Genomic DNA, 115,343 nt, shown 5'->3' with positions numbered 1-115,343 from the left:
GCAATAAAGCCGAGCGGCGTGGCATATACAAAGATCCATAGCATCCAGCGTCTATCGAGCCATTGTTTCTTTTTCCAGAGTACAAGAAAATAAAGGACGGCGATCAGTATCATGAGTGTGCCAAGCCCCACCATGATCTGGAAGGCAAAGTGAGTAACGGTTACGGGTGGATGTTCAGATCTGGGGATCTGGTCAAGGCCCTTCACTTCTGCATCCATATCGCCGCTGGCCAGGAAGCTGAGCATACCCGGCAGTTCAATGGCGTAGTTGACTTTGCGGGCCGCAGTGTCGGGAATGCCGCCGATGATGAGCGGGGCACGTTTTTGCGTATGGAAATGGGCTTCCATAGCGGCAAGTTTGGCAGGTTGCCTTTTTGCCACATCTTTTGCAGAGATATCGCCGCTGATGGGTTGCAGGCAGGCGGCTACGGCAGCGAAAATGGCGGCGATCCGGAAAGCCTTGCTATGAAATGCAATATGACTGCCACGAAGGATCATCAGCGCGTGCACACCTGCTACGGCGAAGCCTGTGGAAACAAATGCGGCCAGACACATGTGCAACGCCTGGGAAAACCAGGCAGGATTGAACATAGCGGCAATCGGATCTATATTGAGGTACTTGCCGTCCACAAAATCAAAACCGGAGGGGCTGTTCATCCAGGAATTAGCGGCAACGACCAGGATGCCCGACAGTAACCCGCTGATCCCGACAACAACACCTGTACCCCAATGGAACCAAGGTCTGAGTTTGTCCCAGCCGTAAAGGTAAAAGCCCAGGGCGATAGCCTCTATAAAAAAAGCTGTTCCTTCGAGCGAAAACGGCATTCCGAAAATCGGCCCGGCATGTTCCATGAAGCCTGGCCAGAGCAACCCGAGCTCAAAGGACAACACGGTTCCGGAAACCGCTCCGGTAGCGAAGAATATGGCCACACCCCTGCTCCAGGCTTTCGTAAGGTCACGGTAGACTGGCTTCCCGGTTTTGATCCAGTAAAAATGCGCTACAGACATGAAAAAGGGCATGACCATTCCGATACAGGCAAATACGATGTGAAAGCCAAGAGAAAAGGCCATTTGGAGACGGGCGGCTAGGAAATCATCCATAGAAGGGTTGGATTGGAGCCGTAAATTTAACAAAAATATCAGCCATTCCGTTGTAGTTAGGGCAGATTCAGTACAGTTTATCTCATTACCAAACTTTAATCTGATGAAGAACAAACTGAAGACCATTCTGCTTTGCGGCCTTTGCCTTGGCGGAGCCTGTAAAAGGGACAACACTACTGAAAACATACAGGGCAAGCCCCAGGACGACACAGTGACAGAAATAAAACCGGGTGCGTTGCTGCTACCGGTTTCGCTGGAGTCAAAAAATCTGAAGATCGAGCTGAAATACACCGAAAACACGTCTGAAATAAATACCATTAAAGGTTCAGACGGGTACCGTACAGAAGTTGGCTGGAAGGATGGCCTGCCGGTAAGTTATATGAAATACCTTTCCGATAAACAGTATGAGCTGGTCGATTACCAGAAAGCCAGTGTGGCTGGCCCCAGGATGCGACGGTTCAGCGTGACGGGTACGGTAAGTTCTTTCACAGGGATTACCTATACAATCACCTATAACGGAGCGCTGCTGGAAAGCCTGAAGTATTATTATAATAATGTGCCGGAGCGACAGCTGGACATGGAATATGAAGCGGGAAACTGCACAAGGATAATAGAGCGACCTGCGGAAGGGGCTCCAAAGGAACGCATACTGAAATATGACACGGGAAAAGGACTGTTCAGTAATGTCAAACTGGCGGAACGGATCTTACTGGAATGTAAATATGATTTCCTGAAGCCAGGACCAAATAACCCCTTAGGCATTGAGGCAGCTGGCTCTGCAAACGGTGCGGTCAGCTACAGCTACACGTACAATGCTTCCGGTTATCCGGGGGAAATGGTGGTTAAATCAGGAGCAACGGAACAACGGTTCAGAATTACCTATATGGAACTTAAGGATTAAAGTCCTGTCTGACTTAACAGATTGCAGGCCCTGAAAAGAGGGTCGGCTGCCTGTAACAGTTTTGCCCTGAGCTTAGGATTATAGTCGGGATGCTGTTTTAGGAAGTCATTCACTATGGACGCGGCTTCGGGGCTATGGTAGAAGCTGAGTGTGGTCTGCAGCCAGTTCTGAGGAAAGAAGATGTCACCTGTGGTCTGTATTTCGCTGAGCATTTGCAGGCTTTTGGACAGATAACGGATAGAGCTGACCTGTCTTAGAGGATGGTGCAGGTAGTAAAGCGCGGTCACGACGTTGGCTTCCTTTTCCCGGTTGGCCTTTTGAGCGAGACTTGCGAAAAATGCATCACGCTGCTCTACACCAGCAGAAAGGGCTGGCAAGATAAAGTCAAAGCGTTTGAGCCGGTCCGGGTTGCTGATTCTGTCGCGCTGTTTCGCGGCAATGCCGGAATCCTTATAGCTCCGCAACATCAGCGAAAAAGCGATGGAGGTATAGTCGTCTTCGGTAAGCCGCATACCTTCAGGGGCTCGCTGGGAGGACCATATTGCATAAAGTTTCTTTTGAGCTCCTGCTGAAATACAGATGTCCTGATAAGCCCGGAAGAGCAGCTTTTTATGGTTTGGCTTACTCTGATGCAGCATGGCATCCCAAAGTTTTTGTTCCAGGGTATGCATGCGCTGGTTCCGCTCCGGCTCAGTGATGAACTGCCAGTAAATATTGATAAGGTAACCGGTTAAGAGTTTCAGGTTCAGTTCTTCGGGTTCCCTGGACAGTCCTTCTGTGAACCGGTCAAGCAATTCAGCAGGCCGGATGGTCCTTCCGTTCAGCATATTTTCGTAGAGGCCGATATAGGCGGAAGCCCTGTTCAGCGGGCTTTTCAAACTATAGAGCGCTGGTAATATGCGGGCATCTGCAGGAAACAGTCCGTAACCCTGCCCTGAAGAATTGAACTGGATAAAAAGCGGTACCTCAAGGCCGCTGGCTTCAGTTACTTCGACTTGTGGCTGGTCCAGGTTAATGGTCAGCTCTTTACTGCGATCTTTGTAAAACAGCCTGAGCTCGAACAGTTGTGGCCAGATGCGTTTCTGGCCGTACTCTGGTGACTGGGTGACGAGCAGTTTACTGATCTTCCCACTGACCGTATCCAGCTGGTAGCCGATGACCGGCCGACCAGGTTCATTCACCCAAACCTTGTTCCATTGTTCAAGGTCTGCCGGGGAATGCTGGTCGAGTATCCGGATGAGGTCTGGCCAGGAGGCGTTGGAATTGGCAAAACGGCGTAAATATTCCCTGACGCCCCTTTGAAAGGCTTCCTTGCCCATGAGGCGTTCCAGTTGCCGCATCATGATGGGAGCCTTGTGATAAATGATGTTACCGTAAAGTGTACCTGCATCCTGCAGGTTGGCCAGCTCCTGCCGGATCGGGTTCGAACCACTGGTGCGATCTATGGAATACGCAGCAGGAAAATGGTCTGTGAGGAATTTCAGATCAAACATTTCCCGGCCGGTTTGTGCCTCCGTACTTTTATCCGCCATGAAATTGGCAAATACTTCCTTCATCCAGACATCTGTGAACCAGTTCATCGTGACCAGGTCACCAAACCACATATGCGCAGTCTCATGGGCGATGACATTGGTACGCGCATTCTGCTGATCCATCGTGGCTCCGGCATCGAGAAAAAGGGCGGAGGATTTGTACTGGATGGCTCCGGGATGTTCCATGCCGCCAAACTGGAAATCAGGAATCGCGACGAAGCCGAACTTCTGAAAGGGATAAGGGATACCAGTCCATTCTTCCATAAATTTCAGGGCATCTTTGTGGAGGTTGAAAATGGTCCTGACACTTTGCCTGATCTTGGCGGTATCAGTCTCGCGGAACAGGAAATCCGCATTTCCCGTAGAAAGTTGCAGGCTGTCTTTCCGGAATTTGCCTGCTGCGAAGGCAAATAAATAGGTACTTAGGGTATCTGATACGGCATATTGCAATTGTTTTCTGCCGGAGGCGGGATATGTGGTGGCTTTTAGACGGGCGTTAGCAATGGCGTCCCATGCTTCCGGTAAGGTAAGTGTGAGTGCGTAGACCGCTTTGAGATCGGGCTGGTCAAAACAGGGAAAAACAGTACGCGCCCGGTCAGGGACAAATAAGGTATACAGGTAATCCGGGTTGCGGTTGAGTGCGGACTCGCCGGCAATGAAGTTGATCTCTATTCGGTTATCACCTTTTACCAGCTGATTTTCAGGGATAAGCAGATGCTCGTCCTGGCACCGCAGCGGAACCGGTTTTCCGTTAACGGTCAGCGTCTTCAGTTTGGCCGGCACCTCTTTAAAGTCCAGTTGCAGGTCGCCCTTGGGCCGGTGACGGAGTTGAAATGACAGATAGGCGCTGGCCAGTATCTGGCTGTCCCGGTTTGCGGGTATGTCAAAATGGAGGTCGTACCTGATTTTAGTGATCATAGCCTTGCGGTAGCGGGCAAGCGGGGCAGACACTCCCGGCTCGGTCACCGCCCCCCCGGTGTGATCTATGATGTCCGGTGAACTCTTTTTAAAGGCATTACAGCCCGACAGCAGGAGAAACAGGAAGGGCAGGAAATATCGTAAGCTGGCCATGCAACGAAATTAAGCATTGGCGGGAAAATTACACCGGAATTACCTTATTTTAGCGGCAACAAAACAAGATTATTACCATAAAAACCTCTGAGATGAAATCTTCCATCAAAACCTTAGCAGTGCTGGCACTGGCACTGGTGCTGCATGCTGAAACCAATGCACAAGGCTTAAGAATGCCACAACCAAGCACTGCACAGACCCTGTCCCAAGCTTTCGGACTGGGAAAAATCACTGTAAACTATTCCAGGCCTAATGTAAAGGGCCGAAAGATCTTTGGCGGTCTTGAACCTTTTGGTTCGGTTTGGCGTACGGGCGCCAATTCGGCAACTACAATCGCGTTCACAGAACCAGTAAAAATAGAGGGAAAAGAACTTGCCGCAGGGGAATACGAACTGTTTACGATACCTGGAGAAAATGAATGGACAATTATCTTCAATAAGGGCTCAAAAGAGTGGGGCGCCTATACCTATAAAGAAAGCGATGACGTACTGCGCGTGAAAGTAAAACCAGTAAAGGCCAGGGAAAAAACGGAGACCTTTACAATCCAGTTTACAGATGTTTATCCGACTACGGCTAAGCTGCAACTGGTCTGGGACAATACAGTAGTTACTGCAAACCTGAGCACTGAGGTAGATGCGCAGGTAATGGCCAGCATTGACGAAGCGATGAAAGGTGAAAAGAAACCTTATTTTCAGGCTGCACAATATTATTTTGAGAACGGAAAGGACCTGAACAAGGCACTGGAATGGATGAACGCTGCTGAACAGGCCGATGCCAAGGCACCCTGGATAAGACTGTGGAAAGCACGGCTGCAGTTGAAAATGGGCGACAAGAAAGGCGCTGCTGCTACGGCTGAAACCGGACTGAAACTGGCAACAGAAATGAAGAACGATGAATATGTACGCCTGAATACGGCTGTTCTGAATGAAGCCAGGAAATAATGCAGGCCATGCCTGAAATTCTTATGAAACCGGTCTTGTACCGGTTTTTTTATGTAAGAACAATTCTGCAGCAAGTGAAAACAAGATCACCAGTGCGCAGCCGATGACATTAAGCCAGAGGTAGGCGACAACTTCATGCCAGCCCAGCGCGGTAACTACCAGCTGGGTGAGAATCGCACCGGTAAAAACGGCCCTTGCCCCTATCTGTTTGATATAAAAGGCAACAAGGAACACGCCGAGGATAGTACCATAAATATAGGAGCCGAGGATATTAACTGCTTCCAGCAGGTTACCGATCTTCCCGGCATAGAGCGCCATGATGATACAAACGACGCCCCAGAAGACGGTGGCGAGCCTTGAGGCTTGCAGATACCGCATGTCAGAACCATCCTTATGTACAAATCGTTTATAAATATCTATTACGGTGGTGGAGGCCAGGGAATTGAGCGCACTTGCGGTAGAACCCATGGAGGCCAGGAAAATAATAGCGATGAGCAGGCCCACCAGTCCTTTGGGCAGATATTGGGTAACAAAACTGAGGAAAATATAATTATTGTCATCAGTGTTGGCATGCTTATCGTTTTCCAGCATCAGGTCGGTTACCTGTTTTTTAACGGTCTTCTCCCGCTGGTCTGCAAGCTGCAGTGCAGATCTCCCTGCACTGATCTGTGCGGTGTCATTTGCATCCAACGCTTTGCTCATACGGTTTACGGCGCTTTCCTTTTCTTCATGGATGTGTTCATATTGCAGTTTGAGCTGATCGAGCTGAGGTTTGTACCTGCTCTTTTCGAGTTTGTTCAGTTCGAAGCTATTAAAAAAAACGGGAGGCTTATTATACTGATAAAATGCAAAGACCAGGATGCCGATGAGCAGGATAAGAAATTGCATGGGAATTTTGACAAGGCCATTCATGAGTAAACCAAGTCTGCTTTGGTCTGTCGAGGCGCCGGAAAGATAACGGCCTACCTGGCTCTGATCGGTGCCGAAATAAGACAGTTGCAGGAAAAATCCCCCTAAGAGCCCGGTCCAGAGCGTGTACTTGTTGTTCAGGTCGAAAGTCAGGTCTATGGCGTTGGTTCTGCCCATTTTTCCGGCGATACTAATGGCTTTTACGAAACCAATATCGGCAGGAAGAAGGTGTACAACCATAGCGCCCGCGGCGAAGAGCCCGCAGAAAATAATGCTCATTTGCAGCATCTGGGTATAGGAAACAGCTTTTGTCCCCCCGTAAACGGTGTAAAAAACGACCAGGCAACCGATGAACAGCGTAGTATAGGTAGTGTTGATGTTGAGGATGGTAGACAGGATGATCGAAGGTGCATAAATAGTAATGCCAGTGGACAGTCCGCGCTGTATTAAGAAAAGAAAGGCGGTAAGCGCCCTGGTTTTCACGTCGAAGCGTTGTTCGAGGTATTCGTATGCCGTATAGACCTTGAGCCGGTGAAATATGGGTACGAATGTGATACACAGAACGATCATGGCGAGGGGTACGCCAAAGTAGAACTGCACGAAGCTCATGCCGGACGAATACGCCAGCCCGGGTGCAGACAAAAAGGTGATGGCACTGGCCTGGGTAGCCATTACCGATAGGCAGACATGGTACCAGGGAAGGGACTGGCTGCCGAGCAGATATCCGTGGATATCCTTTTCGCCCCGGCTTTTGTAAACCCCGTAGACGATGATAACCACCAGGGTAAGCAGCAGTATGGCCCAGTCTAAGCTGCTCATGCGAAATAGCGGGTAAATGCGTAAAACAAAAGGATAAGCAGGATGAGCCAGCCGATCAACAGGCGATAAAAGTACTTATAGCTCATTTGGGCCGGGATAACAGGTTAACGAACAGGCGGAAAGCGCCGGGCACACCTGCAGGGAGCTGACGGAAGAAGGAGATACCGGTATATACATAGCGTCCTTTGCCGAAACCGGCTACAATGAGTGCACCGTTCTTTGCGGATTCACCGGTATCGTTCATACTCAGCACCGGGGTATATTTCTGGTCCATGTTGCCAACGAAGTAGAGGCCGCGCTCCTGCACCCAGCCGTCAAAGTCTTTGCTGCTGATCTGGTTCGGGTAATTCAGGACAGGGTCCTTTGGTACTAAAAACGTGACTTTGGCATCTTCTTCAGTTACCCTGTCGCGGGAGAGGCTGAAAGGATACGGACCGAGTTCGTCAATCCTCAGTGGACCATTTACGTTGTACTGCACAACGAGGTTTCCCCCATCTTCCACATATTTCATGAGCCTGGGCTGCATCTCAGCCAGTTGATCGCTGACATTATAGAGGCGCACGCCGGTAACGATGGCGTCGAAACCGGACAGGTCATTGCTGATGGCCTGAGCAGGACTGAGGTTCGTGACTTCGTAACCGATCTGCTTCAGTGATGCGGCAACAAGATCGCCTGCGCCATTGATATAGCCTATTCGTTTGCCTGCCAGTTTGAGGTCTATGCGGTGTACATCGGCTTTAGCGAGCGGAAAAAGGGTTTGCACAGGAATGTGTTCGTAGCTAATGACGTGGAGCCCCTGGCGAAATGCTTTACCATCGGTGGAAACACTCACCTGCAAGGTTCCTGAGGTAATGCTTCCGGATGAGGTAACCAGGAATTCTGCCATATGGAGTTCACCCTTTTCTGTCATACTAAAGCTTATTTTTTCAGGATTGGATTTCCAGCCCTGGGGCAACGCCAGCTGTACGGTGCCGGTAGCTTTCCCGGCAAAGGATTTGAGCGCCACACTGATTTTCCTGGTTTCTGTACCGTTGAACACAAAGGCCTTATCAGCAAGTGTGGCGGTAACCGGCGGGGCGATGACCAGCGGCTGGTAGACTTCTCCCCTTACCTGGTCGGTATATTTGAACACAACGGGCAATTCCTTTTCGATTACCTGGCCGCCGATGCTGACTTTAAAGTTTCCGCTGAGCCCGACAGGGGTTTCCGGCAAGCCGATCTTTTGCTGATCTTCGACGACATAGGTGCCCGCACCATGTTCCTTTTCCAGCCAGTAAGGTTGTGTCACTGATGCATTCGATGCTGCCAGTTGCTTGTCCTGGGCATAAAACTGGTTGGGCTTAAGGTTGAACGAGGCACCGGTATTCGTCTCGGTAACGTTGATGGGATAGGAAAAGCCGGGGCTGACCCTGGCTATCGCCTGGACCCTGACATTGACGGGTTGACCGAGCGCGAAAGATGGGCTGCCGGCGGCACTTTCCAGCCAGATGCCTGCGCAGGCCAGGATCAGGTCGTCAAGCAGGCTATGCTTGAAGGCTTTATCTTTGGTAAGTTCCTTGAGCTGTAGCAATTTTGCAACAGACTTTGAGGGGTCTGACACCTGATATTCGCTGTTGATCTCGGCAAGCAGGTTTTTAACCGCTGTATAGCCGGGATTGCGGCCAAGGCTGAAATCGATACCTTCGAAAATATCTGATTTTGCGGGCTCGCCGTCAACAGCAGCAAAAAATTCCAGTCCGGAACCCCGCTGCCGTGCGGAACCAAAACCCTGACTGCGGTGGTTGGAGCGGCTTTCGGCAGCAATTTCGCCATAGCTTTTTCCGAGCAGGGCATTGTAACTTCCCACGTCGAGCTTCAGCTGGTCGTCCGAGGTGGTGTTGTTTCCTCCGAAGTTAAAAGTGTTCCACAGGATGCGTTTTACTTTCCAGGGTTTTACGTATTTCAGCTGATCAGGGAACTGTTTTGGGTCTGCGGCTGCCTTAAAGGCTTCATGCGCAAGTATTGCTGAACCTGAGTGATGTCCGTGGCCGGCACGGGCATCTTCAGGGAAGCGGGTAATGATGATATCGGGTTGGAATTTCCGGATGGTCCATACTACATCGGCCAATATCTTCTGTTTATCCCAGATCCTGAAGGCCTCTTCCGGGTTCTTGGAAAAACCGAAGTCGTTGGCGCGGGTAAAGAATTGCTCGGCACCATCGGTACGTCTGGCCGCGAGCAGTTCCTGGGTACGGATGAGTCCGAGCAACTCTGCCTGTTCGTTACCGATCAGGTTCTGGCCGCCATCGCCCCGGGTAAGGGAAAGGTAGCCTGTCCGTACTTTCTTTTCTTTAGCGAGCCAGGCCAGGAGGCGGGTATTTTCATCGTCAGGATGGGCGGCGACATACAGCACACTGCCCGTTACCTCTAATGCTTCCAGGCCTTGTTTGATTTCTGCGGCGTTCATTTGCTGCATGCCCTGGCCCATCCCGATGAAAGGGAATATAACAGCCAGCAGGAAAAGGTATACATGAGGTTTCATATTCGGGTCTTACGCTCCCGAAAATACTTAAAAAAACCAGATTTCTATTTTCAGCACAGGGAAGTTCCGTAACAATTATAGGAGAATTTTACTGCTGATTTCCTTGTCGATCGTGATAAAGCCAGGGTATTTGACCAGAGTCCCTCCTACTTTGATGCTGGGCCTGATCTTCAGGGTAAGCAGTCCCTTTTTCTCGGGGCCACCCTGGCCGGCCTTCAGGAACTCACCGATATCACTCATGACCTGCTTGTTGGACACAAAGGGATAAACATTGACTTCCATATCTACCGGAACTACTGCGGTTTTGCCCGCATCGACATGGAATTCCTGGTTGACATTACCGGTAGCCAGTTGCTGCTTGTTGATAAATATCTGGTATTCGAATTCATTGATCGCGGCGGCATCGGAAGACGGGTTGACGACTTCCAGGTTTAGGCGGGCCTTCAGTGGCACGTCCTGCCTCAGCAGTCCGAGCACCAGTCCAGGGAGACTGGCGATATTGAGGTCCTGCTTCTGGATGATGCCTTTAACATCTGCTCCGCCCAGCATGACCTGTTGTGCAGATATGATCCTGTACTTGCACTTCTCGAGCGCTTTAATCTGCTGCGCCTGCTTATTGATACCACAGCCAGCGGCTCCGGCAAGGAGCAGACAGGCCAGTAAAATCCTTTTCATGAACCTATAACGGATATGATCAACCTTAATTATGTAACGGAAGACTTATCTTCTTCGGCGCGAAGCGTTTTTACCGATTGCTGTATCGATGCTGAACCTGCCAGGTCCGGATACCAGCAGAAAGAGAAATACGGCCAGGAAATGCAGGCCTAATTCCTTCTTATCGAAACCATCGGGTGCATGCACAACGAGTACGGCAACCAGCATGGTAACGATCAGGGGAATCAGCGCCAGGCGCGTTGCCAAACCAAGAATGAGCAGGATAGAACAGAAAAACTCCGCAAAAATGGTAAGATAAAGAGACACTGCAGGACCCAGGCCAATGGGGTCTCCGAACTGAACTTCTCCGCCTGCAAGTACCCACTGCAGTTTTTGGAAACCATGAATAGCCATAAAAGCTCCAATGCTCACACGCAGTACAAGCAGCATAAAATGCACACTCTCGTTATTAAAATTGGTATTGAACAGTTTTCTCATATCAGTTTGATGGTTTATGTTTGCTTAAATGCCGAAATATAAAAATTTCGACATTACTGCGCAATGAGTGCAGTAATAAATCCTGAAACTGCATCCTGCAGGACCATTTTGCTTTTCGCATCGGGCTTACCGGACTGTTCGATCATCTTTATAGAGACCAGGCCATGCAAAATGGAAAAAAAAGTATGATATTTTAAAAAGTAATCGGCATCAGGGTGCCTGCTGATGGCGATGGCATCCTGAATGGTAGAGATCATGACAGTAGTCATGGTCTTCATTTCCGAGATTTTATTTACCTGGTCACAGGCAGGTATGCCCAGACCGAACATCAGCTGGTAGTACTCCTTATTTGCGAAAGCAAACTCCCAGTAAGCATGGGCAATAGCTTCTAGCTGTGCAGCGGGCTCTTTGTGCTTTTCCTTTTCCTTCTGAAGTGTTGCTGCAAGTTTACTGAAACCCTCCCGGGTAAATTCTGTAAGGATAGCCTCTTTATTCTCGAAATGATTGTAAATGACAGGAATACTGTATTCAATGGCATCTGCAATCTTGCGTATGGACAGGGATTGCCATCCGTCTGCCAGCACCTGGAGCCAGGCAGCCTCAAGTATACTGGCCCGGAACTCTTCCTTCTGGCGTTGTTTGCGTTCCGCTATTCCCATAGATCTGTAAGTTTGGTTAACACTGTTATCAAATTTAATAGCTTTTACAGATTTATAAAAGCACATGGAAATTTCTGACGCAAATACAACAAAGTCGTATTCACTCCTGATCATCCATAATTAAACCCTGTCCTTATCGTGCTTTTCCGGTGGCGTTTCTGCTTCGATGGTTTCTTTTTCATACCTATTTTTGTCCTTCCTGTTTTTGCGGATCAGATAAATGATCAGGATGACAACAACCAGGATCACAGGGATTAATATAGCGTAGTTGATTTCCATAATATAAAGGATTTACGGCTAAATTAATAAACGTATATTAACTTAAGATCAAATCAATTAACAATCCGACGGCAAACAGCAGCTGATACATTCAGCACGGTTACATAAAATTGAGGCGTTACGCTCCGCGCCGTTAATCGGGATGAATAAGGATCATGAGCTCCTCTTTGCCAAACCTGATTACCTGCTTTTCATTAAGCCGGCCGATAATCAGGCAAAAATAGCCTTCCTGCTCCTCAATTTCCAGCACTTCACCCAAATTGGCCAGATATTGACCTACCCTGACATTGGATATTGGTTGCGAAAAAATTTTCGGATCATTTTTTATTTCAGTCATAGCGGTAATTTGATGGGTTTGAGAAGCGTTGCATCATGTTAAATATGGGATTTCAAACATACTAAATTATGTGACTATTGAACAACATTTAACGGATTTAATGAATTTAAAAACACCCCGGAAGTTGGCCGACGTATTTATGTGCTATTCTTTCGCTCAAACAGGTGATTATCTGTACAGCTGCCGAATTAATTTTGATCCATAAAAAAATGATTATGTCAAAGACAATTTTTATTACCGGCGCTTCCAAAGGATTCGGAAGGCTATGGACTGAAGCGCTGCTCGAGCGCGGCGATAATGTAGCGGCAACTTCACGCAATACAGGAAATTTAGAGGACCTCAAAGCGAAATACGGCGACCGTTTTCTGCCTCTTCAGCTTGACATCACCAATAAACAGCAGGTAACTGCGGCCGTGAATGCGGCCAGATCACATTTTGGAAGGGTGGATGTGGTGATCAACAACGCAGGATACGGGGTATTTGGTGCCGTCGAAGAAGTTAGCGAGGAAAACGCCAGGCAGATATTCGACACCAATGTATTTGGTACACTCTGGGTCACCCAGGCCGCGCTCCCTGTACTAAGGGAACAGGGCAGCGGACACATCATCCAGTTGTCCAGCGTACTCGGCGTATGGACACTTCCCAACCTCGGAATTTACAATGCGACGAAGTTTGCAGTTGAAGGTCTCAGCGAATCCCTGGCCAGCGAGGTAAGTGACCTGGGCATTAAGGTGACCATTATCGAACCTAATGGCTATACTACAGAATTCGGAGGGGAATCAGCTATATATAGTGACCCCATATCTGCTTACGATGCACTAAGAACAAAACTGTCTCAAAATCAGCAACCTGGTCTTTATGGCAGGCCGGAGGCGACTGTTCCTGCCGTGCTTAAACTGATCGACAGCGAAAACCCGCCATTAAGATTATTTCTGGGGAAAGTTGGGCTTGCCAGGACCGAACAGGTATATGCAGAGAAATTAGACACATGGAAGTCATGGAATGAAATTTCCGTAGCGGCACACGGGTAAGTAATTTATCTTTAGCACATAAAATCAATCCAATGAAAGCAATTGCACTGAAAGCAGCCGGAGCACCCGACCAGCTTGAATACATCGATATGGCAAAGCCGGAGATAAAACCGGGCGAAGTGCTCGTTCAGGTAAAGGCCATCAGCATCAACCCTGTTGATGTCAAAACCCGTATGGGAAAAGGAGTTTTCGGCCGCATTAAGGAGGAAAGCCCGCTGATCCTGGGCTGGGACATATCCGGGATCGTCACAGAAAGCGCAAGTGAAGCATTTAAAGCCGGAGATGAAGTATTCGGAATGATCAATTTCCCCGGGCATGGAAAAGCTTATGCCGAATATGTAGCTGCCCCTGCAGATCAGCTGGCATTGAAACCTCAAGGCATTTCCCACGAAGAGGCAGCGGCGGCAACCCTTGTTGCACTTACCGCCTGGCAGGCGCTGGTCACTCATGCAAAAGTCCGGCCCGGCCAGAAGGTACTGATCCATGCGGCTGCCGGTGGTGTTGGGCACATTGCAGTGCAACTCGCGAAGCACCTGGGTGCACAGGTTACCGGCACATCCTCGGCACGTAACAGGGATTTTGTCCTTGGCCTTGGGGCAGATGAACACATTGACTACCATCATATAGACTGGTCTGCACATCCGGTAGCATACGACTTTGTACTCGATACCATCGGCGGCGACAACATTGACCTTTCGCTGGAGGTGACCAGAAAGGGCGGTAAGATCATTAGCATCCCATCCGGGTTAAACGAGGAAGTGACCGCCAAGGCGAAGGCAAAAGGGGTCGACGGATACTTCATCCTGGTACAGTCCAACGGTGCGGACATGCGCGAGATCGCCGCACTTCTCGGTGAAGGAACGCTCAAAGCCCATGTGTCTGAGACTTTTTCTTTTGAACAGATGCCGGAAGCACACCGTCAACTGGAGACCGGCAGGACTGTCGGTAAGATCGCTATTAAACTATAAGAACTGAAATGAAACCCGGCTCCGTCAAACACTACAAGACCTTAAGTGAACTGCATGAAGGCAACCACTGGTCTGCCCCGGAAAACCCTATGTTCAGCCTCATCGGCTGCCAGTCCTCCTGCCAGCTTGGCGAAAGGGAATTCACAGTCGATGCCTATGTCATCGCTTTCAAGAAACTGAAATCTGGTGTCATTATGTACGGCCGCACCCCGTACGACAGCAACAATGGCTCCATGTACTTCATGAAGCCCAGGCAAGTCATTGGGATCAAAGGTGTAGAATTTGAGGAAGCCGGGTTCATGATCTTCATCCATGAAGACTATCTTTCGGGCCATGAATTGCACAGTTCCATACAGAAATACGGGTTTTTCGACTATGAGGTCAATGAAGCGCTCCACCTCTCGCCCAAAGAAGAGGAAACCATCTGGGAATTGCGCGATAAGATACTTACGGAATACAATAACAACCAGGACGAATACAGCCGTGAGATCATGCTCGGGCACATCGCATCCATCCTAAACTACTCGCAGCGGTTTTACAAGCGCCAGTTCATCAACCGTACTGTGATTTCCGGAAAAACTGTTACCAGGTTCAACAGTGTCCTGCAGCAATACATTGGAAACGGCGGTCTCCAGGAAAAGGGATTGCCATCGGTCCACTACATGGCCGAAAAAATGAATATTTCGTCCAGATACCTGAGCGATTTATTAAAGCAGGAAACAGGCAAAACGGCACTTGAGCTTATCCATCTGGCGCTGATCTCAGAGGCCAAGAACCTGCTCCGGTCGGCAGACCGGGGAGTAGCCGAGATCGCTTATTACCTGGGCTTTGAGAACACCTCCTATTTTACCCGGCTCTTTAAAAAGCAGACCGGCCTCAAACCGCTGGAATTCAGAAAACAACCCGTTAATTAATCATACCTTATGAAAGTAGATATCTGGTCTGACATACGCTGCCCGTTTTGTTATATCGGCAAAAGGAAATTTGAGGCTGCGCTTGAACAGTTTGAACATAAAGACAAGATCGAGGTCGAATGGCACAGTTTCGAACTGGACCCAAACCTTCAAAACAGTACGGAAAGCCCCGCACAATACCTTGCCGACAGATATGGCAGGCCTGTTGAATGGGCAATGGAGATGCAGGAGAATGTTTCAAAAACCGCATCAGAAGCCGGACTTCAGTTTAATCTGGACCACTCGGTCGTCGCAAATTCTTTTGACGCTCACCGGCTGATACAAATGGCGAAGGCGGATGGATTGGGAGATTCGGTGGAAGAATCGCTTTTCAAGGCACATTTCACAGATGGAAAAGACATCAGCGATCATTCCGAACTAGAGTCAATCGGAGCAAGCATAGGATTGGATGCCTTTGCCATAAAAACCATGCTGCAGGGTACCGACTTCAGCACTGAAGTCCGTGCAGACGAGCAAATGGCCGCTCAGATCGGTATCCATAGCGTACCATTTTTTATATTTAACCAGAAGCTTGCCGTTTCAGGCGCCCAGGCGCCTGAAACTTTCCTGGGCGCCATGCGGCAGGCCTGGGGTTAATTGTGTTATCTGATCAGTTCAAGAATCTTATTGGGGATGTCCGCATTTTGCAGGAAACCCCTGAAATGAGCTGATCCGGGCCCGTAGCTGAACAACGGCACGGGCAGTCCAGTGTGGTCTGTCGTCGTAAAAGAGCCCAGTACGGTACCTTCCTGATAATTTCCGTCTACTACGATCAGACCTCCCGTTTCGTGGTCTGACGTAATCAGCACAAGTGTTTCTTTGTCCTCATCAGCGAATTTTATTGCCTTTCCTACCAGTCTGTCAAAGCTCAGGTACTCGTCAATGCACTGACTGATCTTATTGGAGTGTCCGCCACCGTCGATCTTTGCACCTTCAATCATCAGGAAGAAACCCTTCTTGTGATGACCAAGTCGCTTTACAGCCTCATCAAAGGCAGGCTCGATCAGCCTGAAATTATCTTCTGTGCGGTCGTTATCAAAACAGATCACACGCTTGCCGACTGGCACATCCTTTAATCTAGCGAGGCCCTTTGTAATTTCAAAACCTTTTGCTTTTACCTGTTCGGTCAATCCTGACTGGTCAAATGCAGCGGGATAACCGCCGATAATCAATGCAGCCGGGCTGTTCACCACATCAGCTGCGATCTTATCACTCCAGTCACGCTCAGTCTGGTGTGCAAAGAAAGAAGAAGGGGTTGCTCCGGTGATCTTGTCGTTGGAAACGATACCGCAGCGAAGCCCCCTGGCAGAGAGCTTCTCGACAATATTATCCTGTTTTTGTCCTGAAGCGGACATACCGATAAAGCGGTTATTGGTCTTTTCTCCTATACTCATTGCAGTTGCACCTGCAGCTGAATCGGTGTTGTAGTCATTGGCCGGAACCGTGTTGGAATAGCCCGCCTGCTTAAGCTGGGTTACATTCAGCTGTCCTCCATTGGCCGTTGCCGCAGCCCAGAGCTGTGAAAATCCCGCCCCATCGCTGATCAGCAGGATCACATTTTTTGGTGCGACTTTCAATGCATCGGTCTTGAAAGTAGGCTTATATATTTCATGTTTACCTACTGCCCTGTAGAAATTGGCAGGATAGGTATTCAGGAACTTTGCCAATTCCGGCGGGTGGTCGGTATTCAGATAGTCTACACCGATCTTCATGAAGGCCTGCCAGCAAGTCTTTGTGTCCGGACATCCCCAGAAGCGTACCGGCTTGCCTACGGCATGTACGGAATCTACAAACTTTACCACCTTTACATAGTCTTCCGCTACCATTCTGCCCAACCCGTTCCATTTTGAAAACTGCTCAAACGAGGTGCTGTAAAAAGCCACACGCTTTTGCTGGTCCTCGGTATATTTCATACCGGGGCGGCCGTCAAAAAAGAAGATCTCGTCAAAATTTTTCCATTCTGGAGGTGGGGGAATGGCTCCGCTCAGTACGATGCGGACGGCATATGGATTGTGCTTTACGTCAAAATACCCGCGGTAAGGCTTCAGCTTGGCTTCCAGCACTTTCAACGCGGGCAATCCGGCAGTCTTAAAGTCGATCATGAACTGCAGGCTGCCACCTTCTGGATAAGGCCTGCCGCCATTGAGCTTCAGCTGATCGAAAAGCGGGTTCAGGTAAAGCCGTTCAATGGTCTTTGCGGTATCGATGTCTTTTCTGTCGTGCGAGACATATAAGTTGTTGCCGTCCTGGTAAACGTCAATCTCTATAGAGGCAAAACGATTGGCATAGGCGGTGTAAAAAGGTTGCACCTGCAGGTAATCATTATGAGAATGCGCGTTTTTGCCCACCTGATATTGCTGCGCCTGAAGCATCTGAACGCTTAAGCCAACAAGCAGGAGGCTCAAACTGAATATCCTTGGTATTTTCATGCTCATTATATAGCAAAATTATTTAGCCATCATTAACTCTGTCTTATCTATACATGAACTTACTGCTGAATTCCCATAAGATTGTTACCATAGAACATTAGGTGAATGATTATAAACCATTTATCTTAGCTTCGCTTATATAACTATACAAATAGGGCCCCTTAGATCAAAACGCAGATGTGAGGGGCTTTTTATTTCACCTTATTTTCCAAGCAGCAACCTGGCCTGCGTTCCCCACTGCCCGACAAACAGGTCAGGCTTGCCATCAGCATTAACGTCGCCTACGGCGATTCCCCAGCTCCTGCCCACCGCAGACGCCGGTATTACCTCATTTGTCACCAGTTTAAAATAACCCTTACCGTCATTCTGCATGGCCTGCATCTGCATCGGCTGAAAAGGTGGAATTTTCAGCGCGCTCAGAATGATATCCGGATCCCCGTCCCGGTCATAATCCAGTATCGTAGCGGCATAGGTCGAAAACTCATGTTTCGGGATCCGCTTAGCCGTTTCATCCCTGAACTTTCCTTTTCCGTCGTTGATCAGCAGGCGGGCTGTCGGGTCCTTTTCTGTGGCCCCGCCATTGCTGGTCAGATTTGCAAACAGGATATCCGGCTGACGATCTCCGTTCGCATCAAAAACCAGCACCTCCCTGGTATGCAGGGGAACGGGGAGGTCTAATCCCGACGGCTGTTCCTTAAAGTTTCCTTTGCCATCATTGAAAAACAATCTGTTCGGTGGTACCTCATTGCCTTCAACCAGATCCGGAACACCGTCACCGTTCAGGTCGGCAAGTTTCACCGACTGGTTTTGGGAGCCTTTACCCGGCAAACCGGTCGTGGTGTAGTCCTTAAAATACCCGGGCCTGCCGGGGTCATTGAGCCATAAGAAAGTATGGGCACCCGTTCCCGTGTTTCCGACCACGATATCCGGCAACCCATCTTTATTCACATCGCCAACATCCAGGCCATTGGCCTCACTCCGGGCAGGAAGGCGTTCAGTAGCATTTTCAAAAGTTCCGTCGCCCTTACCCAGGTAAAACTCATGGTTCTGATCATCCTCTGCTACGAAAACTACGTCCAGGTGCCCGTCCTTATCAAAATCAGCAAGACGTACATGTTCGGTATCGTGCCGCTCCTCCGCAAAAACGCCTTTTTTCCAGGTAAACTTTCCGGTACCGTCATTCAGATATAACCTGTTAGGCATCCCTTCCAGGGCCAGTATAGCGTCCAGATCACCATCCCGATCCACATCTATCAGGGCAACGTCCAATGGGTGTGCCTCAGGGTCAGATGGCAAATGGGTAGCGGTTACGTCCCTGAAATACCTGGTTTCCATGTCTTGCGAAAAGGCACTGCCGGTAAATAAAAGAACTGGGACCAGCGTAGTCAGACAGTTTTTTTTGATCGGGAAGATTGACATAACATATAGTTTGTGAATCAGCAAGTTACAAAAAAGATACCTTGATCGGAACAAACCTGTGGATTAATAAAGAACTTTGCTGACCAATCACACATCCTTACATGAACGAAAAAGACCTGCGGAACGCTAAAACAGCCACCAAATTGATTTTCCTGGTATGCGGCCTTGGGGTAGCCAGCTGGGCGCCGATGGTCCCTTATGCGAAGGACCGGCTTGGATTACATGAAGGCCAGTTAGGCGTTTTACTCCTGTTCCTGGGTTTCGGCGCACTCGTAATGATGCCTGTCAGCGGGATCTTCATCAACCTGTCAGGAAGCAGGATCGTCATTATGGTTTCCGGGCTTTTCATTGCCCTAACCCTTCCGTTGCTGCTGATCATTACCTCCGTGCCGCTAATGGCCTTCTGCCTGCTGGTTTTCGGCGCGGCAATAGGGTCAATCGATGTAGCTATGAACGCACATGGGGTTCAGGTCCAGAACGTCTATGGAAGACCGATCATGTCTTCCCTACATGGCCTTTTCAGTGTGGGGGGCCTCGCCGGCTCGCTTGGCCTGGGATTTCTGGTCAGCCTTGGTTTAGGACCAGTATATGCCGCCACGGGAATCAGCATGCTGCTTATCCTCATCTGCATCACGCAGTATCGTCATTTGTTAGATGCTGCGCATGAAAGAAAAATCATCGAACGCTATAACCATTTCAAAGATCCCGGAACAGGCACCAGACCTTTCGCCTGGTTCAGCGGAAGCGTGCTTTTCCTTGGCATACTTTGCTTTTCTGCCTTCCTTGCAGAAGGCGCGATGCTCGACTGGAGCGCCGTCTTCCTTCGCGATGTCAAAGGCATAGCTTCGGAATTCAGCGGTGCGGGATATGCTGCCTTTTCCGTCGCAATGGCAACCATGCGCCTTCTCGGAGACAGACTTGTAGAGCGTTTCAACAACAAGACCGTCGTGGCAGGGGGCAGCCTTATCGCGGCTTCCGGGTTGGTCATCTCGATCGTTAGTCCCTGGATGCCTTTGGTCCTGTTTGGATTTATACTGCTCGGTATCGGGGCGGCCAACATAGTGCCCATTTTTTTCAGTGACGCCGGCAGACTGAACAACATACCGTCGACGGTAAGCCTGCCAGCCGTCACTACACTTGGTTATGCCGGTCAGCTGGCCGGCCCAGCACTTCTCGGCTTTATTGCGCATCATTATTCACTGTCGGCAGCATTTGTCTGCGTGGCAGCAATAATGGCCTTTATCTGTGTATTTTATCTGGCAAAGTCTGCGTCCCAGCCGTTTAACCGCTGATAAAAAAAAAGGAGGCCGTTAACGGCCCCCTCGAATATTCGTAATGCTTTACGTAGGTAAGCTACTCACTAAAGTAATTGATACTCCGGAGACTACAAGGTCAGGAATGAAATGAACAATTATTGGATGAACTGAACGCATTTATTATTTTGATGTATATTCGTGTATAACCAAATCACACGATGAAAATTTTTAACACTTACCTCATTATCGCGGCGGCATGCTGCCTAACCCTGACACTTTCAAACACCATGATCGGACAAAAGAAATTACGCCACGTTGTCGCCTTTAGTTATAAACCGGATGTAACCGAAGCGCAGAAAGCCAAAATCATTACTGCGTTCCAGGCGCTCAAAAAAGAGATTCCCGAAATTATCGAGTTTGAGGGCGGGGCTGATATCCATCCTGAAGGAAAGAAATTCGCCCAATGCTTTATCGTAACGGTTAAGGATGAAAAAGACCTTGGCATCTATGGCAATCATCCCAAACACAAAGCATTTCAGGCCATCGTCGACCCGCTCCTGGCAGAGGTAACAGTGGTAGATTACTGGACCGAAAAGTAATGCCGGTTCCGGCAATCAAACGGCCTGAATATTTATGTTAAAAAAAACAGACTGATTTAAAACAAAACCATACCCGCTGCGTTTTATACATAAGAGCGTTAATTTAGATGGCGGGGAATGATCGGAATGGTCATTTTCCGCTTTTTTTTGACCTCTCTATCCAAGTTTCCCTAAATCACTCCAGATAAGTAACTTTACTGACATTTATACCTAAAAGCATGGATGAAGTAAGTTATATAAAGATCAGAAGTAATGAAGACCACAATTATCTCAATTTCCTTACAAGCGGCCTCCAACTATTCCCGGATCGTTTTAAGTTAGGCCCTGAAGACCACATTCTTCAGCAATTTCCTTCAGAAAATAAGAAAAACGGCTTTACTCTTGGGGCCACCCTTGAAGACAGGCTCATTGGCATCATTACCTTTTTCGTTGCCGCAGACCGGGCCAAACTGGCACATATCGGTGAACTGTCCCGGATGTATATATCCCCTGAAGCACAGGGAAAAGGAATAGGCTTAAACCTCATCAAAAAACTGCTGGAAACTGTCGCTTCCGAGTATCCTGAAGTGCGGCAAGTCAAGCTCAATGTAGCTACCCACAATGAAAGTGCTAAGAAGCTTTATAAAAAGCTTGGTTTTGAACATTACGCCACGGAAAAGGATTGTATCAAACTTGGCGAACGGTTTTTAGATGACGATTCAATGGTCCTTTTCCTGGAAAAAGATTAGGTTCCAGGCTATTTTATGAGCATTTTGGCCTGGCTAAAGATGTCTGCCGTATTGAAACGGAAAATGCCCTGGCCTATACTTTTTACACACTTGATCATCGCCTTCGAAAGTACCGCTGTCGGAACCGGCTTATGATTCCTGAACAGGCCGAGCTTGTTGAAAAGCCTGATGACGCCAATGCCTATCCGTTCGCCCAAGCGGTCTGAATCCGGACGTTCAAGCGGGCCAGGCTGAAAAATAAGGATACTTTGGAAGTCAAGGCTGGCCACTGCCTGCTCCAGATGCCCCTTCATCCGGAGGTAAAAGAACCTGGAAGCCGGATCGGCTCCTGCCGAAGACACGAGTACATAAACCCCGACTCTGTTTGCGCTTGCGGCTTTGGCAAAATCATATTGGTAATCATGATCTACCTTCCATTGCGCCGCTTTACTACCGGCCGCTTTTAAGGTTGTGCCCATACAGGAAAATGCGGCATCACCGCTGACAAGATGCGCCCATTTTTGAGGTTGTTCAAAATCGACGATATGCAAGACAAGTTTTTCATGCCGCAGCGAAACAGTGCGGCGCACAAATAAGTGTACCTCAGTAAAGTTTTCATCTCCAAGCAACTGCTGAACAAGGTCCCTGCCCGTAGCACCCGTTGCACCTATTACCAAAGCTTTCATTAGTCCTTTATCAAAACATGCTGATTTTCTGTATGATGACGCTCATGCCACTAAGTTACCGAAAAACAGTCACTTCATGAAAGAGACATTTTTTCCAGCAACCTATTGCGCAAGTAAATACTTGCGAGTATATTTGCAAGCATATACTTGCATTTATGAAAGTCAGAAGAGACGTATATCAAGCCATAGCCGATCCTACAAGAAGAGCGATCATTAATCTGGTTGCAGCGCAGTCGTACAATGTGAATACCATTGCTGAAAAGTTTGACATGACCAGGCAGGCCATATCCCTCCATGTCAAAATTCTTGAAGAATGCGGGTTGCTTATCATCAAACAAAGTGGAAGGGAACGGCTTTGTGAAGTACAGTTAGACCAGCTTGAAGAAGTAGCAACCTGGATTGACCAGTCGAGAAGATTATGGAGCAGGCGCTTTGAGAAACTAGATAAATATTTAAAACAAAAAAATCAGGAACAATGAAAACTAACAAAGATGATCTCTTGATCACACACCTGTTCGATGCACCCCCTGAACCCGTTTTTGAGGCATGGACAAATCCGGAACAGTTACAGCACTGGTATGCACCAGACGGATGCACCATAGAATTTAAGTCAATTGAAGTGAAAGTTGGCGGCAAATTCCATTCTGTTGTCCACGACCCCGTTCATGGAGCTTGCTGGATTACGGGAACCTATCAGGAAGTAACTGCCCCGGAAAAACTGGTCTTCACAATGGAACTCTGCAATGAACAAGGGATACCAGTGAGCGCGACTGATGCCGGAAAGACCCAAAACTGGCCTCCGGCGATCCTGACTACAGTGACATTTGAGCCTGTCGGAAAGCAAACTAAACTTACCTTACATCAAACTGTAGCGGAAGCTGAGGCAAAGAAAACAGGTGCTTATCAAAGCTGGTTTAGCATGTTTGACCGTCTGAGCACGCAATTGTCTGCAGGAAAATGATATCGACGACAACGGTTAAAAAGGAAAGGCGGTATGCTTTCGCATACCGCCCGCCTATTCCAACCTGAACTATATGTAATTACTTAGCTTTTGCAGTAATGGCATTGCGCACACTAAGTGCTGCAAGCGCCTCACCACTAAGCCTTTCTGATCTTTTCACCGTAAAGTCTTTCAAATCTGCTTTGGTAGCCGCACCTGCCACAAAAGTGTGCTCTTCAGCAGATCCGCTCAGTTTCAGGTCCGCCGCATCGCTGATCACAGTATACAGGCTTTCGGTATTCGCGTTGATCTTCGCCGTAGCACTGTAACTCACAAAGATCTGCAGGTATTTTACGTCCAGCTTTCCTTTGGTCTCTACTGAAGAGATGCCGGCCACGTCAATTCTTTGCAAGTCCTTTACTGCCACCGTAACCGTTACCGGGTTTATCTCTGACGAATGAATCAGCAGGTTATAACCTTGTCGTTTGATACTGGTCTTCTCAGCATTAAAGCTGTTGTCTACACTAACCGATTCTTTATCCTTTTGAACAAGAACAACTTTGACATTACCGGTAACTGTAATCTTGTTAAATGTAACAGCCGCTGCTTCATTTTCGATAGCTGGCTTAACAGGTGTCCCCGCGAAACTGGCCAGTGCAGTTGAACCAAGTATAACAGCGGAGAAAGCGGTAGCGATAAGGGATTTAGTGAAAGTTTTCATAATGCTTTTATTTTTTTAAGGGTTTTTTCAAATTGTTTACGGTAATAAGATGTCCATAGAAAAAAAATGTTGCAGCAGATTCCGGTGCATTATACCAGTATCAGACAACTCACGACAAAACCCCGAAATTTTTCGACGAACGCCCGCACATTTTTCGCATGATATGCCGCCGGGCTGGCAAATACCAGACATCTGTAGGAAACCAATCCCAGCCGTGGGCGTTATGCTCATATGAGTACATTAAAAGAACCGATCCTGAAGCTTCTCAATAAAACCTATGAGCCCGACAGTATCGTCGAACTGAAGTTCAAACGATATGACCTCGCGATTAAAACCGACAACAAAGGCCGTCCCATCTTGCTATTTATTGGCGAAAAAAATCCCGAAACCGGCAAAATCGATGGCGAGCGGTTTGCCCGAAGACTTGTAGAAGACGCAGCCGGAAAACTAGTAAAAGATCATTGGGATAATAAGGGCAGGGCCAGTGCCCGGCTCTAAAACTTTCGTCCTGATATTATGTTGACTATTAGCATGCAAACAACGGAAGGACATAATTTAGAGCGCTTCATCGCTGCGCAGAAATCGAGCTTTTATACTGCGCTTTCGGAAATGGAACAGGGACGTAAACGAAGCCATTGGATGTGGTACATCTTTCCGCAGATCAGCGGCCTTGGCTTTTCAGAAGCCTCAAACTATTATGCAATCAGTGATCTGGCAGAGGCGGCCGCATATTTGAAGCATCGTACCCTTGGTTGCCGGATGATCCTGATCTGCGAAACCCTTCTGAAACTTGACGAGACGGACGCGCACCTGATCTTTGGTAGTCCGGATGACCTTAAATTCCACTCCAGCCTTACCTTATTCGCCAGCGTCCCGGGAAGCCATCCCGTTTTTACGCAACTACTAAAGAAGTTTTTCAGCGGGCTGAAAGACAACAAAACTTTAAAAATCCTCAGCCTGACCTCATTGTAGCATCCACGGGGCAATAGAAAAAATTTTCCTTGACCATCACCTTTTACCGAATAACGGCGTCATACTAAATATGCACACCATCTATAAAGCGAAGTTGCTTCAGGAGCTTAAAACTTCAGTTATTGACATTACTGACAAGGCCAATCAACTGCTGGGCCACCCCCATGGAATACTCGACAGCCCGCCTGCGCCGGGTTCCTGGAGCATCGTTGAAGTTATTGAGCATTTAAATACCTACAACGATTACTACCTGCCATTCATCAACATGACTTTCATAAAAGCAACGCCGCTCAGTGCTCCACAAATGACCTTCAAGCCAGGACGGCTTGGAAATTATTTTGTGCGCTTAATGCAGCTCAAAAACGGAAAGATCAAAAAGAAAATGAAAGCCGCGAAGAAACATTTGCCTAAAAAGCAATCCGATCCGACGTCCGTTATTAACGCATTCATTCAAGGGCAAAAACAACTCCTGAACCTGATCGAACAATCCTCCAAATACGATATTCAGAAACTAAGCACCCCAATTAGCATCCTGCCGCTCATCCGGCTCCGCATCGGTGACAGCTTCCGTTTTCTGACCGTACACCAGGAACGCCACTTCTGCCAGATTGAAAGAAACATCCAGATACTATCCAGGAAAGAAGAAAACCTGCTATCAACACCAATCTCGCCATCCTGAAAACATCCGGCTGGAATAGTCTACTCTGTATATTTCCGCTCTTTGAGCCTGTTGGTAATCTGCATTCCCATTTGTTTCGCCCATTCCTGGGTTAAAGGCATTGATTCACCCATAATGACCGGTATCTTTTCCACAAATCTTTTGCCTGCAGGGGTGTCATAAAATGCGATAATTGAATTTTCTCATTATCTATAATTTCTGCAAGAATATATTTAAAGCACTGATAAATCAAGCCTTTCCACGTATACGTATCTGATTCTTTCTGTCTGCAACTTCCTTTTTAGAAGAAACTTTAAACACCGTATACTTTCCGCTGCCCAGAGACGAAATCTCCTGATCGCTGGCAATGCTGATACTCGAAATGTGATTTTCATTGAGCAACTGCCCGGCGTCAGTAATCAGCCTGCCGTCCACTGTAAATAGAACATTTTCCTTTTGCTTGCCCTTCAGATATTTATCAGCAAGAAACTTCAAAGTCACAAAACTGTATTTCACTTCGTCCTTCAACGAAATGTAAATTCTGGCAACTGGCTCCTTTACCACCGAAATGCTTGCTATATCGACCGGATCTATCAGATCAAGGCTAACATTTTTTACCAGCACACTGTCTATATAGTATTCAGGAACACTTCGGTTTTGATGTACAAGATTTTCTGATTCATATACGACACGAATACTGTCCGCATTTTGTCTGGCTTGCGAACCGAAAGCGACAAGCGAAAGAATAATAACCAACCAGAATTTCATAATTAATGCATTTAACTAATCGCATTAATATATGAAATAATCTTTACACCCACAAATGCAGGATAGCATTTAATCTACAGCAGTCCAGACCGATACGGATCCAGCCTCGCAGTAAAAGTCGCCCCACCCCGTCTCATTGATGACCACCTCACCTTGCGCGTGCCCTAGCGCGTCAACAAACTTTCGCCCTGCAAAAGCCGATCCTATCTCCATTGCCTTCTGACCGGCCTCGCCGTTAGAAAGCACTACGGCCAGGCCAGATCTTTCGTGCTCGTCGTCGCCAGCCCTCGTCCAGCCAATGCAACTCGGATGGTCAAAATAATCACGCTGCTCGCCATACGCTTTCTGCTTGCGCAGCGCCAGCAATGCCTCAAGTTGCGGTAACGGTTCTAAAGTCACCTCATGGTCGAAGCCATCATCACCCTTATCGGTATAGCAGGAGCCGTATACGTCTGCAAAGAACACGCAGGGATACCCCGCCTCCCGCAATAAGATGATTGCATAGGCATGTGCCCTGAACCAGGGCTCAACTGTTTGCTCCAGCGATTGCAATGGCTGCGTATCGTGATTTTCCACCAGTGTCACCGCAAGCTCCGGCCTTGCCTCCACAAGGGAACCTTGAAGAATGGTCGAGAGATCAAATTGCTCGCCTTCTTTAGAAGCCCTCGAAAAGTTTCCCTGCAAACATGCATCAAACAACGATATCCTTCCTCCGGTCGCGTCGATGTAATCCAATAAGCCCTGCAGGTTTCCAGGTGACCAATATTCCCCGACAGTATACAGTTCCTGGTTGAGTTCAGCGCGTAAAAAATCCAGCCACTCATTGTAAAAGCCCGCGGGCATATGTTTAATGGCATCCAGACGGAAACCGTCAAACTTCGCTGTATTATAATACCACAATCCCCAACGTTTTAGTTCTTCGCGCACAGCTGGGTTACGAAACTCGATATCCGCGAGCATCAGATAATCATAGTTGCCATTTTCCTGGTCCAACACCTCATCCCAGCCCTCTCCATACTGGTTCTGAATGCTGTAGATCGCCGACTCACCCGTGCGGTTGTCAAAGTCTACGCCTGTAAAACATTGAAAATCCCACTTAAACTCGGAATACTTTCCGTTCCGGCCAGGATAAGTAAATTTAGTATAAGCTTCGATCTCGTAAGGTTCAGAAATAAACTCATTGCGGTTGTCAGGATTCACCTTTCGCACCTGTACTGGCTCAGGCTCATCCGCACCACCCAAATGGTTCAAGACAATATCAACATATACCTGCAACCCCGCGGCCTTGCCCGCAGCGATGGCCTGAATAAACTCATCCTTTGTACCATACTTGGTGCGGATGGTCCCCTTCTGATCAAACTCTCCTAGATCATAGAGATCATAAGAATCATATCCCGTGGAATCAACCCCATCCATGCCCTTGTGCGCCGGCGGAAGCCAGACCGAATCGATACCCGATTTCTTCAGCCGCTCTGCATCACGGGCAAATTTCTTCCACAGACTACCATCATTGGGACAGTACCATTCAAAGTACTGCATCATTGTAAAATTTTCCATCCTAATGTTAATTCATCACTCAACAAAGCATGAGCCTTAATGTTTGACCTCCGGTGCCCGGCCCATTCCGTAGCTACGTTCGAAAACGAACAAGACATCCGGATACCGAACACTTCCGGGGACAGCAACCGCTGCCCAGACAAATCAAACCCGATTTATTCGGGCACATGATGTTCCGCAAGGTGACATCGGCATCGCCATCCTCAATAACATCGAAGAAGTAGACCTCCACATACCCGTCAAAGTATTTATACGCGCTTCACCACCGTCCGGCCACTAATTTCCCTGAAATACTCCTGCTGCCATCCTTGAGTGGCAAGGGCAGTCGGGTTCAAGCCAGAAATCCAGGGCGCATAAACCCTCAATCCTCTTTTGCCCTGATTAGACGAGGAGGCTGCAATACCTCTCTGAAGGAGTACATCAGCGGGAAACAAGAAATAACCCATACGCCCGCCTTCCTCAACAGCAATGAGCAGGTCGGAAAGCTGATCTTCAAAACTGAGGGGACGACTTCCGCCATCTGACGTTTTTTCCCAGATAGCGATGAAGTGCCCTGCCTTTCTAGGTGTTAATTTGCCAGTCCGGTAAATAATAGACCGTCCGTCGCAGGTAAATTTTTTACCTTCGTAGGCCTTCGCATGAGTATCCGGCAAGTATGGGCTTGCTATAAGTCCTGATAGCCTGCATATCCCATCAAACATTCACTGTTAAAGTTTTCTATTGTCGTTTTCATCCTCTGGTTTCCTTAAGGTAACTGGTTTCCGTGAGTAAACCCATTACAAATGTAAACCAGGACAAGCATAGTTTTGCGATCATTAAAAAATATTCACGTTATGAGAACACTAAAAATTACTTACTGGATCACTACCGGCCTTATCGCCGCCGGTATGATTGTATCGTTTTTCAATTATCTTTTCAACCCGGTAATGAAAGTAGGCTACGCCCATATTGGTTTCCCCGACTGGTTCCGTGTTGAGTTAGGTATCGCTAAGCTCCTTGGTGCCATCGAATTGAAAATTTCCAAACAATTCATTGGTGATTAGTTGTTTAGATAAAAAAGCAAATCGGACCAACCCAAAAACTACTACAATGGCAACAACTAAAGAACACATCGAAAAAATCAACGCCATGTTTACATCAGGAGACATGGGAAATTTCATGGACTACCTCGCAGATGATGTGACCTGGGACTTTTATTCTTCCACAAAAGGTCATAAACGTTTCAACAGCAAAGCCGAGATCAGCGAAATGGATAGCGACGGTTCCGAACACACCGGTTTCAACTTCACCAACATCGTGATCGAAGGACCTTTAGCCAGTGTGGAAGGTTATGCGAATGTCACTAAAGCCGACGGTACCCAAACCAGAGCCAACTTTTGCGACGTCTATCATTTCAAAGACGATAAGATTCTTAAGATGACCTCCTATATCATTGAGCACGGCGGCTAACTGCCACTGTCTTTGGTTACAGGCGGTGGCGGCATGACGATCACTTCAACTTCGACTTCCGGCTTAACGTAGTCAGCGGTGTCGTCAGAGATTTTCGCCATTCGAATATGAAATTCGTCAGCAGGAGGAAATCCCTCTCCTGTAAATGATTTGAGGGTAAACAAATCGCCTTGCATTTCAGGGTGTAAAGTCAGCCGGCGACTTTGTTTAGTGATGCGATCTTCAACCTCCAATATAAGATCCTCTCCGGACACTTGCCCTTTAACCCTTTGTTTCTTTGGCTCGGTAATTTCTGTGCCGTCCTCAAGATAGTGACCGGTTTGTGTAAGAATTACTTCATGCCTGGCTGAATCAATTTCATGTATACGCCATATGGCCAACTTGAGGCTTTTAAAGTCCTTAACATCCTTTATTTGCCGCATCCTGTGTACTGCCCACATCCCGGTATAGTTATGCATTGAATCTGTTTTCATTGTTTGTGCTTGAGTAGCGATACTGGCGAAAAGTAGGGTAGTCGCAAAGAATGTACAAGTATAAAATCTTGATAGAGGGCGCATCATGGATTAAAGTTAAAAATAAAGTGCATAAAAGCATTACCTCAGTGCAAGGTAATTGCTGTCAGGGAATTACGGCAGGTAAAATGAACTCTTGCAGTATGCGGTCTGCCTGAGTATGGGCATATGCAGTGCCATAAGCCGTTGCAGTAATGACCACAACAAGGCCGCTTTCTTTTAAAACATAAATTTTGTTGCCGCCGTTTCCTGAACAATAATAGGCTTCGTAAGCCTTGCCACGGGTGCGGTAGATTTTATTCCAGAATAAATAACCATAGTATTCGTCTTCACGCCCCGTAATAGGTAATTGACGGGACAAACTGCGTGCTACCCAGCTTTGCGGAAGCAGTTGTTTACCCTCCCAGCGACCGCCATTTGCATAAAGCTGGCCAAATTTCGCAAAATCCAGTGCATTCATCCGTATCCCACCGGCAGTATTGGGTACATGCTGAGGTGTATAAGGCCACTGATACCTGATGATCTGCATCGGCCTGAATAGCTTTCTGTCTGCATATTTTTCCAGGCCTTCCGGCACAATCCTGTCAAGCAATGATCCCAGCAACATGACCCCAGCGGTGAAATAATGCCATTGGCCTTTATATTTCATTGTATCCAATGGCAGGTCCAGAGCAAACTTTACCCAGTTACTGGTCGGGTACATGTGCTCCTCATTTCCAGGCGTGTTCATGTCATCGTCATCCCCGTTAAAACGACTGCTCATCGTAAGCAGCGCTTTTATTGTCGTGTTTGCCTTGGCAGCTGAGAAATTCCCGTACTTACTGAGATCATAGAAATCCTTCAGTTGCTGATGTTCAGATTTAAGGAAGCCATCATTTATTGCAATGCCTGCAAGCGCTGAAGCAAAGGTTTTACCAACGGAACGAACGTCGTGCAGGCTGTCGCGTGTTGCCCCGTTAAAATATTCCTCGATGAGTAATTTCCCGTTCCTGAGCACTACCACACTGGTGATGTGCTTAAAGGCATCTCCCTCTATATAGGCTTTAAGTTTCTTAATTGCGGCAATGTCGTATTGCGCGCCGGATACCTGCAGCCCTGGGTAAGGTTGTACGGGAGTTAATTTAATTGTGGAAAGGTCAATTTGAGGATAACGTCTGACCAGCAGCGGAAGAAAACCTTCAGCAACAGGCTCCCCTGTTTTTAAATCCGGCGCCTTCACATAGGGCCGCAGCTCGATGCGAAGCTGATGGTGACCATCAGTAAGCGCGCTGTCTCCACCATGGTACAGGAAACGGTTCCACGCGGACTGGCTCCACCAGGCGCCCTCATGTTGATTATCGATCAGCGGCTTTGTCCAGACTGTATCTTTTTCCAATTGCGCGGGCCTGGGGGCACCTGGTATCAGTTCCGTCCTGTAGATCAGCCGGTCGTCGACAAAAAAGGAAAACTGGTAATTGCCAATCCTGGCCAGGGAATCATTACTTAGTCCCGGCGCAAGGTCGCGCAGATATTCCATCATCGGTTTAACTAAACTTACTTTGACGAAGAGATTTGTTTTGTTGGTCAGCAGAAAGGGCTCCGCTCCGGGTTGATGAGGTTTCTCCCAAAAGCCGTCACGTGCTGAGAAAAGAATCTTGCGCTGAGCCTGGCATTGAAATGCGGCAAAAAAAATAGCCGTCAAGAATATGGAGAAAAGATATTTGTTCATACCAGCGTTTACCTAATAGGACAATGAACCTGAAATTTTGTTACGAACATCTTCCGTTAAAACCAGAAGCGTCGCAATCATACCCCGAAATTGTCTTAAATGACCCTTATGTTGAAAGCGGGCATTTCAGAACTTAGTACTGACAAAACTATCAGACACTAAAATTAAAAGACATGACAGCTAAGAATCCATTCGTCTGGACCGAGATCAGTGTAGACGACCTTGACAGGGCCAGGAAATTTTATGAGACCGTATTGCAGGTAGAACTATCGGTGCTGCCCAGACCCGAGACTATGACAGCAGACAAAGACGATCCATGCTATTTCGAAATGCTGGCATTTCCTGGAGACATGATGGGGCCGGGCAGCGGCGGCACACTTGTCAAATCAAACATGGGCAAACCAGGCGCAGGCGGCACATTGGTGTATTTTCATTCGGAAGACTGTGCTGTTGAGCTTTCCCGGGTAGAAGCAGCCGGAGGTAAGGTAATTGCCGGTAAGATGTCACTCGGCGAATATGGCTTTTGCGGCATCTGTGAAGACACAGAAGGCAATCCTATCGGCTTTCATTCCATGAAATAAGCACTGTAAAGCGCGGGGCCACCTTATTTTTCTTCTGCAGGTGCTTGTATACCCTTAGAGGAACGCCGCTGGCCCCGTCTTTTTGCTTTTTTAGCCGCTTTTCTGATATAAATATGTTTTCCTTTTCCACGACCGCTATCCCTTTCATCGACCTCAAAAAGTGCTATGCTTTTAATTAATGGCAGCAATTTGGTAAATCCGTAGTTCCTGGAATCGAAATCGGGTTTCTTTTTCATCATCAGACTGCCCAGGTCGCCGAGGTAAGCCCAGCCGTCTTCGTCGGCCAGGTCACTGATGGTATCTGCAAAGAGGTTGATGATCTCAGGATCCACCTTATTGAGGGGCTGTGTATCCTGCGGTTTGACGGCCTGAGGTTTTTCTTCATCCGGCTCTTCGTCACGGTTCTTGGATTTAAGTATTTCCAGGTAGATGAATTTGTCACAGGCAGTGATAAAAGGGGTGAGTGTTTTCTTTTCACCAATCCCGATCACGGTCATTCCGGCCTCCCGGAGTCGCGTAGCCAGCCTGGTAAAATCACTGTCGCTGGATACGATACAAAATCCGTCCACCTTTCCAGTGTAAAGGATGTCCATGGCATCGATGATCAGGGCGCTGTCGCTGGAATTCTTACCCTGTGAATAACTGTATTGCTGTATAGGCGTAATCGCGTTTTCAAGTAAAACCTTCTTCCATCCCGATACGGTGGGTTTGGTCCAGTCTGCGTAAATGCGCTTGAAAGTCGGAGTACCGTACTTTGCAATTTCTTCGAACATCTCCTTAACATATGCATAAGGTACATTATCGGCATCGATGAGTACGGCAAGCTTCAGATCTTTTTCTGTTTTCATAGACATTTTTTATAAAGATATGAAATTTCGTGTGGGCTGCCGGTTGGCTGCCCTCAGTAGATCTTTCTCAGCCTGATGATGCGTATCAGATGTAGGGCCTTCATAACCGGATATACCGGATCGATCTCAAACCATCTCTTACCAAAGTTGGCGCTGTTAGGATATCTGTGGTGATTGTTCTGAAAAAGTTCCCCCAATAAAAGAAAATCGAAGGGAGTGGTATTCCTGGACTTGTCATTGTTGTCGTAGTTCTGGTAACCATATTTGTGACCACACCAGTTGACGATAGCTCCATGCAAAGGTCCCATCAGAAAATGCACGGGCAACAGCAAAAACATCCACCATTTTTCTGCGAAACAGATGTAAAAGCAAGTATAACCTAACCCAAAAATAACTCGGGAAGTAATAGAAGAACCAATACGGTCAATGAATGGCCATTCTGGATAGTAGCCTGCGAACTTGGCCTCAGGGTCTTTTGTGTGCCTGAGGTAATCCCGGAAGGTAAGTGCGGTTGCCTTCATCAGTTGAAATACATCCTTGAAAAAGTGGGGTGAATGCGGATCGTGTTCCGTGTCGCTGTAGGCATGGTGTGCCCTGTGCATAAGCGCATAAGCCCTGGGGCTTAAAAATGAGGCGCCCTGAAAGATGTACGCCGCCAGGTGAAAGACCTTTTCCCAGCCCTTGGTGGTTGTAAACATGCGGTGCGAAGCATAGCGGTGCTGAAAAAATGTTTGAAAAAAAAGAGACAGAAACCAGTGGGCAATAAAAAAAAAGATGATGATGATCATGTAATATTTGAAGGTTTAAAAAAAAGGCACCTGACAACGTCAGGCGCCTAAGGAAAAATAAAACAGTATAACTTAAACCAATCTTACATTGACAGCGCTGAGACCCTTTGGACTATCCACTTCTTCATAGCTCACTGTATCGGTTTCACGGATCTCATTGATCAGACCAGAGATGTGGACAAAAATTTCCTTTGTAGTGTGTGTTGGTGTGATAAATCCAAAACCTTTAAGGTTATTGAAAAATTTCACAGTTCCTTGCTTTTGCATTATATTTTATTTAGTAAGTCGGCAAGGTAAGTTAAATAATATGAAATCTGCTATAATTTAAAATTAACTACCCACTGACAAGGAAGATGTGAATGATATGACACCTCACTACAGCCTTTCATTATACACTCCCACTTCTGCGATAACCGGCGGCTTGCTGAAAGATTGCATGGTCAGTTTCAGTTTCTCTGCCCACACACGGTCAAAACGCAGGATATGCACCCGGCCCTCGCCTTCCTTCCGGTCCACGTCGAGCGGATACCATTTGCCACCGGCAAAGTATTGAAGGGTATACTTGGCCCCGGCCTGGCGCCCTTCAGTAATGACAACCATATTGAACGGTTTGGCCTTTTCGAAGTTGAGTTCATACCAGGGTGCCTTAACCACCGTATTGGATACCCAGCTGCTGCCGAAGTTGTCATCATTGGCGAAGTCCATAATGTTCATGTCGTCTGACCAGCTACTGTTGCTCCGGACGTGCTTGGCGATATTACTGGACAGAATAGGATCGGCATGAGCGGGCACCTGCGGAAGCGACTCCGGTTTCTTATAGATCTTCCCGATTTCTTTCAGCGCGGTCAATGCGTTGTCGTCAATCAGGCCGTTCGCGTTCGGTGCGACATTCAAAATGAAATTACAGTAAGCTCCATTGTACGGGATAATGAATTTATTGACCAGTTCATTTACATCCTTCACGGGATTATTCGGAAATGAGGTCTTCCAGAACCAGTTATTCTGCAGCGGCAGACAAGCCAGCGCTGGCAGCTTGTTATGTTCCTTGGAGATGAACTGGCCTGCACCTTGCTCGTAAGATTTGATATCGGTGTAAAACAGCGCTTCCGTCGGGTATTTAGCTGCATTCAGGTCCATAACCAGGCAGTTTGGCTGCAGCGATTTGATCAGATGATAGATGTCTTCGAATGGCACGTCATCATAGGAGATCCGAGACCACGGGGCATCCCAGCCGTCAATGATCAATGCGGTGATTTCGCCGTAATTGGTCAGCAGCTCGGTGATCTGGTCTTTGATCATCTGGATGTGCTCCGGAGTGATCTGGTTTGGGCGGATCCCGTGATGGGTATCCAGTATAGAATAATACAGCATTACTTTAAGCCCATTCTTACGGAATGCATCGGCATATTCTTTTACCACATCACGCCCGAACGGTGTTTTCATAACATTGTAAGCTGTGGTCTTGGTGTTCCAGATCGGAAAACCGCTATGATGCTTGGTCGTCAGGCAGCCGTAGGTCATATTGGCAGATTTTGCGGCCTTTGCCCATTGGTCAGCGTCAAACTTAGGCGATTTGAACAATGAAAGCGGGGCGTCAGGATCTGACCAGTCCTGATCCATAAAGGTAGGCATACCGTAATGGATAAACATTCCGAAACCCAGGTTAACGAATTCCTGCTGAAGCTGGGGAAGTGTTTTCTCCCGCCCACCTTGCCTGGCCTCTGCGGGTACCTGTAGTAAGAAACCGGTGATAAATGTTACGAAAAATAAAATTCTCCTGATGTTCATTTCTGTGTCTTTTAATAATGGATTGATTTTTATCTGTAATGATGCCTGCAAGATACAGTGACTTTGACGCCAATTTATCGAATGAAACCGTAACGGATACTTAACGAAACCTTAACGGCAACGGATTCCTAAAAACTTACCGTATTTTTAGGGAAATTAGACCATTGAAATGACAGGTCGCCTCTATAAATCTGTGGTATTGATCAGTTTCCTGATCCTGATCTTTGTACAGTTAAAACTGATCTACAACACTTACACACTCCGTGACCGGGATTTTAATGCGCAGGAAAAAAAGCTGCTGAATGACGAGTACGGGCGGAGTATTCCCAATGACAAAGTATATAAGGGCGGTGGCAAAATAGTCGACTCGGTTTTGAGTGTATATATGCCGCAGCTCCGCCAGGCCTATCTGAATGACCGGAACAGGTTTAATTCGTTATCGGCGGAGGCGGCTTTTGGCATGGTCCGGAGATTACGTATCGAAAGCACCATGGACAGTGTTTTTCAAAGCATTGTTCGTCGCAATCATCTGGACACAACGCTGCACTACCTGCTGACAGTACAGTCGGTTGACATTAATTTTGATCCCGCTGTGGGAGACGTCAATATCTTCAGTAAGTATCCCTATGGAACCGTTATCGATGGCTCGCTCCCAACACCAACACTGGAAAACAGGGTAACCAACCTATCCGTAAGCGGTACGCTGGCCTATGATTTCCGGATCACATTCAACTTCTTTGCCGATTATCCCAACCGGAAACTCAGGGTTGCCAGGCAGATGCTGCCGACTTTCTCGCTGGTGGCGCTTTGTATCATCATCATTGTCGGCATTAACTACTATACGTACATCAGCTGGATGCGCCAGAAAAAGGAAGCGGAAATGAAGACGGATTTTCTAAACAGCATCAAGCACGAGTTCAACACGCCGGTCACGACAATTATGGTAGCCGGAAAGAGTCTCGATGAGGAAGAGATTCTGAATGATAAAGAACGTATCCGCGCACTTGGGCAGATCATCGGGCGACAGGCCCGGCGGCTTCAGGCACATATCAACCAGATGCTGGAAGTCTCCAGGCTGAAAGAAAAAGTACATTTTGAGTCTGCGGACCTCAACCATGCGCTGCTGATGCTGATCGAAGACTATAAGATCAAACTTCCCGGATCAGATCTTCTTACATTCGAGCCATATCCTGCCGGGCTGATCTTGTCGATTGAACCTTTTGTCTTTTCCACCATGATGAATAACCTGCTGGACAATGCATTCAAACACAACGACAGCGCTGTGAAGCGGGTTGAGGTGTTCCTGAATGAAACAGGCAGCCATTTTGTATTGAATATCCAGGACAACGGGAAGGGTATTAAGGAAGAAGCCAGGGTTAAGATCTTTGATAAATTTTTCAGGCTAAACCACGATCATAAAACTCCCGGACTTGGGCTGGGACTGTACTATGTTAAGCAATGCCTGGACATCCATGGATGGCGCATGAAAGTAGGGGGAACGGATACACAAGGAACTTTGTTCAGTATCCTTATCCCCAAATACCTGGTAAAGGTGGGTACTCCAGTTAACGATCATTCAAAGTATGCAAATGAATTATGATATTATGATCATTGAAGATGAGGTAGATCTGGGCAATGTGGTTTCCGAATACCTGAAACTGCGCGGATTCAGTGTGCTCTGGTTCAAGACCGCAGCTGAAGCGCTGACTCACTACCGGAACAATCCGCTCAGCAACAAACTGATCGTTATTGATGTCCGGTTGCCAGATATGAATGGCTTTGATCTTGCAGCGACGATTACGGAGATCAACCAGGAACAGGCCTTTCTTTTCCTCACAGCCCACAATGAAAAGGAAAACCGGCTTCGCGGGCTGGAAATAGGCGCCATTGATTATATCTCTAAACCCTTTGAAATTGACGAGCTGGTCCTGCGGGTAGGTAATATCGTCCGGAAATTCGGTTCTTCAGGCGACCGTCCTGATGAACAGCCAGGCGTCATCGCTGTCGGGGACATCAGGTACGACAAAGACCAATTGCTCATAATGCTTCCGGGAGACAGCATACATACACTGACAGTAAGGGAGTCGGAATTACTGGATTACCTGATCGCCAACCCAAACCGGGTGGTGAAAAAGAAAGACATCCTTATCGCGCTTTGGGGCGATGATGATTATTTCAACGGAAAAAGCCTTGAAGTATTCATTTCCAGGCTCCGGAGTGTATTCAAAACCTCCAAGCAGGTTTCGATCGGAAATGTTTATGGCCTTGGGTACATCCTGAAAGTAAATTGAAACATCAAACAAAACGCTCATAAATATGTTATTGCAATAATTTAAGCAGTAACATCTATGTATAATTTTTCCAAACGCCTTGACGCTACTCCGTTCCAGTCTTTACTATTCAATGAAAAACTCGCAGACATCACTTCTGCCTATAAACGCTATTTCTCAACCATGAGCCAAAGATCTTCGATCTCAGAATACATCCGCTGTTACAATGTGGAAGGAAAAATGCACCTTCATATTAAGGAAGATCTTCCGGATCAGATCGCGCGTGAGTGCCGCACTGCTTTTTACAGCATCTTCGGCTAAACAGCATATTTTCTGGCACAAAACTCAGACATCACCATTCCATCCTTTTCCTTAATGCAAGTATCTGCTCCGCATGGTGTGTACCGTGCCAGTTATACTGGTTGGTCATTTGCCATACGGGTATATATTCATCGTTCGCCGGATGATAATAGGTTCTTTTCCAGTCCTCTTCTGTTAAATTATCCAGAAGCACCGACCATCTCCGGTGCAGCGCATGGAGCAAGGTAATAGAAACATTCAAAGGGACAAGCCCGACATCCGGAAGTTCAGCCCAGCGATTTTCATCATACGGGCTGACCCTTGGCTGCTCTTCGGTCAGCGCAAGCTTCAGCCGTATATACGCATTCATGTGACTGTCAGCTACGTGATGCACGACCTGGATGATGTTCCAGCCTCCGGGCCGGTACGGCGTATTGAGTTGCTCTTCATCGAGATTTTCGATACAATAATCGAACAGCAAAGGCACCGTCCTGATCCCGCCGGTCCAGCTGGCGAGATCATCAGGATTGTATTCATCTGCGGGCTTAAACCTGCCGATGGGGTATTTTATTTTTTCAAGGGAATCTTCCATCACCTTAAAGTATTAAAATCTTCGATGATTTTCCTGATCTTTTTTAGCCTGCCAATCCAGATTTGCATTAGCATAGTCATTTGGAGTGCAAACACCAGTATAACGAATATCAGAGCGATCGATCTGGCTGTATTGAGCACAGGATTCTCGGTGAAGAAGATAATTAAGGCAATGGCAAAGACTGTTCTCAAGGCAACGGACAACAACGCAAAATATCTGATCTGCTTTTCCCGGCGCTGCAGGGAAGCCAGCAAATTGCAGGATTTCCCGTCTGGAGTATTTACAAGTATATAACCATAAATACTGTGAACAATGGTCATTATACCGACAGCAACGAGTAACAGGTTTACCATTAGCGTTTTCTGCTGTCCGTCGAACATGCTGTAATAACACACCAGGAAAACACCCAATGCAAAAGACTCAACTATAGTCTGTCTTTGTATCTGCCGGAGTACCGGTATCTTCGCCTGCACGAGCATTTGCCTTAGTTCCTCGTTATTCTTACTTCCGGCTTCCGGATGTTTCCACACAGATTTTAATTCATTTAGTTCCATCATTTGTTTTTTTTCGCCAGCTCTGTGAGCCGTCTTTTAATCCTGTTCAGTTTAACGCCTATGTTGCCTTCGCTAAGGCCGGTAATGTCAGCAATTTCCCGGTAGCTCAATTCGTCAAGATACAGGATCAGCAATGCCCTGTCTGCTTCAGTCAACTGCCTGATAGCCCAGATCAGCCATTCTTGCCGGCGTGTAGTTTCCTCTGCCTGTACAAACTCCGGGCTATCTGGCAGCATATCGGAATACGTTATCTCTGGTTCTCGCTTCCTGAATCCTGTGAGGGCAACATTGAGTGCGATCCTATAAATCCATGTACTTATTTTAGAATCACCACGAAAAGATGGGAAAGATTTCCATAATTGGAGCAATGTTTCCTGGAAGCAATCCTGCTGGTCTTCGGAAGTACGCCGGTAAACCCGGCAGATTTTCCGGATAATGCCCTGGTGCCTGCTGATCTCAGACAGAAAATCTTTCTCATTTACATCTTTTCCAAATGTCATTTTCCGGTGGCTTTCAGGGAGTCAACCTGATTACTGATAGAGGTTATTACTTTTTTTAGGGAATCGATCTGCACTTGTAGGTCACGGTCTCTTGATCTAGACCTTCCATCCGGTGAGGATTGCTCATTACAGGCAATGATTGACACGCAACTAAAGAGAACAGTGATAAGATACATTTTTTTCATATCGTTTTCTTTTATGAGTTGCAGAAGCGCCGGAAAACTTACAAAAGTTTTTAGACAATTTCTGACATTGAAAATCTTATCCGTCCTGCATTGCTGCAATTAGATTAAAATAGAAAACGGCATCATCCAATGCCGTTTTCAAATACTAAAACTAATTAAACTATACGTCCAGGATACTCCTGCATTAGCCGTGCCAGCCTCAATTTTAATTAGAAAGACCTAAAAAAGTCAATAGACGCGCTTTTGCAGTTAAAAAAAAATGATCAGTTTTTGCGGAATGTCCGCTTACGAACAACCGTGTCCGGAAACGGGCAGCTTACGGCCAAGTAGGTATATGGAAAGATGAGGACCCATTCCAAAAAACATTGCTTAGGAAACAGGGAATGTTAACTTAGCGACGAAAATCGTTTATCTACTGAAAATGCAAGATCAACTCATTACTCCTTCCAGAGCCACGCCGAATGACCACATGGCCAATGAACGCACTTTTCTTGCCTGGATCAGGACCAGTATCGGGATCATGGGATTCGGCTTTGTAGTGGTCAAATTCTCTTTGTTTACAAGGGAACTGGCCTCGGCGGTCACAACCGGGCAGGTCAGCCATACGCCTGGCGCGTCAAGAATCGTCGGAATTCTGCTCGTAGTGGTGGGTGCATTGATCCTGCTGCTCTCTTACCTGCGGTACGAAAAAATCAAAAAACAACTTGAGCAAGGTCTTTATTACCATTCCTCGGCTTTTAACCGTCTCATTACAGGTATACTGATCCTGGTGAGCATCCTGCTGATCATTTATCTGATGCAGACGAGGTAGTTTGATGTAAGCGTTAAACTACTTATTATAGTCAAAAACACGGAAACTTTCCGCGGAAACGCTGGATCTTGAAGGCTTGCCATCTGCATTATACTCGTATTGATAGCCTGTTACAGTGGAACTTCCGCCTGGAGAGGGTGTGATTGTCTCTTTTACGACATTATTCGGACTGAAATAGACACTGAACTTCAGCGGATCAGTCAGCTTTACCAGTGGATTGACTTTGTCATCGTATACGTACTGCCGGATTTCCGTATTCTGTGCCTGGTTATTCCGGTAGGTCTGTATTTCGGCCTTCACCACATTGCCCCTGGCGTCTGCATCAAACTTAGTTAACTGATAAAGCACGTAATCTCCTGCCGAACGGACAATCTCAGTACGCAGTTCTTTCAAAACTCCGCCCGAATAGGAAAACACATAATTAAAAGCAGAGCGTTCCAGCGAATACGGGTCAACGTCAAATTCCCGGATACTGGATAACATCCCATTAGTATAATAAAAATGCCTGACTACTGCCGGCGAAAGCCCCTCTGCATAACTCCTTTTCAGAACAGTGGAGGTGATCTTTCCACCAGCATAATCAAAATCAGTCTCGTTCTGGACCTTCGTCTTGTTAAAGCTCTGTTCTTTTTCCAGCGTTCCGTCCTGAGCATAGCTGTAAGCTGTCCAGAATTCCTTTTCACCGTTTACAAGAATGGTTTTGAGCTTTCCGGCCAGCGGCCCCGGGCTATCGGTCCCTTCCGGCTTAACAGTGGTCTTATCGTGTTTACAGGACTGCAGCACGAGAAATGATACGGCGAGGCACTTCAAGAGTACATGGATGGTTTTCATTCGGTTTATTGGTTTGGTAGCGCAATTTAACTTTTTAACACATTAAAAAGAAGCGCTTGCCCATCCTAAAGCCTGCCGAAGATCTCCTTTGCCATTTTCTCGTGTTCCTGAAGGACAGGCAGGGTTTTAGCCGCAAAATCCTTGATCTTGTTGTTGTTCAACGCAGCCGCCTCGCGGAACATATTGACCGTCTTGCCATGGTCCTTGACCATCATCTCCATATAACTGCGGTCAAAGTTAGCGCCCTTCCTATTACCCATCGCCTCCATATGCTGACGGACGTCGGCCGGAAGTTCAGTGGGTAGCAGTATGCCGTATTCAGTGGAAAGCTGTTCCAGTTCCTTGCCTGCCTTGGTATGGTCATCGATCATCCGCTGCGCAAATTTCTTTACGTCAGCGTTAGCGGCACTTTGAAGTGCCTTCTCGCCGAGCATGATCTCGATTTTGGAACCCGCTGCCGCCGACTTCATGAACAGTGCAACATCATCGTCGGTATTGCTTTCAAATTCTTCGTTCCTGTTGTCAGCTTTCTGTGCGCGGCTTGCCGAATCCGCACGGTCGCCAAGATCAGTAGAGTCTGCAATACGGTCTGCGCGGCTGTCTGCACTTCCGCAGGAAGCAAGGATGCCCACGGCAAAAACGGCTGCCAGCAGGGCTGAAAATTTGTATTTCATAACAGTAGGTTTTTTACTGTCTAACAACATTGCCCCCGGTAAGTTTAAACTCTCTATATTTGATCAAAGACAAAGACCAATGGACGACTCACCCAAACGCTTCGACAGAATTGTCGCGATACTGATCCAGCTGCAATCTAAAAAAGTGGTCAGGGCACAGGACCTGGCCGAAAGGTTTGAAGTGAGTTCAAGGACCATTTACAGGGACATCAGGACGCTCGAAGCATCCGGGGTGCCTATATACGGAGAAGCAGGCAGTGGATACTCGCTCATGGACGGATACCGCCTGCCCCCGGTGATGTTCACACGGGAAGAAGCAGGTAGTTTCATTGCAGCTGAAAAGCTGATGCAAAAGTTTACGGACCGGGAAATGGGCAGGCACTACGCGTCCGCTGCCTACAAGTTAAAGGCGGTACTGAAAAATGCCGACAAGGACTGGCTTTCGGGTATCGAATCCAATGTACTGATGCAGCCCGCCGACAGGATGTTCAACGAAAATGCACCCAATGCCCTGGCTATGTTATTCAAGTGTGTGGCGGAAAAGACGCAGGCCATATTGCATTACCAGGCAATTGAAGCTGAAGTGCCACTGACCAGGACAATAGAACCCGTAGGCATATTCCATGACCACAACAACTGGTATACCTTCGCCTATTGTCACCTGCGAAAGGATTACCGGCAGTTCCGCACGGACCGGATCCTGGAGATCAGGCAGACTGAACAGCCTTTTTCCTTAACGCACGAACCCCTGGAAAACTACCTGAAAAATGATAAGGAAAAGTACCCTACCACAAGGGTAAGGATACTGGTCGACAAGAAAATCGCCAAACACCTGGACTATGAGAAAAAGTTTCACGGTTTTGTTTCCCAGCAAATGATCGGGAACCAGATCGAGATGACTTTTCTCAGTCAGAACGTGCAGAACGGTTTTGCACGCTGGTACCTGATGTTTGGCGATCATGCGAAGATCCTGGAGCCTGAAAGCCTCAAAACAGACATACTGGAATTGATGGAGAAGATGAAGTCCAGGTTATCCATGAACCATTCAGAAGCCAGAGAAAGGCTGAATCCTGCTTATCTCTCCCAAAAAAAGGGCGGCTCGATCCCTAAGGCCCTCAGGTAAACATAACCCTGTCCGCGGTGGTGGATCTCATTGTCGATCAGGTACAGGATATTCTGGATCACCGGGAAATTGTACGCCCCGAACAGGTTGAACGTCTCACTGAAATTTTCCGTGCTCAGCTGTCCCCAGTATTTGTTGATATCCTCAGTGGCCCGGTCCCATTTTTCCAGGTACTGCGCCTTGGTGGTCAGTTCCTCGCTGTTCTCCTGGTAAGGCTCCTCCTGGCGCTCCACGATGCCTTTCATCGCCGGCGCGCCCATGGCCAGGAACTCTGAGGTCAGGGCAGAGAAAGGTCGCATTCCGCCGATGGAGAATTCAAAAAATTCCTTTTCAGGAAATGCCTCGATCACTTTCCTGGTCAGGCTGCGGTGTCCCTGCCAGTGTTTCAAAAGGTCTTCCTTGCTGATTACCTGTGCTGTGCTTTGTGCAATTTCTGATGTGTTCATAGTCTTTATTTTTTTGTTACACCACAAAGTAAATACGCGCCGGTGACAACAGTTTGTCAGCAGCTTTCAGGCCATTTGAAAAAAATACTTTTTACGACCTGAAGTTAACGTATAGACAGACCAGGTGAACAAATGCCCGTTGACGCTGTTTTTACTTAAAAACGGCTAAAATGACCCTGATGAAAATTGACTGGACCAATTTCCTGTTCGGTGAGGAACACTGGAGCTTTCTCCTGGAAATCGTACTGCGCACCATCCTGATGTATTTTATCATCCTGATCGGGCTCCGTTTGCTTGGCAAGCGGGGAGTGCGGCAGCTTTCCGTATTTGAGCTCGTGGTGATCATCAGCCTGGGTTCCGCTGCGGGTGACCCTATGTTTTATAAAGAAATAGGCCTGCTTACCCCTATTGTCATATTTGCGGTTATTGTCGGAGCCTACCGGCTTACTACTTACCTGATGGCCAAAAGCAGCACATTTGACGACCTGGTAGAAGGGAAATGCGCATACGTCATCGTAGATGGCGAATTTTCCATAGAAAACTTCAAAAAAGAAGACCTCGCATTTGACGAGTTTTTTTCTGAACTACGCCAGCAAAGCGTCTCTCACTTAGGGCAGATCAGGCTGGCCATATTGGAAACATCCGGTAATGTCAGTATATTCTTCTATGACGACAAGGACGTAAAACCAGGGCTTCCCATTCTGCCGCATCTTTTCGACCAGCGCTGCAAACAGATTACAGGCGAGAACGACTACGCCTGCTCTTTTTGCGGAAGGGTGCAGAAGATCGCGCCCTGCAAGGAGCATACCTGTACCAAATGCGGGCACAAAAAATGGGTAAAAGCGATCGATGAAACCAGGGCCCGCTGAATGGACCACTGGTAACTAGACCTTCCTCTTGTATCGGCGATAAGATACTACCGCCAGCACAAATACTATCGATACGGTGATGTAAACCCACGACGGTATCGGCACCGGGTCACCCTGGGCGTAGGAATGCAGGCCGGTGAGGTAATAGTTGACCCCAAAATACGTCATGATGATCGTCGAGAAACTGACCAGTGACAAAAGATTGAACAGGTATTTACCTTTCATTTTAGGGATCAGCCGCACATGCAGTACGAAGGCATACACGATAACGGAAATAAAGGCCCAGGTTTCCTTAGGGTCCCAGCTCCAGTAACGGCCCCAGCTTTCATTGGCCCATATCCCCCCCAGAAAAGTTCCGACGGTAAGGAGGAACAGGCCCACGGTAAGCGACATCTCGTTGACAATGGTCAGCTCGGTAACAGAAGACTTCACCTTTGCCGAGATCTTTTTGTGATCTATGATGTATAAGATCAGCACGACCGTACCCATCAGTGCGCTCAGTCCGAAGAAACCATAGCTTGAGGTAATGATCGCCACGTGGATCATCAGCCAGTAAGACTTCAGTACCGGTACCAGCGGGGTGATCTGCGGGTTCATCTGCGAGCCGCCATGAGCAAAGCCCATCAGGATCACGGCGATCAGACAGCCCGCCGCAGGAATGAAGGCATTGCTGTTCCTGTACATCAGCATGCCAGATAATACACCGATCCAGCTGATGAAAAGTACGGCCTCATATCCATTGCTCCAGGGTTCGTGTCCTGAAATATACCAGCGTACCCCCAGTCCGAGTGCCTGAAAGGCAGCCGCGATACCGATCAGTACCAAAGTTACGTTTACGATCCGGTTCAGCACCTTACCCTGCCTGAACAACCGGACAAATCCCAAAGCAAGTATAACGGTCCCCAGGACTGCGTAAGCGATCATCAGTTTCAGGAAGATGTTCCAGGAATTGTACCTGACCTCCCACTCAATCTTAGCCGCAGAAGGCACAACATCTTTACTATGTTTCAACTGCAGGCCCTTGATGTGATTCAGCTTGGCATCTACGTCCTGCCAGTTACCCGATTCTTCTGCCTTGATCACACTTGAAAAATACAGCGCCACAGGATTAGTCATCTCAGCTCCGTCTATCGGATTAAATGGCATGGCTACCCATTGGTTATTCTTATCTCCTGCAAGTGGCAGAACACGCAAATACTGGCCTTCTAAAAGTTGCTGCATTGCGTAGAGCTTATCATTGAGGTCAAGTACGAACTTGTCATAGTTGCTCTGGTCCGCCGGTTTCTTTGCAAAAGCCTTCTGATAATCCTCAGCCAGAACGAACTGTGCAGAACCATCCGGACTGAGATCCAGGAGATTAACCATTGTGGTATTCCCATGCTCGTCTGCCTTTAGTTTCCTGAGAATCTCCTCACCGCCCTTACTGCCTATTTTTATCAGCGGCACGTTGACCCACTTGTAGGGGTTGGTAGAAACAGACAGTAAGAATTGATTGGCATCCAGTGTGTAAAAGCGTTCCTTGCCATACACTTTTCTCAGTATTTCCAGCGCGAGTGTATTTACCGGCTCTATCCTGCCGTCGATATTTTGTACCAGCAACCGGCCAAACTGCGCCGCGTGGTCAGGATCAATCCTGATCTTCTCCGCGAATGAACCGGCATCAACGGCTTTTAAGGCAAGCACCTGCTGCATTGCCCCACCATCGCTATGCCCCTGCTCTGGCATCGCAGCATGATCATGACCGGAATGGTCATGGCCTGCGTGGTCCTGCCCGTCGGTGCCGTGCATGTCAATTTTCTGACTGTAAGCCGAACCTCCTCCCAGGGACAGAGATAACATCAGCAGCAATACTTTAGTTGTTTTAGACAGGGCCTTTAGCTGTTCATTCAGTTTTGAAAAGTGTGTCCCCTTCCAGAACAGGGTAACGAACATGCCCAGGAAGAGAAAAGTATACCCGATATAGGTGATATTTGTTCCCCAGGCATCATGGTTCACGGAAAGTATCGTACCCTTTTCATCCGGATGAAAGCTGGACTGAAAAAAGCGGTATCCCGAATGGTCGAGAACATGGTTCATATATATTTTGTATGGGGTTTCCTTACCCTTGTCCTGAATCATCACATCCGAAGAATAGGAAGACGGACTATCGCTTCCCGGGTATTTTTCCATCTTAAAATCTACAAGTTTGAGGGCAAAAGGAGCTTTATAAATTTTAGACCCGTAAGCCAGGGAAATCCTCAGGTCGCCCACCTGCGACTGGTGCTGGAAATTAGTGAGTCCGCGCCCGCCATAAAAGGAAACCGTATCAGCCGCATTGCTGGTTTTAATGGCTACCCGAATCAGGTCCGGATCGTTTTCGTGTTTTTTCTTGTCGCCTTCAAAGTGTATAAGTCTTCCCCGCGCCGGGAGCTCGGGCACTACAAATGCAAGTGTACCGAAAGTATACAGGCTCCTGATGTTAAAGTCCTGCAGTCCCTGGCTACCGGGTACAGGCTTTTGTTCCTGCGTCGCCATGATCATATAGCTGCCGTCAAACGGTGAAGAGATCTGCAGCCTTCCATCTTTGTCCGTAATGTTAATTGCCCCCTGAGTCTCTTTATTAAAGCTGAATAACAGGTTCTGGATCAGTTGCACATCACCGGAGGGTATGTACTTATTCACACGCTGTCCGTTTTCCAGCACCACCAGGTGCAAAGTCGATACGCCTGAGGACTCCTTTACCAGTGAATCCTGTGCCCGTGAATAAAAATCAATGACTTTTAACTTTACCCTTTCACCCCGGAAATCATACTCCTCTTCAAAATCCTTCTTAAAAGGTTTCAGGTAAAACGGAACCCGGTTGGAAAGCAGGGTAACGGGTACATCATTATAGGCAAGCGCATCGTCGCCTTTCCCGATCTGTACTTTAAAGAAGGTTTTGTCTGAGATGATATCTTCACTCGATTCATTTTCCCTGATCGACATGGAGCCCTCGAAACTGATATACCGGGTGATCGCACCACCAATGAAAATGACCACAAAGGCCAGGTGAAAAACCAGCAGCGGCAGCTTTTTTAGTTGATAAAGACGGTATCGGGCAATATTGCCGATAAAGTTCAGCACCAGGATGACCATGATCGCCTCGAACCACCAGCATTCGTAAATCAGTGCCTTTGCAACAGGCGTCTTATAGTCATTTTCCACAAATGTGCCCATAGCCATGGAAAACGCATATAAAATCAACAGGAATCCCATTGTACGGGTAGAGAACAGTATAGAGCCTGGCTTTTTAATCATATCTGGTTTGGTCAGCTTTTGTGTATTTCGGGGGCAAAGTTACATTTCCACGCCTCTTAAACAGCCTTTTTCGCAGAAGATCTGTCACTTATGCCATAGAAATGACATATACGACTGTTGGCAGATTGAGAATTTGATAGTACCTTAAGGCTAAATAGAATGATCGAATGCGCATTTTCTGTATTTCACTGATCACCTTCCTGTGCAGTCTCTGCTTCCAGGCAGATGCCGTTGTCAGGATCACCTGTATCGGGGCAAGCATTACCTACGGCCATGGCATTCCCGACCGTGAAAAGCAGTCTTTTTCCGGTCAGCTTCAGCAGCTGCTGGGCAGTGGCTACCTGGTAAAGAATTTTGGTGTGAGCGGAACTACGATGCTGTCCAAAGGAGATTATCCGTACATCAGCACCCCGCAATACCAGCAGGCATTGAAAAGCAATCCCGATATTGTGTTTATAGACCTGGGCGGAAACGATGCAAAGCTCGTGAACAGAGGGCATCTTGCCGACTACGAGTCCGATTATAAAAACATGATCAGTGCCTTCCGGGCATTACCAAGCCATCCGCGGGTCATCATCATGCTGCCTGTAGTCTCCTTTGTAAAGGACAGTACCGGCATCTGGGACCCGGTTATCTGCAAGCAGATCATCCCAAAAGCGAGAAAAGTGGCCTACGATACAGGACTGGAAGTACTCGACATGCACCCGCTGCTGATCGACCAGCCCGAAAGGGTACCAGACCTCATCCATCCGGATGTAAAAGGCTCAGCCGTACTTGCCAGGAGGCTCTATGAAACGGTACTGCTATACAGGGACGGTCAACACTTTGACTTGTTCAGTCGTCTGGCTGAAGTTAAAAGCATCCCCGGATTAGACCTTGTTTCATCAGCAAACGCAGTGGAATCCTTTTACGGCTTCCACTGTCTGACCTTTAAACTCAGCGGCAGGGAGTGCAGAATTGTAAAGCCCAAAATTTCTGCAGCAGGTCATCCCTATGTTTGGCGCGCCCGCTTCTGGGGACATGAACCCCAGGCCGATATCGCGCTGCTTGAGCGTGGCTATCACATTGTATATTGCGATGCGTCAGAGCTATTCGGCAACCCGGAAGCCATCAGTTTGTGGAATAATTTTTACAAACTACTCAGAAAAGCAGGGCTAGGCAAAAAGGCAGCTATGGAAGGGATGAGCAGAGGTGCAGTATATGCCTACAACTGGGCCGCAGCCAATCCTGGTAAAATAGCCTGTGTATATGTAGACAATCCTGTACTGGACCTGAAGACCTGGCCCGGCAGTCCGGAAAGTGCAAAGCAATATCCTGACGAGCATCAGCAGTTCCTTAAAGATTATGGATTGAAGGAAGGATTTGATCCGGATTCATTCAAAGGCAGTCCTATCGATAAAATTGCGGAGATTGTAAAGGGTGGCTACCCAAACCTGATCCTCTGCGCAGATGCAGATGAAGCGGTATCACCTGAAACGAACACATTACTGTTTGAAAAGAAAGTTATAGCTGCAGGAGGAAAGATCACCGTATTTCACAAGCCGGGGGCAAAGCACCATCCGCATAGTTTGCCCAATCCAAAAATCATTGTTGATTTTATTACAGGTTCGGTATCACGGCACCCCTGAAAAAAAGAAAAGGGAGTTCCATCCGGACCCTACCCTTTCTAACCAAATATAAACCTGTATGAACGGTTTTATCTTTATATCTTATTTATCAGTCAGACCGTTAGCACGCGGCCCTCAGATTGACAAATCAGTTATTGTCTTATTAACGGTACAAATATAAGAATTATTATATCATAGTGTATTTTATACACATATCATTTTAACATTATTTAACAATGAACATGGCAAAGAGCCGCCCGGCCTCCGGGTATCACCTATGCGATTCACAAAAAGAAAACTTACTTTTACGGCTGGCACAGTGTGGTTTACAACAGAGCGGCATGGTAAAGGAAAGACTGCATCAGGCAGCATCATACCAGAAGCCAAAAACTAAATCCGTAAGAAAATAATATGTATAAAATAGGATTGGCGGAGGATGACAACAGGATAGCCAGCCTGATTAAGAGTGGCCTGGAAGAGAACGGCTATGAGGTAACTGCAGTTGGTAACGGACAGGAAGCCTTTTCCGAATTCCTGAAAACCGGATATGATCTGCTCATACTGGATGTGATGATGCCTGGAATGAACGGCCTGAAGATCTGCAGGCAGCTGAGAAAAGAAAATGCAGATGTTCCCGTGCTCTTACTTACCGCCCTTGGTGCGGTTGACGATAAGGTTGGCGGCTTTAATGCGGGTGCAGACGATTACCTCGTCAAACCCTTTCATTTTCGCGAACTGCTGGTAAGGTTGGAGGCCCTGCTCAGGCGCAGCCGCAACGGCCAGGGTCAGTCATTACTCACCTTTGCCGATATGACCATGGATACAGCAGGCAAAACGGTAACCAGAAATGGCGTCCCGATATCCCTGACAGCACGCGAATACATTCTCCTGGAACTGTTTATGAAAAACCCCAACCGTGTATTATCCAGGCAATATATTGCCGAAAACGCCTGGGACATTAACTTCGATACCGGCACGAATGTAATCGATGTCTATGTCAACTTCCTTCGGAAAAAGATCGAAAAAGATCAGGGCAGGCGCCTGATCCATACCCGGATCGGGATGGGATACGTGCTGAGGGAAGAAAACTGAGCACGATAGCTGAAGCAAACAGACCATGAAGATCAAAGACCGGCTTGCCTTGTATTTTACACTCATCAGTACCCTGGTGCTGATCAGCGTGCTGGTTTCCGTTTATTTTGTATTTATCAGGTTCATGCAGGCCGATTTCTTTTCCAGGTTAACGGACCGGACTATGGTAACTGCAAAACTTTATCTGGAGGCCGACGAGATCTCTCTGGATTCGCTGAACCGGGTAAGGGAAAGGTATCTGGAAAAACTCAGCGGGGAGGTGATCCGGATTTATAACGCGCAGAACAAGCCTGCTTTCATTGAAGATGCCCAGCAATATTGGCCAAAGCAGACCATAGAGAGGGTACGCAGGGAAAAACGGGTCCGGTTCAGGGAAGGCAATGCACAGGTGGTGGGCATCTATTATAAAGACAATCAGGGAGACTTTGTCATCCTGGCCTCAGCTATTGACTATGGTACCATGCGCCGGGTAGAGAAACTCTGGAAGATCATGACCGTGATCTTCCTGGTCATTTTCATAGGACTGTTGCTTTCTGCACGCTGGATCGCGCAACGCATATTGCGCCCGCTGGACGATTTCATCGGACAGGTCAAACGCATCAAGTCAGGCAACCTCAATTACCGTGTGGAAGAAGGGCGGAACCAAGACGAAATCACGCTCCTGGCGCGCAATTTCAACAACCTGATGGCGGAACTTGAGCATGCCTTTGTGCTTCAGAAAACATTTGTGGCCAATGCCTCACATGAACTGCGCACCCCGATAACCGGCATGATCATAGGGGCTGAGCTTTCGCTCGCCCAGGAACGCAGTTCCGAAGAGTACCGGAAGGCATTGCAGGCAATGCTGGAAGACGCGGGCAGGCTTGAAGAGATCATCACCAGTCTGCTGGCCCTGGCACAGGCTGATCTCGAATATGGCGATCCCAGGCAGGAAAACCTGAGATTAGATGAGCTGATCTGGGAACTTCAGCAGGAATGGGCCCAGAAGGACCCCCGCTGTCAATTACTGGTAAAAATGGACAACCTGCCTGAAGAAGAAAGTCTGCTGACCATAGCCTGCAATCCCGTATTGATGAAAATTGCACTGAACAACGTCATCGGTAACGCATTCAAGTTCTCAGATAACCAGCCTGTAACCATACTGCTTAATGCTGAAAACAGTGAAATTTCCCTGAGCATTTCAGATACTGGTCCCGGTATCGCCCCCACAGACCTCTCACATATTTTTGAACCTTATTATACGGTTTCTTCATATCCAGGGCATACCGGAAAAGGTATGGGCCTTTATATGGCCAACAAAATCGTAACCTTATATCGCGGCAGCATCAGCGCAACCCCCGGAGAAGGGGGCAAAGGCTCCTGCTTCCACCTGTCTTTTCCAAACCATTGACCGTCTGCAGGCTGTTTACAGTGGGTACAGCCAATTTTAACCCGGTTTTAATTTCGCTTTAATTGGCTTTTAATGCCCTCAGGATAGGTTTGCCTAAAATTTCCAAGATGACCGGCACCAACAGACCGACACTTATCCTGACGCTGACAGGCATATGCCTATGCCTGATTACTGCGCCTTTTCAGGTAAATGCACAGGATACCTTAAAGCTAAGCCTTCCCCAGGCCGAACAGTTGTTTGTCCGGAACAACTACCAGCTGATTGCGCAGCAATACCAGGTTGAACAGGCAAAGGCGGAGATGATCACGGCGAAACTTTTCGACAACCCGGAGCTCAGCTACGAAAACGTCCTTTATAATCCTGATACCCGGAAATTCCTGCAAACAGACAGGATGAACGGCCAGTTCCAGGCATCCCTGTCTCAAATGATCCGGCTTGCGGGAAAACGCAACAAGAACATACAACTGGCCGGACTGGGTGTAAAAATGGCTTCCTATGCTTACTATGACCTGATGCGCACGCTGAAGTTTACCATGTCTTCTGCTTACAGCAAAGCTTATTACGACCAGCAGTCTGCACAGTTGTATGCCCGGCAGATCTCTTCCCTGCAAACCTTGCTGGGCGCCAACGAACAGCAGCTGAAACTGGGGAATGTCGCGGCAAAAGAAGTACTGCGGATAAAGTCGTTGCTCTATACACTGCAGGTCGAGTACAGCAGCCTTCAGAATGAAATTGAGGACGGGCTTACCCAGATCCGTTTGATGACAGGCATTAAGCCAGAGACCCCGATTGTTTTACAGCCCGGGGAAATGGAAGAGGAAAGGCCGTCGGCCAACCTGCTGCTCTATGCCAGTTTGCTGGATACTGCCCGCAGCAACCGGGCCGATCTGCAACTGGCGCGTACCGGTGTGGCCTACGCGGAAAAGAATCTTTCCCTGCAAAAGGCAAATGCGGTACCGGACATTGAGCTTTCACTGGCTTATGATCTTCAGGGCAGCTATATCCGGCACTATAACGGCATCGGCATTAAGTTGCCCCTGCCTTTGTTCAACCGCAACCAGGGTGAGATCAAAAAGGCCCGCATTGCGGTAGATGCAGGAAGCACCCTATTGAAACAACAGGAGAACGAACTGGAAAACGAAGTACACAATAGCTTTCTTGCCGTACTGCGTACAGAACAACTTTACCAGGGCATAGACAAGAACTTCAGCGCAGATTTTGACCGCCTGATCGGAGAGGTGGTGCGCAATTTCAGAAAACGGAACATCAGCCTGATCGAGTTCCTGGACTTCTACGATTCCTACAAGAACAATACACTGCAGTTGAACAAACTGCGCTACGAACGCATGAATGCCCGGCAGGAAATCAATTTCGTGACCGGAACTGCAATATTCAAATAACACGCAAAGATGACCCGCAACATGTACCCTCTTTCCAGAATCATCGGCCTGCTGGCCGTCGTAACAGCTTTATTGCTGCCTGGCTGCTCAGGAAAGCAGCAGGAAACACCCAAGGACGACAAATTTATCGTAACCGATTCACTGGTCAGCAAACTGCAGACAGATACCGTGAAGGGTGCCGGTAACCGGGCAGAACTGAACCTGTCTGCAAAGATCACCCCTAATGAAGAGAAGACCGTAAACATCTACCCGATGGTGAGCGGGGTGGTACAGAGCGTACCGGCCAAGCGGGGCGACAAGGTAAGTAAAGGGCAGCTGCTGGCCACGATGACCAGCGGCGACATGGCCGGGTTTGACAAGGAAGTGATCAGTTCTTCTGCTGAGCTAAAAAATGCGCAGCGGAACCTCCAACTGGCCAAAGATATGTACGATAGCGGGCTGGCCTCGGCACGTGATCTGGAACAGGCCAGAAATGACCTGATGATAAAAGAAGCAGAAGATAAACGGACCCGGGCGGTGCTGAGCCTCAACGGTGGCAGTAAAAACGGGGTCTATTCCATCCGGTCGCCACTTTCCGGGTTCATCATTGACAAAAACATCAGCGACCACATGCAGGTGCGCCCCGACAATACCCAAAACCTGTTTACGGTAACAGACCTTTCGACGGTATGGGCGCTGATCAACGTCTATGAATCAGACATTGCGAAGATCAGCGAGGGGGACGAGGTAGACATTTCTATTCTTTCCTATCCCGACCGCCCGTTCAGGGGCCGGATCAGCAAGATCTATAATGTACTGGATGCAGACAGCAAGGTCATGAATGCCCGCGTGGTGATTGACAATCCCGAATCCCTGCTGAAACCAGGTATGATGGCTTCAGTAAGGGTAGCTGCGAAGAACAGGGAGAGCCTGCCGGTAGTGAGCAGCGATTGCCTGATCTTCGACAGCAACCGGTATTACGTCGTGATGTTGGATCCGGTAAAGAAGCTGCGCATACAGGAAGTAAAGCTGGGCCGCAAGTTTGAAGACAAGGCCTATATCGCCCGGGGACTGAAGCCCGGGGACCGGGTAGTAAAATCGAGGCAATTATTTCTTTACGATAGCTTAAAATGAACAAATTCATTAAATCTGTCATCAGCTTTGCGCTGAAAAACAAATACTTTATCTTCTTTGCCACCTTCATCCTCGTGCTGTGGGGCTATATCAGCTTCAGGCATACGACGATAGAGGCTTTCCCGGACGTCACCAACACGAACGTCACTATCATTACGCAATGGCCGGGGCGGAGCGCAGAGGAAGTAGAAAAGTTTGTGACCCGTCCGCTGGAGATCGCCATGAACCCCACCGAGAAAAGGACGAGTATACGGTCTTCTTCGCTGTTCGGGCTTTCCATCGTAAAGATCACTTTTGAAGACCAGGTCGATTACCAGTTTGCAAGGGTGCAGATCAACAATCACCTGGACGATGCCGACCTGCCCGCAGGGGTGAAACCCGAGGTGCAGCCACCTTATGGCCCGACGGGTGAAATTTTCAGGTACTCGCTCAAGAGCGACCAGAAAACAGTGCGCGAACTCAAGACACTGCAGGACTGGGTAGTACAACGGGAGCTGCTGTCCGTACCCGGTGTTGCCGATGTAGTGAGTTTCGGCGGCGAGGTAAAGACTTACCAGATCACTGTAGACCCGCAGAAGTCGCTGCAATATGGCGTAACTGCGACAGAGCTGTTCGACGCGGTAGCTAAAAGCAATATCAACGTAGGCGGCGATGTGATCGAACAAAGCGGACAGGCTTATGTCGTAAGAGGCATCGGTGTCCTGAACGGAATCGATGACATCAGGAACATCATCGTAGACAACTTTAACGGCACTCCGGTTTATGTAAAGACCATTGCCGAGGTGACTGAATCTGCACTTCCCCGCCTGGGCCAGGTGGGCAGGGACCTTGACCCTGATGTAGTGGAAGGCATCGTCGTGATGCGCAAAGGTGAAAACCCCAGCGAAGTCATTGCCAATCTGAAGAACAAGATCAACGAGATCAATACCCGTATCCTGCCCGGCGATGTCAAGATCAGCCCTTTTTATGACCGGGAAAGCCTCGTCAACTTCGCTACGCACACGGTCATGAAGAACATGTTTGAGGGCATCCTGTTCGTTACCCTGATCGTGCTGCTGTTCATGGCCGACTGGCGCACGACGCTGATCGTATCGCTCATTATCCCGCTGGCACTGTTGTTTGCGTTCATCTGCCTTAAACTGAAGGGAATGTCAGCAAACCTGCTGTCGATGGGTGCAATAGACTTTGGAATCATCATAGACGGGGCCGTGGTCATGGTAGAGGGAATATTCGTTGCACTGGATTACCAGTCGCATAAGAAAGGTGCAGACAAGTTCAACCAGATGAGCAAGCTGGGCATAATCAGGAAAGCCTGTATGGAGAACGGCAAGGGGATCTTTTTCGCCAAGCTCATCATTATTACCGGACTGATGCCGATCTTCACCTTTGAGAAAGTAGAGGGAAAAATGTTCTCGCCCCTGGCCTGGACGCTTAGCTTTGCATTACTGGGGGCTTTGCTGCTGACCTTCACGCTGGTACCTGCCATGGCGAGTGTGCTGCTGAAGAAAAACGTCAAGGAAAAACACAACATTTTCCTGGAAGCGTTGACCAAAGGTGTCATGAAGATATATAATGCTTGCTTCAAGGCAAGGAGGGCAGTATTTGCCGGGGCGATGGTCATGCTTGCCCTCGGGCTCTTTGCGTTTAAATTCCTGGGCACCGAGTTCCTGCCCTCGCTGGATGAAGGCTCCATTTATGTACGTGCCAGCGCACCATTGAGTGTCTCACTGAACGAGACCAGGAAGCTGTCCAATGAGATCCGTAAGATCTTCCTGAGCTTTGACGAAGTAAAGCAGGTCATGTCGCAGACCGGAAGGCCCAATGACGGTACGGACGCGACCGGGTTCTATAATATGGAGTTTCTGGTAGACATATATCCCAAAACAGAATGGAAACGCAAACAAAGCAAGGTGCAGCTGGTAGAACGGATGCAGGACAAGCTGAAGGGATTTCCGGGCATCAGCCTCAACTTTTCCCAACCCATTTCAGATAACGTTGAAGAAGCCGTTTCTGGTGTTAAAGGCTCTATTGTGGTCAAGATGTTTGGAAATGACTATGCTTACATCGAACGGGAAGAAGAAAAGATCTTTGATCTCCTGAAGACCGTACCTGGTATTGAAGACCTGGGGATTTTACGGAACCTTGGACAGCCGGAACTGCAGATCAACCTGGATGAACGGAAGATGGCTTTATACGGTGTGCGTACGGAAGATGCCAATTCGGTGATCGAAATGGCGATAGGCGGTAAATCGGCCACCCAGATCTACGAAGGAGAAAAGAAATTTGACCTGCGGATCCGTTACCCGGAAGATTTCAGGAAAGACGAGGCCTCCATCGGGGCGCTGCGCATCCCTACCCTTTCGGGTGCAAAAGTCCCGCTGAATGAAATATCAACCATCAGAAAAGTCACCGGCCCAAGCATCATTTATCGCGACCGCCACGAACGTTACGGGGCCATTAAATTTTCTATCCGGGGAAGGGATATGGGCAGCGTCATCGCAGAGGCACAGGAAAAGGTCAATGCCAGGATCAAACTGCCAAAAGGCTATCGGCTGGAATGGGCCGGTGATTTTGAAAATCAGCAAAGGGCAACCAGCCGGCTGGCACAGGCAGTACCGGTAAGCCTGCTGCTGATCTTCTTTATCCTGTTTGTGCTGTTTGGCAATTTCCGGGACTCCCTGCTGGTGCTGAACAATGTGCCCTTTGCCATGATCGGCGGCATCCTGGCACTGCTGTTCACAGGCATCAACTTCAACATTTCGGCAGGTATCGGGTTCATCGCCCTGTTTGGCATCTGTGTACAGAATGGGGTGATCCTGATCACCAGATTCAAGAGCAATATCGCCGAACTGAAGCACCGTACAGACTGGACCTTTGCAGATTCCGTAAGAGACGGCGTTGCGGCCAGGATGCGGCCAGTGATCATGACCGCGATGATGGCAGCCATCGGGTTAATGCCTGCAGCACTTTCTACAGGCATAGGTTCAGAAGCATCCAAGCCCCTGGCCGTGGTCGTTATCGGCGGACTGCTGACCAATACCCTGTTCAACCTGTTCGTCTATCCGATCGTCTTCTACTGGGCTTACCAGAGAAAGGTGAAGCACCTTTGGCTCAACAGGATCATAGAGGGTCACTGAGCAGGCATATCGGGTGCTTTGTAAACACCGATCTCCGAGAGCAGCGGTGCAGCCTTGGCCCCTTCGATCACGATCCTGATCTTACTGCCGGTAACGGCCGGAAAGGTCAGGATCCTTTTATGTCCTATGGTCGTGTAACTGCCCAGCGGCTGAAAGGCATTTCCGTCCCAGTATTCCGCTTTGAATGAACGCACGCGCTGACCGAGTTGAATATATTCCTGGAGAAAAATGCGGTTAAAGCTGACCGGCTTTCCAAGGTCCAGCGTAAGTGTGATTTTCTCTTCCTTTCCTGCAGCGGCCCAGAAAGTCTCCACACGGCCATCAGTCAGTCTTTGCGCTTGGTGCGCATTGTCCAGCGTTGTACTCGCCGTTACCTTACTGCCCTTTGCCAGGTTTGTCTTATAGGTAGCGTCAAGATAGCGGCGCAGTTCCATCAGTCGGGTAGAGTCGTTCGGATGGATCAGTCCTTCCCGGTCAACGGGTACATTGAGCAATAGGTTCGCATTCCGGCCCACCGAAGTATTATAGATAGACTCCAGCTGCTGCAGCGTCTTCACCTTGCTATCTGTAGAGGCGCTGTAAAACCAGCCCGGCCTGATGGAAACGTCTACCTCGGCCGGTATCCAGTACTTGCCGTCCTCATTTCCTGTGTTCAGTACCTTTGCTGGCGGCGCATCTGCCCCTACACCAAAACCGTCCGTATCCAGCCTGGCCCAGTTGGTCTCACCGGCAACACCACTTTCATTGCCCATCCAGCGGATGTCCGGACCAATGTCACTGAAGATCACCGCCTGTGGATTGTGCTTACGCACCACTTTGTAAAACTTTGGAAAATCATAATCCTGTTTCTTTTCCCCTTCTCCCTTGGCACCGTCAAACCATTGCTCGAAGATAGGGCCATAGTTGCTGTGTACCTCTTCCAGTGTTTTGGCGAAGATATCATTGTATTCCGGGGTGCCATAAGACGGATGGTTGCGGTCCCATGGGGAGAGATATACTCCGAATTTCAATCCGTATTCCTTGCAGGCAGCAGACAGCTCCTTCAGCACATCACCTTTTCCGTTTTTCCAGTTGCTTTCCCTTACCGTATGCGTGCTGTATTTACTGGGGAACAGGCAAAACCCGTCATGATGCTTGGCGGTAATGATAATGGCCTTCATTCCTGCAGCCTTTGCCGTCCTGGCCCACTGACGGGCGTCCAGCTTCGTCGGGTTAAAGACCTTAGGGTCTTCGTCACCATGCCCCCATTCCTTATCGGTAAAGGTGTTCGGACCGAAATGGATGAACATGTAGTACTCCATCTGCTGCCAGTCATACTGGTACTTATTAGGTACCGGTCCAAACGGCTTGAGTACTTCGTTTGCAGACTGGGCAAACCCCGCTCCGGAGCACAGCCCCATCAGGGCCATTGCAACAAGATACTTTCTCTTCATCTGTCAGGTGGATATTTGGTTAAAGGATCAGGAAGTCAGCGAAGCGCCAACACCCATGGTAATGCTGGCGATAATGATCAGCGCGTACAGGCCGAGCACCACAATCGTCAGCACGCCCCAGAATTTAAAGAACGACTTCATCTTTGCCATCGCCGCGGTAAACTCATCCTGTTCTGCGTAAAACACCGCGTTTCTGGCTTTGTTGCTGTAATTAAAAAGCAGCAGACTGGGGTAAAAATAAATGAATGCGGCAATCAGTAAAATAAACATCATCGGCCCGGCCCCTATCTTCGCATAAGGATTGTTGGCTTCTCCCATCACCTGGCTCATTGCTGAAATGATCCCCTGAGCACCCAATGCAGTCAGTGCGGTAAAAGCCGAGACGACAAAACCTACGATAGCCAGCAGACGAGTCCATTTGGTCGTTTCATAAATATAACTGCGGACCTCTTCGGTAACGGTAAGCTGAGGGTTTTCATTCTGATCTGTGTGTTCCATATCCGGTTATTGTCTTTAAGCTTTAGACAAGGCTAAACATAAGAATATTTTTAAAAATTTGATACCTTTGCGGGCTAATTCAAAAAAACAATTCATGGCATTACAATGCGGTATCGTGGGCTTGCCCAATGTTGGAAAGTCAACCCTGTTCAACTGTTTGTCCAATGCGAAGGCACAGGCAGCTAATTTTCCTTTTTGTACGATCGAACCTAACGTAGGCGTAATTACAGTGCCTGACGACAGGCTGACCAAACTGGAAGAACTGGTGAAGCCCCAGCGGGTAGTGCCCAATACCATAGAGATCGTGGACATTGCCGGTCTGGTAAAAGGCGCCTCAAACGGAGAAGGACTGGGCAACCAGTTCCTGGGCAATATCCGGGCCACCAATGCGATCATCCATGTGCTGCGCTGTTTCGATGACGGAAACGTAATCCACGTAGACGGTTCGGTAGACCCGATCCGCGATAAGGAGATCATTGATACCGAGCTGCAGCTGAAAGACCTGGACACCGTGGTCAAACGCATCCAGAAAGTTGAAAAGATGGCGAAGAATGATAAGGATGCCAAAAAGGTATTCGATGTGCTCAGCGTGATCAAGTCCCATCTGGAAAGCGGGAAATCGGTAAGAACAGCTCCTGTCAGTGCCGAAGATTTTGAAGTGATACAGGATCTTGGCCTGCTTACCCAAAAACCAGTAATGTATGTCTGCAACGTAGACGAGGGCTCGGCAACCACCGGAAATGCCTATGTGGAAAAGGTAAAAGAGGCCGTAAAGGATGAAAATGCAGAAGTACTGGTCATCTCCGTGAAGATCGAATCGGAGATTGCGGAACTGGAAAGCTATGAAGAGCGCCAGGAATTCCTGGCCGACCTCGGCCTCACCGAATCGGGCGTAAACAAACTCATCCGTGCCGCTTACAGACTACTGGACCTCTATACTTATTTCACCGCCGGTGTACAGGAGGTAAGGGCCTGGACCATTACCAAAGGCTTTACAGCACCACAGGCTGCCGGTGTGATCCACTCTGACTTTGAAAAGGGTTTTATCCGTGCAGAAGTGATCAAATACAATGATTTTGTAACCCTTGGTTCTGAAAACGCATGTAAGGAAGCAGGCAAGCTGGGCGTAGAAGGAAAGACTTATGTAGTGGAAGACGGAGACATCATGCACTTCCGCTTTAACGTATAACCTACAGCAACACTCCGGTCAGCAGCATTACCGCAGCTGAAAAATAAATGATCAGGGCCGTTACGTCTACAAGCGTGGCGACAAAAGGTGCAGACGACGTTGCAGGGTCTGCACCTAATTTTTTAAGCAGCAGCGGCAGCATCGATCCGGTGAGCGAGCCCCATAACACCACCCCTACCAGCGAAATTCCCACAGTAATGCCAATCAGCATCCAGTGCGGGCCGTAAATATCTGTAAACAACGTCCAGGCAAATATCCGCAGAAAGCCTATTATACCCAACACCAGCCCCAGCATCAGGCCAGAGATCAGTTCGCGCTTCATGACGCGCCACCAGTCGGCAATCGTTACTTCTCCGAGTGCCATCGCCTGTATAATGAGTGTCGAAGCCTGAGAGCCGCTGTTACCGCCGCTTGACATGATGAGCGGCATGAACATCGCCAGTATAACCGCCTTGGCGATGTCATCTTCAAAATGCTGAAGCGCCGTAGCCGTAAGCATCTCGCCAAAGAAAAGGACAACCAGCCAGCCGATGCGTTTTTTAAACAGGCCAAAAATAGGCATGTCCAGATAGGGCTCGTCCAGTGCTTCGGTACCCCCGATCTTGTGCATGTCCTCCGTATACTCTTCATTAGCGATCCAGAGAATATCATCCACGGTAACGATCCCGAGCAATACGTTACTGTCATCTACCACCGGCAAAGCCACCCGGTTGTTCATCCTGAAGACATTGATGGCCTCTTCCTGGTGGTCCTTAACATTCAGCGAGATCAGGCGCTGGTCTGTAAGCTCACCGATCTTTGCCTCGGGATCGGCAAGAAGGATCTCCCTGATCCTGATATCGTCCAGCAATATCCCGTCTTTGTCGATGACATAGACCACGTCGATCGTTTCAGAGTTTTTCCCGTAACGACGGATATGCGACAACACCCGGGTCACCGTCCAGTCCTTCTTAACGGCAATATAATCCGGCGTCATCAGCCGGCCTACACTATCTTCTTTATAGCCCAGTAGAGACAAGGCCTCTGCCCTGTCCTTGGCCGGAAGCAGGATGATCAGTTTGGCAACCGCATCGCCCTTCAGTTCTCCAAACAATGCAGTACGGTCGTCTGGGGGAAGCAGGTTAATGAGTTTGGCCAGTTTATCGCCCGGCAGCTTTTTAAGGATACGTTCCTGGGTCGGAAAATCGAGGATGCGGAATACATTGACTGCCCGCTTAACGGAAAGCGTATCTATAAACTTTATCGCATGCTGGGGAAGCTCATCGATCAGATGTTCTACATCAGAGATGTTCAGATCGTCCAGATAGATTTTCAATTGCGTGTCGTCTTCCAGCTCCAGCAGCCTTAAAACTTCCTCAACAATGACTTCTTCCATAACTCCCCCTTTTTGCGGTTACATGATACCTCTGTTTTTTTTCGGACGCAAATTGCCTTTTTATTTTCAAAAACCCGGTTTTAAAATCAATAATTTTCAAATTTTAATCTTAACAACAGGTTAACCTTATGGTTTTAAAGCAGAACTATCTTGAGCAGCGTCAAACATTTTGACGAGGTCTTTGTATCCTTAAAAAATGACTTTAACAGAGAACCGGCTCTACCTATTTCTCATTTCGGCGGTAGCGGCCATAAGCGTCCTTTCCCTTTCAGGAGAGATCATGGAACCAGATGGCGCCCTGTATGCAGGTATCGCCAAACGCATGGTACTGACCGGCGACTGGATCAATCTGTATGTGAACGGAAATGACTGGCTGGACAAGCCCCACTTTACCTTCTGGGTGACTGCACTGTCGTTTAAGTTATTCGGTATATCGGCACCTGCGTATAAGCTGCCTGCACTGCTTTTTACATTCTCCGGAGCCTGGTATACCTATCTGCTTGGCCGCAGTATCTGTAACAAGCGCATTGGTCTGGTCAGCAGCCTCATCTTTCTGACTGCGCTGCACCTGGTCATTTCCAATTTCGATGTCCGTGCAGAAGGTTACCTCTGCGCACTGATCATCGCTGCAGTCTATCATTACTACAAGGCACAGCAGGAAAGCTTCTGGCATGTCGTCGCCGGCTCGCTGTTTGCAGCAGCTGCTGTAATGACGAAAGGTATGTTCGCCGTGATACCGGTCTTCTCCGGCTTTATCATTTACTGGATACTTACCGGCCAAGCCAGGCAGTTGCTCAGGGCCAGGTGGTGGGCGGCACTTTTTATGCTGTTGCTGTTTATTGTCCCCGAACTGTATGCACTGTATACACAGTTCGACCTGCACCCCGAAAAAGTGGTCTTCGGACAAAAGGCCGTATCCGGCATCCGTTTCTTTTTCATCGACAGCCAGTTCGGAAGATTCCTGAATACCGGCCCCATCAGGGGAAAAGGCGATTTGTCGTTCTTTCTGCATACCACATTATGGGCTTTTCTTCCCTGGTCCCTGCTGCTGTGTACCGCAGTTTTTCAATTGTTCAAAAGAAGGCACCGGGAAGGCCAGCCCCAGGAGATCATTATCCTCTGGACTTCAGCAGCCGCCACCTTTCTCCTGTTCTCCTTTTCCAGGTTTCAGCTGCCGCATTATATCATCGTCCTGTTCCCCTTTTTTGCGGTCATCAACGCCATATATCTGACCAGCCTCAGGGACCGCGCACTACAGATCTTCAGCTATATTCAGAACGTCCTCTTCCTGCTGGTTATCCTGCTGCTGTGTGCCATTGCCCTGCTATCCGGCTTTAAAAACAATTACCTCACAGCAGGCATGATGATGATGGTCACCCTGCTGTCTTTTATCTATATCAAAGGGAGGAACCAGCTGATGCTGGTTGCCAGGGGCAGCCTGCTTTCTGCAGGGATCATGGTTTTCCTGTATGCCTTTTTTTATCCGGCCCTGCTCCGGTACCAGGCCGGAATGACCGCCGGACAATGGCTCCGCAACAACCACCCGAAGACAACTACTGCAATATTTTCCGACAGTAACGCCTTTGCATTTGCATTTTATGCCGGTGGCATCCCGAAATACCTGCCCGATACCCATGCACTCGACAAGTTACTCAGTAGCCGTCCCGTAAACGATAAGCTCATCATTTATACCCCTGCGTCTGCAGCCAGCCTGCTGAAGGAAAAATACGGTGCGCAGGTACTTAAAAGCTTTGACCATTACCGCATTACCAGGCTCAAGGGAAAATTCCTCAACGCTAAGACCAGGCCCGCCACCCTGGAAAAATACCTGCTGCTGCAGCTGAATTAAAACCCTCAGCTAATCTTAAGTTCCAGCCTGATCATCGTTCCCTCGCCCGGAGAAGACTTAATATAGAGGCTGCCTTTCAGGAGCTGGGCCCTCCTGGACATATTGCTGAGACCATTACCGTTACTTTCCGATAAGGGATCAAACCCCCTGCCGTTGTCCCGGATCTCCAGCAGCACATGACTGGCGGTATGCGTCAGGCTGATGTCTACGCGGCTGGCCTGTGCATACTTGAGGATATTGTTCAGCGCCTCTTTAAAGATCAGGAAAATATGGCGGCGTTCTTCCATATCAAACCTGATATTGCGGACCACCTCCCTGCTGTTGAAGGTATAATCTATATGCTGGGGTTCCAGCACCACTGCAGTATATTCCCGCATCCGTGCGGCAATCTTCAGCAGGTTGTCGTTATCGGGCTTAATGCTCCATACGATATCGTCCATAGATTCCATCATCTCACTGCTGTTGGTGCTGATCCGGGCCAGGTAATCCCTTGCCGTATCTTCGGTCTCCCCAAGTTTTGCCCGGGCCATTTCGCTCAGGATATTGATTGAGGTAAGTGTAGAGCCGACATCGTCGTGCAGGTCCCTTGCCACCTTTTCGCGGATAGACTGTACTTCCATTAGCCGCCGGATACGCAGCCGGTAAATGACATAAAAGGGGATCAGTGCAATGATGACCACCAGCGCCAGGAACCACCACGTCTGCCAGAAAGCAGGGGTTATACGGATAGGCAGGGCGGTAATATCGGTAAAGAAAATACCGTCACTGTTCTGCGCCCTGACCATAAACGTATAGTCTCCCGGGGCCAGCGAGGCAAAGTTCGCCGACTGGCCGTTCTCTACCCTTACCCAGTTCTTGCTGGCCCCTTCCAGTTTATAATAATATTTGAGCTTGTTACTTTGTTCGTAGGACAGCGCCGCAAAAGAAATACTGATAAAGTTCTGGTTGTACCTCAGGTTCACCCCGCCTTCCCGCAATATGGAATCCGTAGAAAGGTATTGGTCAAAAAGCTTAAAGTCGGTGATCGCCACTTTTTTCGGAACAAAGGAATGTCCAAGCAAACCTGGCTTAAAGATCACAAAGCTGCGCTCGCCGGAAAACACAAGGTTACCGTCTTCAAGCACAGCCGTCCTGTTCATCAGGTAGGCATTGCTGCTGGCATTGATGAGCCCGTCTCTGCGGTCATACATCCTGAAAATATTGTTCTTCAGGTCATACCGGCAAATACCGCCGATCGTACCCATCCAGAGATAACCCTCCCCATCGGTCTGCAGGGAGATCACCACCCGTTGCGGAAGCCCTTCATAAGCCGTGATCTGCCGGACCTTTCCCGTCCGGAGATTGATCAGGTCCAGGTTTGCGCTGCAGGCGACCACCAGCAGCGAATCGTTAAGCTGGATGAGGTCATTGATATGATTGGTACTGATATGCTGCCCCGGGGCGCCCTCCTTATAGGTACGGACAACTCTCCCGCTGGCGGCATCTACCTGGAAAAGACCGTTCCCCTCCGTAGCCACCCAAAGCTGGCCTTTCCGGTCGCTGAAGATCTTCGGGATCGCATTGCCGAGCTGCTGTACCAGTTCGAAACTGCCGTTCTTTCTCCTGCGCACCAGTTGTCCCTGGTGCGAACCAAACCAAAGCTCACCATATTTATCCATGCAGATGCTTCTGACGGTAGAATTCCGGAATTCAAGGGGTGCCAGAAAACGTGATTTTCCGGCCCTGGTGTCGTAAGTGATCAGTCTTCCGTTCTGACAGGCCAGCCAGATCTCGTTTGCTGACGGTATTTCCAATGCATCCCAGACCTGCCGGTAAGCATGATCGCCCGCCGGCGCTCCCCGGTATACGGCTTCGCTGAGTTCGGGAAATTCGCGGATATGCAAATTACGGTCATAGCCCAGGGCCCTCACCCCGTTGCCCCAGGAAGTAAAAAGGATCCGTTTGCCGCTCAACCGCTTTACGCCGGTGATATCGGCCTCACCGAAATAAGGGATACTGCCATTGCGGATATTGTCTTCCAGGACCGAAGCGATATAGAGCCCGTTATCTGTTGCCACCCAGATGTTGCCGTCACGGTCTTCAAAGAGCTGGTAAACGTGGTTGATCCTGATGCCGTAATGCGTGCTCTGGGGGTCATAGAACATCTGAAAAGCCTTTTCGTCCTCATCAAAAATATTAAAGACGCGCTCACCGAAACCCCAGATGATCCCTCTTCTTTCAATCGTGTTGATGAGCTCATGGTAGCTGGCCCCTTTTTCAGGTTCATAGCTGATCCGTCTGGGCTTGTCTGCCAGCGGGTCAAGCAGGTAAAGGTAAAAGTTCTGGTAGCCCGGCCAGGTATTCAGAAAGATGCGTCCCCGGCGGTCTATACTGAGATTGGTCACATAAGTAAGCCCCCTGGCCTGCGCCAGTAAGGGAAGTTTGAGCGGGTTATTGTCCGGTGTATAAAAACGGTGCGCTTTCGGGTCAAAACAACCAAGCCCCGTTACACCGGCCACCCATAGACGGCCATCCCTGTCTTCCTGCAATGCCTGCGGAATCCAGTTGGCAGGATAATCCAGTACCTCCGGGTTCCGCTCAAAAGACTGCTTACCAGCGTTGTAAACAAATATGCCGATGTTCCGGACCACCAGGTAGGTATTGCCCCTGCTGTCCCTGAAGATATTAAAATCGAATTTCTCGGAACCTGTGATCAGCTGACGGATGTCTATCTTTCTGAAAGTATAGGTGCCGGTATGAAAAAGCCCTATCGTCTGCCCCATCTTGAGCCAAAGCACCTTAGGATTGCCGGAAACCAGTATCTGATCTACAGGAAGGGCGGGAAGCTGGTCTGCCCCCTGTTTGCGGTAAGGCTGGGTAAACCGGTATCCGTCGTAGCGCTGCAGGCCGTTACGCGTGCCGACCCAGATGTACCCGTCTCCCGATTGCGCCACGCAGTTCACAAAGTTGGAGGACAGGCCCTCGCTGGTAGAGATCTGCGTAAAAATGACCTCATAAGCCAGCAGCCTTGCGGGAAAAAAGCAGAATAAGAGCAGGATATAACGCAACATACTGGTTTTAAGCATCATCAGATTCCACGAAGATAAGCCATAAATCCGTTATAAGCATGGATTTTCATAACTTTGGCCTATGAACCTGATAGATCCCGCCATTGCTGACTTTTACAGCGAAAGCGCAGAAGATTCCCGGCTGAAGTTTGGCCTGGGCCCGCTCGAGTTTGAAAGAAACAAATTACTGATCGGCCGGCATCTCGGGGGCAGTAACCTCAAAGTCGCCGACATCGGTGGCGGTTCGGGCCACTATGCACAGTGGATGGCAGCACTTGGCCACCAGGTCACCCTGGTAGACCCGGTAGAAAAACTGGTGGCAAAAGCGCGGCAAAAGGCGAAAAAAACTGCTTTCCAGTGTGTCATAGGAGAAGCCCGGAAACTTCCGCTGGAAACCGCGTCCACAGATCTGGCAGTGCTCCACGGTCCTTTATACCATATCCTGGAAAGTCAGGAACGGATAAACGCGCTTACCGAAGCGGCCAGGATCCTGAAGCCAGGCGGGATCCTGCTTGGTTTTGCGATCACACGTGCGGCCTCTGCCATTGCGGCGCTGCAGGGTGGAATGATCCATATGTCGCAAGTTTATGAAATGTGTAAGGCAGAACTGAAGACCGGTATGCACCGGCCACCCGCAGGTATGCCCGGTATGCTGGCACCGGCCCACTTCCATCGGCCTTCAGAACTACTGGAAGAAGCCTGTGCGGCAGGGTTTACATCAGCGAAGCTCTATGCCGTAGAAGGCATGGTCTGGATGGACGGGCAATATTTCCAGAGCTGGGCAGACCCGCAGAAGCGGCAGCGGCTGCTGGAACTGGTCGGCCTTACGGAAAATGACCAGGACCTCCTGTGCTTCAGTCCGCACATGATGGTAGCCGCGGTAAAGCCGTAACCGCTTAATTGCGCTCAGGATCATACTCCAGCGGCAATTGGTCGCCAATCCGCTTAGCGCCCCAGAAACCCTGAATGAGAATGTCCTTATACCGGGCATAGCTTCCACGCTGATCTATCTCTGCATTCAGTTGAAGGATAGAACCGGTCTTGCCCAGGTCATCGATCAATGTTCTTCCCTCAATCAGCTTATCCGACTGCTTCGCGGCCTGTTTAGGGTCATACACCGTATACAACCTCCGCTTGGACCGGAATACGAAAAAATTACTGTCCGTATGCTGCACGATCTGCTCCATAATGATCGGGTTAGGGTCTATCGCGATCGGAAAACCGATACTGGTGATGCTGTAGGTCAGGAAGCCCTCCTTTCTGGAGGTGTTGCGGTACGCAGCCCTGAGGTAATGCATCAGCGAGCCCTCATACGCTTTTTTGCGGTTCAGCGCCCATGCCTGCTGCTGTTCACCCGTCCCTGCCAGGTTTTCAAAAACAGATTCACCTTCGTAGAAAGTGGTTTCCAGCTTTTTATCATACTGAAAATTGCGGAGCAGGTATTTGATCCGGTAGCCGAGCTTAGGGTTTTCGATCACCAGGAAGTCGTTGGACATTGCTTTTACCAGTGTCTTTTCCGTCGAAAAGTCAATCACTTCGGGGTTCAGCATTTTACAGGCCTTTGCATTCTCCGATTCACCCATAAAATATTTCACAAAGAGCTTCATGAATTCCTTGCGTTTATCATCCTTGCCGATCAGCACATTATTCAGCATGATCACCCTTTCCTTCATCACGATGTTCAGGCTTACAGGACCAGACTTCACTGCCGCAGTCTGTTTTGCGGGTAAATAACCGATCATGTTTGCTACAATATCGTAGGTACCGGCAGCAAGTGCCCCGAAATTAAACTCACCTTTTTCATTGGTAACCACCCCCTTCTGCGATCCGTCGATAAATACGGTCGCAGCCGGGAGCGGTTCGCCTTTGGCATTTTTTACGGTTCCGTTAACGATAAAGGTCTGGGCATGGGCAATTCCCGCATAAGACAGGAACAGCAAGAGCAGGATACTTAATTTTTTCATGCGGATGAGCGATAGTGAATTTGGTTCTTCCCGCAAGTTAAGACAAAACTCCTGATGTTCCTAGTATCAATCTTAATGATCATTTACCTCCCCGCCCGGAATGATCATTTACCTCCCGGCCCAGAATAATCATTTACATCTCCGCCCAGAATGATCATTTACCTCCGGCCCAATCACTAAACTTGGCAATCGTCCGCCGGTGCCTGAGCCGCCGATACACCCCATCACCTTCCCGCGAACCCGCCACCGAAGTATTCCCCTCAATCGTCCGGCAAAAATCACCCTGCACCCCCTCCACCAAGCCACAATGCCCGATCCTGCCCAGCTTCGGAAAGTAAATCCCAAACACCAGCCCTTTCACGTCATGTCGAGCCTGCGAGACATCCCTTGAACCGCGCATACCCACTCCGCTCAGCCCTCCCCCTTCACCACCATTCAAACTCACCCTATTGCCGTCATGTCGAGCCTGCGAGACATCTCTTGAACCGCGCACACCCACTCCGCTCAGCCCTCCCAAACCCACAACCCTCTCCTTCGGAAACAACGCCGGGCTCCAGGCCGTCCGGGGAGCGGGAAACCCCGCATCCCTGAACCACATACTCACCGCCGCCGCACACCACGGCGCAGGCGTTCCGATACCCACGTACTTAAGATAAGTCCCAATACGCGGCCCACAATTCTCACCACCTTCTTCCCGAACCCCGAGGTCCTTTTCCGCTGCTTTGATAACCCTGTCATAACCATCTCCTACAACACCGCCATCAGCACCAATACCCCCGCCAAGAGCAACAGCGCATAACAAACCACATAAAACCATAACTGAACGCATACATCCAACTTTTTAAAACGTGAAACCATACTGCCCAAACCCGGCAACCCCAAAAAACGAATCAACCCACTCACCAGCCACAACGATAAACCCACCAAACCCAGGTAACAAACCAGCGCAAGCAACACCAGCATCCAAATCCCCGGATCCACATAACCCGCCGTCTCATCCACACCCTGCACCACCCGCTGCAACAACGGCCACAGCAACACAAGCGTAACGAAAAACAGTACTCTCTTAGTAACTTCAGCATTCCCCTTCAGGAAAGCCCTTTCTATTAATTCTTTCATACCTTTTAATCTTATTATCTTAAATTTTAAACACATCATGGCATTAACCACATCATGGCATTAACCACATCACGACATCAACCACATCACTGCGCTTAAGCCCGTCATTGCTTTTAACACGTCATTGTGAGGCGGAATGACAAAGCAACCCCTTACCCTCCAGTCCCGTCATCCCGACGCAGGAGGGATCCCTTGAACCCTACCAGAACAAGAGATCTCTCGGTTCCCTCGAGATGACGGCAGGCGATTAAACCTGCCGCCCCCTTTTCAACCCCTACTGCACTTCAACAGCCCCGGCAAACTGCGTAGTGCTCGTAACCCTCCCATCCGAAGACACAAAGCTCACATACACATACACCGTCTGGCCGCTCCACGTAGCAGGCACCGGCATGTCAAAAGACAGATCCGACCGCACCGCATCCCCAACCGACACCAAAAACGGATTCACCTCCAGCGGATTATACACCAGCACCGCCAGCTTATCCGTACCCGCACCAGGCGTATAAGCCGGTACCGAAGCCAGCCAGGAAAGGTCAATCTGCGCATCCACTGTCGTGGCCCAGGCCAGACCAGCCGCCATCGCCAGCTTGCCCTTGCTGAACAACACCTGCGGATAATCAATCGACAAAGCAGGATATACCCCCGTCACCGCATTTTCCAGGTTATACTGCACCGCAGCATTCCAGGCACTCATACCCGGGGCATGATCCTCAAACCCCACCCGGATAAAGGGCGAAACCCTGGAAAGAAACTGCGAAACCAATTTTACTTTCAGCTGCACCGGCAGCTGTGCCTCACTCGGCACCCTGTGACCCCTGGCCGCAGCCATAGCGATCACGTTTACTCCATTGACCACCCGGCCAACAGTGTTCCCCACTCTACCAGTCCAGTGATAGAATGGGCCTCCTAATGATTTTCCCATCGTTCTTCAATTTTATGATGGTTGACTAATATTTCGCCCCTGCATCAACGCAGAAACTTCCTACTTAAAGGCATTGAGCGTACCGGTACGCAGCTCCTCCACAGAACCCGTCCATTTGAAACGCCGCAGCACATCACCTCCGGCTTTCAGCTCCCATAAAGAAAGCTTCGCCTGGTGCACAGGACATGCGCCATATTCCAGCACCCAGTTCCGTTGCCTCGGTCCGCACATCTGCAATACCTTCACCTCATGTAACTCCACGGCCCAGGCCTGTAAAGCACTTTTGATCAGGTTCGCATTCAGCACGTGTACCCGCTGCACCCGTCTCCGGCTTTTAAAGAGCAAACTGCCGGCACCACTCTTTTTCCTGTAAATTTTTACCGAAAGGCTATCCTGCCCTTCTACACACTTGTTCTCCATTTAGATGATCGTTAAATCTCGTTTAGATTAATAATACAAAGGTACAGGATACTAATAAGCCGAACAGCGCAATTAGCACTGTCCACCCGAGAAAATGAAACTACCCGTAAAATTACTTTTTCACCTGCTTTTTGAGTAGCTTTGATAGTATCATATGATACTATCATGTGATACTATAACATGAGCTACAATAAGCCACCTTACCAGATCACTTCAGACATTTTATCCTGGCTAACGAAGGTTTCAGAGCAGATCGGGGCAGTTAACGCCTTGCATCTGAACAGGCCGCAGACCGAACTCAGAAAGGCCAACAGGATTAAAACCATCCAATCTACCCTCGCAATTGAGGGCAATACGCTTTCAGAAGAGCAGATTACAGCTTTACTCAATAACAAGCGCATCCTGGCTCCGCAAAAGGATATTCTCGAGGTACAAAATGCCATAGCTACTTATAATAAACTGCACGAGTTCAAACCGTTTCAGCTTAAATCCCTTCTAGATGCGCACAAATCGATTATGCAAGGCCTTATCAAAGAAGCCGGATCACTCCGGAAAGGTAATGTTGGAATTGTCAAGGGATCAGAAGTCACCCATCTTGCTCCACCCGGCAATATGGTACCCCATTTGCTCAAAGACCTGCTGGATTACGTAAAAAATGACAAGGACCCTATCCTGATCAAGACCTGCGTTTTCCATTATGAATTTGAATTTATCCATCCGTTCGCTGATGGGAACGGACGAATGGGACGGCTGTGGCAAACCATTTTGCTCATGAGAACTTATCCGGTATTTGAATACCTGCCTATCGAAAGCATTATCAAGGCAGAACAAGCCAGTTATTACGAAGCGTTAAGTAAGTCAGATAAGCAAGGCCATAGCACCTTGTTTATCACTTATATGCTGGAGTCGATCTCAAAGGCGCTTGAAGAGTTACTTGACCGACCAGCTGTTGATCCGGGTCCGGAAAGCAGGATTTCGTTGTTCCGGGAATTTATCGGTACCATTACTTTTACACGAAAAGACTATCTGAAGCATTTCAAGAGCTTATCTATGGCAACGGCCAGTCGCGATTTGCGTGTCGCCGTGGAAATGGGCATAGTAGAAAGATCTGGCGACAAAAATACCAGTACTTATCGCTATAAGGATATATCCTGACCCTTTCAGGTGTCTACTTTCAACCTCCTTACAACCTTCTCAAAATATCTACGGCAGACATCTCCATTTTAGAAAAACCAAACCACTTATTCCCCAGATCCTTTAAGGAAGCACCAATATGATAAACTTCCCTGCCATCAATAATCAACCGGTCATGTGCGTTCTTAAACTCCTTTACATCTATCGCTCCATACTGTGCCTTGTATTTTGCAAGATCCAAAGCCAAAATACTGTCGCGCTTCGTATATATACACAACGAAACACCATTGCGACGCTTTGCAAACATCCTTAATACCGTATCATCTACATAATTGTCGATCAGCACGATTGATTTCTCTGCGCTACGAATTAAATCAGCTACAAATGTATAAGCGTCGAAAACCTGTCCATCGTAAAAAATCCCTTGTTTGGGCTTTAAGTTGACACTTTGCAATGCATCAAATATTTTTTCAAAGTTCTCATCCGCCTTTAGTTGCTTGCGCTCCATTATCATTTGCTTCTGTTCAAGAAAGTCCAATTTTTGAAAAATTGGGGCATTTTGAGAAATCATCATGCGCATCTCCACGAACGCATCCATAATTTGAATACTAACATTTACTGCCAATTCACTTCGCAACAATGCGGATAGCATTGCCACTCCCTGTTCAGTGAAAGCAAATGGCATTTTTCTAGTACCGCCTCTATTTGATGTTCCAAAATGGAACATCAAACCTTTAAATTCATCCGACGTTAATTGAAATCTGAAACGATCAGGAAAGCGGTTCAAATTCCTGCCGACGGCTTTATTTAAAGCTCTCGTCTCCACACCATAAAGCTCCGCCAGATCCCGATCCATCATCACCTGCTTTCCCCTTATTGTAAAAATCCGAGCCTGGATACCCTCTATTTCAAATACCTTTTGTATTTCAGTCATAACAAGTCAGTTGAAAAGCAAAGCTACTTAAAACCGACACAATTAACCAATAGTTACAATAATAAACTTTTATATCCAATAAGTTGATGTGATATTCAAATTTCTGAACTCCTTTCAGGCACTTCTACAACCAATCAGCCCCGTTATCTATCATACAGACTACAAAAAAAAGTGAACAGCGCACTTCACACCGTTCACCTGAATCCTTGCTTATCACATTTGGAGGTCACAAATTGTGACCTCCACTACCCCAATCTCGGAAAATACCTAGGGAGGCCTACGGGACCCACCCCAAGTTGAAGTCACAAGTTGGAACCTCAAGTTTTGCTCTTCTAAAGCAACCCTTCCCTTTTCAACCTCGTCCTGGCCTTCTTCAGCTGGTCACGGGAGATGTGGAGGAACGAGGCAATATCCGCATCACGGATCCTCGACCCCTTGGCCGGGTACAGCATGGAAAACAGCTTGTAAAATCGCAATACCCGGTCATCCGTTTGCTCAATCGCCAGCAAGTCCCGGTGCAACTTTTCCTTAGACTGGTTATAGTTCAGCGCCGTGTCAAAAGCAAACTTCTCCATTCCCGGCAATAACCGGTATATCTCCCGCATGCCCTCAATGGAAATCCGGCGCACCACGCTGTTCCTGCATACCCTGATCTCATAATCAGATGCCTCCTGGGTCAGGAACTCCTTAAAGGCAGCTATCGTATCGGGCCGGTAGATCCGCAACATATACATATCGCCATCCTCATTCCAGGCATTCACTTTCAGACATCCCTTTACCACGAAATACGCATACCGGGGTTTCTCGCCCTGCCACTCCAGCGTGGCTTCCTTTACATATCCGATATCATCACTCAGCCACTGCAATAGCAACGGCACCAGACCATCGGGTAAGGGAACGTTAGGGGTAATACGCTGCAACAATTTAAGCAGCCGCTTAAACACATCATCATGTCTCGACATTTAAAAAAATTGAATTAATAGGTGAATTGATTTTTTATGGTCGTTACCTTCCGGAGCTAAGTCCGGCAGTGCAATGCCAATGCCCAATGAGCGCATATTCATAAAGAAAATCTTGTGTCTCCATTCTTTTTAAACTTTAATTTACAATTCCTGAAAGATGTCACGAAGATAGAATTATAATCATTCCACAACAAAAAAATTATCAAATAAAATGTTGATTTACAGACGATTAAAACAAAAAAAATAGGTCGCAACATACCGTTGCGACCTCTACCTCAAAAAGTCGTTTCCCAAGCGCAATGAAGCGCCTTAACAAAGCCGTCACCTCAAGCCACTACCTAAGCTTTCTGGTTAAGCTCAATGCTTTATCTTATTCTTCTTTAAACACCTCCCGCAGCAACTGTTCTCTCCCAATCGTTACACCCAGACGCTTCCGAAATTCCGGAACGGTCCGGCACTCCAATACCAGCATTTCATCGCCATCAGCCTTCGGCTTCAGGATCACTACCTGTCCATCCGCATTGCCATGCGTCAGAAACACGTAAACCGAATCCTCCTGCGGACTTTTACCTGTATCCTTGAAAATCTTTTCAGATAATTCTATATCGGTCAGATCCATATCGATCTCATTGGTATAAATGTGGGCATTTCTGCCTTCCATAAAGGCCGCAGCCCTATTTTCTTGCTCTGTCATATTAGTTATTAAAGTTGTTTTCGTCATCGCGAGGTTGCCCCAGCCGTCATCTCGAGCGCAGCGAGAGATCTCTTGAACCGTACCGGCGAAACACCTTCCCTCCTCTTAAAGCTCCTGGTAAAATGCCCATGATCACAACAACCAATGGTATACGCAATCTCGCTTACTTTCAGGGATGAATGTATGAGGAGATGAAGGGCTTCCTGATGCAGCCGTTCCTGGATCAACTCATAAACTGACTTACCAAACCGGCGCCTGGTGAAGCCGTTCAGGACGTATAACGTTGTATTCAGCCGGGCTGCATAAAACTCGGGATGGTGCTGCTCGCGGAAATGCTGTTCAAGAAGGATTTCGAATTTGCTGGTCACTATTTTATTTCATTCCGGAGCGATTAGTTTATTATTTCACCCGGTCGTAATGAGCCTTCACAACTTCTTGATTACCATCGGGCAGTGTGGAAATCCTGGTGAGGAGCAAACTCTTTCCGTCTGTCGCGAGGACATAGGTTTCGACCCGGGTATAGTCCCACGATTCATCATATTCGGGAGTCATATGATATCTTGAATTTACGGTAAGTGTAAATCCGTCACCAGACTGCTGCAAAGTCCGTTTTACAGAATAGTTATCTTGTTTTATTTCCAGTTCGGTTCCGTCAAGTTTTAATGTTTCTCTTGACGGAACAGGCACGTTGTGAAAAATGCGATCAAAACTTACCTCAGTTTTTGACTGTATGATCTTCATTTTAGCTGCCGCACCTGTTTCCGGTGTTTTCACTCCAAAATCACTCTTGGCAATATCGATCACCCATTTACCGTTAAAATCTGCCTTGAAGGAGTGATTTTTTGCAGCCGTTAAAGAGATAAAAAGTGCTACAACAGCTATAATTTGTCTCATTTTAAACATTTTCATTTTTATTAATTTAAAAGTTAGTTATTAGTGTTTGGCCAGGTAGCAATTCCCTTTTCCATTTTTTCCAAAGTACTCCTGAACTCAGGATTATGAGGATCAATATCCAACGCCTTTTTCTCCCATTCTATAGCTTCTTTTGTTCTGCCAAGTTTATGTAAAAGATTAGCATAAGTATCTATTTCAGGTGCCTTATTTGGATTATTTTCGAGGGCTTTTCCACTCCACTCTAGAGCTTTCTCCAGTTCCTTTTTATCATTTGTACTTTCAAATAATACCCATGCCCAATCATTATAAGCTCCTCCGGTGTATTTGCTATCGTATCGTATAGCTGCTGTTATCAAGTTCTTAATCGCGTTCTTTTGCTTTGCTCCCACTGCATTCAGATACCTAATTACTGCCGATCCATCAATTAGTTCACCATCCAACATTGGATATTTTTTAAGTATGGCATCTACGGCCAACCAGTCCGGATTTTCTGTCAATATCTCCGACACCTCATTTTTAAATATCATTTTCTGTGCGAACCTTAACGCACTTTTTGATCCTGGCACAGCCTTTATTTTATCAAGGTTATCCATAATAATCCGATATCCGGGATTTCTTTCAGAAACGGTAAAAGCAAGAATAAACTTCAAATTCGCCTCCGTAAATGGATTGTCTAAACCAATAATATATTCTTTTGCAATAGTTTTCGCTGTCTCTTGGTCCCTTTGCGCAACAGCCATTAAAGCCAGACTTCTCAAAAACTCCTTATCTTTTTTTCCAGCCCTATATTCAGCAACGCGTTCCTGATAATTCTTGACGTCCATACTTGGCACTTCAGCGCTAAAGCCTCTCGTTGCATCTTTATAATTCTTAGTTGCATGCTGTAATTTTGCATGGATGTTACGTAGCTCTTCTGCACTAAGTTTAATGATCTCTCTATCATAGGTCATCAACCCATTCTGCTCAGTTTCCACATCAAAAGGTTGGGTGTAAATAGAGCCGCTCAGTCCTTGTGCCTTTAGCTTTACCAAAGAATCTATCATCATGGAATATTGTTCCTTCATTTTTTGAGGGGTAACGATTCCGTCATAACCCCAACCAGCTTTGGTGTCATCCCAAAGATGATTTTCAATCGGTACACCAATGCCGCCAAATTCACCCAGCACCTGTGCTTTACCTGCCTGCTTTTCCGAGACCATAGGGTTTGGATAACTGTGCACATCAGTCATATCCGCATTGACATAAGCATCCGGGCTTGGTGAGCGGAGCTGGTTATTGACATAAAGGTATTCACCGCTATGTCCATTAACCAGCCTTGTGTCGTCCATAGTTTTTATTTCTTTGGTAAGCCTGGCCTGGTCGTACTGACCCCATTTTTCATTAAACAGTACCCATGTGGTAATACTCGGATAATTATAAAGCTGTTCAATGGTTTCTTTGTTCTGTGCCTCAAATACCTGTTTCGATCCTTCTTGCAACGATTGGTTTGGATTAACCATATCCTGCCAAACCAGCATACCCAGTTTATCTGCGTGGTAATACCATCTAGCCGGCTCAACTTTGATGTGCTTCCTGATGGTATTGAAACCCATTGCCTTAATGGCTTTGATGTCGAAAGCCAGTGCTTCGTCAGTTGGTGCAGTGTACAAACCATCCGGCCAAAATCCCTGATCCAATGTTCCCAGATTGAAGTAGGGTTTGTTGTTCAGCATGATCCTGTCTATGCCTTTTTCATCTTTACCAATGCTGATCTTACGCATACCGAAATAGGATTTCACCTTATCTTTACCCAAGGTTACCTCCAAGTCATACAAGAAAGGATCGTCAGGGCTCCAAAGTTTTGCATTGGGCACTTTCAACGTTATGCTGCTACCTTCGTCATCCTGAACTTGTTTCAGGATTCCGCACTCGCTACACCCGGGCACATTTACCACCGCTTTGCCTTTCCCCTTCACGGCAATTTCTACCACCCCTCTATCAACATCAGGGATAACCTTCAGTCCTTTCACATATACCTCCGGCACTGTCTCCAGCCACACCGTCTGCCAGATACCGCTACTTGGAGTGTAAAAGATGCTACCTGGATTGAGTACCTGCTTCCCGTGAGGCCCTATTCCCTTATCGGTCGGATCGTACACTTTAACCACAAGTTCATTGCTCCCGGCTTCTAGATGGTCAGTAATATCAAAACTAAAAGACGTATATCCACCAGTGTGCCCCCCTATCTCTTTTCCATTCAGGTAAACAGTGGCCTGCCAGTCCACTGCTCCAAAATGAAGCAATGTCCGCTCGCCTTGTTTAACGTTTGTTATTATTTTAGTCCTATACCATAAGTTTTGTTCAGGTTTTAATTCTCCTTTCACTCCTGAAAGTGAAGATTCAATCGGAAAGGGAACCAAGATTTTTCCTTGGTAGTCAGATGGAATATTTGCATCCTTCTTCGTAATTAGATAATCCCATAGGCCATTAAGATTTTGCCAATTCTTACGCTCCATTTGTGGTCTGGGATACTCTAGTAATGCCATTTCCGGCTTTACTTGTTTGGCCCACCTGGTTTGTATTAAGTTAGGCTGAGGCTTCCAGATTTGCTGAGCCTTAATTCCATTTTGGAAAATCAAGGGCAAAGCTATCGCCAGAAGCACTGTTTTTAGTGTTTTCATTTGTATTGTTTTATGTTGTTGTTAGTTGTTTCTAATTATGGCGTGCGATTCAAAGAGTCAAGCTGCAAACCAGATTTAATATTTTGATATTTAGGCGCAATGCCTTCGACCATCCACAATGGAGCGGGCTTTCCTTTGAGATAGTGATCGAAGAACTGCTGCTGACGTATTGTGAAATCCAATCTATTTTCGGGACTATTCAATACATGATGTTCCTTTTTATAATTCAGCAACCATACCTTTTTCTTGTGTCTTCTTAAAGAAATAAACATTTCTTGTGCCTGGGCAAAAGGTACCGAACGATCCTCTTCAGCATGCATTAACAAAATCGGGGTAGTTACAGATTTTATAGCAAAGAGCGGAGAATTCTCGACGTAAGCGCCTTTCCCGTCAGCTAAAGAAATACCTAAATTAGATTGTCCCTCTTCCATCATATTAGTTAACGTATTATTTCCGAATGCTAATCCTCCGTAAAGACTGGTCAGATTTGAAATACTCGCACTTGGGTTTGCAGCTGCAAAAAGATTTGAGTGTGTTACTATATAATTTGTTTCCCAACCCCCAAAACTATGTCCCTGCAAGCCCATCCTTAGCGGATCTATAAAAGAGAAGTGATGAGTAAGGTAGTTTGCAGCAGATTCGATAGTCTTGATCAGTAATGAGCCTCTTGACGGTCCTATTGTTGGCGGAATATCAGGAACAAATACTAGATACCCATTGCTAACATACCAAGGTATCTCTAATGCCCCTCCAGATAATACCGGATAATGAAACTGGAACAATTCGTCACTCTTCAATTGGTAATAATGAAATATTATCGGATACTTTTTTGAAGCATCGAAATTCTCTGGTTTGTATAAAATTCCATGAATAGTATCCCCCGGATTCCTTTCCCATTTGACCAACTCAGAAGATAACCAATTATAAGCTTTTTCAGGGTAAATATTAGATATCCGACGGTAGCTTTTAAAATCGTCACTCACTACGATATTCGGTGAGCTATCCGCAGTTTGTCTTAGCATTACGTAAGTCTCTGCCTTTTTAGCCTTTAAGGGAATATTGTTGATCGCAGAATTTGTAAAATAAATCCATGATGGACTAAATTCAGTAATTTTTAGTTTGGCAGTTGTGCCTAATATAATTTGTAAAAACCCATTCCATTTTGTACTCTGATTAATACCTGATACTAACAATGTATCACTGGGAAATCTATAACCTTCCTTATCTGAAACAATCCCAATCTTTATATTGTTCCTTTTACCAAAACCTTTGGTGACACAGACAACAGGTGAGAGGGCCATTGGATCAATCTTCCAAATGTCAAATCCATCATTCCATAGAAAAAACATATCGTTTCTTCCCCAAAGCGGAAAGCCAATGTATTTTGAAAACTTGTTTTTATCAAATCCGGAAATTGCATTATCACTTAACTTCCGTTTTATTTGTGTTGCCACTTCATAACTATATACCGCTTTTTCTGCTGTATCACACCACAAGACAAATTTGGATGTAGGAGATAACAAATATCTGCTACGCATAACAGCTTTTGATGGTAAAAATGTTTCAACAAAACCTCTCTTGCTTAAAGAAAACAATTTTGTAGAAGGAATTTGGGAATCATCCCAATAGATGTCTTTTTGTGATGTTTCATTTGCCAATAAAATATAATCGTCTTCAATATTACCCCCAAAACCCTGAAGTTTGAAAGTATCGTCTTCAACCTGAAAAGCTTCATTTGAGATTAGATCATAAGCACACCTAATCCATTCCCGTTTGCCTTCACTCTGCACAATCAGCGCAGGAAAAATAGGACGATCTCTATAATGCCAAACCTCTACATTTCTGCTAATTAAATCTCCTTTTTCAGGAACTAATACCTCTCTCAATACTGAAAAAATTAAATAGCGACCGTTCCTTGTAAAATTCAAAGACTCCTCTTTCAATTTATATCGTTTATTTTCAATTGAAGAAAGCCGAAGACGATTCACAATTCCAGTAGTTGGGTCGTAGGTATGCAAACTCAAACTTTGGTTAGGGGAACCATAAAACGCTAACATGCCATTTTTTTCATTGAGTGTGACTTGCTTATAGTTACCATTAAAAATTGTTTTATCCGTTTTTTCTGTCAAAGAAATATGCCGTAGCACTTCATTACCTTGTAAATACAGGAAATTGCGTCTCTTATCTAAAACATACTCTGAATAGCCGTTGTATTCCTTAAGGTTCCCAGTTTTTAATTCTTGAACACAAATCTTATTGGGTTGTTTCGTAATTAGATATTTTGATCCTCCAGTTTCGCAGAGATCAAATATATAGACGTTTGGGACTATTCTCGATTCTTTACTTTTCAGGTTAATGATAACCAGGGAATCATTTAAAGCGAGCGTTATAAATTCTTTGTTATCTTCAGAAAATAAAGGATGGTTTACTGGTCCTGAGATGTTGAACTTAACATCTTTACCTTTCGTCACAGACTGAAGCACTAAAGACCGTTTGTCAAATAAAGTTCCTTCTGTATTTAATGCTCCAGATATTTCGTACCAAACGTATTTGCCGTCATTAGATATACCGTATGCCCCAGTACAACTTTGCCATGTCTTATAAGTTTCATTATTAATAGCTGGCTTCTGATATTTCTGGCCATGGCTGACATGTTTAAAAATTAAAGTCAAAGCTATCGCAAGAAGCTTTATTTTGATCGCTTTCATTTCGTGTTATTTTTATGGAAAAAATCAGGAAGCGTAATTGTTACGCTTCCTAAAAAATTTAGCGCTGTTCAGGGTATCCTGGATTTTGGTGTCCTCTAAGAAGTGGATTCAACTTGATCTCATCATATGGAATTGGAAGGAGCGCTTTATACGAATTCCAGGTACCTCCTTTCTTAGGTGTAAGAACCGACATTACCTCATCAAGTTTTTCTGTCCTTTTCAAATCAAGCCATCTGTGCCCCCATTCGGTGAATAATTCCACCTGTCTCTCTCTAAGAATAGCATCGAGTATTTCAGATTGTATATTTGTAGTTACAGCCTGTAATCCTGCCCGTTCACGTATCACGTTTAGATCTGCTCTTGAATCTGAAAGCAACCCTAGTTGAGCCTCCGCCTCTGATCTGATCAAGTATTGTTCGCTTAGCCGAAATACCATAGTATATTCTTCTGACTGTAGTTGAGGATCTGAATCCGTTTTACGCCCTTTCTTGTATTTAAACGGCACATACTGACCATTCATACTTGTCACCCAGTTAGATCGTCTTTTGTCATTGGGTTCAAACTTTGACAATAAAAATTCACTTAAACTATGTTGCGATGCGACATCTAGAAAAACACGCCCATCCGGTGTATTCAATCCGTCCAGTCCAAGAGCGTTCGTCTGCAATTGCCATATGGCTTCCCTACTGTTTTTTACAAAAACTTCATTCAAATCTGTCAACCCGTATGCGGTTAAATTATTTATAATTTTAGCTGATTCATCCAATGCATTTCTCCACTCCTTTTTGAACAAATAAACCCTGGACAATAATGCTGTAGCAGTAAATCGATTAGGCCGAACGCGTTCATTTGTTTGTGTGTAAAGGTCAGAGGATAAATAACTGTCTTTCAGGTTACCTTGTGCATCCTTCAGATCAAGTATAATCTGATCATAAACTTGATTGGTTGAAGTTCTGGCTATCGAGGAATTCGATTGTAAATCAGTCGTTAAAACAAGCGGAATGTCACCAAAAAAATTAACCAGATAAAAATAGGCCATTGCCCGTATGAATTTTGCTTCTCCGATAAGAATGCTTTTATCGGCATCTGTCAAAGCATTTGAGCGGGACGTACCATCGATGACAGAATTAGCATTGTATATTATAGACTTATAACAATCTGTCCAAATGCCGACACCGGTATTATCTTCAAATCGGTTCACATAGTCCTCTTGAAATGGTGAACTATGAATCAATTCATCAGCCCAAAGTCCTGCTTTTATTGAGATGCCACGCTCGCCAACAGCAAAATCATTGAAGCTTGGATTTGCTCCTGCTCCTGCCATACCCGCGTAAATGCCCGTTAGCGCCAAAACTGCACTTTGTTTTGATTGAAAAACAAAAGGGCCGGATATTTGATCTACTGGAAGTTTTGCTTCAATGAATTTCTTGCAGCCAATGTTAATGCTACTAACGACAACATAGAAAGTTACTATATATTTTAAATTCTTCATAATATTTATCTTTATAAACCAATTTGAATCCCTAGTGTATAGGTTCTTAGCATGGGTAGCACTAACCCCTGTACTTCCGGGTCAAACCCATCATATTCAGTAACATTGAAAACATTTTGGGCGTCAACATGAACGCGTACACTATTCATTTTCATAGACTTAATCAATCGGTCAGGAAAAGAATATCCAAACGAGATATTCCTCACTCTGATAAAAGAAGCATCTACCCAATTGGCATCACTTGACCTCATAAAAGCCAGAGATTCGGGGAATCCAGTACTTACTTTTTGCACAACGCCAGTCTTACTCGGGTTTACATACCTATTCAGAAAAACTTTTGGCAAATTTCCCTCCGCTGTACTAGACGTAAACCTTCCGGGAGATATATAGTTGTTCAAATAATTTTGAGCGAGCCTCTTCGCAAATTGAAGAAAAACAGAAATATTAAAATTTCCAATCTGGTATTCATTCGTCAATGCACCTGTATATTTTGGAAGTACATTGACAAAGTTAGCATAGGGATCTGCTCCGCCTTCAGGAAAAGAGGTGAACTCATACAGACCTGTGTTAGGATTGATCCCTTTATACTCATAAGCACGGACAATGCCGTAAAACTGTTTTCCTAAGGCATCAGTGGGGGTACGATAAATATCAGGCAAAGTGGCAAAACCTTCCGGGAATGACAACAATTTATTCCTCTGGTACCCAAAATTACCTGACATCGACCAATTCCAGCTTTTAGTTTTTATAAGAGTTGCTCTGAAAGTAAAATCCGCTCCAGAATTTTGGATTTTGGCAGTTTGATTTATCGTTACAGAGCTATTGCCCGCAGTAAAAGGCAAGAAATAAAGTCCCAATTGATTTGAAGAACGACTACGCCATAAGGCTGGAGAAATAAATAGTCGATCGTTAAAAAGGCCTAGTTCAATAGCTATTTCAGCCTTTTTTACACTCTCCCACCCAAAGTCAGGATTTGTTGCTCCCCTACTAAGTATTGGTTTTAAACCTTGATAGGAGGATAAGTCGACAGTCGAATAAAGTTCCAAAAAGCCATAGTCAGGTATCCCATCGTTCCCACTTGTCCCATAGCTCCCCCGAATTTTACCAAAACTGATAAAACTAACTTTGTTCTTAAAAAAACCCTCTTCTGAAAAAATCCAGGCTGCAGACCCAGCCCCAAAATTTCCAAATTGACGACCAGGGCCAAATCGGCTGCTTCCATCTCGTCGGGCACTTAAGTTTATGATGTACCGATTTTGATAGTTGTAATTTAGCCTGGAAAATATTCCTGTGTATTGATAGTAACTGTTGAAATTTCTAGAAAAATATGATGTCGCAGAAGCCAGATTATTTATCAAAGCATCTGTAGTATATCCGGATGCTTGAAGGTAGGTACTCTCACTACTCTGTTTTTGAAGAGTCCAACCAGCCAAGACGTCTAGGCTTCCTCCGAAAAGTCCAGACTTAAATGAAATTTGGGGATCAAAAGTCCAGGATCTAACCAGATTGAAATTCCGACTATTTGTTCCCGTTGGATTTATCGAAGGGTCCTGAGCAGAAATTGGGTTGATGTAAGAACTTTTCATGCTGTTTTCCGTGTAACCACCTGTTGCTATCAAACTTAAATGCGGAAGGACTTTATAATTTATACTACCATTTGCATAAATTGTACTGTTTCTCAGAAAACTTTTTCTCAATAGTATCGCGTATGGATTTACCCAGGATGCCCTTCCGTTTCCAGGATTTGGTTCCCAGTTTAGTTGACCATCTGGCCGATATAATAATGGAGCATTTGGCGCAAGTCCGACTGCATAAATAGTAAGGTCGGAATTTGAACTTGCTCGTGCGTTCAGTGAATAGTTAAGCCCCATTGAAGCCGTAAGTCTTTGATCCAAGCTATTACCTGATAGAACCAGTGAGGTATTTCCCTTTTTATCACTGTAATTTTTATCAAAAATATCTCCCTGGCCATAGTAATTGCCACTCAGAAGATAACTCACGGACGAATTTCCTCCTGAAATACTCGCATTGGCTGTATGCCGAGGAGCTGAACTTGATAGAAAAACTTCCTGCCAATCCGTATTACGATTTTGATCCCATAGAGTCAGATCATAATTATTTGCATTTTTTTGATTACTAGGTAAAGTAGCATCTGGAATTGGAAGACCGTCGTTTTTATACGCCTCTTTTCTCAGGGCAAGATACTCTTGGGTATTCAACAGATCCAACCGTTTAGGCACTTCGCTAAATCCAGCACTTATATTCGCGTTGATTTTCATGGCTCCCGCCTTTCCCGCTTTTGTAGTAATTAGTATGACTCCATTACCTCCCCTGCTTCCATATATCGATGTCGCATCTGCGTCTGCCAAGACGTCGATAGATTCTATGTCATTCGGATTAATAAAACTTAGAGCATTGATATTCGCATTACCAAACTGATTATTTTGCCCGACTATATTATTGCCATAAGGAACTCCATTTATTACGATTAATGGCTCAGATTTTAGTGAGGTTGCACTTAAACTATTTTGCCCACGCAATTGCAAACTGATTGGAGCACCCGGGCGACCCGACTGGGGCGTAATCATCAAATTCGGTACCCTACCCATTAGCGCTAATAAAGGATTATCAACCGGCTGTTTAGCTATATCTTCCGCTTTAATTGTTGTGATGTTACCAGTACTAAGTCGTTTAGATGTTAACCCATAAGCCATGATTTGTACTTCATCGAGTTTAGAAGTACTTAATTGTAATTGGATATAACTGAAATCCTTACTAACTAACTGTTCTTTAGCAACATAACCCAAGTAAGAGACAATCAACACAGCCCCCTCATCCACATTCTTCAAATAAAAATCACCATTTGCCGCTGTCTGCGTACTCTGTTTCCCCCCTTTCACACTAACCGTCGCCCCTGCCAATCCATTCCCCAGCGAATCCACCACCTTACCTCGTACATCAATGCTCTGAAATCGGGCCACGATCCTGTCCACAAAAGACTCCTCCTTCGGCTTCAGACTAATGTTCCTTTCATCAAAGCTGTATTCCAAGTCCTGGCTGTTGCTGATCACATCCAATACGCTTTTCAGTTCGGTGTTACGGAAGTTCACGTCAAGCCTGGCTTGCTTGTCCACTTTATTTTCGGCATATACCACGTAATAGCCGGTTTGCTTCCTGATCTCCGTAAAGATCTGTTCCAGTGTTGCGCCTTTTTTGCTGAAGGTAATCTTCTGCGCAAATCCGGCCGCGCTTACCTGCATCAGGCAGGTGGTCATTATGACAACAATCAATTTCATAATGAGTAATATTTTGGGCGGCAGCCATGGTTGTGACAGCCGCAAGTTAAAAGCAGATTTTTTCATTACTTTTACTTTGGGTTTAAGTTTAATCGAGAAATTTTCCAACAAATTGTTTTTAGGGTTTGCTTAGGCCCGCCTGCCGGATGGTGTTGGTAGCACCATTCGGCTTTTGTTCCTCACCCCTTCTGTTTCTGCTAACTTTGCTGTCGTAAATGTCTTTTCATTTTGTTAGTTTTTGGTTTATGGTTCAGTTGACTGTCACTAAGGGATGATCAGTACCCTGTAGCGGGGCTGGTTAGGCCCGGTCTTTATTATTGTTTATCATTCGCTTACGTTAATGCTCCTTCCTTTCAGTTTAAATTTCACTGCGCCGGTGTTCTCCAGGGTCTTCAGTATGCGGCTCACGTTGTCATATCTGGATACCGCTCCCCCCATCGGTACTTTCTTCAGGCTTTCCTTTTCATATTGTATTTCTACGTTATACCACCGGGCAATTTGCCGCATTACCTCCTCCAGTGGTGTGGCATTGTATACAAACAGGCCTTCCTTCCATGCCACGGCTGCCATTGCATCAACAGTTTTTACGGTAAGCTTTCCATCGCTGAATGTAGCCTGTTTATCAGGAGCAAGCACGATTCCGTCCCTACCCGTCATCTCGAGCGCAGCGAGAGATCCCTTGTCCTTGCCATTCAAGAGATTCCTCCTGTCGTCGGAATGACGGACCAGGTTGATCGGAATAACGCGGGCCGCACCCTCCACTAAGGTCGTTTTCACAACGCTTTCGTCTGCATAGGCATTGATGTTAAACTCCGTACCGATATCCTCCACCACCTGCGCCTTTCCATCCGGTGTTTTGCTTACTACCCTGAATGGTTGTTGAGCATTGTGCTTCACCGCAAAATACGCTTCACCTTGCAACAATATTTTTCTCTCTTTTCCAGAAAATTGATCAGGAAACTCCAGTTTTGAATCGGCGTTCAACCACACCCTGGTTCCATCGGGTAGTGTAAAGGTATACGTTTGGCCTTTTGCAGTTGTCGCCACCAATACGTCATTGCGAGGTTGCGCAGCTTCCGAAGCAATCTCACCATGCAAAGGAGATTGCTTCGTCGTTCCTCCTCGCAATGACGACCCATCGTCATACAGCAGCCCAGTGCTTCCCGCAGCACCTCCCACAACCACGCCCTTCTTCGCACTGTCCAACTGGATCACCTGCCCGTTTGCCAATGTAATCGTCGCACCGTACTTGCCAGGACCAATGTCATTGGCAGTGTTCAAGAGATTCCTCGTATCCTCGGAATGACGGGTACTGAAGTTGCTTTTATAAAACCACAACCCAAAAACAATTGTGGCCACCGCAGCGGCAATACCAGCGATACGCACCAGGCTAAACACCTTTTTCCGGGGCCGGGTTGCCGCGTTGATCCGGTCCAGGATACGCATCCTGACAAGCTCGGCTTCATTTTCATTCACCGACTCCCAAATGACATCGCCCTCATTCCTGCCATTGTACCAGCTCAGCAGTTCCTGCTGCTCAGCCAGACTTGCAGTACCAAGTATGTATTTATCTATCAGTTCGTTCAGCCGCTCCTGGTCCATTTTATCAACGCTTATACTGTGATGTACCCGCCCGGGCAGCTTTACCCTTAGTCCATTTGCAAAAAATTATTATTTTTTTCCAGCAGCTCTGCCAGGATCACCATCATGGCACCGCCGCCCGGCAGTTTATCCTTGATTACCTTTAGGGCCTTGCCCAGGTGCGCCTCGACAGTTTTTTCCGAAATGCCCATTTCGTCCGCGATCTCACGGTTCTTCATCCCCCCTTCCCGGCTATATTTAAATACCAACCGGCATTTTTCAGGCAGTGTGGTTACAATATTGTCAATTTGCTCCTTCAGGAACCTGGCCAGTATCTCGTCTTCGATTTCGTAAGCTTCCTGGAAAGGCATCCGACCGATCAGTGCTGCCGTACGCTTTTGTTTCCGGTAATAATTATTGAATACGGTGAACTTCACGGCAGTTGCCAGGTAACGCTCCGGCTGGCTGATCTCCATCTCGTTCCGCTTATCCCAAAGACTGATAAAGACCTGCTGAACGATCTCTTCCGCATCCGATTTGTCCCTGGTATGGTTGTACGCAATGGCCAGCAAGCGGTTCCAGTACCGGTTAAACAGTTCCGTGAATGCAGGATGATCTCCCTGCTTCAGTAAAGCAACCAGTTCCTGATCGGTATATAAGCTGTATTCAGCCATAAGATGCCGTATGTTTTCCCTTTACTAAGGTAACAAATTCGTATGGCAATACCATACCAGCAAATCAGATAAAAAAAGTTAACCCACCCTTTACCCACCTTTCACCCAGGGTTGAAGCAGGGTTGACCCACCCCTTAGGTAGGTCAACCACGGGCCAGCGGTAGGTTTACCCTTGCTGAACCACATCTTCAGAAAGCGCGGGGGCGGGATGCACTGTTGTTTTATGAAGTGTTCCCGAATTTTGATCCGCGGGAGGCATTGGTGACGGCCTGCTTCAGATTTTAAGTAAATAAGATATGGCAAAATTAAACGGCGGGCCGTTCGGCTTTTTTCAAGGCAGGATCGGCAACCTCGTCAGCTATACGCTGAATGGGGAAAACATTACCAGGACGGTGGGCGTCAGGACGAAACCGCTAACAACGGCAGAATTGCTCAGCTGCGAGGGGATGAAGGTCATACAGGCTTTCCTAAAGCTGATCAAACCTATGCTGGTCGCCGGTTTTACCGGCAAGGCCAGGCATACACGCGGAAGCAATTACTACAATGAGGCGGTTTCCTATAATAAGAAACATGCGCTGATTGCTGCTGACGGACAGTCTGGCCTGCCTGGTATCGTAGTGGACTATCCAAAAGTGCTGGTTTCTTCAGGCTCGCTGCCTCCCGCGCTTCAACCCGCGCTGACGCTGCTACCTAATGGTGTCGAGTTTACCTGGGCTTTGCAACCAGGCCTGGAATACCGGAATCTGGGCGATCGGATGATGGCGCTGCTCTATTTTCCTGAAGGAATTGACAGCAGCGGCCGTCCATACGCAGTGTTTGAGCTGAGCGGGGCGCGCCGCGCCGACTGCGGCGATTTCATCAGGCTGGATGCCGCCTGTATTGGAAAACCCTTTCAGGCGTATATCGCTTTTTCAGGCCTGTATAATGAAGTAAGTAACAGTGTGTGGATCGATCCTGATGGGTACATCTGATAATAAAAAAAGGGGCATCCGCCCCTTTCTCTTTTATAACCTATTATTTAGACTGCCCTTCGGCCAGGATAAATCTTATTTGAGGTTGGCCAATTTGGCAACCAGTTGTTCGTTGGTTTGCTTAAACTCCTGATTGGAAGGTTCCTTTTCAACCAGCGATTTTGACCAGGCCAACGCCTTCTCTACTTCAGCTTTGGTTTCACTGTGCTCCAGTACAAACTTGGCATTCGTATGCATGGTTTGTACATCGTTCTTGTCCTCAAATTTCTCCGTGAAGTTCACGATCGCTGATGCAAAAGCTTTCCAATCCTTGCCGTAGTAGAAAAACAACTTTGCACGCGTCACGTTACGATCAGCGGTCACCGCATCATATTTCGCAGTTACCGTCTTGGTCAGTGCAGCCCAGTCAGGTGTAGTATCCGCCTCACGTGCCTTGTTGACCACCGGGTCGATCAGCTCGGCCTTCACTTTTTCATCGGTTGCTTTTACATCCTGAACAGGCGTTGCGGCCGCAGTAGCAGGTTTAGCCACTGGCGGAGTCGCAACGTTGCCAACCTTATGCTCCTTAATTGCATTCTGGAAAAGTTCTTTTTCATTAGCGGGGATGTACGAGGAGTATTTAGCCAGGTAGCTTTCCGCAGCGCCTACAAAATCTGTCCAGTTTTGCTGGTTCATGGTGTGGATGGTTTTTGCACGAAGCAACATCTCTTCACCGGGTGCGCCATATGGCTTTACTTTCTCTGCTACCTCGTTCCAGTTTGGCCTCGCATCTGGCGTCGGCACAAAAGATTGGATCACATCGGCAAAGATGATGTTCATGGCATTTACATAAGCTGCGCGGTCGCCCTTTGCTTTTTCCATCATCACCGCAAAGCCCTTGTCTGAAACCTTCTTGGTCATTCCCATAATGAAGGCAACATCCTCTGCAGCATAAGGCTCCTTCAGCGAAGCAATGTATTCACCGCCAAACCTTGCCTTCCCTGCCAGGTCATTGGTCTGTCCGGCCATCATCGTCAGACGCTTCAGAAACGCTGCATCCTTTTTGCCGTTCACATACTCCTGGATCGCGTTTGCATACACCTGTGCAGGTTCCGTAAGATCTGCATCGGTCGCAGTCACGTCTGCCGGTACATTCGCATTCACATCAGGGTTCAGCGAAGCATGGATCTTACGCAGCTCGGCAAAAGGAATCTTGACCACTTCCCTGTCGTAAGTCATGATGCCGTTCTGCTCCCCTTCCACGTCAAATGGCTGCGTGTAGATGGATCCGCTCATTCCTTCCGCCTCGAAAAACTTCAGGTGCTGGTTCATGATGCTGTATTTTGCTTTAAAGGCAGCCGGTTTTTCGTTGATGTATCCCCAGGCAGCAGAAGTATTCCACTGGTGGTCGGGGATAAACACACCGATACCACCAAACTCACCGCAGACCTGCGCCTTGCCCGGCTGCTTCAGCGAATTCATCGGATCGGGATAGGCATGTACGTCGGTCATGTCTGCGTTTACATAGGCATTCGGTGATGGTGAACGCAGTTGCTCGTTTACATACAGCAACTCGCCCGAGTGCCCGTTCAGGATCCTCGACGGATCTGTCTCCTTGATCCATTTGCTCAGACGTGCCTGGTCGTACTGGCCCCACTTCTCGTTAAACAGCACCCAGGTGACGATAGAAGGCACGTTGTGCAGTTGCGTCAGGATTTCTTTGCTTTCCTTTTCAAACTCCTCTTTTGCGCCCTCAGGCAATCCCTGGTTAGGGTTCACCATATCCTGCCACACCAGCATACCCAGTTTGTCGGCATGGTAATACCACCTTGCAGGCTCCACTTTGATGTGCTTGCGGATGGTGTTGAAGCCCATCGCCTTGATCGCCTTGATGTCAAAAGCCAGGGCTTCGTCGGTCGGCGCAGTATACAGCCCGTCCGGCCAGAAGCCCTGGTCTAGTGTTCCAAGGTTGAAGTAGGGCTTATTGTTCAGCATGATGCGGTCTACACCTTTCGCGTCCTTAGCCACACTGATCTTGCGCATGCCGAAATAGGATTTCACCTTGTCGTTGCCAAGGCTTACTGAAAAGTCATATAAATAGGGATTGCCCGGCGACCAGAGTTTGGCAGCCTTTACCGGCACCGGGATGTTCGCATTGGTCTTACCTTTCACCGTTTTTCCGTCTACCACCAGTGACACTGCTGCGTTGCTGGCCGATTGCACCGTTATGTTCACCACAGATTCATCGATATCCGGAGTGATCACCAGGCCTGAAATATAGCTTTGTGGAACCGTTTCCATCCAAACCGTTTGCCAGATGCCCGAAGTCGGCGTATAGTAAATATTGGCAGGGTTGCTCACCTGCTTGCCGTGCGGACCGTAACCCTGATCGGTAGGGTCGTAAACCTTCACCACCACCTCATTCTCACCAGCCTTTAAAGCCGGGGTGATGTCGAAAGAGAAGCCGGTATAACCACCCTTATGGCTGCCCACCAGCGTACCGTTCACCCAAACCGTAGCTTCCCAGTCTACCGCACCGAAATGCAGTAAGGTTTTTTCGCCATTCTTCGGCGTCACAGAGATCTTCCTCCTGTACCACAGGTTCTCGGAAGGCTTCAGCATCTTCTTCACGCCAGACAAAGCGGACTCCACCGGGTAAGGCACCAGGATCTGTCCGCTGAAGTTTGCCGGTTTGGCCGCGTCTTTTCCGGTGATGGCGTAATCCCACATGCCGTTCAGGTTTGTCCAGTTTTCGCGCGCCAGTTGCGGCCTCGGGTATTCCTTCAGCGCGTTTTCAGGAGATACTTGTTTAGCCCACCTCGTTTGGATCTGTACAGGTTGCATTTTGTAACCACTTTGCGCTATGGCAAAGAACGGCCCCATCATGGCCAGTGCTACGAAAATGCTTCTTGCTGATTTTAAATTCATAGTTTATTTATGTTTAACATTGTTGCAATAAGTAGTCTGCAGTGAAATTCTAAATCACTGACCCGCGAAAATAATGGGCGGATTTTCAAAAAACTTGGACATTAATAAAGAAATAAAATATACCCGGCGACAGGTTTCGTTTTTGGTCTACAGTTCATGCCAGCCCGCGGATTGCAGCAGAAACTGCCCTGCCGGGCCTCCGCCGTTCAGCTGAAACTTTTTTCAGATTTTGTCTAATGTCCAAGTTTTTGAGTTTTCGCAGGATTAAATTTGGCGCAATTAACAGTTGTGTTGAAACTGAAATAATAATCGATGCGGGCAATCGTCATAGAACAGTCCATAACCAACAGGACTACAGTTTTAGAAAAATATCTCAATGATATTAATCATCTTCCATTACTCTCGGTTGACGACGAGATCAGACTGAGTGCGCTGATTAAGAAGGGTGATAAAAATGCGGTCGATAAACTTGTGCAGGGCAATCTCCGCTTTGTGGTCTCGGTCGCGAAAAGATATCAAAACCAGGGCATGTCGCTGGAAGACCTGATCTGTGAAGGTAATCTCGGACTCATCAAAGCCGCAGAACGTTTTGATGCGACCAGAGGGTTTAAATTTATTTCCTTTGCGGTATGGTGGATCAGGCAGGCCATTATGCACAGCCTGACTGAAAAACGCCGGATGATCAGACTCCCGGCAAATAAGGTCAACGAATTAAGCCGCGTACACTCGGTCACCGCCCAGTTGGAACAGCAATTAGAGCGTGCCCCGACAGTTGAAGAACTGGCCGAAATGCTCGATTTACCTGCTGAAAAAATCAGAGAAGCCAGGTATGAGATGGCTCACACGGTTTCCATCGACAAAGAATCCGGAGAAGATAATGAGTTCACACTGAAGGACATCCTGGCTGACAGCAATGCGCCCGAAGCGGACCTGGAGATGATGAATGAGTCCATGAGCACCAACGCTAGGCGGCTGCTGGTTTATCTCAGGCCGCGTGAGCGCAAGGTGCTGGAATTGCATTTTGGGCTCTCTGGCCTTTCCCCGATGGGGCTGGAAGAGATCGCCACTTACTTAAACATGAGTAAAGAAGGCGTGCGTCAGATCAAATGCAGGGCTTTGGAAAGATTGCGGGAGAAGCTTGACGGTAAGGCGTTTGATTACCTGCTCAGGTAACTGATCCTGCCCCGGTGTCTGGATGGATTCCACTTCAACAGAATTGGAAAGCTATTCTTTTTTTGTTTAAGTAAATCCGGGTTGACGGCTTTTTGCGTAAATGTCTGCAAATTCAGAAACACTAACTATGAAAAGAATTATTTTATCAGTTGTTGCAATAGTTGCAATGACTTGTGCAGGAAAGGTTTACGCACAAAAAAACCCAATGGTGGGTGGTGCAGCGATGTACGCGACTAAGGACATCGTGGACAATGCGGTAAATTCCAAGGACCATACTACACTGGTAGCCGCTGTTAAAGCTGCCGGACTTGTGGAGACCCTGAAAGGAAAAGGGCCTTTTACGGTATTTGCGCCGACCAATGCTGCCTTTGACAAATTGCCTGCAGGAACGGTCAATTCTTTACTGAAACCGGAAAACAAGGCAACGCTGACCAAGGTGCTGACCTATCATGTCGTAGCCGGGAAAATGGACGCTCAGACCATCGCAAAAGCCATTAAGGCCGGAGGTGGCAAAGCAGAGCTGACTACCGTGGAAGGTGGCAAGCTTTGGGCCTGGATGGACGGCAAGAAACTGGTACTGAAGGATGAGAAGGGCGGAATGAGCACAGTAACCATCGCTGATGTAATGCAGAAAAACGGTGTCATCCACGTGGTAGACACGGTCTTGATGCCCAAATAAGCTAATACCTATATTAAACCCTGTATCTACCTAAAGAAAACGAAAAACCGCCCGGAATCCGGGCGGTTTTTAATTTTTATCCAGGCTGTCGTCAATACGGCGTTGAAGCGCTTCTTTAAACTTACTGTCCAGCTTCTGGCCTGCTGCTGAAGAATTAAGAATTTTTCTGGCCATCTGGTTGATCACTGTACTCTGCTGCATAAAGGTTACGCATATTGCACAGCCTGCCAGGTGGATCTTCAGTTCCAGCTGTTCCTTTAAGGTGATTTTGGCAAGCTGCTGCTTTTCGATCAAAAACGTGGCTTTCTTACAGTTATAGGCAATTTTTCTGAGCTGCTGTTTATCCATTTCTTCCATCCCTTTCCATTTAAATCCAGTTTTTCTGCAGGCAGGACCTGAGGTTTACTTTTGCCCGGTGAATGATTACCCAAAAATTCGATGAGCTGACTTTGAGTTCCCGGCAGATGTTTTCGGTTGTTTCCTCATCTATATGTTTCATGGTGAATACCGATAGCCACAGTGCCGGCAGTTTTTTCATGCAGGCCTGCAGGATACGCTCGAATTCTTTGTTCTCGAGGGCATCCGGCTGCTCAATGCCTAACCGCGCCGGTCTGTGCTGATCATTCCAATGACCATTGTGCCGATCAAAAAAATCCGTATCCGCATCCTGCGTCTCCGTAATCCTGATACTTCTGGTGAAACCGGATGACTTTGCCCGGTATACATCGATGATCTTATTCTTCAGGATTGCTGTCAACCAGGTTTTTTCACTACTTCTTGCTTCAAATTTATCCTTGTGTTCTAAAGCGGCCAGAAAGGTTTCCTGCACCAAATCCCTGGCAAGCTCTTCATCATTTACCCGCATCAGGGTATAGCCATAAAGGTAATCTGCGTACCTGGTTACCCAGCTGTGGGGCTCCAGCCTGTTTTGTTCGATCATTTCTTCTCCTGTCGGGCTCAGTTGCATTAATGAATTTAATGATTTTTCCGGCTTGGTCGGTGAAGTGCCAGCTTCCTTACAGTTTTTTTAAAAAAATTACATAGCGGAAACCTGCCCTGAAAAAAAGTTAAACTTCTTTGTAAGGAAATTCGGGAGTTGGCGACAAAGGGAATAAAAAGCCATGCAAATCTCTAACAGACTACATTTATCACTAAAAAAGCTTGCTGCTGCTTTCTCAATCAGCGTAATCTGCCTGTCGGCATCCAGCGTTTCAGCCAATCTCACAAATGTAAATCCGCTGATCTACCAACCTTCCGGTATTCTTCAGGATACGGTAAAGATGATCTCAGGCGTGCCGTTAAAACCGGAGGATATCAGTCCGCTACTGCCCGGAGAACAGATTCCCTTACTGAGCCTGCAGAAATCTACCGGAAAGGCCTTTGATCTAAACCGTGCTGTTGCCCTGACACCGACCATCCTTGTATTTTACCGCGGGGGCTGGTGCCCGTACTGTAATAAACAGCTTTCAGGATTACAGGAAATTGAACCTGAACTGACCAAACTCGGCTACCAGATCATCGCCATCTCTACAGATAGCCCGGAAAACCTGACTAAAACAATGACTAAGGATAAGTTATCTTACACACTTTTGTCGGATGCCGACCTGAAGGCAGCGAAAAAATTTGGTATCGCCTTCAAGGGCCCAAAAAGCTACGATGGGTTTCTGCCCGCTGCCTCCGGAGGTCTGAATGTGGATAAGCTGCTTCCGGTACCCTCGGTTTTTATACTCGACAAGAAAGGCAAGATCCTTTTCGAATACATCAATCCTGATATTACCCAAAGACTGAGTGCGCCTTTACTCAAAGCTGCAGCGGAAGCGTTGCGCAGTGAAATGTAAGATAATGACGATACGTTTGGGTTATACCCGTAAAGTATTATCTTTGCGCAACTGTTTCCGTAGTTCAATGGATAGAATGTCAGATTCCGGTTCTGATGATGGGGGTTCGAATCCCTTCGGGAACACAAGCTGCCCCTGATGAAAATCAGAGGCAGTTTTTGTTTATGTCGTTTTTTCAATTTGAAACCCTATGGTGTTTCTATTTTAAAACGAAAGTCTTGCCATCTAACCTAGAATTCAAGCGGTTATTCAAAAATAGAAAACCAGCATTAATTAAGTAATCCAGCTTTTTTTGATGCAGGGCCTGCATTACAACACAATACCCCGGCAACCTAACAGAAATTCCTTATCCGAATAGCGGTTGCTCATTACAAACTATCCTAAAAAATGTTCCAGCACACCGGCCATTAACCGGTTCACTTCGGGTACATATTTTCTGCCTTCCAGGATCTCCAGCTCCGACTGGATATACTGTGCCTCTACAACCTCATGACCGCAATGTGCAAGCATCGGCTGCAGGCTGGCTTCGGTCACTTCCAGGTGAAACTGCAGCCCGAGCACATGGCCATTATAAAGAAAGGCCTGCCGGGTATTTGCTGCAGACCGGAGCAGCTCGCAGCCACCGCCGGGAATATCGAACTGGTCTCCATGCCAGTGGAACACGACAGGATGGTCTTCAAACAATCGCGAAAACCAGGGCAACTGGTCGGTATCACCGGTTTTCTGTACCGGGAACCATCCGATCTCCTTATGCGCAGCCTGGTTTACCTTCGCACCGGCACACAGGGCGGCAAGTTGTGCGCCCAGGCAGATACCCAGTATCTTTTTGCCTGCCAGCATACAATCTTTGATGAATACTTTTTCCTGGTGGAGCCATGGAAACTCGTGTTCTGCATAAACGTCCATCGGGCCGCCCATAATGATCAGCGCATCTATCGTATTGACCTCAGGAAGAATGGCCCCCGGTTCAAAGAACAACGTATAAGTCAGGATATGGCCATTGGCGGCCGCCCAGTCAACGATATAACCTGGCCCTTCAAAAGGGACATGCTGTAAAATGTGTATGTTCATCGGTTGTTTTCCTCCTTTACCGCTGTGCAGTTTTCATATTGACTGAATGCTTCCGGTCTGCTTCCGTCGGCCACTTGTAAGCTGTTGTTGCTGAACGTAATCCCCCGTACACTTCTGGCCACCAGCGCTTTTCCACCGTCGAGCACAAAGTGGTTTCCCGTAACCCGGATGTTCTCATGTACCGGTCCCTCGTACTGTTTATTTTCAGGGTGGATATAGATGACCGGTCCGCCACAGCGTATAAACTGATTGTTGCGGATGGTCATATCCTTAACCAGTCCCGATTCGTACCAGCCTTGTGCATCATCTTCCACCAGCACGGCCTGTGAAGCGGTCCTTAAAAAGCTGTTGTCAGCGATCACTACTTTACGTCTTGTAGTAGCCAGTATTCCCCTGGTCGGAATGCTGGTGATGGTCGTATGGTGGATCCATAAACGCGGTGTCCAGGTCACATTCTCTACAGCGTCATCCGCCTTCAGGTTTTCAGTTACGGCAGATTTCAGGGTTAGCAACACTTCCCTGTCGTTCAGCATTTCTGAACTGGTCACTACATTTTCGCCAAAGGCCAGCAGACTGCTGCCGCGGATCAGGGCAATGCTGTCCCCGGGTGCGTAAGGATTAAAACCATAGGTCTGATCATGCATAAAACGCAGTTTCAGCTGATTAGGTGCGGGCTGCCCCATGATCCTCAGGTGCACTCCATGTACATTGACGGCATCGTCATTTGCAGCAGAAAGATAACTGTTACGGATCTCGATCTGGCCCCTGCAACCCGCAAAATGCAGGATGTCGGCCCAGGCCGCACAGGTCGTGCCCTTCTTTTCATCCGGCTTGACCACAACACCGTCCATGGTGATGTTCTCGCAATACTGGCTGACGATACCCATTCCGTGCATAAAGTAGATGCGGATGTTTTTCAGCAGGATGTCTTTGCTCCGCTGCATGAAAATACCCGTGCAGTCACGGGTCACATCCCTTGTCTGATAGATATACCCTTGCTTAAAGCCTGGATTGGAAGGAAAATAGGCCCGTATTTTCCTTGTGCCGTCCTCAGTCTGGCCTGCCTCAGCAAACCTGACTTTGTCCATTGACAGACTGGTACGGGTCAGGTAACCATCGGCCGGGTTAAATTCCTGCCAGTACCAGCCGTTCTTGTGCTGCCAGCCCTCTCCCTTCCAGATTACAACACTGTCTGCGATGCTGTAGCCGGAATGACGATTGATCAGCAGTTCTGCCTGGTTGGCCTGAAGACTGGCCACTTTAAACTCCGAGACTGTAGGGGTATGGTAGTCATATCTGATCCCCTGCAAGGTAATATTTGCGCTATAGTCGATACAGGTCTCTATCATCTTGCCATGCATGACCAACCTGGCATTTTCAGCCTTAATCAGGACGTGTTTTGATTGATGGATATACAGCGCAATAGCCTTCAGGCCATGAGGTACATCGTTGGTATTGGTGATGTGTAACCTGGTTTTATAGGCATGGGTGCCGTAAAAATCATAGCGTCCGGGAGCAAAGTCAACCACCACCGGTTTTTCGGCGGTCCCGCTTGCCCGCAGCATCAGGCTGTGGTCAAAACGGCCCGGCGCAACTATACGCAACCGGTCACCTGCCCTGAACATGATTCCACCCGCGGGCGCGAAGGTCTTCCAGGGTTTCGCCCGTTGGGTTCCGGTGTTCCGGTCATTGCCTTTTGCCGGGTCTATATAATAGTCCTTCGCCGAGATACGGGAGACGGATATGACCAAGAAGCCAAGCAAAAGGATAATATAACTGGTCTTCATCAACTGAACATTGTATTTAAAGTATATATTGTCATGAACCTCCGGCTATTTTTGCCAAAGGCAGTGTAAAAAAGAACCTGACACGACCGTTCTCAAAACTGAAGCCCAGTTCACTTTGATTACCGGCCAGGTAATCGCGGCAAAGCTGGAGCCCGAGTCCCACACCGCCTTCATTATCCGTTCCTGAAGTTACCTTCCCTATCCGGTTGCCGGAACTCAGGACATGTCCGAAGCTGGTATCGGCGCTTACCGTATTTTCAATACCGATCTCTGCGATACCGGATTTGAGTTTCATCTCTATCAAAATATTGCCGCCCCTGGGTGTGAACTTGATCGCATTATCGATCAGGTTGCGTATGACCAGATTGATCTCATCTTTGTCCGCATATACCCGCAGCATCGCCGCGATATTATAGCTCAGGCTGATGTTCTTCTTTTGGGCCAGGGGCAGGTAAGCAGGCATCAGTTCGTCGATCACTTCTTTCAGGTTAAAGTTTACGGGTTCCGAAACCTGGCCTTCCATACGCTGTCTGGCCCAGTGCAACAGGTTGTTCAGGGTATTGTTGATCTTTCCGATATTGTCCTTGTTCTGTTCCAGCAAGGCACTCAGTTCCTCACCGTCCAGTGCGTCCATTCTGTTCAGTTCCAGAATGCTCATTAAACTGTTGAGCGGGCTGCGCAGGTCATGCGCGATAATAGAGAACAGTTGGTTCAGCTGACGGGTACGCTCAGTTACCTTCTGCTCCAGCACGAGGTTTTGTGACTGGATGAGCTGCAGGTTTTCTTCGCGCGCGCGTTGTTCAGACTGGATAATGATCTTATACCGGTCGCCCAGGGCGAAGGACAGCATCAGGAGCTCCGCGGTGGAGGCAACAGGGACCAGTTGCATGGTAAATTCATTGGTCGCTATGATCCCGGCCAGGCTCGCAGTCACAATGGCGACACTTACCCAGATGAAAGACCAGGCCACGACATAGTACTTGGCCGGGCGATGGCCCCGGCGATAGGCAATGACCCCCGATATCCAGGCGGTCAGCGAGACCGATATGGTCAGTACCTGGGCAATGGACGTGGAAATGCTCTTAAAACCCAGCAGGCTGGTGAAAAACAAGACCACCCCGCACATGCCGAGTGCATAATACAGCTTCAGCATAGAAGGTACTGTCTTGTCCAGGCTCAGAAAGCGCCTGCAAAAGGCCAGTGAGGTAACTACCGAAAGACTGAGGAACAGGTGCGGATGCTTGCTCATGTATATCCTGATGTCATCGCCAAAAAGAAAGCCGTAACCACGTATATAGACCAAGAGGTAAAGCGACAGGGTAAGGACGTAGAGCGTATAATAAAGATAGGTCTTGTCTTTCAGGCTGGTATACAGGAAAAGGTTGAACAGGAGCAAAGCGACAAGTACACCCATATAAGCATATTCGATCCTGGTTTTGTAGGGTTTGTGGTTCAGGATCGTATCTGCCGAGGCCAGTTTGACGGGCACCAGCATAATATTGTTGGTCTTCAGCCGCATATAAACCGTAGCCAGCTGGCCTTCCGGTAAAACAGGCAGGTCAAAAACATACCTGTTCTCTACTTGTACACCTTCCGTATTCCTGACTAGACTGCCCGACTGCACCCGCTTGAAGCCACCATCCGGCATTGGAAAATAGCCATCGATGGTTTCGATGTTGGGTGCATCCAGTACCACATATAGCGGCTGCTTACCTTGATAACGGAACCGGAACCTGATCCATATGGCAGATTTAGAATTGCCGAAGTTGAGTATTTCCTGCCTTCCTGGCTGGTATCGTTTTGCAAAAGCCGGTGAACTGGCCTGTTCGAAATCAAGTACTGCACTTTTGTCTTCATAATAATGGATATACTTGCCGATATTGCTGTAGTCTGCAGGAGAAATCTGGCCATAGGCCCTGGTCAGGTAAGCTGATGTAAAGAAAAGCAAGAAAAGAAACAAAAAATCCTGGCGGCGACAGCGAAACATAAACTTATATAAGTGGTTCCTGCAAAGTTCCCATCTGTTTTCCAATCTTCCAAAGCATAAAGCATTCTTGTATTAGGTATGTTACAAGCAAAATGGGGAATATGCAATAAATTTGCTGTAAAACCAGGAATATGTTCAGAAAGTTTTCTTTTTCGGTACTGCTGCTGTTATCCGGCGTATCGGCTTTTAGTCAAAATGACAAACCTTCAGCTAACGGCCGCGACGGCAACCAGCGTACGGGCAGACGCGGTCCGCGAAATTATGAAGTCAATATTGTCAACAGCTCGGCTGCTCCTCTGGATTCGGCGACAAAAAAGGAGCTGAATGAGGTATTTTTCAAAGTTTATCCGGCTTTTGCACAAGCGGATGGCTACCGTACGGTCAGACAGGCCAAACTGGAGATCTCAGACAATTATGAAGGCTCGATCAGCGCCAAAGCGGGAGAGATCATCATCAGCAGCAAATGGCTGAAGGACAATCGTAAAAGACTGGAAAAAGAGATGATGTACCAGTTCTCCAAGAACTGGTTGTCTGCAGACACCGTAAAGAAAAAGGGATATCAGCTGGTATTTATCAGTAAAGACCCCGGCCTGGATCCGCAGCTGAAGCAAAACCTGATCGATACTTATTTTAAAGTTTACCCCAAACTGGTAAAGACATTCAATAAGAAATCTACTAAAGAGGTGCTGTTCGTGATCGATACGGCCTACGGCGGGGTTGCTGAAGCGAGCGGTAACCGTATCCTGTTCAGTGCCAAATACATGAAGGCCCACAATACGGATATTGATGTGGTAACCCATGAAACGATGCATATCGTGCAGGGCTATGGCTACGGGTCGGGGCCGGTATGGCTTACCGAGGGCATTGCCGACTGGGTAAGATACCGGTATGGTGTAGACAACATCGGCTCTAAATGGGCATTACCCGAGTTCAATGAAAAACAGAGTTATAAAAACAGTTACCGCATTACGGCACGTTTTTTCGAATGGCTGGAACAGAACGTAAAGCCAGGACTAATCGCCGCACTGGATGATCAGCTGAGACAACATACTTATACAGAACAGTCCTGGGCTAAATTCACCGGAAAAACCGTAGATGAGCTGTGGGCAGATTATGCAAAATCTCCGGATGTAAAGCTGGCGTATAGCGGCAGTGCCAAATAGTAATAGAATTGTTATTTATTTCTTTAGGGGCATGATTTTTCTTGAATAAATATTCTCTTTGCGGAGCCTGTTTAACCAAAAGATCATGCCCTCTTTCAAAACTCCTTCTCTCCTCCTGGTTGTCCTGGCCTTCCTTACGGTCTATACGGTCTGGGGCTCCACTTATTTCTTCATCGCCAGGGCACTGCATGGCTTTCCACCCTTCTTTCTGGGCGCATTCCGGTTCATCGCGGGCGGACTGCTGATGTTAAGCTGGTGTGCAGTCAATGGCATGCCCCTGTTTAACCGGAAAAACTTGTCAGCAAATGCAGTTTCTGGCATACTGATGCTGGGGATCGGCAACGGGACGGTGATCTGGGTAGAACAGTTCATGACCAGCGGGCTGGTCGCGATTATGGTGTCTTCCGCTGCCATCTGGTTTGTGATACTGGACAAGAAACTCTGGAAGGAAAATTTCAGCAACAAGTTCACGGTCGCAGGCCTGGTCATCGGTTTCCTGGGCGTGATCCTGCTTTTCTGGGAACAGCTTTCAGGTTTCAGCGTAAACAGCGACCCACGTACGATATTGGGGATGATCCTTCTGGCGCTGGGCCCGGTCAGCTGGGCAGCCGGTTCCCTTTATTCCAAGTATCATCCGGGAGAAAATACCAATGCATCGGTCACGACCGGCTGGCAGATGCTGTTTGCCGGCCTGCTCTTTCTGCCTGCTACCTTAATATCAGGAGAAACCGCTGGCTTTCGTTTCAGTAATGTCCCCGCAGATGCATGGTATGCCCTGGGCTATCTGGTCTTTTTCGGCTCTATCCTGGCCTTCAGCGCGTATGTCTGGCTGTTACAGGTCCGCCCGGCCACGCAGGTAAGCACTTATGCCTATGTGAACCCGGTGGTCGCTGTCTTGCTGGCCGTATTTTTCGGCAATGAGCAGATCAGTGGTATTCAGATCGGTGGATTGGTTATCATCTTGGGCAGCGTGCTGCTGATCAACCTATCCAAATACAAAAAAGCAGCTCAGCGCACTTCACGTGCGGCTGCATAAAATTTAAGTTCCACGATATCATTGGGTAGTGGCTGGGTGTTCCAGGCCTTGTGAATGGCGAGTGCAGCACCTACTGCGGTAGCCTGTGCCATGTGTGCCGCAAACACTTCCAGTTCCGGAAACACCCTGGCCAGCAGATTCATGAAGATGGCATTCTTACTGAAGCCCCCGTCTACAAAGATCCGCTTAACAGCAGTATCTTTCAGCACGAGGCCTGTAGCGTAGTATTGCGCATTGACCAGGTCCAGGATGAGCTGGTGATAGGCCAGCAGATCTGTACCGTAAAGACTTAAGTCACGGGAAGCGAACCGGGAAAGCCCCTGGTCCGGGCCTCCCGTATTTTCCTGTTGTGGCCGGAGTTGTTCCAGCGCCTCGATCAGGGAAGGATCAAATGCCGCGTGGCGGTAACTGATCACGTCGGTACCAAAATGTGCCGCGATCCGCTTCACCTGCTGTTCATGCTCGTACCCCGCAAAGAGGCGGGAAGCCTTTACCGGTTTACCTTCATATTGCAGATAGCTAAGGCAGTCGCATTCCAATTCTTCACGTGTAAGTGGCGCTGAGTTGAAAGGGTTCAGGCTGATGCACCAGGTTCCGGTAGACAACAGGATAAAAGGCTCGTTAAAGCTCACCAGGTAAGGTACCAGTGCGGCAGAGCTGTCATGGAGACCCGTGCCGACGGGGTAATTGTTACCCGGAAAAGCAGCAGGGAGCACACGGTCTGAGGGCAGCAGCGGGGCCAGCTTTTCGGCAATGCCCTCCGCATATACCCAATCATGATAGTCCTGCTTTTCAAAATCCCACAGGTTGGTATGACAGCCGATACTGGTAATGTCTGAGCAGGCCTGTCCGGAAATGAGGTAACTCAGGTATTGCGGCAGGTGCAATGCATATTTCATCCGGGCATACAGCTCCGGCTTTTCATATTTGATCCGGTAAAGCTGCATGCCTGAATTGAGGCTTCCCAGTACGGGAGAAGCGGTCTGCTTGGAAAACACCTCCTCCCCTCCGTAGGTACTGTAGAATTGTGTTTTAAGTGCTTCTGGATAGGCCTTCAGGTAATTGTACAGTGGCGCTATAGGCGTGCCATCTTTATCGATGTACACGAAACTGGCACCATAAGTGGCAAAATTGATGGCCCTGATCTCAAACGCCGGGTTTCTGAAGACTTCCCTCAGGGAATCGAATACGGAAAGCCTCAGGCTCTCCAGGTTCTCGCAGGGGTCTCCGTCCTCATCTGTGGCTTCGGTGAACCTCGCAGAACGCTCAAATACGATCTGATAACGTTCGTCAAACAAGAACAGTTTCTTATTGGTCTTGCCGACATCAAAGACGGCGATAACCGGCGTTTTCCTTGCTGTTGCCATAGGCTATAATCCGGTCGCTACTGTTTTAGATCCTCTGTGTCTGACCAGTTCTTCCCTGGCCTTAAACTGGCGGAACGCTTCCAGGGGTGCAAGTGCCGCGCCGGAACGCAGGCGTGCCTCTGCAACCAGGGCCCGCAGGTCGGTACGAAAAGCCTGCTGCAGGATTTCCTGCGAACGGGCCACATCATTGGCAGCCTGAGCCTCCTGAAGCGCCTTACGGTCTACGGAAAGTGCCTGGGCATAAGCCAGCATGATCGCTTCTACCGATTGCAGCAGGTCTTCCAGCGGGTCTTTCACGTTGTGGGAGGCATCGATCATCCAGCCCAGGTCCTGGGCATGGTCCATTCCCCGTGCATCCATACCTTCCACAAGTTCGTTGAAGATCAGGAACAGCTGATAAGGTTTGATGCTGCCCGCGGTCAGGTCGTCATCGCCATATTTGGAATCGTTGAAGTGGAACCCGCCCAGTTTTTCTTCCAACAGCAGCAGGGCCACGATCTGCTCAATGTTGGCATTGGGCAGGTGATGGCCAAGATCGACCAGCGTATAAGCCTTCGGACCCAGTTTTGAGGCATAAAGGAATGACTGTCCCCAGTCGCCTACGGTCGTCGAGTAGAAATTGGGCTCAAAGGCCTTGTATTCTACAAAGATCTTCCAGTCGGCAGGCAGGGCCGCATAGATTTCCTTCAGGCCATCGAGGGTGTTCTGGAAAGCCTTCCTGAAGTTGAGCTGCCCGGGAAAGCAGGAGCCATCGGAAAGCCATACCGTAAGCGATTTGGAGCCCAGTTCGATACCCTGGCGGATGACCTCGATGTTATGGTCTACCGCCTGTTTGCGCACTGCTTTGTCTACGTGCTGCAGGGAGCCGAATTTATAGCTCAGGGCCTGACCGGGCTGGTCCTGGAAGGTATTGGAATTCATGGCATCAAACTTCAGCCCGTATTGTGCAGCCAGTGTCTTGATCCCGGAGGTGTCTGCTACGGTATCCCACGGAATGTGCAGCGATACGGCCCCGCTGGAAGCGTTCAGCTGGTGCAGCAGGCCGATGTCTTCTATTTTCTCTTCGATGTTCCGGGGCTCGCCTCCTGAGGAGAAGCGCCCGAAACGGGTGCCGCCGGTGCCCAGGGCCCAGCTTGGTATGGCAATCTGGAAGTCGGCCAGTTTCTTAATGATGCCTTCGGCATCTGCCACTTCCGATTTGACAAAGGCCAGCCTGTTCTGGTGTCTGGCCAGCAGTTCGCTGTTGTGCGATTCAATCTGATATTTTTCCAGCTTCATAATAGTAAGGTTTAACGGACAAATGCTGTAGCTACGCCACCGTCCACATTGAGTACATTCCCTGTTGATTTGTTCAGCAAGCCCCCGGTAAAAGCAAAGCAGGCATTGGCAATATCTTCAGGCAGGATCACTTCATTCAGCAAGGTACGCTTTGCATAGTAAGCAGGCAATTCGGCTACGGTAATGCCATATGCTTTGGCACGGCCTTCTGCCCAGCCGCCGGCCCAGATGTTGCTGTCAGAGATCACCGCATCCGGGTTCACGGTATTGACGCGGATATGGTCTGCGCCCAGTTCCGCGGCATTGAGCCTGCCCAGGTGCAGTTGTGCGGCCTTCGCACTGCCATAGCCGGCATTGTTCGGCCCGCTGACCAGCGCGTTCTTACTCACAATGTTCAGGATATCCCCGCCGGTTCCCTGCTTCTTCATGACTGCAACTGCAGCCTGGGTAACCAGGAACTGGCCTTTTACCAGTACGTCATACAGCAGGTCCCAGTCCTTTTCAGTATGGTCCGCTATGGTCTTGGAGATAGACAGACCGGCGTTGTTGACCACGATATCTACCCCGCCAAAAGCCAGGGCCGCAGCATCGAATGCCGCACCGATCTGTGCTGCACTGGTGACGTCCAGCTGGGCAGTAGCGAAGCTGTCACGGCCATATTTGCTTTTGAACTCTTCCCCCGCACCTTCCAGGCGTTCTGCGTTCATGTCGTTGAGTACCACCACGGCACCTTCCTCTACAAATTTCTTAGCGATCGCCTTACCGATGCCTCCTGCGCTACCGGTTACCAAAGCGATCTTGCCGGTGAGTGGTTTTGGCTTCGGCATGCGCTGAAGCTTGGCTTCTTCCAGCAACCAGTATTCGATATTGAAGGCCTCCTGTCTCGGTAAAGAAGTATATTCAGATATCGCCTCGGCGCCTTTCATGACGTTGATCGCATTGGTATAAAACTCGGCAGCCACCCGCGCAGTCTGTTTGTCCTTGGCAAAAGAGAACATACCGATGCCGGGGTATAAGATAATGACGGGGTTTGCATCCCTGATGGCAGGGCTGTTGTCGTGCTTACAAGTCTCGTAATAGTCGGTATACATTTTCCGGTAGGCCTCAAATTCCGGGGCCAGGCGTACTTTCAGCGCTTCGACATCGCTCAGGTCTTCACCAGTTCCCAGGTCAAGTACCAGCGGGCTGATCTTCGTACGCAGGAAGTGGTCCGGGCAGCTGGTGCCAAGTGGCGCAAGCTTGTCAAGGTCATTGGAATTGATGAACTCAAGTACGCGGGTATCATCGGTAAAATGGCCAACCATGTGTCTTTCGCTGGAACAGAAGCCGCGCAGCACCGGTGCAATGGCAGCCGCTTGTTTCTGGCGTAGTTCCGGTTCGGCCGGAGCAATGCGCTGGCCGCCGAATACCGGGCCTTTCTTCCCATAGTTTTCTTCCAGGTAACGGGCACAGGTCTCAATAACCTCCAGTGTATTGATGTAGCTTTCGTAAGCGGTATCTCCCCAGGTGAACAGTCCGTGCGATCCCAGCATAATGCCACGGATACCCGGATTTTCATCCAGGCATTTGCGGAGCATCAGGCCGAGCTCAAAGCCCGGCTTCTGCCACGGCACCCAGCCAATGGTTCCACCAAACAATTCTTTGGTGATCTGCTCGCCATCTTTCGCGGCCGCAATGGCGATTGCTGCATCCGGGTGAAGGTGGTCGATATGCCTGAAAGGCAGGAAGCCATGTAAAGGAGTATCAATAGAAGGCGCCTTAGACTGCAGGTCGTAGATACAGTGATTAAACAGCTCCACCATTTCATCTTCATGGGCCAGGCCCCGGTAGATGTTTTTGAGGCTGCGCAGACGGTCAACGTACAGTGCGGCAAGGCCACTTTTCTTCAGCGTCCCGAGGTCGCCCCCCGAACCTTTGACCCACATGACCTCGGTCTCTTCGCCGGTCAGCGGATCTTTGGCCATGGCCTTGCAAGAGGTGTTGCCACCCCCGTAATTGGTCAGCCTGAGGTCGGCACCCAGTAGATTTGAACGGTAGATTAACAGTGCTACCTCGTCACCCGCCAGCTCTGCAGCTTTCGCCTCGTCCCACAAATAGCTTACGTGTTTAAAATCAGTTGTTCTAGCAGTCATAAAAAATAGATATTAATAGATTTCTTGTTTACTTCAGTGAGTTTCCATAGCCTACAATGACTACGGACAGAATAATGACGGCAATACCGGCCATAACAGTGCCGAAAGTATGCTTCCGTACGCCTTTCCATTCGCCCAGTACCAGTCCCCAGGTATTGGCGATCAGGATAATGAAGGCCATGTGCAATATCCAGGAACTAGCCCCGTTGCCCAGCTTGCTCTCTCCCATTCCGTAGAAAAAGAACTGCAGGAACCAGGTGGTGCCGGCAAGCGCGGAGAAGATATAGTTCTTGAGCAGCGGTGTTTGTTTATTGGTATAATCGCCAAAAGTTTTGTTGCGGGCATTCAGGATCATGCACCAGACCAGGTTCGTAGTGAGCCCGCCCCAAAGGATAATGATATAGGTGACGTTGTTCTGGAACAGGAACTCGCCCTGTCCCGGATTTGCGGCTTTCCAGATCTCATTGGCCTGGTTGGCCATTTCCTTTCCGGCATCGATACCAAAGGCAAAACAGGCACTCAGGATACCCGAAACAATGGATACGGTGAGTCCCAGCCCGATTTTATATTCGTTGTTGGAAGGGTCTGCCTTGCCTGAGGCAACCAGGTCCTTTTCCTTCATCCCTCCCGCCTTGCCGCAGATAATGATCCCGATCACACAGACCAGCAGCCCGATCAGCACCATGTTGCCCCACTGGCTGCCCAGCAGGTCACTGAAACTGTCCTTTCCGGGGGTCGGGTTAAAATTATAATATACTGAGGGGATCAGTGCGCCAAATACCGAGCAGAGGCCCAGAATGATCGAACTGCCCAGGGATACGCCCAGATAACGCACGCCAAGACCATAGGTAAGGCCGCCGATCCCCCATAGGGCGCCAAAGAAATAGGTCAGTAGCAGGATCTTTCCGCTGGTCGCGGCAATGATATCTGCAAAGCCGGGAATGGTCAGATAAGCGGCAACAGGAGGGACGATCAGCCAGGAGAACAAGCCCCCCACGATCCAGTACGTTTCCCATGCCCATCCCCTTACCTTTTTATAGGGAATGTAAAAGCTTCCGGAGGCAAAGCCACCGATAAAATGAAAAATAACACCCAGTATTACCTGCATAGCGATATAGTTATATTTGGTTACGGATACTAATGTAAGTGTATGAATTTGTAAAACCGTCATGCACCATCATGCCGGAGACAGAAAAAAGAAAAGCCTCAGATCGAGGCCCTTCTGGTATAGTAAAACGGTACTTCCACATGCCGCCTGGAGTTGTCCAGTATCAGGTTTGCGGCAACGGTGCCCATAAAGCGAAAATCCGTGGAAATGGTCGTAATGCCATTGAGGATGATCTTCTTTAAAGGGGTCTCATTGTAAGAGATGACCCCGACGTCTCGGCCTACTTTCAGCTTCATTTCAATGATCCGTTCGACCAGCACCACCAGGTCGTCTTCCATCAAACTGATGAAAACTTCGCCCGGACCGATGGGTTCTTCGGCAATATTGCTCACCTGCTTGTGGGAAAAGGCATATTGCTGGCAGAAGCGACGGAAACCGTCCAGTATTTCTTTCGGAAAATAACTGCGCTTAGGGAAAATGATCTTCAGCGTATGGTATTTGCCCAGTTGCGCCCTTGCCTGTTCGAGGGCATCATAAATGTTCTTCTCGAAGTTTTCGTACGCTGCCGCATAATCGCCTTCTATCCCCGGTATCTTCTTGTCCAGCAGGATCAGCTTTTCTTTGGGTATGGTATTGATCACTTCCCGGGCATATTCCTCCCCTTCGATAAAATGCGGTACAATCACATAATGGGAGTAGTCTTCGTGCCGGTTGGTAATGAAACGCTTAAACAACCGGAAATCATTGTTGTAGACATAGAAATCTACAGACACGTCATCTCCCAGTGCGGAAATAAAGGCGTCGTACACGATCTTTTTGTGGGCACTTAGCTTATTGAACAGCAGAAATACCTTCAGCTTGCGTTTGAAGTCGATATTGGTGATGTAATAACCCTTGCCGGGTACGGAGTTGATGACCCCGATGTTCTTTAGGTATTTGTACCCTTTTTCAGCAGTATCGCGCGAGATCTCCAGCATATAGCTGAGCTCATTGATAGAAGGCAGCAGGCTCTCCTTTTTCAGCTTGCCTTCCTCTACCGCTTTAATGATCGCGTTGGAGAGCTGCATGTATTTCGGTGTGGCCGAATACTCATCTACGTGGATCAGGTCAAAGAAACCGGGCGACTTCATCTCTTAAAGTTAGTGATTTATCTTTTACCTGATCTCAAACGCATATTTACCCGCCTGAAGCTGGGTCTTTTCTCCCGCAACCTTACCGCCTGCATAGGCCTTTTGCCGGCCATTCAGCGGAAAATATACCGTTGCCGTAGAATTAGGCGGAACCGTCACTTCATAAGTCACCGCGTTGCCGTTCTTTTTCCAGGAGGAGACGATCTTGCCGTAAGGGCCCTCGTGGCTGGCCTCGAAATGATCAAGCCCTGTAACGAAGTTCGGGCGCAGGATCACATTCCTGAAACCCGGCTGCTGTTCATCTGTAAAAATACCCCCCAGTCCCTTGTAGAGCCAGGCGCCGACTTCACCGAACATAATGTGGTTCAGCGAGATGTCATTCTTGGCATCTATCCTCCAGTTTTCGTACAATGTAGTTGCCCCGTTGACGATCCACCATCCCCATGAAGGATAGGTCTCCTGCGCGGCAACCTTATAGGCCAGGTCCGCATAACCGTTCTCACTCAGTGCATTCAATATGGCCTTGGTACCCAGCAGGCCGACATCGATATGGTTATTGGCCTCCTGTACTTTCTTAGCCAGATTTGCCGCTATTTTGGCTTTCTGGTCTTCAGGTACAAGACCCCAGTAAAGCGGCATGCTCAGCTCGGTTTGCAGGCCGGTTCCGTAGCTTGAAGTGCCGGTATTGAGGTATTTCTGATTAAAGGCTGCTTTGATCTTGTCCGCAAGTGCGGCGTATTGTTGTGCATCCTCAGGCTTGTTGAGCAGTTTCGCTGTCTTCGCGAGTATTGTGGCATCTACGAAGTAATATACCGAGGAAGTGAATTCTACGGGCGGCTTGGTGCTTACCGGTACCCAGTCACCCAGTCCCCATTCGGTAAGCCCCGAAGGTGCAATGTCGGTAATGTGGTCTACATAGCGTTTCATATTGCTGTAGTTATCGGCCAGTATCTTGCTGTCGCCATAATATTTGTAGATGTTCCAGGGGATAATGGCAATGGTACTGGTCCAGTCCGGGCCGTTGCCCCATTCGTAACCCCAGCCGTCTGTAGGGATAATAGAAGGCAAAACTCCATTAGGCTGTTGTTCATCGCGGTGATCGGCGAGCCACTTTTCGTAAACAGTGATGCCGTCAAAATTGTACAGCCCGGTTTCAACCGCGATATGGGCATCGCCGGTCCAGCCATTCTTTTCCCTTTGCGGGCAATCCGTCGGATAACCGAAGAAATTGGAAAGGTAAGAGTTGTTTGCGGCAAACCAGATCTTGTCAATTGTCGGGTTAGCCGAACTTACTTTGCCGAGTACAGGCACATCGCTGTGCATGAAGTACCCGGTAATGCTCTGCTGGCTCAGTTGCACAGGCTGGTCAGCAGTTACTTCTATATACTGGAAGCCCTTGTAATTGAAATGCGGCATGAAGCTTTCTTCGCCGTTACCGCTCAGGATAAAGATGTCGGTCTGGAAAGGGTCCTTGTCATCCGTTGGGCGGTAATGCTGGTCGATATTTGACATATCCACCCGGCCATTCGCATAAAGCCGTTCCGTATGTTTAAGCCTGATGACCGTCCCTGCCTTTCCGCTGACCCGGATCTGGCTTACGCCGGAAATGTTCCGGCCCAGGTCAAATACATAGGCCGTGTCGTTGATCTTGTTCATGCTCCTGGCAGGTACGGTCTCTACGTTCCTTACCGGGTGCAGCGCCTGCGCCACGATGTTATCCGAAGGCGCACTTCTGGGGATCACCCCGCGCCATTTGCTGTCGTCGAAATTGACGATGTTCCAGCCAAGCTGTTCCTGACGGGCATCATAATGTTCGGCCGTATAAATGCTGTTGAAAATAACCGGGCTCAGGGCTGTCTTCCAGTCCCTTCCCGAACTGACAGTTTCGGTAGAGCCATCGGCATAAGTGATCCTGATGTCCAGGCAAAAAGTTGGCCTGTTCCTCCAGGGTGCCTTGTGAAAATCCCATACTGCGGTAGACTGGTGGTTATACCAGCCATTGCCCAGCAACACACCTACGGCATTTTTACCGGTTTGCAGCTGACTGGTTACATCGTAGGTAACGTACAGCGTACGCCTGTCGAAACGCGTATACATGGGGTCCAGCCGGTGGTTACCGACCTTACGGCCATTGAGGTACAATTCGTACAAGCCCCCGCAGGCCACATAAGCCCTTGCAGAAGCGATCTTCTTTTCCGCGGCAAAGACCTTTCTGAAATAAGGAGCGGGTTTCGTATTGGGGTCCTGGCTGTCACTGATCCAGGTGCCTTTCCAGTTGGCGGACTTCAGCATACCCATTTCAAAACTGGAGGTCGCGGAAGCGGCCTTTCCATCTTTGTCCCAGGTTTCCACCAGCCAGTAATATTTGGTAAAGGCCTCAAGCGCTTTGCCCTGGTAACTGACCAGGTTGCTTGCTGACGCTAATTTTCCCGACGCCCAGACGGTTTCCTTCCCGGAGACAAGCCCTGCAGAATCCCTTCCTACAACGATCCGGTAGGCCAGTTGCCTGGCACCCTGGCGCGGGTCATTCATTTTCCAGGAAAAACGGGGGTTCGGTGCATCTATCCCAATTGGGCGTATGAGGTGCTCACACTGGAGCTCCACGGGCATTCCCGGGGCAAACGAAAAGGCATGCTGCGCAAGCGGCAGTAAAAAAAGCATCAGCAAATAGCGAAGACTATTCTGTTTGGTCATCATATTCAGTTTGGTGTATTCTTCAAGTGTTCAAGTCCGGCTACCGGCCGGCTGACGGGGCTACCCTACATTCAAAATGATAGCTGCCCGAGCCAATTTCGGTTTTATTGGTGGTTTCCTGGCCCTGCTTCAACTGCGGGCCGGGTAAAATTACCGTTGCAGTAGTATTGGCAGGTATCACGACATCCAGCTTAAATAAGCCGCCTTCTATCGTCCAGGACGAAGACAGCCTTCCATAAGGCGTTTCCAGACTTCCGGAAGCGTTGCTGATCTTGCCTCCAGGCCTGGGTTCTATCCTTATTTTTTTATAGCCTGCTGCATCCTCAGCGGGATTGATCCCCGCCACATTGCGGTACATCCAGTCGCCAATGGCACCATAGGCATAATGGTTATAAGAGTTCATGCCCGGTGTCTGGAAGCTTCCGTCAGGTTTGATCCCGTCCCAGCGTTCCCATATGGTCGTGGCACCCATTTTCACCGGGTAAAGCCAGGAAGGATAGCTTTCCTGCATCAGCAGGTCATACGCCACATTGTTGTGCCCGAACCTGGTCAGCACATGGCACAGATAAGGCGTTCCCAGGAAACCTGTGGTCAGGTGGTTGCCATAGCTCCTGATATTTTCCACCAGCCGGTCGGCAGCCTGGGTCCTGAGCGTTTCGGGGAGCATGTCAAACTGCAGCGCCAGGACATAAGCAGTCTGGGTAGACGAAACGAGCCTGCCCGAAGGTGTCATATATTCTTTCACATAAGCCGATTTGAGGTCGGCCAGCAGCGCGGTGTATTTGCTGACGTCCTCTGTTTTGCCCAATACCCTTGCCGAATTGATCAGCAACTGCACTGAATGTGCATAGAAGCACTGGGCAATCATGTATTTATCCGTTACCGCTGCCCTTCCATCATTGTCGTCATCCGGACGGTAAAACAACCAGTCGCCAAAATGGAAGCCGGTATTCCAGAGATTTTGCCTGGACTTTGAGGTCATAAAGCCCACCCAGGCCTTCATGCTTTCATACTGGTTTTCCAGAATGCGCGTATCGCCATAGGCTACATACAATCCCCAGGGTATAATCGTGCCCACATCGGCCCAGCCTGTCGCCCCCGCGTCGTTTGGCGTCAGCACATCGGGTATGACAAATGGAATGCTGCCGTTCTGATGCTGATCTGCCTTTACATCCTTAAGCCACTTGGTAAAAAAGCCGCTCACGTCCATGTTATAGGCCGCAGTATTGTAGAAAGCCTGTGCATCCCCCGTCCAGCCAAGGCGCTCGTCCCGCTGCGGGCAATCTGTAGGCACATCGACAAAATTGCCCTTCTGTCCCCACTGGATGTTGTGCTGCAACTGGTTCAGCAAGGCATTGGAAGTTTTGAATTCGCCGGTGGGTGCCATATTGGAATAAAGCGCAACTGCCGTCAGGTCCTCCGGTTTGAGCTCCTGCGGATACCCTTCAATTTTTACATACCGGAAACCCTGGAAACTGAAATGCGGTGAAAAGACCTGTGCTTCTCCTCCCTTCAGGAGATAAGTATTCTGCTGTTTGGCGGAACGCAGGTTTTCGGTATAGAAATTACCCGCCTTATCCAGCACTTCTGCATGGCTCACCACAATCCGGGTATCCTTTGGTCCCCCGGCCTTCAGTTCGACCCAACCGACCAGGTTCTGCCCAAAATCGGCCACCAGGTCACCTTGTGGGGTCTTAAAAATCTTCAGGGCCTTGAACCGCTCGTGTTTTTTCACCACGGGGCCGCTCATGCCCACCAGCTGGTCATACCCGAAATCCGCCGTACGGGCTGCCGTCCATGAGGCATCCTCCCCGTAAGCCGGCGCCGTCCAGCCGCTTTTTTCCCTGCGGGCGTCATAAGTGTCGCCATCATACATATTGGAGGACAGCACGGGTCCGTATGCGGTTTTCCAGGTGCCGTCGGTTCCGAGTACTTCCGTACTCCCGTCTGTATAGGTTACCGTAACCTGGAGCAGCAATGCCCTGGTATCTCCGTAAAATGCCTTCTGATAGTTAAACCCGATCCTGCCTTTGTACCAGCCATCGCCAAGCATTGCACCAATCACGTTACTGCCCTTTCTGAGCTGGGCGGTAATATCGTAGCCCTGGTACTGCAAATGGTCCTTATAACTCGTCCAGCCCGGCGCGAAGTAAGCATCACCTATACGTGTACCGTTAATATAGGCTTCATAAACGCCCCTGGCGGTGATATAGGCTGTCGCAGACCTGATCGTTTTGCTGATGGTCACTTCCTTTCTGAACATCGGGCTGGCAGCAGCCGTATCCTTGCCCGGAACGGCGATCCATTGCGCTTTCCAGTCTGCTGGTTTCAGGCCCATTTGCCAGTATTGTACCGTGCTCCATGCAGAGGTATGGCCATGGTTATCCTTTACACGTACCTGCCAGTAGTAGCGCTGGCCGGGTTTCAGTGCTGCACCCTCATAGGGGA

The 115,343-nt window shown here is 48.0% G+C and carries 101 protein-coding genes and 1 tRNA gene (2 of these 102 cut by a window edge); 40 read left to right on the top strand and 62 right to left on the bottom strand.

Annotation, left to right across the window (positions count from 1 at the left end):
* On the bottom strand, window positions 1-1,100 hold the 5' portion of the coding sequence (locus P2W84_RS06060; protein ID WP_276089225.1) for a cytochrome ubiquinol oxidase subunit I. Its footprint begins 202 nt before the window's first position; the window shows 1,100 of its 1,302 coding nt (coding positions 1-1,100); the start codon lies at window positions 1,098-1,100; its stop codon lies off the left edge, out of view.
* Between the two features lie 103 nt (window positions 1,101-1,203).
* Here P2W84_RS06060 and P2W84_RS06055 point away from each other — a divergent pair, with 103 nt between their 5' ends.
* Window positions 1,204-2,001, top strand: a complete 798-nt coding sequence (locus tag P2W84_RS06055) for a hypothetical protein (RefSeq protein ID WP_276089224.1) — start codon at window positions 1,204-1,206, stop codon at window positions 1,999-2,001.
* Here P2W84_RS06055 and P2W84_RS06050 read toward each other — a convergent pair.
* On the bottom strand, window positions 1,998-4,604 hold the full coding sequence (locus P2W84_RS06050; protein ID WP_276089223.1) for a M1 family aminopeptidase: 2,607 nt from the start codon (window positions 4,602-4,604) through the stop codon (window positions 1,998-2,000). The two genes, P2W84_RS06055 and P2W84_RS06050, sit on opposite strands and share 4 nt — an antisense overlap.
* Before the next feature lie 92 nt (window positions 4,605-4,696).
* On the opposite strand from P2W84_RS06050, the gene P2W84_RS06045 reads away from it, so the two are divergent.
* Window positions 4,697-5,545, top strand: coding sequence for a DUF2911 domain-containing protein (locus P2W84_RS06045; RefSeq protein WP_276089222.1), 849 nt, complete (start codon window positions 4,697-4,699; stop codon window positions 5,543-5,545).
* Between the two features lie 21 nt (window positions 5,546-5,566).
* Here the strand turns inward: P2W84_RS06045 and P2W84_RS06040 are convergent, their stop codons facing one another.
* The 7 genes from P2W84_RS06040 to P2W84_RS06010 form a co-directional block, all read right to left on the bottom strand.
* Window positions 5,567-7,273 (bottom strand): sodium:solute symporter, encoded by a 1,707-nt coding sequence (locus P2W84_RS06040; RefSeq protein WP_276089221.1) that lies wholly within the window; start codon window positions 7,271-7,273, stop codon window positions 5,567-5,569.
* A gap of 82 nt (window positions 7,274-7,355) precedes the next feature.
* Window positions 7,356-9,794 carry a PIG-L family deacetylase gene (locus P2W84_RS06035; protein ID WP_276089220.1) on the bottom strand — a complete coding sequence of 813 codons (2,439 nt, stop codon included), beginning with the start codon at window positions 9,792-9,794 and terminating at the stop codon, window positions 7,356-7,358.
* Window positions 9,795-9,869: 75 nt separating this feature from the next.
* Window positions 9,870-10,469: an LEA type 2 family protein gene (locus tag P2W84_RS06030; protein ID WP_276089219.1), complete on the bottom strand. Its 600-nt coding sequence runs from the start codon at window positions 10,467-10,469 to the stop codon at window positions 9,870-9,872.
* A 45-nt stretch (window positions 10,470-10,514) separates the two neighbouring features.
* Window positions 10,515-10,946 (bottom strand): DoxX family protein, encoded by a 432-nt coding sequence (locus tag P2W84_RS06025; protein ID WP_276089218.1) that lies wholly within the window; start codon window positions 10,944-10,946, stop codon window positions 10,515-10,517.
* A gap of 53 nt (window positions 10,947-10,999) precedes the next feature.
* Window positions 11,000-11,605: a TetR/AcrR family transcriptional regulator gene (locus tag P2W84_RS06020; RefSeq protein WP_276089217.1), complete on the bottom strand. Its 606-nt coding sequence runs from the start codon at window positions 11,603-11,605 to the stop codon at window positions 11,000-11,002.
* A gap of 120 nt (window positions 11,606-11,725) precedes the next feature.
* Window positions 11,726-11,884, bottom strand: coding sequence for a hypothetical protein (locus P2W84_RS06015; protein WP_276089216.1), 159 nt, complete (start codon window positions 11,882-11,884; stop codon window positions 11,726-11,728).
* 133 nt (window positions 11,885-12,017) lie between these two features.
* Window positions 12,018-12,221, bottom strand: coding sequence for a hypothetical protein (locus P2W84_RS06010; protein WP_276089215.1), 204 nt, complete (start codon window positions 12,219-12,221; stop codon window positions 12,018-12,020).
* A gap of 215 nt (window positions 12,222-12,436) precedes the next feature.
* Between P2W84_RS06010 and P2W84_RS06005 the strand changes: the two genes are divergently transcribed.
* From P2W84_RS06005 to P2W84_RS05990, 4 genes are read left to right on the top strand one after another with little or no spacing between them, the layout of a single operon-like run.
* Complete coding sequence (locus P2W84_RS06005) at window positions 12,437-13,252, top strand: SDR family NAD(P)-dependent oxidoreductase (RefSeq protein WP_276089214.1); 816 nt, start codon at window positions 12,437-12,439, stop codon at window positions 13,250-13,252.
* 32 nt (window positions 13,253-13,284) lie between these two features.
* Entirely contained in the window at window positions 13,285-14,220 is a 936-nt protein-coding gene (locus tag P2W84_RS06000) for an NADP-dependent oxidoreductase (protein WP_276089213.1), read from the top strand.
* Window positions 14,221-14,228: 8 nt separating this feature from the next.
* The gene (locus tag P2W84_RS05995; RefSeq protein ID WP_276089212.1) at window positions 14,229-15,134 is read left to right on the top strand and encodes a helix-turn-helix domain-containing protein; all 906 of its coding nucleotides are present in this window, start codon (window positions 14,229-14,231) and stop codon (window positions 15,132-15,134) included.
* Window positions 15,135-15,143: 9 nt separating this feature from the next.
* Window positions 15,144-15,770, top strand: a complete 627-nt coding sequence (locus P2W84_RS05990; RefSeq protein WP_276089211.1) for a DsbA family oxidoreductase — start codon at window positions 15,144-15,146, stop codon at window positions 15,768-15,770.
* Window positions 15,771-15,775: 5 nt separating this feature from the next.
* On the opposite strand, the gene P2W84_RS05985 is transcribed toward P2W84_RS05990, so the two are convergent.
* Complete coding sequence (locus P2W84_RS05985) at window positions 15,776-17,608, bottom strand: alkaline phosphatase (RefSeq protein WP_276089210.1); 1,833 nt, start codon at window positions 17,606-17,608, stop codon at window positions 15,776-15,778.
* A 195-nt stretch (window positions 17,609-17,803) separates the two neighbouring features.
* Entirely contained in the window at window positions 17,804-19,021 is a 1,218-nt protein-coding gene (locus tag P2W84_RS05980) for a VCBS repeat-containing protein (RefSeq protein WP_276089209.1), read from the bottom strand.
* Window positions 19,022-19,122: 101 nt separating this feature from the next.
* Between P2W84_RS05980 and P2W84_RS05975 the strand changes: the two genes are divergently transcribed.
* The 3 genes from P2W84_RS05975 to P2W84_RS05965 all read left to right on the top strand — a co-directional run bounded on the left by P2W84_RS05975 (window position 19,123) and on the right by P2W84_RS05965 (window position 21,604).
* Window positions 19,123-20,313 carry an MFS transporter gene (locus tag P2W84_RS05975; RefSeq protein ID WP_276089208.1) on the top strand — a complete coding sequence of 397 codons (1,191 nt, stop codon included), beginning with the start codon at window positions 19,123-19,125 and terminating at the stop codon, window positions 20,311-20,313.
* 182 nt (window positions 20,314-20,495) lie between these two features.
* Window positions 20,496-20,876: a Dabb family protein gene (locus P2W84_RS05970; RefSeq protein WP_276089207.1), complete on the top strand. Its 381-nt coding sequence runs from the start codon at window positions 20,496-20,498 to the stop codon at window positions 20,874-20,876.
* Between the two features lie 218 nt (window positions 20,877-21,094).
* Window positions 21,095-21,604, top strand: coding sequence for a GNAT family N-acetyltransferase (locus P2W84_RS05965; protein WP_276089206.1), 510 nt, complete (start codon window positions 21,095-21,097; stop codon window positions 21,602-21,604).
* 8 nt (window positions 21,605-21,612) lie between these two features.
* On the opposite strand, the gene P2W84_RS05960 is transcribed toward P2W84_RS05965, so the two are convergent.
* A complete protein-coding gene (locus tag P2W84_RS05960) occupies window positions 21,613-22,269 on the bottom strand; it encodes an NAD(P)H-binding protein (protein WP_276089205.1) in 657 nt (218 codons plus the stop codon).
* A gap of 155 nt (window positions 22,270-22,424) precedes the next feature.
* Here P2W84_RS05960 and P2W84_RS05955 point away from each other — a divergent pair, with 155 nt between their 5' ends.
* Window positions 22,425-22,748, top strand: coding sequence for a metalloregulator ArsR/SmtB family transcription factor (locus P2W84_RS05955; RefSeq protein ID WP_276089204.1), 324 nt, complete (start codon window positions 22,425-22,427; stop codon window positions 22,746-22,748).
* Window positions 22,745-23,230 (top strand): SRPBCC domain-containing protein, encoded by a 486-nt coding sequence (locus P2W84_RS05950; RefSeq protein ID WP_276089203.1) that lies wholly within the window; start codon window positions 22,745-22,747, stop codon window positions 23,228-23,230. The genes P2W84_RS05955 and P2W84_RS05950 overlap by 4 nt, the downstream gene beginning before the upstream one ends.
* 79 nt (window positions 23,231-23,309) lie before the next feature.
* Here the strand turns inward: P2W84_RS05950 and P2W84_RS05945 are convergent, their stop codons facing one another.
* The gene (locus P2W84_RS05945; protein WP_276089202.1) at window positions 23,310-23,930 is read right to left on the bottom strand and encodes a DUF2807 domain-containing protein; all 621 of its coding nucleotides are present in this window, start codon (window positions 23,928-23,930) and stop codon (window positions 23,310-23,312) included.
* 231 nt (window positions 23,931-24,161) lie between these two features.
* Between P2W84_RS05945 and P2W84_RS05940 the strand changes: the two genes are divergently transcribed.
* The 3 genes from P2W84_RS05940 (at window position 24,162) to P2W84_RS05930 (ending at window position 25,581) form a co-directional block, all read left to right on the top strand.
* A complete protein-coding gene (locus tag P2W84_RS05940) occupies window positions 24,162-24,428 on the top strand; it encodes a hypothetical protein (protein ID WP_276089201.1) in 267 nt (88 codons plus the stop codon).
* An 18-nt stretch (window positions 24,429-24,446) separates the two neighbouring features.
* Entirely contained in the window at window positions 24,447-24,902 is a 456-nt protein-coding gene (locus tag P2W84_RS05935) for a DUF1810 domain-containing protein (RefSeq protein ID WP_276089200.1), read from the top strand.
* Window positions 24,903-24,972: 70 nt separating this feature from the next.
* Entirely contained in the window at window positions 24,973-25,581 is a 609-nt protein-coding gene (locus P2W84_RS05930) for a DinB family protein (protein WP_276089199.1), read from the top strand.
* Window positions 25,582-25,809: 228 nt separating this feature from the next.
* Here the strand turns inward: P2W84_RS05930 and P2W84_RS05925 are convergent, their stop codons facing one another.
* The 3 genes from P2W84_RS05925 to P2W84_RS05915 form a co-directional block, all read right to left on the bottom strand.
* On the bottom strand, window positions 25,810-26,328 hold the full coding sequence (locus P2W84_RS05925) for a hypothetical protein (RefSeq protein ID WP_276089198.1): 519 nt from the start codon (window positions 26,326-26,328) through the stop codon (window positions 25,810-25,812).
* Between the two features lie 69 nt (window positions 26,329-26,397).
* Entirely contained in the window at window positions 26,398-27,885 is a 1,488-nt protein-coding gene (locus P2W84_RS05920; protein WP_276089197.1) for an alpha-amylase, read from the bottom strand.
* Window positions 27,886-28,133: 248 nt separating this feature from the next.
* Window positions 28,134-28,586 (bottom strand): MepB family protein, encoded by a 453-nt coding sequence (locus tag P2W84_RS05915; RefSeq protein WP_276089196.1) that lies wholly within the window; start codon window positions 28,584-28,586, stop codon window positions 28,134-28,136.
* A gap of 132 nt (window positions 28,587-28,718) precedes the next feature.
* On the opposite strand from P2W84_RS05915, the gene P2W84_RS05910 reads away from it, so the two are divergent.
* Window positions 28,719-28,928 carry a DoxX family protein gene (locus tag P2W84_RS05910; protein WP_276089195.1) on the top strand — a complete coding sequence of 70 codons (210 nt, stop codon included), beginning with the start codon at window positions 28,719-28,721 and terminating at the stop codon, window positions 28,926-28,928.
* A gap of 46 nt (window positions 28,929-28,974) precedes the next feature.
* Window positions 28,975-29,334 carry a nuclear transport factor 2 family protein gene (locus P2W84_RS05905; protein ID WP_276089194.1) on the top strand — a complete coding sequence of 120 codons (360 nt, stop codon included), beginning with the start codon at window positions 28,975-28,977 and terminating at the stop codon, window positions 29,332-29,334.
* On the opposite strand, the gene P2W84_RS05900 is transcribed toward P2W84_RS05905, so the two are convergent.
* The gene (locus P2W84_RS05900; RefSeq protein ID WP_276089193.1) at window positions 29,331-29,807 is read right to left on the bottom strand and encodes a hypothetical protein; all 477 of its coding nucleotides are present in this window, start codon (window positions 29,805-29,807) and stop codon (window positions 29,331-29,333) included. The two genes, P2W84_RS05905 and P2W84_RS05900, sit on opposite strands and share 4 nt — an antisense overlap.
* Window positions 29,808-29,952: 145 nt before the next feature.
* Entirely contained in the window at window positions 29,953-31,554 is a 1,602-nt protein-coding gene (locus P2W84_RS05895; protein ID WP_276089192.1) for a serine hydrolase, read from the bottom strand.
* 173 nt (window positions 31,555-31,727) lie between these two features.
* Here P2W84_RS05895 and P2W84_RS05890 point away from each other — a divergent pair, with 173 nt between their 5' ends.
* Window positions 31,728-32,135: a VOC family protein gene (locus P2W84_RS05890; protein ID WP_276089191.1), complete on the top strand. Its 408-nt coding sequence runs from the start codon at window positions 31,728-31,730 to the stop codon at window positions 32,133-32,135.
* A 23-nt stretch (window positions 32,136-32,158) separates the two neighbouring features.
* Here the strand turns inward: P2W84_RS05890 and P2W84_RS05885 are convergent, their stop codons facing one another.
* The 4 genes from P2W84_RS05885 to P2W84_RS05870 all read right to left on the bottom strand — a co-directional run bounded on the left by P2W84_RS05885 (window position 32,159) and on the right by P2W84_RS05870 (window position 35,559).
* The gene (locus P2W84_RS05885) at window positions 32,159-32,983 is read right to left on the bottom strand and encodes an NYN domain-containing protein (protein ID WP_276089190.1); all 825 of its coding nucleotides are present in this window, start codon (window positions 32,981-32,983) and stop codon (window positions 32,159-32,161) included.
* Between the two features lie 53 nt (window positions 32,984-33,036).
* Entirely contained in the window at window positions 33,037-33,771 is a 735-nt protein-coding gene (locus tag P2W84_RS05880; protein WP_346348948.1) for an acyl-CoA desaturase, read from the bottom strand.
* A gap of 72 nt (window positions 33,772-33,843) precedes the next feature.
* Window positions 33,844-34,038 carry a cold shock domain-containing protein gene (locus tag P2W84_RS05875; protein ID WP_276089189.1) on the bottom strand — a complete coding sequence of 65 codons (195 nt, stop codon included), beginning with the start codon at window positions 34,036-34,038 and terminating at the stop codon, window positions 33,844-33,846.
* Window positions 34,039-34,146: 108 nt separating this feature from the next.
* Window positions 34,147-35,559, bottom strand: a complete 1,413-nt coding sequence (locus P2W84_RS05870) for an alpha-L-fucosidase (protein WP_276089188.1) — start codon at window positions 35,557-35,559, stop codon at window positions 34,147-34,149.
* A 169-nt stretch (window positions 35,560-35,728) separates the two neighbouring features.
* On the opposite strand from P2W84_RS05870, the gene P2W84_RS05865 reads away from it, so the two are divergent.
* Genes P2W84_RS05865 through P2W84_RS05855 form a run of 3 tightly spaced genes read left to right on the top strand, consistent with a single transcriptional unit; the run spans window position 35,729 to window position 38,150 of the window.
* Window positions 35,729-37,159, top strand: coding sequence for a HAMP domain-containing sensor histidine kinase (locus P2W84_RS05865; protein ID WP_276089187.1), 1,431 nt, complete (start codon window positions 35,729-35,731; stop codon window positions 37,157-37,159).
* Complete coding sequence (locus P2W84_RS05860; protein WP_276089186.1) at window positions 37,149-37,850, top strand: response regulator transcription factor; 702 nt, start codon at window positions 37,149-37,151, stop codon at window positions 37,848-37,850. Before P2W84_RS05865 ends, P2W84_RS05860 begins: the two co-directional genes overlap by 11 nt.
* Window positions 37,851-37,907: 57 nt before the next feature.
* Entirely contained in the window at window positions 37,908-38,150 is a 243-nt protein-coding gene (locus P2W84_RS05855) for a hypothetical protein (RefSeq protein ID WP_276089185.1), read from the top strand.
* 31 nt (window positions 38,151-38,181) lie between these two features.
* On the opposite strand, the gene P2W84_RS05850 is transcribed toward P2W84_RS05855, so the two are convergent.
* From P2W84_RS05850 to P2W84_RS05840, 3 genes are read right to left on the bottom strand one after another with little or no spacing between them, the layout of a single operon-like run.
* Window positions 38,182-38,721 (bottom strand): YfiT family bacillithiol transferase, encoded by a 540-nt coding sequence (locus P2W84_RS05850; RefSeq protein ID WP_276089184.1) that lies wholly within the window; start codon window positions 38,719-38,721, stop codon window positions 38,182-38,184.
* The gene (locus P2W84_RS05845) at window positions 38,721-39,278 is read right to left on the bottom strand and encodes a hypothetical protein (RefSeq protein WP_276089183.1); all 558 of its coding nucleotides are present in this window, start codon (window positions 39,276-39,278) and stop codon (window positions 38,721-38,723) included. Before P2W84_RS05845 ends, P2W84_RS05850 begins: the two co-directional genes overlap by 1 nt.
* Entirely contained in the window at window positions 39,275-39,775 is a 501-nt protein-coding gene (locus P2W84_RS05840; RefSeq protein WP_276089182.1) for a sigma-70 family RNA polymerase sigma factor, read from the bottom strand. Before P2W84_RS05840 ends, P2W84_RS05845 begins: the two co-directional genes overlap by 4 nt.
* Before the next feature lie 606 nt (window positions 39,776-40,381).
* Here P2W84_RS05840 and P2W84_RS05835 point away from each other — a divergent pair.
* Window positions 40,382-40,771 carry a DUF202 domain-containing protein gene (locus P2W84_RS05835; RefSeq protein WP_276089181.1) on the top strand — a complete coding sequence of 130 codons (390 nt, stop codon included), beginning with the start codon at window positions 40,382-40,384 and terminating at the stop codon, window positions 40,769-40,771.
* 18 nt (window positions 40,772-40,789) lie between these two features.
* Here P2W84_RS05835 and P2W84_RS05830 read toward each other — a convergent pair whose 3' ends face one another.
* Both P2W84_RS05830 and P2W84_RS05825 read right to left on the bottom strand, forming a co-directional pair.
* The gene (locus tag P2W84_RS05830; protein WP_276089180.1) at window positions 40,790-41,602 is read right to left on the bottom strand and encodes a hypothetical protein; all 813 of its coding nucleotides are present in this window, start codon (window positions 41,600-41,602) and stop codon (window positions 40,790-40,792) included.
* Between the two features lie 65 nt (window positions 41,603-41,667).
* Window positions 41,668-42,276 (bottom strand): DUF4142 domain-containing protein, encoded by a 609-nt coding sequence (locus tag P2W84_RS05825; RefSeq protein ID WP_276089179.1) that lies wholly within the window; start codon window positions 42,274-42,276, stop codon window positions 41,668-41,670.
* A gap of 79 nt (window positions 42,277-42,355) precedes the next feature.
* Here P2W84_RS05825 and P2W84_RS05820 point away from each other — a divergent pair, with 79 nt between their 5' ends.
* Window positions 42,356-43,399 carry a YafY family protein gene (locus P2W84_RS05820; protein WP_276089178.1) on the top strand — a complete coding sequence of 348 codons (1,044 nt, stop codon included), beginning with the start codon at window positions 42,356-42,358 and terminating at the stop codon, window positions 43,397-43,399.
* Here the strand turns inward: P2W84_RS05820 and P2W84_RS05815 are convergent.
* Entirely contained in the window at window positions 43,351-43,845 is a 495-nt protein-coding gene (locus P2W84_RS05815; protein WP_276089177.1) for a DinB family protein, read from the bottom strand. The two genes, P2W84_RS05820 and P2W84_RS05815, sit on opposite strands and share 49 nt — an antisense overlap.
* 170 nt (window positions 43,846-44,015) lie before the next feature.
* Between P2W84_RS05815 and P2W84_RS05810 the strand changes: the two genes are divergently transcribed.
* Complete coding sequence (locus P2W84_RS05810; RefSeq protein WP_276089176.1) at window positions 44,016-44,714, top strand: DUF421 domain-containing protein; 699 nt, start codon at window positions 44,016-44,018, stop codon at window positions 44,712-44,714.
* 15 nt (window positions 44,715-44,729) lie between these two features.
* On the opposite strand, the gene ccsA is transcribed toward P2W84_RS05810, so the two are convergent.
* Window positions 44,730-47,990 (bottom strand): cytochrome c biogenesis protein CcsA, encoded by a 3,261-nt coding sequence (gene ccsA / locus P2W84_RS05805; protein ID WP_276089175.1) that lies wholly within the window; start codon window positions 47,988-47,990, stop codon window positions 44,730-44,732.
* A 167-nt stretch (window positions 47,991-48,157) separates the two neighbouring features.
* On the opposite strand from ccsA, the gene P2W84_RS05800 reads away from it, so the two are divergent.
* The 6 genes from P2W84_RS05800 to P2W84_RS05775 all read left to right on the top strand — a co-directional run bounded on the left by P2W84_RS05800 (window position 48,158) and on the right by P2W84_RS05775 (window position 57,729).
* Window positions 48,158-49,618 carry a GDSL-type esterase/lipase family protein gene (locus P2W84_RS05800; protein WP_276089174.1) on the top strand — a complete coding sequence of 487 codons (1,461 nt, stop codon included), beginning with the start codon at window positions 48,158-48,160 and terminating at the stop codon, window positions 49,616-49,618.
* Between the two features lie 390 nt (window positions 49,619-50,008).
* Window positions 50,009-50,689, top strand: coding sequence for a response regulator transcription factor (locus P2W84_RS05795; protein ID WP_276089173.1), 681 nt, complete (start codon window positions 50,009-50,011; stop codon window positions 50,687-50,689).
* A 25-nt stretch (window positions 50,690-50,714) separates the two neighbouring features.
* The gene (locus P2W84_RS05790; protein ID WP_276089172.1) at window positions 50,715-52,079 is read left to right on the top strand and encodes an ATP-binding protein; all 1,365 of its coding nucleotides are present in this window, start codon (window positions 50,715-50,717) and stop codon (window positions 52,077-52,079) included.
* 107 nt (window positions 52,080-52,186) lie between these two features.
* A complete protein-coding gene (locus tag P2W84_RS05785) occupies window positions 52,187-53,479 on the top strand; it encodes a TolC family protein (protein WP_276089171.1) in 1,293 nt (430 codons plus the stop codon).
* A gap of 9 nt (window positions 53,480-53,488) precedes the next feature.
* Window positions 53,489-54,592, top strand: a complete 1,104-nt coding sequence (locus P2W84_RS05780) for an efflux RND transporter periplasmic adaptor subunit (protein WP_276089170.1) — start codon at window positions 53,489-53,491, stop codon at window positions 54,590-54,592.
* Window positions 54,589-57,729 (top strand): CusA/CzcA family heavy metal efflux RND transporter, encoded by a 3,141-nt coding sequence (locus P2W84_RS05775; protein ID WP_276089169.1) that lies wholly within the window; start codon window positions 54,589-54,591, stop codon window positions 57,727-57,729. The genes P2W84_RS05780 and P2W84_RS05775 overlap by 4 nt, the downstream gene beginning before the upstream one ends.
* Here the strand turns inward: P2W84_RS05775 and P2W84_RS05770 are convergent.
* Together P2W84_RS05770 and P2W84_RS05765 are read right to left on the bottom strand one after the other, a co-directional pair.
* Window positions 57,723-59,162 (bottom strand): alpha-L-fucosidase, encoded by a 1,440-nt coding sequence (locus P2W84_RS05770; RefSeq protein WP_276089168.1) that lies wholly within the window; start codon window positions 59,160-59,162, stop codon window positions 57,723-57,725. The two genes, P2W84_RS05775 and P2W84_RS05770, sit on opposite strands and share 7 nt — an antisense overlap.
* Before the next feature lie 27 nt (window positions 59,163-59,189).
* Window positions 59,190-59,660 carry a hypothetical protein gene (locus tag P2W84_RS05765; RefSeq protein WP_276089167.1) on the bottom strand — a complete coding sequence of 157 codons (471 nt, stop codon included), beginning with the start codon at window positions 59,658-59,660 and terminating at the stop codon, window positions 59,190-59,192.
* A gap of 94 nt (window positions 59,661-59,754) precedes the next feature.
* On the opposite strand from P2W84_RS05765, the gene ychF reads away from it, so the two are divergent.
* The gene (ychF, locus tag P2W84_RS05760; protein ID WP_276089166.1) at window positions 59,755-60,849 is read left to right on the top strand and encodes a redox-regulated ATPase YchF; all 1,095 of its coding nucleotides are present in this window, start codon (window positions 59,755-59,757) and stop codon (window positions 60,847-60,849) included.
* A gap of 1 nt (window position 60,850) precedes the next feature.
* Here the strand turns inward: ychF and mgtE are convergent, their stop codons facing one another.
* Complete coding sequence (mgtE, locus tag P2W84_RS05755; protein ID WP_276089165.1) at window positions 60,851-62,224, bottom strand: magnesium transporter; 1,374 nt, start codon at window positions 62,222-62,224, stop codon at window positions 60,851-60,853.
* A 196-nt stretch (window positions 62,225-62,420) separates the two neighbouring features.
* On the opposite strand from mgtE, the gene P2W84_RS05750 reads away from it, so the two are divergent.
* A complete protein-coding gene (locus tag P2W84_RS05750; protein WP_276089164.1) occupies window positions 62,421-64,073 on the top strand; it encodes a glycosyltransferase family 39 protein in 1,653 nt (550 codons plus the stop codon).
* 5 nt (window positions 64,074-64,078) lie between these two features.
* Here P2W84_RS05750 and P2W84_RS05745 read toward each other — a convergent pair whose 3' ends face one another.
* Complete coding sequence (locus tag P2W84_RS05745) at window positions 64,079-67,141, bottom strand: sensor histidine kinase (RefSeq protein ID WP_276089163.1); 3,063 nt, start codon at window positions 67,139-67,141, stop codon at window positions 64,079-64,081.
* 61 nt (window positions 67,142-67,202) lie between these two features.
* Here P2W84_RS05745 and P2W84_RS05740 point away from each other — a divergent pair, with 61 nt between their 5' ends.
* On the top strand, window positions 67,203-68,012 hold the full coding sequence (locus tag P2W84_RS05740) for a class I SAM-dependent methyltransferase (protein WP_276089162.1): 810 nt from the start codon (window positions 67,203-67,205) through the stop codon (window positions 68,010-68,012).
* Window positions 68,013-68,016: 4 nt separating this feature from the next.
* Here P2W84_RS05740 and P2W84_RS05735 read toward each other — a convergent pair whose 3' ends face one another.
* From P2W84_RS05735 to P2W84_RS05715, 5 genes are all read right to left on the bottom strand, one after another.
* Window positions 68,017-69,084, bottom strand: a complete 1,068-nt coding sequence (locus tag P2W84_RS05735; RefSeq protein ID WP_276089161.1) for a carboxypeptidase-like regulatory domain-containing protein — start codon at window positions 69,082-69,084, stop codon at window positions 68,017-68,019.
* Between the two features lie 154 nt (window positions 69,085-69,238).
* Window positions 69,239-69,913, bottom strand: a complete 675-nt coding sequence (locus tag P2W84_RS05730) for a hypothetical protein (RefSeq protein ID WP_276089160.1) — start codon at window positions 69,911-69,913, stop codon at window positions 69,239-69,241.
* Window positions 69,832-70,203, bottom strand: coding sequence for a hypothetical protein (locus P2W84_RS05725; protein WP_276089159.1), 372 nt, complete (start codon window positions 70,201-70,203; stop codon window positions 69,832-69,834). The genes P2W84_RS05730 and P2W84_RS05725 overlap by 82 nt, the downstream gene beginning before the upstream one ends.
* 274 nt (window positions 70,204-70,477) lie before the next feature.
* Window positions 70,478-71,125 (bottom strand): DUF6266 family protein, encoded by a 648-nt coding sequence (locus P2W84_RS05720; RefSeq protein WP_276089158.1) that lies wholly within the window; start codon window positions 71,123-71,125, stop codon window positions 70,478-70,480.
* Between the two features lie 60 nt (window positions 71,126-71,185).
* Window positions 71,186-71,545 (bottom strand): hypothetical protein, encoded by a 360-nt coding sequence (locus tag P2W84_RS05715; protein WP_276089157.1) that lies wholly within the window; start codon window positions 71,543-71,545, stop codon window positions 71,186-71,188.
* A 180-nt stretch (window positions 71,546-71,725) separates the two neighbouring features.
* On the opposite strand from P2W84_RS05715, the gene P2W84_RS05710 reads away from it, so the two are divergent.
* A complete protein-coding gene (locus tag P2W84_RS05710; RefSeq protein ID WP_276089156.1) occupies window positions 71,726-72,700 on the top strand; it encodes a Fic family protein in 975 nt (324 codons plus the stop codon).
* A gap of 28 nt (window positions 72,701-72,728) precedes the next feature.
* Here the strand turns inward: P2W84_RS05710 and P2W84_RS05705 are convergent, their stop codons facing one another.
* The 11 genes from P2W84_RS05705 to P2W84_RS05655 form a co-directional block, all read right to left on the bottom strand.
* Window positions 72,729-73,613 carry an ORF6N domain-containing protein gene (locus P2W84_RS05705; protein WP_276089155.1) on the bottom strand — a complete coding sequence of 295 codons (885 nt, stop codon included), beginning with the start codon at window positions 73,611-73,613 and terminating at the stop codon, window positions 72,729-72,731.
* Window positions 73,614-73,945: 332 nt separating this feature from the next.
* Complete coding sequence (locus tag P2W84_RS05700; RefSeq protein ID WP_276089154.1) at window positions 73,946-74,575, bottom strand: cyclic nucleotide-binding domain-containing protein; 630 nt, start codon at window positions 74,573-74,575, stop codon at window positions 73,946-73,948.
* A 370-nt stretch (window positions 74,576-74,945) separates the two neighbouring features.
* Window positions 74,946-75,269, bottom strand: coding sequence for a hypothetical protein (locus P2W84_RS05695; RefSeq protein WP_276089153.1), 324 nt, complete (start codon window positions 75,267-75,269; stop codon window positions 74,946-74,948).
* Window positions 75,270-75,292: 23 nt separating this feature from the next.
* Entirely contained in the window at window positions 75,293-75,637 is a 345-nt protein-coding gene (locus tag P2W84_RS05690; RefSeq protein WP_276089152.1) for an AraC family transcriptional regulator, read from the bottom strand.
* Window positions 75,638-75,668: 31 nt separating this feature from the next.
* Window positions 75,669-76,163, bottom strand: coding sequence for a hypothetical protein (locus P2W84_RS05685; RefSeq protein WP_276089151.1), 495 nt, complete (start codon window positions 76,161-76,163; stop codon window positions 75,669-75,671).
* A 32-nt stretch (window positions 76,164-76,195) separates the two neighbouring features.
* Window positions 76,196-78,823 (bottom strand): sugar-binding domain-containing protein, encoded by a 2,628-nt coding sequence (locus P2W84_RS05680; protein ID WP_276089150.1) that lies wholly within the window; start codon window positions 78,821-78,823, stop codon window positions 76,196-76,198.
* Between the two features lie 35 nt (window positions 78,824-78,858).
* Complete coding sequence (locus tag P2W84_RS05675) at window positions 78,859-81,531, bottom strand: prolyl oligopeptidase family serine peptidase (RefSeq protein WP_276089149.1); 2,673 nt, start codon at window positions 81,529-81,531, stop codon at window positions 78,859-78,861.
* 58 nt (window positions 81,532-81,589) lie between these two features.
* Window positions 81,590-83,023 carry a RagB/SusD family nutrient uptake outer membrane protein gene (locus tag P2W84_RS05670; RefSeq protein WP_276089148.1) on the bottom strand — a complete coding sequence of 478 codons (1,434 nt, stop codon included), beginning with the start codon at window positions 83,021-83,023 and terminating at the stop codon, window positions 81,590-81,592.
* Between the two features lie 11 nt (window positions 83,024-83,034).
* Window positions 83,035-86,385 (bottom strand): SusC/RagA family TonB-linked outer membrane protein, encoded by a 3,351-nt coding sequence (locus P2W84_RS05665; protein WP_276089147.1) that lies wholly within the window; start codon window positions 86,383-86,385, stop codon window positions 83,035-83,037.
* Window positions 86,386-86,643: 258 nt separating this feature from the next.
* The gene (locus P2W84_RS05660; protein WP_276089146.1) at window positions 86,644-87,921 is read right to left on the bottom strand and encodes a FecR domain-containing protein; all 1,278 of its coding nucleotides are present in this window, start codon (window positions 87,919-87,921) and stop codon (window positions 86,644-86,646) included.
* Between the two features lie 47 nt (window positions 87,922-87,968).
* The gene (locus P2W84_RS05655) at window positions 87,969-88,574 is read right to left on the bottom strand and encodes an RNA polymerase sigma-70 factor (protein ID WP_276089145.1); all 606 of its coding nucleotides are present in this window, start codon (window positions 88,572-88,574) and stop codon (window positions 87,969-87,971) included.
* Window positions 88,575-88,870: 296 nt separating this feature from the next.
* Between P2W84_RS05655 and P2W84_RS05650 the strand changes: the two genes are divergently transcribed.
* Window positions 88,871-89,545 carry a DUF6266 family protein gene (locus tag P2W84_RS05650; protein WP_276089144.1) on the top strand — a complete coding sequence of 225 codons (675 nt, stop codon included), beginning with the start codon at window positions 88,871-88,873 and terminating at the stop codon, window positions 89,543-89,545.
* A gap of 75 nt (window positions 89,546-89,620) precedes the next feature.
* Here the strand turns inward: P2W84_RS05650 and P2W84_RS05645 are convergent, their stop codons facing one another.
* Window positions 89,621-92,452: a sugar-binding domain-containing protein gene (locus tag P2W84_RS05645; protein WP_276089143.1), complete on the bottom strand. Its 2,832-nt coding sequence runs from the start codon at window positions 92,450-92,452 to the stop codon at window positions 89,621-89,623.
* A gap of 312 nt (window positions 92,453-92,764) precedes the next feature.
* Between P2W84_RS05645 and P2W84_RS05640 the strand changes: the two genes are divergently transcribed.
* Window positions 92,765-93,625 (top strand): RNA polymerase sigma factor RpoD/SigA, encoded by an 861-nt coding sequence (locus tag P2W84_RS05640; protein ID WP_276089142.1) that lies wholly within the window; start codon window positions 92,765-92,767, stop codon window positions 93,623-93,625.
* A 127-nt stretch (window positions 93,626-93,752) separates the two neighbouring features.
* Window positions 93,753-94,304: a fasciclin domain-containing protein gene (locus P2W84_RS05635; RefSeq protein WP_276089141.1), complete on the top strand. Its 552-nt coding sequence runs from the start codon at window positions 93,753-93,755 to the stop codon at window positions 94,302-94,304.
* 69 nt (window positions 94,305-94,373) lie between these two features.
* On the opposite strand, the gene P2W84_RS05630 is transcribed toward P2W84_RS05635, so the two are convergent.
* Both P2W84_RS05630 and P2W84_RS05625 read right to left on the bottom strand, forming a co-directional pair.
* Window positions 94,374-94,661: a hypothetical protein gene (locus P2W84_RS05630; RefSeq protein ID WP_276089140.1), complete on the bottom strand. Its 288-nt coding sequence runs from the start codon at window positions 94,659-94,661 to the stop codon at window positions 94,374-94,376.
* A 10-nt stretch (window positions 94,662-94,671) separates the two neighbouring features.
* On the bottom strand, window positions 94,672-95,271 hold the full coding sequence (locus P2W84_RS05625) for a sigma-70 family RNA polymerase sigma factor (RefSeq protein ID WP_276089139.1): 600 nt from the start codon (window positions 95,269-95,271) through the stop codon (window positions 94,672-94,674).
* Between the two features lie 154 nt (window positions 95,272-95,425).
* On the opposite strand from P2W84_RS05625, the gene P2W84_RS05620 reads away from it, so the two are divergent.
* Both P2W84_RS05620 and P2W84_RS05615 read left to right on the top strand, forming a co-directional pair.
* A complete protein-coding gene (locus P2W84_RS05620; RefSeq protein ID WP_276089138.1) occupies window positions 95,426-96,142 on the top strand; it encodes a peroxiredoxin family protein in 717 nt (238 codons plus the stop codon).
* 53 nt (window positions 96,143-96,195) lie between these two features.
* Window positions 96,196-96,267, top strand: a tRNA-Arg gene (locus P2W84_RS05615).
* Window positions 96,268-96,517: 250 nt separating this feature from the next.
* On the opposite strand, the gene P2W84_RS05610 is transcribed toward P2W84_RS05615, so the two are convergent.
* From P2W84_RS05610 to P2W84_RS05600, 3 genes are read right to left on the bottom strand one after another with little or no spacing between them, the layout of a single operon-like run.
* The gene (locus tag P2W84_RS05610) at window positions 96,518-97,213 is read right to left on the bottom strand and encodes a type 1 glutamine amidotransferase (protein ID WP_276089137.1); all 696 of its coding nucleotides are present in this window, start codon (window positions 97,211-97,213) and stop codon (window positions 96,518-96,520) included.
* The gene (locus P2W84_RS05605; protein ID WP_276089136.1) at window positions 97,210-99,000 is read right to left on the bottom strand and encodes a right-handed parallel beta-helix repeat-containing protein; all 1,791 of its coding nucleotides are present in this window, start codon (window positions 98,998-99,000) and stop codon (window positions 97,210-97,212) included. The genes P2W84_RS05610 and P2W84_RS05605 overlap by 4 nt, the downstream gene beginning before the upstream one ends.
* Before the next feature lie 31 nt (window positions 99,001-99,031).
* Entirely contained in the window at window positions 99,032-100,987 is a 1,956-nt protein-coding gene (locus P2W84_RS05600) for a sensor histidine kinase (RefSeq protein ID WP_276089135.1), read from the bottom strand.
* A gap of 131 nt (window positions 100,988-101,118) precedes the next feature.
* Between P2W84_RS05600 and P2W84_RS05595 the strand changes: the two genes are divergently transcribed.
* On the top strand, window positions 101,119-102,150 hold the full coding sequence (locus P2W84_RS05595; protein WP_276089134.1) for a basic secretory protein-like protein: 1,032 nt from the start codon (window positions 101,119-101,121) through the stop codon (window positions 102,148-102,150).
* A gap of 85 nt (window positions 102,151-102,235) precedes the next feature.
* On the top strand, window positions 102,236-103,186 hold the full coding sequence (locus tag P2W84_RS05590; protein WP_276089133.1) for an EamA family transporter: 951 nt from the start codon (window positions 102,236-102,238) through the stop codon (window positions 103,184-103,186).
* Here the strand turns inward: P2W84_RS05590 and P2W84_RS05585 are convergent.
* From P2W84_RS05585 to P2W84_RS05555, 7 genes are all read right to left on the bottom strand, one after another.
* The gene (locus tag P2W84_RS05585) at window positions 103,159-104,553 is read right to left on the bottom strand and encodes an FGGY family carbohydrate kinase (protein WP_276089132.1); all 1,395 of its coding nucleotides are present in this window, start codon (window positions 104,551-104,553) and stop codon (window positions 103,159-103,161) included. The two genes, P2W84_RS05590 and P2W84_RS05585, sit on opposite strands and share 28 nt — an antisense overlap.
* A 3-nt stretch (window positions 104,554-104,556) precedes the next feature.
* On the bottom strand, window positions 104,557-105,831 hold the full coding sequence (locus tag P2W84_RS05580; protein ID WP_276089131.1) for a TIM barrel protein: 1,275 nt from the start codon (window positions 105,829-105,831) through the stop codon (window positions 104,557-104,559).
* 11 nt (window positions 105,832-105,842) lie between these two features.
* The gene (locus P2W84_RS05575) at window positions 105,843-107,963 is read right to left on the bottom strand and encodes a bifunctional aldolase/short-chain dehydrogenase (protein ID WP_276089130.1); all 2,121 of its coding nucleotides are present in this window, start codon (window positions 107,961-107,963) and stop codon (window positions 105,843-105,845) included.
* Between the two features lie 28 nt (window positions 107,964-107,991).
* Entirely contained in the window at window positions 107,992-109,071 is a 1,080-nt protein-coding gene (rhaT, locus tag P2W84_RS05570) for an L-rhamnose/proton symporter RhaT (protein WP_276089129.1), read from the bottom strand.
* A 98-nt stretch (window positions 109,072-109,169) separates the two neighbouring features.
* The gene (locus P2W84_RS05565) at window positions 109,170-110,201 is read right to left on the bottom strand and encodes a substrate-binding domain-containing protein (RefSeq protein ID WP_276089128.1); all 1,032 of its coding nucleotides are present in this window, start codon (window positions 110,199-110,201) and stop codon (window positions 109,170-109,172) included.
* 24 nt (window positions 110,202-110,225) lie between these two features.
* Window positions 110,226-112,895 carry a glycoside hydrolase family 78 protein gene (locus tag P2W84_RS05560; protein ID WP_276089127.1) on the bottom strand — a complete coding sequence of 890 codons (2,670 nt, stop codon included), beginning with the start codon at window positions 112,893-112,895 and terminating at the stop codon, window positions 110,226-110,228.
* Window positions 112,896-112,935: 40 nt separating this feature from the next.
* On the bottom strand, window positions 112,936-115,343 hold the 3' portion of the coding sequence (locus P2W84_RS05555; RefSeq protein WP_276089126.1) for a glycoside hydrolase family 78 protein. Its footprint extends 283 nt past the window's final position; 2,408 of the gene's 2,691 nt are visible here — the last part of the coding sequence; its start codon lies off the right edge, out of view; its stop codon occupies window positions 112,936-112,938.

It is taken from the genome of Pedobacter sp. JY14-1 (assembly GCF_029269825.1).
GTDB lineage: Bacteria > Bacteroidota > Bacteroidia > Sphingobacteriales > Sphingobacteriaceae > Pedobacter.
This window is presented reverse-complemented; position numbering and strand designations above follow the sequence as displayed.

Coding starts and splice junctions, on each gene's coding strand:
- P2W84_RS06055 (WP_276089224.1), top strand. CDS start 1,204: ATGAAGAACAAACTGAAGACCATTCTGCTTTGCGGCCTTTGCCTTGGC.
- P2W84_RS06050 (WP_276089223.1), bottom strand. CDS start 4,604: ATGGCCAGCTTACGATATTTCCTGCCCTTCCTGTTTCTCCTGCTGTCG.
- P2W84_RS06045 (WP_276089222.1), top strand. CDS start 4,697: ATGAAATCTTCCATCAAAACCTTAGCAGTGCTGGCACTGGCACTGGTG.
- P2W84_RS06040 (WP_276089221.1), bottom strand. CDS start 7,273: ATGAGCAGCTTAGACTGGGCCATACTGCTGCTTACCCTGGTGGTTATC.
- P2W84_RS06035 (WP_276089220.1), bottom strand. CDS start 9,794: ATGAAACCTCATGTATACCTTTTCCTGCTGGCTGTTATATTCCCTTTC.
- P2W84_RS06030 (WP_276089219.1), bottom strand. CDS start 10,469: ATGAAAAGGATTTTACTGGCCTGTCTGCTCCTTGCCGGAGCCGCTGGC.
- P2W84_RS06025 (WP_276089218.1), bottom strand. CDS start 10,946: ATGAGAAAACTGTTCAATACCAATTTTAATAACGAGAGTGTGCATTTT.
- P2W84_RS06020 (WP_276089217.1), bottom strand. CDS start 11,605: ATGGGAATAGCGGAACGCAAACAACGCCAGAAGGAAGAGTTCCGGGCC.
- P2W84_RS06015 (WP_276089216.1), bottom strand. CDS start 11,884: ATGGAAATCAACTACGCTATATTAATCCCTGTGATCCTGGTTGTTGTC.
- P2W84_RS06010 (WP_276089215.1), bottom strand. CDS start 12,221: ATGACTGAAATAAAAAATGATCCGAAAATTTTTTCGCAACCAATATCC.
- P2W84_RS06005 (WP_276089214.1), top strand. CDS start 12,437: ATGTCAAAGACAATTTTTATTACCGGCGCTTCCAAAGGATTCGGAAGG.
- P2W84_RS06000 (WP_276089213.1), top strand. CDS start 13,285: ATGAAAGCAATTGCACTGAAAGCAGCCGGAGCACCCGACCAGCTTGAA.
- P2W84_RS05995 (WP_276089212.1), top strand. CDS start 14,229: ATGAAACCCGGCTCCGTCAAACACTACAAGACCTTAAGTGAACTGCAT.
- P2W84_RS05990 (WP_276089211.1), top strand. CDS start 15,144: ATGAAAGTAGATATCTGGTCTGACATACGCTGCCCGTTTTGTTATATC.
- P2W84_RS05985 (WP_276089210.1), bottom strand. CDS start 17,608: ATGAGCATGAAAATACCAAGGATATTCAGTTTGAGCCTCCTGCTTGTT.
- P2W84_RS05980 (WP_276089209.1), bottom strand. CDS start 19,021: ATGTCAATCTTCCCGATCAAAAAAAACTGTCTGACTACGCTGGTCCCA.
- P2W84_RS05975 (WP_276089208.1), top strand. CDS start 19,123: ATGAACGAAAAAGACCTGCGGAACGCTAAAACAGCCACCAAATTGATT.
- P2W84_RS05970 (WP_276089207.1), top strand. CDS start 20,496: ATGAAAATTTTTAACACTTACCTCATTATCGCGGCGGCATGCTGCCTA.
- P2W84_RS05965 (WP_276089206.1), top strand. CDS start 21,095: ATGGATGAAGTAAGTTATATAAAGATCAGAAGTAATGAAGACCACAAT.
- P2W84_RS05960 (WP_276089205.1), bottom strand. CDS start 22,269: ATGAAAGCTTTGGTAATAGGTGCAACGGGTGCTACGGGCAGGGACCTT.
- P2W84_RS05955 (WP_276089204.1), top strand. CDS start 22,425: ATGAAAGTCAGAAGAGACGTATATCAAGCCATAGCCGATCCTACAAGA.
- P2W84_RS05950 (WP_276089203.1), top strand. CDS start 22,745: ATGAAAACTAACAAAGATGATCTCTTGATCACACACCTGTTCGATGCA.
- P2W84_RS05945 (WP_276089202.1), bottom strand. CDS start 23,930: ATGAAAACTTTCACTAAATCCCTTATCGCTACCGCTTTCTCCGCTGTT.
- P2W84_RS05940 (WP_276089201.1), top strand. CDS start 24,162: ATGAGTACATTAAAAGAACCGATCCTGAAGCTTCTCAATAAAACCTAT.
- P2W84_RS05935 (WP_276089200.1), top strand. CDS start 24,447: ATGTTGACTATTAGCATGCAAACAACGGAAGGACATAATTTAGAGCGC.
- P2W84_RS05930 (WP_276089199.1), top strand. CDS start 24,973: ATGCACACCATCTATAAAGCGAAGTTGCTTCAGGAGCTTAAAACTTCA.
- P2W84_RS05925 (WP_276089198.1), bottom strand. CDS start 26,328: ATGAAATTCTGGTTGGTTATTATTCTTTCGCTTGTCGCTTTCGGTTCG.
- P2W84_RS05920 (WP_276089197.1), bottom strand. CDS start 27,885: ATGGAAAATTTTACAATGATGCAGTACTTTGAATGGTACTGTCCCAAT.
- P2W84_RS05915 (WP_276089196.1), bottom strand. CDS start 28,586: ATGTTTGATGGGATATGCAGGCTATCAGGACTTATAGCAAGCCCATAC.
- P2W84_RS05910 (WP_276089195.1), top strand. CDS start 28,719: ATGAGAACACTAAAAATTACTTACTGGATCACTACCGGCCTTATCGCC.
- P2W84_RS05905 (WP_276089194.1), top strand. CDS start 28,975: ATGGCAACAACTAAAGAACACATCGAAAAAATCAACGCCATGTTTACA.
- P2W84_RS05900 (WP_276089193.1), bottom strand. CDS start 29,807: ATGAAAACAGATTCAATGCATAACTATACCGGGATGTGGGCAGTACAC.
- P2W84_RS05895 (WP_276089192.1), bottom strand. CDS start 31,554: ATGAACAAATATCTTTTCTCCATATTCTTGACGGCTATTTTTTTTGCC.
- P2W84_RS05890 (WP_276089191.1), top strand. CDS start 31,728: ATGACAGCTAAGAATCCATTCGTCTGGACCGAGATCAGTGTAGACGAC.
- P2W84_RS05885 (WP_276089190.1), bottom strand. CDS start 32,983: ATGAAAACAGAAAAAGATCTGAAGCTTGCCGTACTCATCGATGCCGAT.
- P2W84_RS05880 (WP_346348948.1), bottom strand. CDS start 33,771: ATGATCATCATCATCTTTTTTTTTATTGCCCACTGGTTTCTGTCTCTT.
- P2W84_RS05875 (WP_276089189.1), bottom strand. CDS start 34,038: ATGCAAAAGCAAGGAACTGTGAAATTTTTCAATAACCTTAAAGGTTTT.
- P2W84_RS05870 (WP_276089188.1), bottom strand. CDS start 35,559: ATGAACATCAGGAGAATTTTATTTTTCGTAACATTTATCACCGGTTTC.
- P2W84_RS05865 (WP_276089187.1), top strand. CDS start 35,729: ATGACAGGTCGCCTCTATAAATCTGTGGTATTGATCAGTTTCCTGATC.
- P2W84_RS05860 (WP_276089186.1), top strand. CDS start 37,149: ATGAATTATGATATTATGATCATTGAAGATGAGGTAGATCTGGGCAAT.
- P2W84_RS05855 (WP_276089185.1), top strand. CDS start 37,908: ATGTATAATTTTTCCAAACGCCTTGACGCTACTCCGTTCCAGTCTTTA.
- P2W84_RS05850 (WP_276089184.1), bottom strand. CDS start 38,721: ATGGAAGATTCCCTTGAAAAAATAAAATACCCCATCGGCAGGTTTAAG.
- P2W84_RS05845 (WP_276089183.1), bottom strand. CDS start 39,278: ATGATGGAACTAAATGAATTAAAATCTGTGTGGAAACATCCGGAAGCC.
- P2W84_RS05840 (WP_276089182.1), bottom strand. CDS start 39,775: ATGACATTTGGAAAAGATGTAAATGAGAAAGATTTTCTGTCTGAGATC.
- P2W84_RS05835 (WP_276089181.1), top strand. CDS start 40,382: ATGCAAGATCAACTCATTACTCCTTCCAGAGCCACGCCGAATGACCAC.
- P2W84_RS05830 (WP_276089180.1), bottom strand. CDS start 41,602: ATGAAAACCATCCATGTACTCTTGAAGTGCCTCGCCGTATCATTTCTC.
- P2W84_RS05825 (WP_276089179.1), bottom strand. CDS start 42,276: ATGAAATACAAATTTTCAGCCCTGCTGGCAGCCGTTTTTGCCGTGGGC.
- P2W84_RS05820 (WP_276089178.1), top strand. CDS start 42,356: ATGGACGACTCACCCAAACGCTTCGACAGAATTGTCGCGATACTGATC.
- P2W84_RS05815 (WP_276089177.1), bottom strand. CDS start 43,845: ATGAACACATCAGAAATTGCACAAAGCACAGCACAGGTAATCAGCAAG.
- P2W84_RS05810 (WP_276089176.1), top strand. CDS start 44,016: ATGACCCTGATGAAAATTGACTGGACCAATTTCCTGTTCGGTGAGGAA.
- ccsA (WP_276089175.1), bottom strand. CDS start 47,990: ATGATTAAAAAGCCAGGCTCTATACTGTTCTCTACCCGTACAATGGGA.
- P2W84_RS05800 (WP_276089174.1), top strand. CDS start 48,158: ATGCGCATTTTCTGTATTTCACTGATCACCTTCCTGTGCAGTCTCTGC.
- P2W84_RS05795 (WP_276089173.1), top strand. CDS start 50,009: ATGTATAAAATAGGATTGGCGGAGGATGACAACAGGATAGCCAGCCTG.
- P2W84_RS05790 (WP_276089172.1), top strand. CDS start 50,715: ATGAAGATCAAAGACCGGCTTGCCTTGTATTTTACACTCATCAGTACC.
- P2W84_RS05785 (WP_276089171.1), top strand. CDS start 52,187: ATGACCGGCACCAACAGACCGACACTTATCCTGACGCTGACAGGCATA.
- P2W84_RS05780 (WP_276089170.1), top strand. CDS start 53,489: ATGACCCGCAACATGTACCCTCTTTCCAGAATCATCGGCCTGCTGGCC.
- P2W84_RS05775 (WP_276089169.1), top strand. CDS start 54,589: ATGAACAAATTCATTAAATCTGTCATCAGCTTTGCGCTGAAAAACAAA.
- P2W84_RS05770 (WP_276089168.1), bottom strand. CDS start 59,162: ATGAAGAGAAAGTATCTTGTTGCAATGGCCCTGATGGGGCTGTGCTCC.
- P2W84_RS05765 (WP_276089167.1), bottom strand. CDS start 59,660: ATGGAACACACAGATCAGAATGAAAACCCTCAGCTTACCGTTACCGAA.
- ychF (WP_276089166.1), top strand. CDS start 59,755: ATGGCATTACAATGCGGTATCGTGGGCTTGCCCAATGTTGGAAAGTCA.
- mgtE (WP_276089165.1), bottom strand. CDS start 62,224: ATGGAAGAAGTCATTGTTGAGGAAGTTTTAAGGCTGCTGGAGCTGGAA.
- P2W84_RS05750 (WP_276089164.1), top strand. CDS start 62,421: ATGACTTTAACAGAGAACCGGCTCTACCTATTTCTCATTTCGGCGGTA.
- P2W84_RS05745 (WP_276089163.1), bottom strand. CDS start 67,141: ATGATGCTTAAAACCAGTATGTTGCGTTATATCCTGCTCTTATTCTGC.
- P2W84_RS05740 (WP_276089162.1), top strand. CDS start 67,203: ATGAACCTGATAGATCCCGCCATTGCTGACTTTTACAGCGAAAGCGCA.
- P2W84_RS05735 (WP_276089161.1), bottom strand. CDS start 69,084: ATGAAAAAATTAAGTATCCTGCTCTTGCTGTTCCTGTCTTATGCGGGA.
- P2W84_RS05730 (WP_276089160.1), bottom strand. CDS start 69,913: ATGCGTTCAGTTATGGTTTTATGTGGTTTGTTATGCGCTGTTGCTCTT.
- P2W84_RS05725 (WP_276089159.1), bottom strand. CDS start 70,203: ATGAAAGAATTAATAGAAAGGGCTTTCCTGAAGGGGAATGCTGAAGTT.
- P2W84_RS05720 (WP_276089158.1), bottom strand. CDS start 71,125: ATGGGAAAATCATTAGGAGGCCCATTCTATCACTGGACTGGTAGAGTG.
- P2W84_RS05715 (WP_276089157.1), bottom strand. CDS start 71,545: ATGGAGAACAAGTGTGTAGAAGGGCAGGATAGCCTTTCGGTAAAAATT.
- P2W84_RS05710 (WP_276089156.1), top strand. CDS start 71,726: ATGAGCTACAATAAGCCACCTTACCAGATCACTTCAGACATTTTATCC.
- P2W84_RS05705 (WP_276089155.1), bottom strand. CDS start 73,613: ATGACTGAAATACAAAAGGTATTTGAAATAGAGGGTATCCAGGCTCGG.
- P2W84_RS05700 (WP_276089154.1), bottom strand. CDS start 74,575: ATGTCGAGACATGATGATGTGTTTAAGCGGCTGCTTAAATTGTTGCAG.
- P2W84_RS05695 (WP_276089153.1), bottom strand. CDS start 75,269: ATGACAGAGCAAGAAAATAGGGCTGCGGCCTTTATGGAAGGCAGAAAT.
- P2W84_RS05685 (WP_276089151.1), bottom strand. CDS start 76,163: ATGAGACAAATTATAGCTGTTGTAGCACTTTTTATCTCTTTAACGGCT.
- P2W84_RS05680 (WP_276089150.1), bottom strand. CDS start 78,823: ATGAAAACACTAAAAACAGTGCTTCTGGCGATAGCTTTGCCCTTGATT.
- P2W84_RS05675 (WP_276089149.1), bottom strand. CDS start 81,531: ATGAAAGCGATCAAAATAAAGCTTCTTGCGATAGCTTTGACTTTAATT.
- P2W84_RS05670 (WP_276089148.1), bottom strand. CDS start 83,023: ATGAAGAATTTAAAATATATAGTAACTTTCTATGTTGTCGTTAGTAGC.
- P2W84_RS05665 (WP_276089147.1), bottom strand. CDS start 86,385: ATGAAAAAATCTGCTTTTAACTTGCGGCTGTCACAACCATGGCTGCCG.
- P2W84_RS05660 (WP_276089146.1), bottom strand. CDS start 87,921: ATGGACCAGGAGCGGCTGAACGAACTGATAGATAAATACATACTTGGT.
- P2W84_RS05655 (WP_276089145.1), bottom strand. CDS start 88,574: ATGGCTGAATACAGCTTATATACCGATCAGGAACTGGTTGCTTTACTG.
- P2W84_RS05650 (WP_276089144.1), top strand. CDS start 88,871: ATGGCAAAATTAAACGGCGGGCCGTTCGGCTTTTTTCAAGGCAGGATC.
- P2W84_RS05645 (WP_276089143.1), bottom strand. CDS start 92,452: ATGAATTTAAAATCAGCAAGAAGCATTTTCGTAGCACTGGCCATGATG.
- P2W84_RS05640 (WP_276089142.1), top strand. CDS start 92,765: ATGCGGGCAATCGTCATAGAACAGTCCATAACCAACAGGACTACAGTT.
- P2W84_RS05635 (WP_276089141.1), top strand. CDS start 93,753: ATGAAAAGAATTATTTTATCAGTTGTTGCAATAGTTGCAATGACTTGT.
- P2W84_RS05630 (WP_276089140.1), bottom strand. CDS start 94,661: ATGGAAGAAATGGATAAACAGCAGCTCAGAAAAATTGCCTATAACTGT.
- P2W84_RS05625 (WP_276089139.1), bottom strand. CDS start 95,271: ATGCAACTGAGCCCGACAGGAGAAGAAATGATCGAACAAAACAGGCTG.
- P2W84_RS05620 (WP_276089138.1), top strand. CDS start 95,426: ATGCAAATCTCTAACAGACTACATTTATCACTAAAAAAGCTTGCTGCT.
- P2W84_RS05610 (WP_276089137.1), bottom strand. CDS start 97,213: ATGAACATACACATTTTACAGCATGTCCCTTTTGAAGGGCCAGGTTAT.
- P2W84_RS05605 (WP_276089136.1), bottom strand. CDS start 99,000: ATGAAGACCAGTTATATTATCCTTTTGCTTGGCTTCTTGGTCATATCC.
- P2W84_RS05600 (WP_276089135.1), bottom strand. CDS start 100,987: ATGTTTCGCTGTCGCCGCCAGGATTTTTTGTTTCTTTTCTTGCTTTTC.
- P2W84_RS05595 (WP_276089134.1), top strand. CDS start 101,119: ATGTTCAGAAAGTTTTCTTTTTCGGTACTGCTGCTGTTATCCGGCGTA.
- P2W84_RS05590 (WP_276089133.1), top strand. CDS start 102,236: ATGCCCTCTTTCAAAACTCCTTCTCTCCTCCTGGTTGTCCTGGCCTTC.
- P2W84_RS05585 (WP_276089132.1), bottom strand. CDS start 104,553: ATGGCAACAGCAAGGAAAACGCCGGTTATCGCCGTCTTTGATGTCGGC.
- P2W84_RS05580 (WP_276089131.1), bottom strand. CDS start 105,831: ATGAAGCTGGAAAAATATCAGATTGAATCGCACAACAGCGAACTGCTG.
- P2W84_RS05575 (WP_276089130.1), bottom strand. CDS start 107,963: ATGACTGCTAGAACAACTGATTTTAAACACGTAAGCTATTTGTGGGAC.
- rhaT (WP_276089129.1), bottom strand. CDS start 109,071: ATGCAGGTAATACTGGGTGTTATTTTTCATTTTATCGGTGGCTTTGCC.
- P2W84_RS05565 (WP_276089128.1), bottom strand. CDS start 110,201: ATGAAGTCGCCCGGTTTCTTTGACCTGATCCACGTAGATGAGTATTCG.
- P2W84_RS05560 (WP_276089127.1), bottom strand. CDS start 112,895: ATGACCAAACAGAATAGTCTTCGCTATTTGCTGATGCTTTTTTTACTG.